108 protein-coding genes and 2 pseudogenes (1 of these 110 cut by a window edge) are annotated in these 113,762 nt (G+C 67.3%); 49 read left to right on the forward strand and 61 right to left on the reverse strand.

The window, feature by feature from the left end; all coding sequences use genetic code 11:
* Positions 1–259: the 5' portion of a Bcr/CflA family efflux MFS transporter gene (locus A7G45_RS30180; RefSeq protein ID WP_377041967.1), read on the reverse strand. It extends 1,028 nt beyond the left edge of the window; only the first 259 of its 1,287 coding nucleotides appear in the window; it begins with the start codon at positions 257–259; its stop codon lies off the left edge, out of view.
* A 160-nt stretch (positions 260–419) separates the two neighbouring features.
* On the opposite strand from A7G45_RS30180, the gene A7G45_RS30185 reads away from it, so the two are divergent.
* Both A7G45_RS30185 and A7G45_RS30190 read left to right on the forward strand, forming a co-directional pair.
* Positions 420–1,172 carry a hypothetical protein gene (locus A7G45_RS30185; RefSeq protein WP_260942430.1) on the forward strand — a complete coding sequence of 251 codons (753 nt, stop codon included), beginning with the start codon at positions 420–422 and terminating at the stop codon, positions 1,170–1,172.
* A gap of 187 nt (positions 1,173–1,359) precedes the next feature.
* Positions 1,360–5,082 (forward strand): multifunctional oxoglutarate decarboxylase/oxoglutarate dehydrogenase thiamine pyrophosphate-binding subunit/dihydrolipoyllysine-residue succinyltransferase subunit, encoded by a 3,723-nt coding sequence (locus tag A7G45_RS30190; protein ID WP_260942433.1) that lies wholly within the window; start codon positions 1,360–1,362, stop codon positions 5,080–5,082.
* On the opposite strand, the gene A7G45_RS30195 is transcribed toward A7G45_RS30190, so the two are convergent.
* Both A7G45_RS30195 and A7G45_RS30200 read right to left on the reverse strand, forming a co-directional pair.
* Positions 5,079–6,158, reverse strand: a complete 1,080-nt coding sequence (locus tag A7G45_RS30195; protein ID WP_260942435.1) for an MbnB/TglH/ChrH family RiPP precursor modification enzyme — start codon at positions 6,156–6,158, stop codon at positions 5,079–5,081. The genes A7G45_RS30190 and A7G45_RS30195 overlap by 4 nt on opposite strands.
* The gene (locus A7G45_RS30200; protein WP_260942438.1) at positions 6,155–7,066 is read right to left on the reverse strand and encodes a TIGR04222 domain-containing membrane protein; all 912 of its coding nucleotides are present in this window, start codon (positions 7,064–7,066) and stop codon (positions 6,155–6,157) included. The genes A7G45_RS30195 and A7G45_RS30200 overlap by 4 nt, the downstream gene beginning before the upstream one ends.
* Positions 7,067–7,222: 156 nt before the next feature.
* Here A7G45_RS30200 and A7G45_RS30205 point away from each other — a divergent pair, with 156 nt between their 5' ends.
* Together A7G45_RS30205 and A7G45_RS30210 are read left to right on the forward strand one after the other, a co-directional pair.
* Positions 7,223–8,059: an SDR family NAD(P)-dependent oxidoreductase gene (locus tag A7G45_RS30205; protein ID WP_260942439.1), complete on the forward strand. Its 837-nt coding sequence runs from the start codon at positions 7,223–7,225 to the stop codon at positions 8,057–8,059.
* 28 nt (positions 8,060–8,087) lie between these two features.
* A complete protein-coding gene (locus A7G45_RS30210) occupies positions 8,088–8,918 on the forward strand; it encodes an SDR family NAD(P)-dependent oxidoreductase (RefSeq protein ID WP_071285433.1) in 831 nt (276 codons plus the stop codon).
* Here A7G45_RS30210 and A7G45_RS30215 read toward each other — a convergent pair.
* The gene (locus tag A7G45_RS30215) at positions 8,915–9,775 is read right to left on the reverse strand and encodes a glycine betaine ABC transporter substrate-binding protein (protein ID WP_260942444.1); all 861 of its coding nucleotides are present in this window, start codon (positions 9,773–9,775) and stop codon (positions 8,915–8,917) included. The genes A7G45_RS30210 and A7G45_RS30215 overlap by 4 nt on opposite strands.
* A gap of 5 nt (positions 9,776–9,780) precedes the next feature.
* The gene (locus A7G45_RS30220; RefSeq protein ID WP_260943334.1) at positions 9,781–10,923 is read right to left on the reverse strand and encodes an NAD(P)-dependent malic enzyme; all 1,143 of its coding nucleotides are present in this window, start codon (positions 10,921–10,923) and stop codon (positions 9,781–9,783) included.
* Between the two features lie 136 nt (positions 10,924–11,059).
* On the opposite strand from A7G45_RS30220, the gene corA reads away from it, so the two are divergent.
* Positions 11,060–12,166, forward strand: a complete 1,107-nt coding sequence (corA, locus tag A7G45_RS30225) for a magnesium/cobalt transporter CorA (protein ID WP_043395440.1) — start codon at positions 11,060–11,062, stop codon at positions 12,164–12,166.
* A gap of 1 nt (position 12,167) precedes the next feature.
* Here the strand turns inward: corA and A7G45_RS30230 are convergent, their stop codons facing one another.
* The 3 genes from A7G45_RS30230 to A7G45_RS30240 are packed head-to-tail and all read right to left on the reverse strand — an operon-like array spanning position 12,168 to position 14,760.
* Positions 12,168–12,791, reverse strand: a complete 624-nt coding sequence (locus tag A7G45_RS30230; protein ID WP_260942448.1) for a TetR/AcrR family transcriptional regulator — start codon at positions 12,789–12,791, stop codon at positions 12,168–12,170.
* A gap of 4 nt (positions 12,792–12,795) precedes the next feature.
* On the reverse strand, positions 12,796–13,497 hold the full coding sequence (locus tag A7G45_RS30235) for a transporter (protein ID WP_260942451.1): 702 nt from the start codon (positions 13,495–13,497) through the stop codon (positions 12,796–12,798).
* Positions 13,498–13,506: 9 nt separating this feature from the next.
* Positions 13,507–14,760 (reverse strand): saccharopine dehydrogenase family protein, encoded by a 1,254-nt coding sequence (locus A7G45_RS30240; RefSeq protein WP_260942454.1) that lies wholly within the window; start codon positions 14,758–14,760, stop codon positions 13,507–13,509.
* Between the two features lie 155 nt (positions 14,761–14,915).
* Here A7G45_RS30240 and A7G45_RS30245 point away from each other — a divergent pair, with 155 nt between their 5' ends.
* Positions 14,916–16,331 carry a flavin monoamine oxidase family protein gene (locus tag A7G45_RS30245; protein WP_260942457.1) on the forward strand — a complete coding sequence of 472 codons (1,416 nt, stop codon included), beginning with the start codon at positions 14,916–14,918 and terminating at the stop codon, positions 16,329–16,331.
* A gap of 24 nt (positions 16,332–16,355) precedes the next feature.
* Positions 16,356–16,634, forward strand: coding sequence for a hypothetical protein (locus A7G45_RS30250; RefSeq protein ID WP_260942461.1), 279 nt, complete (start codon positions 16,356–16,358; stop codon positions 16,632–16,634).
* 57 nt (positions 16,635–16,691) lie between these two features.
* On the opposite strand, the gene A7G45_RS30255 is transcribed toward A7G45_RS30250, so the two are convergent.
* The 6 genes from A7G45_RS30255 to A7G45_RS30280 all read right to left on the reverse strand — a co-directional run bounded on the left by A7G45_RS30255 (position 16,692) and on the right by A7G45_RS30280 (position 22,236).
* Positions 16,692–17,288 carry a suppressor of fused domain protein gene (locus tag A7G45_RS30255; RefSeq protein WP_260942463.1) on the reverse strand — a complete coding sequence of 199 codons (597 nt, stop codon included), beginning with the start codon at positions 17,286–17,288 and terminating at the stop codon, positions 16,692–16,694.
* Positions 17,285–18,460, reverse strand: coding sequence for an ABC transporter ATP-binding protein (locus tag A7G45_RS30260; protein ID WP_260942466.1), 1,176 nt, complete (start codon positions 18,458–18,460; stop codon positions 17,285–17,287). The genes A7G45_RS30255 and A7G45_RS30260 overlap by 4 nt, the downstream gene beginning before the upstream one ends.
* 3 nt (positions 18,461–18,463) lie before the next feature.
* Entirely contained in the window at positions 18,464–19,300 is an 837-nt protein-coding gene (locus A7G45_RS30265) for a carbohydrate ABC transporter permease (RefSeq protein WP_043395448.1), read from the reverse strand.
* 1 nt (position 19,301) lies between these two features.
* A complete protein-coding gene (locus tag A7G45_RS30270) occupies positions 19,302–20,216 on the reverse strand; it encodes a carbohydrate ABC transporter permease (protein WP_051954859.1) in 915 nt (304 codons plus the stop codon).
* Entirely contained in the window at positions 20,213–21,622 is a 1,410-nt protein-coding gene (locus A7G45_RS30275) for an ABC transporter substrate-binding protein (RefSeq protein WP_308204192.1), read from the reverse strand. The genes A7G45_RS30270 and A7G45_RS30275 overlap by 4 nt, the downstream gene beginning before the upstream one ends.
* Positions 21,623–21,735: 113 nt before the next feature.
* Positions 21,736–22,236 (reverse strand): YflT domain-containing protein, encoded by a 501-nt coding sequence (locus tag A7G45_RS30280; protein WP_260942470.1) that lies wholly within the window; start codon positions 22,234–22,236, stop codon positions 21,736–21,738.
* 80 nt (positions 22,237–22,316) lie between these two features.
* On the opposite strand from A7G45_RS30280, the gene A7G45_RS30285 reads away from it, so the two are divergent.
* Positions 22,317–22,958 carry a DUF4190 domain-containing protein gene (locus A7G45_RS30285; protein ID WP_260942473.1) on the forward strand — a complete coding sequence of 214 codons (642 nt, stop codon included), beginning with the start codon at positions 22,317–22,319 and terminating at the stop codon, positions 22,956–22,958.
* 5 nt (positions 22,959–22,963) lie between these two features.
* Positions 22,964–23,188, forward strand: a complete 225-nt coding sequence (locus tag A7G45_RS30290; protein ID WP_162625244.1) for a DUF4190 domain-containing protein — start codon at positions 22,964–22,966, stop codon at positions 23,186–23,188.
* A gap of 9 nt (positions 23,189–23,197) precedes the next feature.
* Here the strand turns inward: A7G45_RS30290 and A7G45_RS30295 are convergent, their stop codons facing one another.
* Complete coding sequence (locus A7G45_RS30295; protein WP_043984806.1) at positions 23,198–24,163, reverse strand: HpcH/HpaI aldolase/citrate lyase family protein; 966 nt, start codon at positions 24,161–24,163, stop codon at positions 23,198–23,200.
* A gap of 25 nt (positions 24,164–24,188) precedes the next feature.
* On the opposite strand from A7G45_RS30295, the gene A7G45_RS30300 reads away from it, so the two are divergent.
* The 5 genes from A7G45_RS30300 (at position 24,189) to A7G45_RS30320 (ending at position 29,917) form a co-directional block, all read left to right on the forward strand.
* Positions 24,189–25,502, forward strand: a complete 1,314-nt coding sequence (locus A7G45_RS30300) for a magnesium transporter MgtE N-terminal domain-containing protein (protein WP_071285416.1) — start codon at positions 24,189–24,191, stop codon at positions 25,500–25,502.
* Complete coding sequence (locus A7G45_RS30305) at positions 25,499–26,131, forward strand: DUF1003 domain-containing protein (RefSeq protein ID WP_071285414.1); 633 nt, start codon at positions 25,499–25,501, stop codon at positions 26,129–26,131. Before A7G45_RS30300 ends, A7G45_RS30305 begins: the two co-directional genes overlap by 4 nt.
* A 70-nt stretch (positions 26,132–26,201) precedes the next feature.
* Entirely contained in the window at positions 26,202–27,707 is a 1,506-nt protein-coding gene (locus A7G45_RS30310) for a lytic transglycosylase domain-containing protein (RefSeq protein WP_377041965.1), read from the forward strand.
* 43 nt (positions 27,708–27,750) lie between these two features.
* On the forward strand, positions 27,751–28,884 hold the full coding sequence (locus A7G45_RS30315) for an Mrp/NBP35 family ATP-binding protein (protein ID WP_043984804.1): 1,134 nt from the start codon (positions 27,751–27,753) through the stop codon (positions 28,882–28,884).
* A 28-nt stretch (positions 28,885–28,912) separates the two neighbouring features.
* Complete coding sequence (locus A7G45_RS30320) at positions 28,913–29,917, forward strand: beta-ketoacyl-ACP synthase III (RefSeq protein WP_260942485.1); 1,005 nt, start codon at positions 28,913–28,915, stop codon at positions 29,915–29,917.
* Positions 29,918–29,927: 10 nt separating this feature from the next.
* On the opposite strand, the gene A7G45_RS30325 is transcribed toward A7G45_RS30320, so the two are convergent.
* The 6 genes from A7G45_RS30325 to A7G45_RS30350 form a co-directional block, all read right to left on the reverse strand.
* Complete coding sequence (locus A7G45_RS30325; protein ID WP_260942488.1) at positions 29,928–30,839, reverse strand: acyl-ACP desaturase; 912 nt, start codon at positions 30,837–30,839, stop codon at positions 29,928–29,930.
* Between the two features lie 136 nt (positions 30,840–30,975).
* The gene (locus tag A7G45_RS30330) at positions 30,976–32,676 is read right to left on the reverse strand and encodes an aldehyde dehydrogenase family protein (RefSeq protein WP_260942491.1); all 1,701 of its coding nucleotides are present in this window, start codon (positions 32,674–32,676) and stop codon (positions 30,976–30,978) included.
* A gap of 27 nt (positions 32,677–32,703) precedes the next feature.
* A complete protein-coding gene (locus A7G45_RS30335; RefSeq protein ID WP_260942493.1) occupies positions 32,704–33,867 on the reverse strand; it encodes a DUF2306 domain-containing protein in 1,164 nt (387 codons plus the stop codon).
* A gap of 121 nt (positions 33,868–33,988) precedes the next feature.
* A complete protein-coding gene (locus A7G45_RS30340) occupies positions 33,989–34,654 on the reverse strand; it encodes a TetR/AcrR family transcriptional regulator (RefSeq protein ID WP_051954861.1) in 666 nt (221 codons plus the stop codon).
* Positions 34,655–34,739: 85 nt separating this feature from the next.
* Entirely contained in the window at positions 34,740–36,431 is a 1,692-nt protein-coding gene (locus A7G45_RS30345; protein ID WP_260942499.1) for an aldehyde dehydrogenase family protein, read from the reverse strand.
* Positions 36,432–36,472: 41 nt separating this feature from the next.
* Positions 36,473–37,558, reverse strand: coding sequence for an oxygenase MpaB family protein (locus A7G45_RS30350; protein WP_260942501.1), 1,086 nt, complete (start codon positions 37,556–37,558; stop codon positions 36,473–36,475).
* Positions 37,559–37,701: 143 nt separating this feature from the next.
* On the opposite strand from A7G45_RS30350, the gene A7G45_RS30355 reads away from it, so the two are divergent.
* Positions 37,702–38,409 carry a TetR/AcrR family transcriptional regulator gene (locus tag A7G45_RS30355; protein WP_260942505.1) on the forward strand — a complete coding sequence of 236 codons (708 nt, stop codon included), beginning with the start codon at positions 37,702–37,704 and terminating at the stop codon, positions 38,407–38,409.
* A 5-nt stretch (positions 38,410–38,414) separates the two neighbouring features.
* On the opposite strand, the gene tatB is transcribed toward A7G45_RS30355, so the two are convergent.
* The 4 genes from tatB to sigE all read right to left on the reverse strand — a co-directional run bounded on the left by tatB (position 38,415) and on the right by sigE (position 41,737).
* Positions 38,415–38,834 carry a Sec-independent protein translocase protein TatB gene (tatB, locus tag A7G45_RS30360; RefSeq protein ID WP_043395469.1) on the reverse strand — a complete coding sequence of 140 codons (420 nt, stop codon included), beginning with the start codon at positions 38,832–38,834 and terminating at the stop codon, positions 38,415–38,417.
* Positions 38,834–40,327 (reverse strand): serine protease HtrA, encoded by a 1,494-nt coding sequence (gene htrA, locus A7G45_RS30365; protein WP_308204185.1) that lies wholly within the window; start codon positions 40,325–40,327, stop codon positions 38,834–38,836. The genes tatB and htrA overlap by 1 nt, the downstream gene beginning before the upstream one ends.
* Positions 40,328–40,411: 84 nt before the next feature.
* Positions 40,412–40,819 (reverse strand): anti-sigma E factor RseA, encoded by a 408-nt coding sequence (gene rseA / locus A7G45_RS30370; protein WP_133764405.1) that lies wholly within the window; start codon positions 40,817–40,819, stop codon positions 40,412–40,414.
* Positions 40,820–40,903: 84 nt separating this feature from the next.
* A complete protein-coding gene (gene sigE / locus A7G45_RS30375; RefSeq protein WP_043395475.1) occupies positions 40,904–41,737 on the reverse strand; it encodes an RNA polymerase sigma factor SigE in 834 nt (277 codons plus the stop codon).
* Positions 41,738–41,986: 249 nt separating this feature from the next.
* On the opposite strand from sigE, the gene A7G45_RS30380 reads away from it, so the two are divergent.
* The 6 genes from A7G45_RS30380 to A7G45_RS30405 all read left to right on the forward strand — a co-directional run bounded on the left by A7G45_RS30380 (position 41,987) and on the right by A7G45_RS30405 (position 47,535).
* Positions 41,987–42,742: an O-methyltransferase gene (locus tag A7G45_RS30380; RefSeq protein ID WP_260942515.1), complete on the forward strand. Its 756-nt coding sequence runs from the start codon at positions 41,987–41,989 to the stop codon at positions 42,740–42,742.
* A 221-nt stretch (positions 42,743–42,963) separates the two neighbouring features.
* Positions 42,964–43,623 (forward strand): TetR/AcrR family transcriptional regulator, encoded by a 660-nt coding sequence (locus tag A7G45_RS30385; protein ID WP_260942518.1) that lies wholly within the window; start codon positions 42,964–42,966, stop codon positions 43,621–43,623.
* Positions 43,620–44,537, forward strand: a complete 918-nt coding sequence (locus A7G45_RS30390) for an ABC transporter ATP-binding protein (protein WP_260942520.1) — start codon at positions 43,620–43,622, stop codon at positions 44,535–44,537. The genes A7G45_RS30385 and A7G45_RS30390 overlap by 4 nt, the downstream gene beginning before the upstream one ends.
* Entirely contained in the window at positions 44,534–46,171 is a 1,638-nt protein-coding gene (locus A7G45_RS30395) for an ABC transporter permease (RefSeq protein ID WP_260942523.1), read from the forward strand. The genes A7G45_RS30390 and A7G45_RS30395 overlap by 4 nt, the downstream gene beginning before the upstream one ends.
* Positions 46,172–46,179: 8 nt before the next feature.
* Positions 46,180–46,854 (forward strand): methyltransferase family protein, encoded by a 675-nt coding sequence (locus A7G45_RS30400; protein ID WP_260942525.1) that lies wholly within the window; start codon positions 46,180–46,182, stop codon positions 46,852–46,854.
* Positions 46,855–46,926: 72 nt separating this feature from the next.
* On the forward strand, positions 46,927–47,535 hold the full coding sequence (locus tag A7G45_RS30405) for a DUF4126 domain-containing protein (RefSeq protein ID WP_260942528.1): 609 nt from the start codon (positions 46,927–46,929) through the stop codon (positions 47,533–47,535).
* Here the strand turns inward: A7G45_RS30405 and glgC are convergent.
* Positions 47,532–48,746 (reverse strand): glucose-1-phosphate adenylyltransferase, encoded by a 1,215-nt coding sequence (gene glgC / locus A7G45_RS30410; RefSeq protein ID WP_043395484.1) that lies wholly within the window; start codon positions 48,744–48,746, stop codon positions 47,532–47,534. The two genes, A7G45_RS30405 and glgC, sit on opposite strands and share 4 nt — an antisense overlap.
* A 75-nt stretch (positions 48,747–48,821) precedes the next feature.
* Between glgC and glgA the strand changes: the two genes are divergently transcribed.
* On the forward strand, positions 48,822–49,991 hold the full coding sequence (gene glgA, locus A7G45_RS30415; protein WP_260942531.1) for a glycogen synthase: 1,170 nt from the start codon (positions 48,822–48,824) through the stop codon (positions 49,989–49,991).
* Between the two features lies 1 nt (position 49,992).
* Here the strand turns inward: glgA and A7G45_RS30420 are convergent, their stop codons facing one another.
* The 7 genes from A7G45_RS30420 to A7G45_RS30450 form a co-directional block, all read right to left on the reverse strand.
* A complete protein-coding gene (locus A7G45_RS30420; protein ID WP_005059648.1) occupies positions 49,993–50,160 on the reverse strand; it encodes a DUF3117 domain-containing protein in 168 nt (55 codons plus the stop codon).
* A gap of 153 nt (positions 50,161–50,313) precedes the next feature.
* Positions 50,314–50,898 (reverse strand): DNA-3-methyladenine glycosylase I, encoded by a 585-nt coding sequence (locus tag A7G45_RS30425; RefSeq protein WP_260942999.1) that lies wholly within the window; start codon positions 50,896–50,898, stop codon positions 50,314–50,316.
* Positions 50,895–51,227: a DivIVA domain-containing protein gene (locus A7G45_RS30430; protein WP_043395968.1), complete on the reverse strand. Its 333-nt coding sequence runs from the start codon at positions 51,225–51,227 to the stop codon at positions 50,895–50,897. The genes A7G45_RS30425 and A7G45_RS30430 overlap by 4 nt, the downstream gene beginning before the upstream one ends.
* Before the next feature lie 37 nt (positions 51,228–51,264).
* Complete coding sequence (locus tag A7G45_RS30435) at positions 51,265–52,206, reverse strand: glucosyl-3-phosphoglycerate synthase (protein WP_043395487.1); 942 nt, start codon at positions 52,204–52,206, stop codon at positions 51,265–51,267.
* A complete protein-coding gene (gene folP / locus A7G45_RS30440) occupies positions 52,203–53,027 on the reverse strand; it encodes a dihydropteroate synthase (RefSeq protein WP_043984842.1) in 825 nt (274 codons plus the stop codon). The genes A7G45_RS30435 and folP overlap by 4 nt, the downstream gene beginning before the upstream one ends.
* Before the next feature lie 214 nt (positions 53,028–53,241).
* Positions 53,242–55,023: a long-chain-acyl-CoA synthetase FadD6 gene (fadD6, locus tag A7G45_RS30445; protein ID WP_260943002.1), complete on the reverse strand. Its 1,782-nt coding sequence runs from the start codon at positions 55,021–55,023 to the stop codon at positions 53,242–53,244.
* Positions 55,024–55,034: 11 nt separating this feature from the next.
* Positions 55,035–55,610: a cytokinin riboside 5'-monophosphate phosphoribohydrolase gene (locus tag A7G45_RS30450; RefSeq protein ID WP_377041964.1), complete on the reverse strand. Its 576-nt coding sequence runs from the start codon at positions 55,608–55,610 to the stop codon at positions 55,035–55,037.
* 101 nt (positions 55,611–55,711) lie between these two features.
* On the opposite strand from A7G45_RS30450, the gene A7G45_RS30455 reads away from it, so the two are divergent.
* A complete protein-coding gene (locus A7G45_RS30455; RefSeq protein ID WP_377041972.1) occupies positions 55,712–57,367 on the forward strand; it encodes an AAA family ATPase in 1,656 nt (551 codons plus the stop codon).
* A gap of 71 nt (positions 57,368–57,438) precedes the next feature.
* A complete protein-coding gene (locus tag A7G45_RS30460; protein WP_260943006.1) occupies positions 57,439–58,269 on the forward strand; it encodes a type VII secretion target in 831 nt (276 codons plus the stop codon).
* Between the two features lie 157 nt (positions 58,270–58,426).
* Here A7G45_RS30460 and abc-f read toward each other — a convergent pair whose 3' ends face one another.
* The 6 genes from abc-f to A7G45_RS30490 all read right to left on the reverse strand — a co-directional run bounded on the left by abc-f (position 58,427) and on the right by A7G45_RS30490 (position 64,828).
* A complete protein-coding gene (gene abc-f, locus A7G45_RS30465; protein WP_260943008.1) occupies positions 58,427–60,016 on the reverse strand; it encodes a ribosomal protection-like ABC-F family protein in 1,590 nt (529 codons plus the stop codon).
* A gap of 143 nt (positions 60,017–60,159) precedes the next feature.
* Entirely contained in the window at positions 60,160–60,522 is a 363-nt protein-coding gene (locus A7G45_RS30470) for an Hsp15 family ribosome-associated heat shock protein (RefSeq protein ID WP_071289635.1), read from the reverse strand.
* Complete coding sequence (dapE, locus tag A7G45_RS30475) at positions 60,519–61,583, reverse strand: succinyl-diaminopimelate desuccinylase (RefSeq protein ID WP_071289634.1); 1,065 nt, start codon at positions 61,581–61,583, stop codon at positions 60,519–60,521. The genes A7G45_RS30470 and dapE overlap by 4 nt, the downstream gene beginning before the upstream one ends.
* A 55-nt stretch (positions 61,584–61,638) precedes the next feature.
* A complete protein-coding gene (locus A7G45_RS30480; RefSeq protein ID WP_260943012.1) occupies positions 61,639–62,949 on the reverse strand; it encodes a GAF domain-containing protein in 1,311 nt (436 codons plus the stop codon).
* A 23-nt stretch (positions 62,950–62,972) separates the two neighbouring features.
* A complete protein-coding gene (locus A7G45_RS30485; protein ID WP_043984782.1) occupies positions 62,973–63,767 on the reverse strand; it encodes an acetoin reductase in 795 nt (264 codons plus the stop codon).
* 14 nt (positions 63,768–63,781) lie between these two features.
* Positions 63,782–64,828 (reverse strand): 2,3-butanediol dehydrogenase, encoded by a 1,047-nt coding sequence (locus A7G45_RS30490; protein WP_043984781.1) that lies wholly within the window; start codon positions 64,826–64,828, stop codon positions 63,782–63,784.
* A 114-nt stretch (positions 64,829–64,942) separates the two neighbouring features.
* Here A7G45_RS30490 and A7G45_RS30495 point away from each other — a divergent pair, with 114 nt between their 5' ends.
* Both A7G45_RS30495 and dapD read left to right on the forward strand, forming a co-directional pair.
* Positions 64,943–66,757, forward strand: coding sequence for an NAD(P)/FAD-dependent oxidoreductase (locus A7G45_RS30495; protein WP_043984780.1), 1,815 nt, complete (start codon positions 64,943–64,945; stop codon positions 66,755–66,757).
* A gap of 83 nt (positions 66,758–66,840) precedes the next feature.
* Positions 66,841–67,764, forward strand: coding sequence for a 2,3,4,5-tetrahydropyridine-2,6-dicarboxylate N-succinyltransferase (dapD, locus tag A7G45_RS30500; protein WP_043984841.1), 924 nt, complete (start codon positions 66,841–66,843; stop codon positions 67,762–67,764).
* Between the two features lie 267 nt (positions 67,765–68,031).
* Here dapD and A7G45_RS30505 read toward each other — a convergent pair whose 3' ends face one another.
* Entirely contained in the window at positions 68,032–68,616 is a 585-nt protein-coding gene (locus A7G45_RS30505; RefSeq protein WP_051954863.1) for a TetR/AcrR family transcriptional regulator, read from the reverse strand.
* Between the two features lie 105 nt (positions 68,617–68,721).
* Here A7G45_RS30505 and A7G45_RS30510 point away from each other — a divergent pair, with 105 nt between their 5' ends.
* From A7G45_RS30510 to A7G45_RS30520, 3 genes are all read left to right on the forward strand, one after another.
* Positions 68,722–69,597, forward strand: a complete 876-nt coding sequence (locus A7G45_RS30510) for an oxygenase MpaB family protein (RefSeq protein ID WP_043395511.1) — start codon at positions 68,722–68,724, stop codon at positions 69,595–69,597.
* Between the two features lie 184 nt (positions 69,598–69,781).
* Positions 69,782–71,596, forward strand: coding sequence for a DUF3556 domain-containing protein (locus A7G45_RS30515; protein WP_043984779.1), 1,815 nt, complete (start codon positions 69,782–69,784; stop codon positions 71,594–71,596).
* Between the two features lies 1 nt (position 71,597).
* A complete protein-coding gene (locus A7G45_RS30520; RefSeq protein WP_043984778.1) occupies positions 71,598–73,013 on the forward strand; it encodes a phytoene desaturase family protein in 1,416 nt (471 codons plus the stop codon).
* 187 nt (positions 73,014–73,200) lie between these two features.
* Here the strand turns inward: A7G45_RS30520 and A7G45_RS30525 are convergent, their stop codons facing one another.
* A complete protein-coding gene (locus tag A7G45_RS30525; protein ID WP_260943020.1) occupies positions 73,201–73,614 on the reverse strand; it encodes a PPOX class F420-dependent oxidoreductase in 414 nt (137 codons plus the stop codon).
* Between the two features lie 168 nt (positions 73,615–73,782).
* Between A7G45_RS30525 and A7G45_RS30530 the strand changes: the two genes are divergently transcribed.
* Positions 73,783–75,108 carry a hypothetical protein gene (locus A7G45_RS30530; protein ID WP_260943022.1) on the forward strand — a complete coding sequence of 442 codons (1,326 nt, stop codon included), beginning with the start codon at positions 73,783–73,785 and terminating at the stop codon, positions 75,106–75,108.
* 85 nt (positions 75,109–75,193) lie between these two features.
* Here the strand turns inward: A7G45_RS30530 and A7G45_RS30535 are convergent, their stop codons facing one another.
* A complete protein-coding gene (locus A7G45_RS30535) occupies positions 75,194–76,591 on the reverse strand; it encodes an acyl-CoA synthetase (protein WP_260943024.1) in 1,398 nt (465 codons plus the stop codon).
* 74 nt (positions 76,592–76,665) lie between these two features.
* Here A7G45_RS30535 and A7G45_RS30540 point away from each other — a divergent pair, with 74 nt between their 5' ends.
* The 5 genes and pseudogenes from A7G45_RS30540 to A7G45_RS32615 all read left to right on the forward strand — a co-directional run bounded on the left by A7G45_RS30540 (position 76,666) and on the right by A7G45_RS32615 (position 79,212).
* A complete protein-coding gene (locus A7G45_RS30540) occupies positions 76,666–77,184 on the forward strand; it encodes an NUDIX domain-containing protein (protein WP_276555896.1) in 519 nt (172 codons plus the stop codon).
* Positions 77,181–78,050, forward strand: coding sequence for an endo alpha-1,4 polygalactosaminidase (locus tag A7G45_RS30545; RefSeq protein WP_260943028.1), 870 nt, complete (start codon positions 77,181–77,183; stop codon positions 78,048–78,050). Before A7G45_RS30540 ends, A7G45_RS30545 begins: the two co-directional genes overlap by 4 nt.
* A gap of 143 nt (positions 78,051–78,193) precedes the next feature.
* Positions 78,194–78,451 (forward strand): annotated as a pseudogene (locus A7G45_RS30550) (2-oxoglutarate and iron-dependent oxygenase domain-containing protein); the annotation flags it as partial.
* Between the two features lie 431 nt (positions 78,452–78,882).
* Positions 78,883–79,029, forward strand: a pseudogene (locus A7G45_RS32610) (2OG-Fe(II) oxygenase family protein); the annotation flags it as partial.
* Between the two features lie 3 nt (positions 79,030–79,032).
* The gene (locus A7G45_RS32615) at positions 79,033–79,212 is read left to right on the forward strand and encodes a hypothetical protein (RefSeq protein WP_260943029.1); all 180 of its coding nucleotides are present in this window, start codon (positions 79,033–79,035) and stop codon (positions 79,210–79,212) included.
* A 9-nt stretch (positions 79,213–79,221) separates the two neighbouring features.
* Here the strand turns inward: A7G45_RS32615 and A7G45_RS30565 are convergent, their stop codons facing one another.
* The gene (locus tag A7G45_RS30565) at positions 79,222–82,656 is read right to left on the reverse strand and encodes a bifunctional proline dehydrogenase/L-glutamate gamma-semialdehyde dehydrogenase (RefSeq protein WP_260943031.1); all 3,435 of its coding nucleotides are present in this window, start codon (positions 82,654–82,656) and stop codon (positions 79,222–79,224) included.
* Between the two features lie 69 nt (positions 82,657–82,725).
* On the opposite strand from A7G45_RS30565, the gene A7G45_RS30570 reads away from it, so the two are divergent.
* A complete protein-coding gene (locus A7G45_RS30570) occupies positions 82,726–83,652 on the forward strand; it encodes a LysR family transcriptional regulator (RefSeq protein ID WP_260943033.1) in 927 nt (308 codons plus the stop codon).
* A 12-nt stretch (positions 83,653–83,664) separates the two neighbouring features.
* Here A7G45_RS30570 and A7G45_RS30575 read toward each other — a convergent pair whose 3' ends face one another.
* Genes A7G45_RS30575 through fdxA form a run of 3 tightly spaced genes read right to left on the reverse strand, consistent with a single transcriptional unit; the run spans position 83,665 to position 86,174 of the window.
* On the reverse strand, positions 83,665–84,696 hold the full coding sequence (locus tag A7G45_RS30575) for a TIGR03617 family F420-dependent LLM class oxidoreductase (protein ID WP_260943035.1): 1,032 nt from the start codon (positions 84,694–84,696) through the stop codon (positions 83,665–83,667).
* Between the two features lie 51 nt (positions 84,697–84,747).
* On the reverse strand, positions 84,748–85,857 hold the full coding sequence (dapC, locus tag A7G45_RS30580; RefSeq protein ID WP_308204186.1) for a succinyldiaminopimelate transaminase: 1,110 nt from the start codon (positions 85,855–85,857) through the stop codon (positions 84,748–84,750).
* On the reverse strand, positions 85,854–86,174 hold the full coding sequence (gene fdxA, locus A7G45_RS30585; RefSeq protein WP_029121628.1) for a ferredoxin: 321 nt from the start codon (positions 86,172–86,174) through the stop codon (positions 85,854–85,856). The genes dapC and fdxA overlap by 4 nt, the downstream gene beginning before the upstream one ends.
* A 246-nt stretch (positions 86,175–86,420) precedes the next feature.
* Between fdxA and A7G45_RS30590 the strand changes: the two genes are divergently transcribed.
* Positions 86,421–86,981, forward strand: a complete 561-nt coding sequence (locus tag A7G45_RS30590; RefSeq protein ID WP_260943047.1) for a PadR family transcriptional regulator — start codon at positions 86,421–86,423, stop codon at positions 86,979–86,981.
* A complete protein-coding gene (locus A7G45_RS30595) occupies positions 86,978–89,005 on the forward strand; it encodes an NADPH-dependent 2,4-dienoyl-CoA reductase (protein WP_260943048.1) in 2,028 nt (675 codons plus the stop codon). The genes A7G45_RS30590 and A7G45_RS30595 overlap by 4 nt, the downstream gene beginning before the upstream one ends.
* Before the next feature lie 77 nt (positions 89,006–89,082).
* Here the strand turns inward: A7G45_RS30595 and A7G45_RS30600 are convergent, their stop codons facing one another.
* Positions 89,083–89,538, reverse strand: coding sequence for a DUF2231 domain-containing protein (locus tag A7G45_RS30600; RefSeq protein ID WP_276555900.1), 456 nt, complete (start codon positions 89,536–89,538; stop codon positions 89,083–89,085).
* A gap of 120 nt (positions 89,539–89,658) precedes the next feature.
* Positions 89,659–92,235 (reverse strand): bifunctional FO biosynthesis protein CofGH, encoded by a 2,577-nt coding sequence (locus A7G45_RS30605; RefSeq protein WP_260943051.1) that lies wholly within the window; start codon positions 92,233–92,235, stop codon positions 89,659–89,661.
* Between the two features lie 213 nt (positions 92,236–92,448).
* Here A7G45_RS30605 and A7G45_RS30610 point away from each other — a divergent pair, with 213 nt between their 5' ends.
* Entirely contained in the window at positions 92,449–93,780 is a 1,332-nt protein-coding gene (locus tag A7G45_RS30610) for a hypothetical protein (RefSeq protein ID WP_260943052.1), read from the forward strand.
* Between the two features lie 141 nt (positions 93,781–93,921).
* On the opposite strand, the gene A7G45_RS30615 is transcribed toward A7G45_RS30610, so the two are convergent.
* Both A7G45_RS30615 and mshB read right to left on the reverse strand, forming a co-directional pair.
* Positions 93,922–94,374: a DUF6113 family protein gene (locus A7G45_RS30615; RefSeq protein WP_260943054.1), complete on the reverse strand. Its 453-nt coding sequence runs from the start codon at positions 94,372–94,374 to the stop codon at positions 93,922–93,924.
* A 90-nt stretch (positions 94,375–94,464) separates the two neighbouring features.
* A complete protein-coding gene (gene mshB / locus A7G45_RS30620; RefSeq protein WP_260943055.1) occupies positions 94,465–95,343 on the reverse strand; it encodes an N-acetyl-1-D-myo-inositol-2-amino-2-deoxy-alpha-D-glucopyranoside deacetylase in 879 nt (292 codons plus the stop codon).
* Positions 95,344–95,371: 28 nt separating this feature from the next.
* Here mshB and A7G45_RS30625 point away from each other — a divergent pair, with 28 nt between their 5' ends.
* Complete coding sequence (locus tag A7G45_RS30625) at positions 95,372–96,673, forward strand: chloride channel protein (protein ID WP_260943056.1); 1,302 nt, start codon at positions 95,372–95,374, stop codon at positions 96,671–96,673.
* On the opposite strand, the gene A7G45_RS30630 is transcribed toward A7G45_RS30625, so the two are convergent.
* A complete protein-coding gene (locus A7G45_RS30630; RefSeq protein ID WP_071288591.1) occupies positions 96,660–98,501 on the reverse strand; it encodes an ABC transporter family substrate-binding protein in 1,842 nt (613 codons plus the stop codon). The two genes, A7G45_RS30625 and A7G45_RS30630, sit on opposite strands and share 14 nt — an antisense overlap.
* A 127-nt stretch (positions 98,502–98,628) precedes the next feature.
* Between A7G45_RS30630 and A7G45_RS30635 the strand changes: the two genes are divergently transcribed.
* Positions 98,629–99,483, forward strand: a complete 855-nt coding sequence (locus tag A7G45_RS30635) for a hypothetical protein (protein ID WP_260943059.1) — start codon at positions 98,629–98,631, stop codon at positions 99,481–99,483.
* A 52-nt stretch (positions 99,484–99,535) separates the two neighbouring features.
* Here the strand turns inward: A7G45_RS30635 and typA are convergent, their stop codons facing one another.
* Entirely contained in the window at positions 99,536–101,440 is a 1,905-nt protein-coding gene (gene typA / locus A7G45_RS30640) for a translational GTPase TypA (protein ID WP_043395565.1), read from the reverse strand.
* A gap of 68 nt (positions 101,441–101,508) precedes the next feature.
* Between typA and A7G45_RS30645 the strand changes: the two genes are divergently transcribed.
* On the forward strand, positions 101,509–101,676 hold the full coding sequence (locus A7G45_RS30645; RefSeq protein WP_110767632.1) for a hypothetical protein: 168 nt from the start codon (positions 101,509–101,511) through the stop codon (positions 101,674–101,676).
* Between the two features lie 93 nt (positions 101,677–101,769).
* On the forward strand, positions 101,770–101,988 hold the full coding sequence (locus A7G45_RS30650) for a hypothetical protein (RefSeq protein WP_260943063.1): 219 nt from the start codon (positions 101,770–101,772) through the stop codon (positions 101,986–101,988).
* A 47-nt stretch (positions 101,989–102,035) separates the two neighbouring features.
* Here the strand turns inward: A7G45_RS30650 and A7G45_RS30655 are convergent, their stop codons facing one another.
* Together A7G45_RS30655 and A7G45_RS30660 are read right to left on the reverse strand one after the other, a co-directional pair.
* Positions 102,036–102,422 carry a (deoxy)nucleoside triphosphate pyrophosphohydrolase gene (locus A7G45_RS30655; protein WP_071288573.1) on the reverse strand — a complete coding sequence of 129 codons (387 nt, stop codon included), beginning with the start codon at positions 102,420–102,422 and terminating at the stop codon, positions 102,036–102,038.
* 78 nt (positions 102,423–102,500) lie between these two features.
* Complete coding sequence (locus tag A7G45_RS30660; protein ID WP_308204187.1) at positions 102,501–103,502, reverse strand: endonuclease domain-containing protein; 1,002 nt, start codon at positions 103,500–103,502, stop codon at positions 102,501–102,503.
* On the opposite strand from A7G45_RS30660, the gene A7G45_RS30665 reads away from it, so the two are divergent.
* The gene (locus A7G45_RS30665) at positions 103,501–103,776 is read left to right on the forward strand and encodes a 4a-hydroxytetrahydrobiopterin dehydratase (RefSeq protein ID WP_043395575.1); all 276 of its coding nucleotides are present in this window, start codon (positions 103,501–103,503) and stop codon (positions 103,774–103,776) included. The genes A7G45_RS30660 and A7G45_RS30665 overlap by 2 nt on opposite strands.
* A 36-nt stretch (positions 103,777–103,812) precedes the next feature.
* Here A7G45_RS30665 and A7G45_RS30670 read toward each other — a convergent pair whose 3' ends face one another.
* Positions 103,813–105,018, reverse strand: coding sequence for a mannosyltransferase (locus tag A7G45_RS30670; protein ID WP_377041963.1), 1,206 nt, complete (start codon positions 105,016–105,018; stop codon positions 103,813–103,815).
* 117 nt (positions 105,019–105,135) lie between these two features.
* On the opposite strand from A7G45_RS30670, the gene A7G45_RS30675 reads away from it, so the two are divergent.
* Positions 105,136–105,954, forward strand: coding sequence for a hypothetical protein (locus tag A7G45_RS30675; protein ID WP_308204188.1), 819 nt, complete (start codon positions 105,136–105,138; stop codon positions 105,952–105,954).
* A 43-nt stretch (positions 105,955–105,997) separates the two neighbouring features.
* Positions 105,998–107,014: an Rv1157c family protein gene (locus A7G45_RS30680; RefSeq protein ID WP_260943065.1), complete on the forward strand. Its 1,017-nt coding sequence runs from the start codon at positions 105,998–106,000 to the stop codon at positions 107,012–107,014.
* 54 nt (positions 107,015–107,068) lie between these two features.
* On the opposite strand, the gene A7G45_RS30685 is transcribed toward A7G45_RS30680, so the two are convergent.
* The 3 genes from A7G45_RS30685 to A7G45_RS30695 all read right to left on the reverse strand — a co-directional run bounded on the left by A7G45_RS30685 (position 107,069) and on the right by A7G45_RS30695 (position 108,694).
* Positions 107,069–107,809, reverse strand: a complete 741-nt coding sequence (locus tag A7G45_RS30685) for an SDR family NAD(P)-dependent oxidoreductase (protein ID WP_071289248.1) — start codon at positions 107,807–107,809, stop codon at positions 107,069–107,071.
* 62 nt (positions 107,810–107,871) lie between these two features.
* Positions 107,872–108,234 carry a nuclear transport factor 2 family protein gene (locus A7G45_RS30690; protein ID WP_043395581.1) on the reverse strand — a complete coding sequence of 121 codons (363 nt, stop codon included), beginning with the start codon at positions 108,232–108,234 and terminating at the stop codon, positions 107,872–107,874.
* A 31-nt stretch (positions 108,235–108,265) separates the two neighbouring features.
* Positions 108,266–108,694, reverse strand: coding sequence for a MarR family winged helix-turn-helix transcriptional regulator (locus A7G45_RS30695; protein ID WP_377041971.1), 429 nt, complete (start codon positions 108,692–108,694; stop codon positions 108,266–108,268).
* Positions 108,695–109,190: 496 nt separating this feature from the next.
* On the opposite strand from A7G45_RS30695, the gene A7G45_RS30700 reads away from it, so the two are divergent.
* Entirely contained in the window at positions 109,191–109,895 is a 705-nt protein-coding gene (locus A7G45_RS30700) for a hypothetical protein (protein WP_260943068.1), read from the forward strand.
* A 31-nt stretch (positions 109,896–109,926) separates the two neighbouring features.
* Positions 109,927–110,163 (forward strand): hypothetical protein, encoded by a 237-nt coding sequence (locus tag A7G45_RS30705; protein WP_260943070.1) that lies wholly within the window; start codon positions 109,927–109,929, stop codon positions 110,161–110,163.
* A 1-nt stretch (position 110,164) separates the two neighbouring features.
* Here A7G45_RS30705 and A7G45_RS30710 read toward each other — a convergent pair whose 3' ends face one another.
* Entirely contained in the window at positions 110,165–110,332 is a 168-nt protein-coding gene (locus A7G45_RS30710) for a hypothetical protein (RefSeq protein WP_260943071.1), read from the reverse strand.
* A 176-nt stretch (positions 110,333–110,508) separates the two neighbouring features.
* On the opposite strand from A7G45_RS30710, the gene A7G45_RS30715 reads away from it, so the two are divergent.
* A complete protein-coding gene (locus A7G45_RS30715; protein ID WP_260943075.1) occupies positions 110,509–111,198 on the forward strand; it encodes an AbiU2 domain-containing protein in 690 nt (229 codons plus the stop codon).
* 233 nt (positions 111,199–111,431) lie between these two features.
* On the opposite strand, the gene A7G45_RS30720 is transcribed toward A7G45_RS30715, so the two are convergent.
* Positions 111,432–112,850 carry a pentapeptide repeat-containing protein gene (locus A7G45_RS30720; protein ID WP_260943077.1) on the reverse strand — a complete coding sequence of 473 codons (1,419 nt, stop codon included), beginning with the start codon at positions 112,848–112,850 and terminating at the stop codon, positions 111,432–111,434.
* A gap of 66 nt (positions 112,851–112,916) precedes the next feature.
* Positions 112,917–113,465 carry a hypothetical protein gene (locus A7G45_RS30725; RefSeq protein WP_260943079.1) on the reverse strand — a complete coding sequence of 183 codons (549 nt, stop codon included), beginning with the start codon at positions 113,463–113,465 and terminating at the stop codon, positions 112,917–112,919.
* Positions 113,466–113,762: the final 297 nt, after the last annotated feature.

The raw sequence follows: 113,762 nt of genomic DNA on the forward strand, positions 1-113,762 counted from the left end.
GCCCCAGCGCCAGTCCGCCGAGCGTCCCCGTCAGCGTCAGCTGCGCCACCGACGACGACAGCCCCAGCTCAGAGGCGATACGCGGCAGTGCGGGCAGGTACATGTCGATGGTCAGCGGGCCGAGCGCGACCAGCAGTCCCAGCACCACGATCATCCGGGTGCGGCTCGGCGCCGGACGTACCTCCGGTGCTTCGGGGAGCGCGCCACTACTGGCGGCGTCACCTACCGCTGTCAGATCCACAAGGGGCGATGCTGCCATGAATATGGTTAGCAATGCATACCGGTTTTTTCTTCCCGGCAAACCAGGCAGGTCCAGATGCATTTACCGGCTCAGCCGGTGCCGGGCACTCAGATGACGCGCCGATCGTTGACCACGCGATAGCCTGAAATCCTGAGTACGGAGATGGAGAGGCCGGCCGATGAGTGCTCGCTCCAGCATGAAGGGGCAGTTGCCTGTGAAGCATGACGCCCGCGACGAGAATCCTGGCGCCGCCGCCAAGGCACTGTCGCACATCCTCGAAGGCGGAGCCCGGGTGCAGGCGCCGGCCGTGGCGGCCTACGTCAACCGGTTGCGTGAACACAAACCTGGCGCCACCCCGGCCGAGATCATCGCCAAGCTCGAGACCCACTACCTCGCCGCGACCATGGCCAGCGGCGCCGCAGTCGGGTCGGCCGCCGCCTTCCCCGGCATCGGCACCATCGTCGCGATGTCGGCGGTCGCGGGCGAGACCGTGGTGTTCCTCGAAGCGACCGCGGTGTTCGCCCTGGCGGTCGCCGAGGTGCACGGCATCCCGGTCGAACAGCGAGAACGCCGGCGCGCTCTGGTGCTCGCGGTGCTGGTCGGCGATGAGGGCAAGCACGCCATCGGGGATCTGCTCGGCACCGGCCGCACCAGTGGCGCCTGGCTGGCCGACGGCGCGGCGACCGTGCCACTGCCGGCTGTCTCGCAACTGAATTCACGGCTGCTGAAGTTCTTCGTGAAGAAGTACGCGCTCAAGCGTGGCGCCATCGCCTTCGGCAAGCTGTTGCCGGTTGGCATCGGCGCGGTGATCGGTGGCGTGGGCAACCGGTTGATGAGCAAGAAGATCATCGAGAACGCCCGCGCGGCGTTCGGTCCGCCGCCGGCGCGGTGGCGGCAGACACTGCACGTGCTGCCCGAGGCGCGGGATTAGCAAACTCTCCGTGGTGCTGAGGCACCAATACTTGACCATTCACTGACTTCCGCCGACCAAGGAATCGACCGACGGGTTAGCCTTAGGCGGCACCGGGGCGGGCGACCGCCAACACAACATATGGCGGGCTATGCCGGGCTGAGGTCCAGCGCTCGTCGGGCAGAAGGAAACGAGGCGAATAGCGGCCGTGAGCACATCACCTTCACCATTCGGTCAGAACGAGTGGCTGGTCGAAGAGATGTATCGCAAATTCCGTGAGGACCCGTCCTCGGTGGACCCGAGTTGGCACGACTTCCTACGTGACTACAACCCCGAACCCATAACGGACACAACGGATTCCGTTGCCGTAGCAGCCCCGGCACCCGCCGCGGCGCCTCCGGCCCCGGCCCCCGCGCCGGCCGCACCGGCTCCTGCCGCCGCGCCCGTTGCTGCCGCTCCGGCACCCGCGGCACCGGCCCCGGCCAAGGCCGCTCCCGCCAAGGCCGCTCCCGCACTGGCGGTGGCCGAGGACTCGGAGACGCAGGTGCTGCGCGGCGCCGCGGCCGCCGTCGTCAAGAACATGAACGCGTCGCTGGACGTGCCGACCGCCACGAGCGTGCGTGCCATCCCCGCGAAGCTGATGATCGACAACCGCGTCGTCATCAACAACCACCTCAAGCGCACCCGCGGCGGCAAGATCAGCTTCACCCACCTGCTGGGCTACGCGATCGTCCAGGCGGTCAAGCAGTTCCCCAACATGAACCGGTACTTCGCCGAGGTGGACGGCAAGCCGTCCGCCGTCACGCCGGCGCACACCAACCTCGGTCTGGCCATCGACCTGCAGAACAAGGACGGCTCGCGCCAGCTCGTCGTCGCAGCCATCAAGCGTTGCGACACAATGCAATTCGGCCAGTTCATCGCGGCCTACGAGGACATCGTCCGGCGTGCGCGGGACGGCAAGCTGACCGCCGAGGACTTCAGCGGCGTCACCATCTCGCTGACCAACCCGGGCACCATCGGCACCGTGCACTCGGTGCCGCGCCTGATGCGCGGTCAGGGCGCCATCATCGGCGCCGGCGCCATGGAGTACCCGGCCGAGTTCCAGGGCGCCAGCGAGGAGCGCATCGCCGAGCTCGGTATCGGCAAGCTCATCACGCTGACCTCGACCTACGACCACCGCATCATCCAGGGCGCCGAGTCCGGCGACTTCCTGCGCACGGTCCATCGCCTGCTGCTGGACGACGCCTTCTTCGACGAGATCTTCCGCGAGCTGGGCATCCCCTACGAGCCGGTGCGCTGGCGGATCGACAACCCGGACTCGATCTCCCACAAGAACGCCCGCATCATCGAGCTGATCGCGGCCTACCGCAACCGCGGTCACCTGATGGCCGACATCGACCCGCTGCGCCTGGACAAGACCCGCTTCCGCAGCCACCCCGACCTCGACGTCAACACCCACGGCCTGACGCTGTGGGACCTGGACCGCGAGTTCAAGGTCGACGGTTTCGCCGGCAAGCAGTTCATGAAGCTGCGCGACGTGCTGTCGGTGCTGCGCGACGCCTACTGCCGCCACGTCGGTGTCGAGTACACCCACATCCTCGAACCCGAGCAGCAGAAGTGGCTGCAGGAGCGCGTCGAGGTCAAGCACGACAAGCCCACGGTCGGTGAGCAGAAGTACATCCTGTCCAAGCTCAACGCCGCCGAGGCATTCGAGACCTTCCTGCACACCAAATATGTTGGGCAGAAACGCTTCTCGCTGGAAGGCGCGGAGGCCGTCATCCCGATGATGGACGCCGCCATCGACCAGGCGGCCGAACACAACCTCGACGAAGTGGTCATCGGGATGCCGCACCGCGGCCGCCTCAACGTGCTGGCCAACATCGTCGGCAAGCCGTACTCGAAGATCTTCAGCGAGTTCGAGGGCAACCTCAACCCGGCCCTGGCACACGGCTCCGGCGACGTGAAGTACCACCTCGGCGCCACCGGCCACTACCTGCAGATGTTCGGCGACAACGAGATCGACGTGTCGCTGGTGGCCAACCCGAGCCACCTCGAAGCCGTCGACCCCGTCCTCGAGGGTCTGGTCCGGGCCAAGCAGGACCTGCTCGTCGGCGACGAACACGACGACAGCGACGCACACGGCCGCTTCTCGATCATGCCGATGATGCTGCACGGCGACGCCGCGTTCGCCGGCCAGGGCGTGGTGGCCGAGACGCTGAACCTGGCGCTGCTCAAGGGTTACCGCACCGGCGGCACCATCCACATCGTGGTGAACAACCAGATCGGATTCACCACGGCGCCAACGGATTCGCGCTCCAGCGAGTACTGCACCGACGTGGCCAAGATGATCGGCGCGCCGATCTTCCACGTCAACGGCGACGACCCCGAGGCCTGCGCCTGGGTGGCACGGATCGCGGTCGACTTCCGTGAGGCGTTCAAGAAGGACGTCGTCATCGACATGCTGTGCTACCGCCGCCGCGGCCACAACGAAGGCGACGACCCGTCGATGACCCAGCCGTACATGTACGACGTCATCGACACCAAGCGCGGCGTCCGCAAGACCTACACCGAAGCCCTCATCGGCCGTGGTGACATCTCCATCAAAGAGGCCGAGGACGCCCTGCGCGACTACCAAGGCCAGCTGGAGCGGGTCTTCAACGAGGTGCGCGAGCTCGAGAAGCACACCATCGAGCCCAGCGAATCGGTGGAGTCCGACCAGACCATCCCGCAGCGCCTGCTGACCGCGGTCGACAAGTCACTGCTGGCCCGCATCGGCGACGCGCACCTGGCGGTGCCCGAGGGCTTCAACGTCCACCCGCGCGTCAAGCCGGTGCTGGAGAAGCGTCGTGAGATGGCCTACGAGGGCAAGATCGACTGGGCGTTCGGCGAGCTGCTCGCCCTGGGCTCGATGGTCGCCGAGGGCCGCCTGATCCGGTTCTCCGGTCAGGACACCCAGCGCGGCACGTTCACCCAGCGGCACGCGGTGCTGATCGACCGCACCACCGGCGAGGAGTTCACCCCGCTGCAGCTGCTGGCCACCAACACCGACGGCACCCCGACCGGCGGCAAGCTGCTGATCTACAACTCGGCGCTGTCGGAGTACGCCGCCGTCGGCTTCGAGTACGGCTACTCGGTCGGCAACCCCGACGCCATGGTGCTGTGGGAAGCCCAGTTCGGTGACTTCGTCAACGGCGCCCAGTCGATCATCGATGAGTTCATCAGCTCGGGTGAGGCCAAGTGGGGCCAGCTCTCCGACGTCGTGCTGCTGCTGCCGCACGGCCATGAGGGCCAGGGTCCGGACCACACGTCGGGCCGCATCGAGCGGTTCCTGCAGGTGTGCGCCGAGGGTTCGATGACGGTCGCCATGCCGTCGACCCCGGCCAACTACTTCCACCTGCTGCGCCGGCACGGCCTCGACGGCATCCACCGGCCGCTGATCGTCTTCACCCCGAAGTCCATGCTGCGCAACAAGGCCGCGGTCAGCGACGTCAAGGACTTCACCGAGATCAAGTTCCGCTCGGTGCTCGAAGAGGCGACGTACGAAGAAGGGGTCGGCGACCGGGCCAAGGTCACGCGAGTGCTGCTGTGCAGCGGCAAGCTCTACTACGACCTGGTGGCACGCAAGGCCAAGGACAACCGCGAAGACATCGCGATCGTCCGCATCGAGCAGCTGTACCCGCTGCCCAAGCGCCGTCTCGAAGCCACCCTGGCCCAGTACCCGAACGTGCAGCAGTACTTCTGGGTGCAGGAAGAGCCGGCCAACCAGGGACCCTGGCCGACGTTCGGCCTGAGCCTGCCGGAACTGCTCCCCGACCGCCTCACCGGCATCAAGCGCATCTCGCGCCGGGCCATGAGCGCGCCGTCGTCGGGTAGCTCGAAGGTGCACGCCATCGAGCAGCAGGCCATCATCGACGAGGCCTTCGCCCCCTAAATACCGAACATGAGCTTGGGTGCGAACTTCCGGCGGAACTTCGCACCCAAGCTCGTTTTCGTGAGACGGTGCGCTCGCTTGTGCGTCAGCACAGTCCGGGCCACTGCGACCCGGTCTGCGTCGAAGCCCGGTGGCGGTTCGGCCAGTCCGAGCAGCGCATTCAGCAGGTGACATTGCGCGACGGCGAGCTCGTGACGAGTTGTCTCAGGGACGTGCGGTGACGGCACGCTCGGATACCGCGACAGGCCCGCCGCCCAGGGACTGACCGTGCCTGCGGATTCGCGGCCGACAGCGGACCGGATGGCCGAGAGCTCCCCCGCGAGCACGTCCACTGCCGGATAGGCGCCGTCGCGTTCCAACATGACGGCGGGCAACACGGTTCTGCTCGCGAGCTCGGCGAGCAGCTCCAAGATCGGCTCGGCCACGGCGTCGGTGTGAGTGTCGTGCCAGATGCCGTCGCGCAAGGCGCCGCCGGCCACGTGGACATAGGCGATTCGTTCCAACGGCAACGTTTCGAGCGCATCGAGAGGATCCGCGCCGAAGTTGACGGCCGAGGTGTAGAGGTTCGCGACGTCCAGCAGCAGGAGCGCGCCGGTGCGTTCGGCGATCTCGGCCAGGAATTGGGCCTCGGTGAACTCCCGGTCGGGCCATTCCAGCACTGCCGCAACGTGTTCCAGGGCCAGCGGGACCCCGAGCGCGTCTTGGGCGATCCGAACGTTCTCGACGACGACATCGAGGGCCGCGCGGGTGCGCGGCACCGGCAGCAAGTGCCCGGCCTCGCTGCCACCGGCGCGCACGAAGGCGATGTGCTCGCTGACCAATGGCGCATCCAGCGCCGCCGCACACGCGGCGAGGTGCGCCAGGCGGGCCGGCTCAGGCACCTGCGCCCCACCGAGCGAGAGCGAAACACCATGCGGGACAACGGGAACACCACGGGCCCGCAATGCCTGCAGCGAGTCGGGCAGTCGCTCGGGTTTGATGCCTTCGGCGATCACCTCGACGAACTCGACGCCGGGCAGCCGCTCGATCGACAGGTCGATTTCGGGGCGCCAGCCGATACCGATCGCGGTGCTCATCCTCCGCAACCCCCGCAGCCTCCACAACCACCACCGCCACAACCGGCCCCGCCGCAACCGCCCCCACCGCCGTCGCTGCCAGTGGCGCCGACCAGCGCACTCCGCAGATCGGGGTCGGTCAGCGCCGCGAAGCCCAACAGCGCCACACCCATCACCTGCGCCGACCCGAGCACCGAACCATCCGCTACACGCGCGTCGTACTCCTCGCGAACAGCTTCCAGCTCCCGCCGCCCGTCCATGGTCGGGCGATGCCCGGCACCCACCGCGGCCATGGACCAGACGATCAACGACACCAACGCCGTCACCACCAGGACGACAATCAGTGCACCGATTGGACGATGGAGCTCCGCGCCGTTGACCGCCCGGACGACGCCGACCACCCACACCGCACCAGGCAGCAGCGCAACGACGCGGCAGAGCACCACCCGTACGCCCGTGGGTAGCAAGCCGTCGGCTCTCAAGTGCTCACCAACCGCGGAAACCTGCGGATGGTCACGCAGTCCTTTGATGCGTCGTCGCCCCGCTGAACCGGTCTCGCGCGCGGCCTCGAGCACCGCCTCCTCCACCGCGTCGCGACCGATGGAACCCGCGGCGACCGTCAGCCCGCCCTCTCGAGCGACGAGCATCCGGCCGCTCAAGACCGTCTGCGCGATCGCGGTATCCACGACTCTCCTCGGACCACCCGCAAGAAACGCCGTCCGATAAGCATCATCGAGCGGCCTACCCACCTGACGCCCACGAGAACCGGACAGAATCCCTCTGACCCAGAACACCAAAACCACCGCGAGCACATAGACCCCGATGAACTGCACCAAAAAATCCGGTCCTGACAGACCCCACGGTTCGTGCATCGCCCGCCTCCTGTCTACGTTGACATCCCGCCGATGAAGCGTTTTCAGAATGCTCACGACAACAGGCGAAACCGAGCTCAAAGCCCTGGCATCATTGATTTCCTTGCGCGATCCACACATTGGCCCGCAGCGGGCGGCGTCCGCTTCACCCGGAACCGCGGGTATCGGCTAGCCTGACGCCAAGTCATCACGCGTCAACACAAGGGAGTGTTCATGGAGGGCTTCGCCGGAAAAGTCTGCGTCGTCACCGGAGCCGGATCGGGCATCGGCCAGGCGCTCGCCATCGAACTCGCCCGCTCGGGCGCCAAGCTGGCGATCAGCGACGTCAACACCGAGGGCCTCGCCGAGACCGAAGAGCGGATCAAGGCCATCGGCGCGCCCGTCAAGGCCGACCGCCTCAACGTCACCGAGCGCGAAGCCTTCGCACTGTACGCCGACGCCGTCGCCCAGCACTTCGGCAAGGTCAACCAGATCTACAACAACGCCGGCATCGCCTTCACCGGCGACATCGAGGTCAGCCAGTTCAAGGACATCGAGCGCGTCATGGACGTCAACTTCTGGGGCGTCGTCAACGGCACCAAGGAATTCCTGCCGCACCTGATCGCCTCCGGCGACGGGCACGTCATCAACGTCTCCAGCGTCTTCGGCCTGTTCGCCGTCCCCGGCCAGGCCGCCTACAACGCCTCCAAATTCGCCGTCCGCGGCTTCACCGAGGCGCTGCGCCAGGAGATGAAGCTCGCCGGTCACCCGGTCAAGGTCACCACAGTGCACCCCGGTGGCGTGAAGACCGGCATCGCCCGCAACTCCACCGCCGTCGAGGGCCTCGATCCCAAGGAACTGGCCAAGACCTTCGACGCGAAGCTGGCCAAGACCACCCCCGAACGCGCCGCCAAGATCATCCTCGAGGCCGTCCGCAAGGGCAACGCCCGCGTGCTCGTCGGGCCCGACGCCAAGCTGCTGGACCTGATCATCCGGGCCACCGGCTCGGGCGCCTACCAGGACCTGTTCTCGCGCGTCACCTCACGCGTGCTGCCGACACGTTCGCACTGACCCCGTCAACCAACGCAAAGGAGCGTTCATGGAGGGATTCGCCGGCAAGGTCTGCGTGATCACCGGAGCAGGATCGGGCATCGGGCAGGCACTGGCCATCGAACTGGCGCGCTCAGGTGCGCTGTTGGCGATCAGCGACATCGACACCGAGGGCCTGGCCAAGACCGAGGAACAGGTCAAGGCCATCGGCGCCCCGGTGAAGGCCGACCGACTCAACGTCGCCGAGCGCGAGGCCTTCGCGCTGTACGCCGACGACGTGGTCAAGCACTTCGGCAAGGTCAACCAGATCTACAACAATGCCGGCATCGCCTTCACCGGCGATCTCGAGGTCAGCCAGTTCAAAGACATCGAGCGGGTCATGGACGTCGACTTCTGGGGCGTCGTGAACGGCACCAAGGTCTTCCTGCCGCACCTGATCGCCTCGGGTGACGGGCACGTCGTCAACGTCTCGAGTATCTTCGGGCTGTTCGCGGTGCCCAGCCAATCCGCTTACAACGCAGCCAAATTCGCGGTGCGTGGTTTCACCGAGGCGCTGCGCCAGGAGATGAAGCTGGCCGGGCACCCGGTCAAGGTCACCACGGTGCACCCCGGCGGCATCAAGACCAACATCGTGCGGAACTCGACCGCGGCCGCGGACATCGACTCCGCAGGCCTGAACAAACTGTTCGACAAGGGCGCCCTCACCACACCGGAGCGGGCCGCCCAGATCATTCTCGAGTCGGTCCGCAAGGGCCACGCCCGGGTGCTGGTCGGACCGGACGCCAAGATCGTCGACGTGATCGTCCGCATCACCGGGTCAGGCGCCTACCAGGGCCTGTTCGCGGCCATCGCGGGACGGGTGCTGCCGAAGCTCGGCTAGTGGTCCAGCGGGTGCTGGGCCAACCACGCACCCGCTACCGCCGCCGGATCGGCGCCCTTGTCGACCTGACCGATCATGTCGGTCAGCGTCGCTGTGTCGAGCTCGCCGGCAATTCCGTTGAGCGCCAACACCTGTTGCTCAGCCAGGACATTGCGCCGGTACAACGGCACCACGTTCTCGGCGCGGATCAATGCGGTCCGGTCGGTCAGCACCGTCACGCCCGACGGTGCCGCCGGCGCTGCGGTCGAGGTCCACGCCAACGCCACCGCACCGGCTTTCAGCGCAGCGAAAAGGCTTGCGGTGTCCGTGAATTCACGGGCGGCCGGCAGGACGCAGTCCCCCACCCGAGCCGGGTGGGCGTCACCCGTCACCACCCCGACGGACAGTCCGCCGCAATGGCCCGGCAGGGCCGCGACATCCTTTGTGCCCCAGCGGTCGGCCGTCGCCGCAGTAACCGCGACAGCCGGCTTGTCCTGCGCTGACGCGGTGTAATCGGCAGCGGCCACCCCTTCGGGCAGCGCCGAGATCATCGACCGGTACACCTGCTCGTCGGCCCGCGCCGTCGCGTGCGGGACGAACCTGGCGAGCAGTTCGCCAGTCAGACCCGGCGCCACCGTGACATCGGCGGAATCAAGGGCCCCAACAGGATCCGGGACCAGATGCACGCGGGTCGGGATACCGAAATATCCCAGCGCCGCGGAATACAGATGGGCCAGCAGCTTCGACTCGGGTGTCGGCGCCGCGCCGACGGTCAACGCCGGTGGCCCCGGCACGGATTGCCCGGTGCTGCAGCCCGCCGTCGTCGCGGTGATCAGTGCGGCCAGCGCCACACTGCCCACCGCGACCCGGCGGCTCACGGTGCTCAGGCTTGCGACGCGGCGGCCACTGCGGCCGCCACGGCCGGACCCACGCGCGGGTCGAGCGCGCTGGGCACGATGTAGTCGACGGACAGATCGTCACCGACGACCGAGAAGATGGCTTCTGCGGCAGCCACTTTCATGGCCTCGGTGATGCGACGGGCACCGGCGTCCAGGGCCCCGCGGAACACACCGGGGAACGCCAGCACGTTGTTGATCTGGTTCGGGAAGTCGCTGCGGCCGGTCGCCACCACCGCGGCGTACTTGCGGGCGGCGTCCGGGTGGATCTCCGGGTCCGGGTTGGACAGCGCGAACACGATGCCGTTCGGGGCCATCGTGGCGATGAGCTCTTCGGGCACCAGACCGGCAGAGACGCCGAGGAAGACGTCGGCGCCGTCGAGCGCCTCGGCGACACCGCCGGTGATGCCGCGCGGGTTGGTGCGGCCGGCGAGTTCGGCCTTGAAGGAGTTGAGGTCTTCGCGGCCGGAATGCACGACGCCCTTGCTGTCGAGCACGACGATGTCGCGAATGCCGCTGGCCAGCATGATGTTGGTGCAGGCCACGCCGGCCGCACCAGCGCCGGACACCACGACCTTGAGGTCGTGCATGTCACGATCGAGCACCTTGGTGGCACCCAGCAGCGCTGCGAGCACCACGATGGCGGTGCCGTGCTGGTCGTCATGCATGACGGGGCAGTCCAGCGCCTCGATGACGCGGCGCTCGATCTCGAAACATCGCGGCGCGGAGATGTCCTCCAGGTTCACGGCACCGAACGTCGGACGCAGCCGGATCAGGGTCTCGACGATCTCGTCGGGGTCCTTGGTGTCCAGCACGATCGGGATGGAGTCCAGCCCGCCGAAGGTCTTGAACAGGGCGCTCTTGCCCTCCATGACCGGCAGAGAAGCCGCCGGGCCAATGTCTCCGAGGCCGAGCACGGCGCTGCCGTCACTGACGACCACGACCAGGCGGTTGGCCCAGGTGTACTTCTTGGCCAGGGTCGCATCAGCAGCGATGGCGCGGCTGACCTGGGCGACACCCGGGGTGTAGGCGATCGACAACGCACGCTGGGTATCCAGCGGCTCGTTGAGGGCTACGGAGAGCTTGCCCCCTTCGTGGGCGGCGAAAATTTCCGCATCATCGATGACCACCTGGGGTGTGCGCACAGCACCTGTCTTATCTGACACCGCGTCAGGCTACTTCACACAAAAGCTACCCGCCGGTTACGCGTAGCATTTGCCACTGGTCTATTGGTCGAGAAAGTCCGCCCCACGGGAGGTCAGCCGCATGCCCTCGTTCCGCGCACTACAACCGTCGAATTTCCGCCCGACCCCGAAAAAGGCCCCCACCGGCCCCGATGCCAGCTCCATCCACGTGCCGGTCGCACGCGCGACGGTGGATTGCGGCGTCTACTCCATGGGCTCGCGCCTGCCCGGTAAATACACCCACGGCGCCGCCGTCGCGAAGGTGCGCGAACTGCGCGCGGCCGGCGCGGAGGCATTTGTGTGGATCGGGCTCCACGAGCCCGATCACCACCAGATGCAAGCCGTCGCCGATGTCTTCGGACTGCACGAACTGGCAGTCGAGGACGCAGTCTGCGCTCATCAGCGGCCCAAGCTGGAACGGTACGACCAGACCCTGTTCCTGGTGCTCAAGACCGTCAGCTACGTCGAGCACGAGTCGGTGGCCAACGCCAGGGAGATCGTCGAGACCGGCGAGATCATGGTGTTCGTCGGACCCGACTTCGTGGTGACCGTCCGGCACGGTGAGCACAGCGGACTGGCCGGGGTGCGGCACCGGCTGGACGAGTCGCCCACCATCCTCACGCTGGGGCCCTATGCGGTGATGCACGCCATCGCCGACCATGTGGTGGACAGCTATCTGGATGTCACCTCGCTCGTCGAGACAGACATCGACGCCGTCGAGCAGACCGTCTTCTCCTCACGCGCCCAGACCGACATCGAGAGCATCTACCTGCTCAAGCGCGAAGTCGTCGAGTTGCGGCACTCGGTGAACCCGCTGACCATGGCCCTGCAGCGACTGCTGTCCGACCACAACGACCTGATCTCCAAAGAAGTTCGCCGCTACATCCGCGACGTGCACGACCACAACAGTCAGGCCGCCGACCAGATCACCGGGTTCGACGATCTGCTGAGCTCGCTGGTGCAGGCCGCACTGGGCAAGGTCGGGATGGAACAGAACGCGGACATGCGCAAGATCTCGGCGTGGGTCGCCATCGCCGCCATGCCCACCATGATCGCCGGCATCTACGGCATGAACTTCGACAACATGCCCGAACTGCATTGGCACTACGGGTATTTCGGGGTGCTGACGTTGATGGTGCTGGTGTGCACGGGGTTGTATCGGACGTTCCGGCACAACCACTGGCTGTGACCTAGTTCGTGCGACGCGCCTTGGTCGCCTTCGGTGCATAGGTCCCGAGGTAGGCGGTCAGCAGGCGGCGGGCTTCATCGATAGCGACGTCATCGCCGGTGGGCAACCGCCGGAAAGCGACGTCGAAGAGCCGGTTGCCCGCCTCGAACGCCATCTGCGCCACCAATTCCGGGGTATCTGACCGGATCAGCTTCTTGTCGATGAGCAACTGCCAGTACTGCTTTGCCTGGAATTCGTCGAACTCCAGGGCCAATTCATTGAGCCCCGGGGTCCGGCTCGCGAACCACAGCTGCACGAAGTCGGGGTGCTCGCGGAAGTAGATGAGATACGGGTCGACGATCGCGTCGACGGCTTCACTCAATGTCCGCAGCTTCGACACGTGCACCGAGGAGGAAATCTGTCCGTCGAGTTCACGCAGGTGTCGCTGCGCGAGCGCCGCGTCGACCTGGTGCCGGTCCGGGAAGTAGTGATACAACGACGCGGTCGGGATGCCGGCGCGCTCGCCGATCGCCTTCAACGTGGCAGCTTCGTAACCCTGCTCGGTCAGCAACGCCGCGGCGGCATCCAGAATGGCCTGTACCCGCTCGATGCCGCGACGCTGCACCGCCGTAGGCAATGCCGGCATCCCGTTATCGAACACGATTCGAGACCTTATCAACCCGAGCTCGCCGGGCCTCGATTCGTTCGTTGCTGTTGTGCAGTGCGCGATAGCCGAAGTAGCACACCACCATCTGGGCACCCCAAGTGGCGAGCGCGATGATGTAGAAGATGGTGTGGTGGGCGTCGTCGCCGGGAATGCGATAGAAGTCGTATGTCCCCGCCACCGCAGCTCCGGCGGCGGCGGCAGCCAAGACGGCCAGCGCGTTTCCCCAGGCACCGACCGCCCACAGTCGCCAGGCGAAATAGAGCAGGAACAAACTGGTGAGCGCATTCATCACGAGATAGAAGACCGGCCGGGCAAGGCCGAGTTCGGCGCCGAAGTTGGACATCACCAGCCCCCCGACAATGGCGAGCGCGAAAACGCCGATATCGACGGCAAGTGACGGTGTGAACCCATGGGTAACCTTCATCAAACCCAGGACCAGTATCACCGTGATGCCGATGGACCGGGAAAACGCGTCGAGGAAGAACGCCAGGTGATACATCGGGCTGGACTCGTCGGCACCGACCAATCCGTAGATGAGAAAGTTGGTCCCCGAAGTCGCAACAATGATCCATTCCAGGCCGAGCAGATAGTTCTGGTAGTTGCGAATGAACTTGAGTCCGTAAGTGAACCCCGCGAACATCATGAAGAGATCGGCGAGCGCGAACAATGCGGTCTTGAGATCCATGGCTGCCCCCTAGTGCACGACGTCGAGAATCTCGCGGCGCGGGGTGCCGACCTGTTCCAGCGCCTGGTAGAACCGCTGCGGTTCTACCCATTCTTCAGGAGTGAAAACGCCTGTACGAGTGTCGAGTTCGTCATCGAGCGCCGCCACCATGAAGGCGGCGCAGGCCGTGCCGGTGGCAGCGGCCATATCGGTGAACAGATAGGTGCCGGCACCGCTCACCGGGGTGCGGCGGGTCACCGCCGTGGGCACGCCGTTCCGCAGACCGGTCACCTCGACCTTCAGTCCCGATCTATGCGGAAACGTGTGACCCACCGCCGCCAGGGCCAGGAACTTGAGCAGCCCGATGCGCGTCGCCTCGCCGGCGGACACGAGCTTGAATATCCCCGATAACGCATGGCGCCAACCGGTGACGCTGCCGAACTTGTTGGCCATCACCGCCTCGGCGAAGTCGATGGCCGCTTCCATGGACATCTGACCCTTCTGCACCGCCAGGCCGAGGCCCCGAACGAGGCCGTTGTAGCCCGCCGGGTCCAGCCCACCAAAGCAGCGAATATTCTTGGCATCTGGATACTTTCGCGGCAACGTCACCGGCTCGGGGTGCGCGGTCTCATGAACCATGGTCAGGCCCAAACCGCCGCCCAACTCTGTCCAGCGGGTCTCCACCCACGACTGATGCATGACCGGCCCGCCGGCCTGCCACGTCACGCAGGGGCCGGCGGCGACCCGCAGCATGTGGTCGAGCACCGCGCGGCCGACGGATCCGCGCTCATCGCCGACCACCCAGTACACGTCGATGTTCTCGACGGTGTCCAGTTCGCCCGCGGCGTCGGCAGCCAGGACGTTGGTGATGCCTGGCGACGCGCCGCAACCGATGTACATCGGAACTCCCGCAGCCCGGGCCTCGTCATGCAAAGACAGTGCGTGCAAAGTGCTTTCGATGTCATCGTCGAAGTCGAGGTACGGCACCCCGGCCGCCAGACACGCCGCCATCACGGGGCCGGCAGTGCGGTTGTACGGACCGGCACCGAGCACCACCAGCGCGGCGCCCTCGACCGCGTTGCGGAGGTCTTCGACGTTGTACAGATCGAGTCGCGCGGCGGTTGCCAGGCCCGGCGGCAACTGCTGAAGCAGCTGATCGAGGAGCTCCGGGCGGATGTCATAGAGGGCCAGCTCCCAGTCCCCGCCAGCGACGGCGAACCGCTGGATGGCCAGGCGACACATCTCGCCGGCCGCCCCGATGAAGACAATTCGCTTGGTGGCCATGGCCATACCCCTATCGGTTGAGGTTGTCATCCGGTCGAATCCGTCACAAAGTCGATCCAGAATCGATTTCGAGCTTGACGCTAGCAGCGCCCGTTCCTAAACTCAATCCCGAATCGAGTTTCAATTTGCACCAAGCGAGCAGGAGGCATCGAGCTATGACCGAGCCACAGAGTGGTTACCGCGACGTTGACGTGGTCATCGTCGGTGCCGGGCTATCCGGCCTCACTGCCGCCTATCGACTTGCCCAGCAAGGAATTTCGGTCCTGGTGCTCGAAGCCGGCGATCGAGTGGGCGGCCGGACGGTCAACGTCGATGTCGGCCGCGGCGCCGTCACCGACGGCGGTGGCCAGTGGATCGGCGCCTTGCACACCCGGATGTACGCGCTCATCAAGGAACTGGGACTGTCGACATTCCGGACCTACACCGAGGGCGACAGCATCTACCTGCAGCACGGGAAACGGCGCAGCTACCAGGGCACCATCCCACCGTTGGGCCCACTCGCCCTGCTCGCCTTCGCGCAGGCGCAGTTCCGGCTCGAGCGGATGGCCAAGCAGGTGCCCGTCGCGGCGCCATGGACGGCGAAAAAGGCCGACAGCTGGGACAGCACCACGCTCGGCCACTGGCTGGACGCAAACTGCCTCGTCGATGAGGCCCGGCACCTGTTCACCACGTGCTTCACGATGATGTACGCCGAAGACCCGCACCGGATTTCACTGCTCAAGGTACTGCATCAGATCGCGACATCCGGTGGCATCACCTTCATGGCGAACACTCGCGACGGTGCACAGGACTCCCGGGTGATCGGCGGCATGCACCTGGTGTCCACGACACTCGCGAACAAACTCGGTGACCGGGTGATCCTGGACTCCCCCGTCACCGAGATTCAGCAGAGCGACGACGAGGTACTGGTCCGGTCGGCGCGGGCCGCCGTTCGCTGTCAGCGCGTCATCGTCGCCATGACCCCTGCCGACGCGGGCCGGATTCGCGTCACACCCGAACTACCGGTCCGCCGCACGGCGCTGCAGCGCGCCTGGCACAACGGCACCGAAACCAAGGTCTTCGCCGTGTACGACAAGCCATTCTGGCGGAAGCAGGGGTTCAACGGATCGGCCCTCACCGATCTGCCCATCGCGCACTTCGTGGTCGACAACTCCCCGGCGGATGGCAGCGTGGGCGTCCTCCTGGTCTTCGTCGGCACAGCGGGGGCAGGTCCCGGCTTCACCTGGACCGACGACGTGCTCAACGATCAAGCCGCCCGCCACGCGGCGTTCGTGCGGGACCTGGTCACCCTGTTCGGACCCGAAGCCGCGAATCCCGTTGAGGTGGTGGAGAAGTCATGGGTCGACGAGCCGTGGATCAACGGCTGCGTCGGTACCCGCGCGCCGGGGATACTGACCGGATACACCGACGCTGCCACCGTGCCGGTGGGCCGGCTGCACTGGGCCGGCACCGAGGCCGCGCCCGAATTCGAGAGCTACCTGGAGGGCGCAGTGCGCGCCGCCGAGCGTGCCGCGGCCGAGGTCCGTGTGGCACTGAGCGATCCGGTCCATAGCAAAACGGACCACCGGTAACAACCAATCGGGCATGATCTTCCAATGAAAATTGGGAGCAAGTCCACCGTAGTCGCGTTGGTCGTTGCCAGTGGTCTGCTCACCGGCATCACCGCACCCGCCGCCCACGCCAACGGCGCGGACGCCGTCATCAGAGACCTCGAAGCCGAGGGCTATACCGTCAGACTCAACTGGCTCAACGGAAACAAGCCCACGCTGCTGCCCCGCTGCACAGTGGTCCGGGTCAACAACCCGTCCTCCGACGAACCGGCCGAAGGCGACGTCGTGTGGGCTGATGTCGCCTGCCCGAACAACACGTCCTAGCCGTACGACGATCTAGCGGCGAGGCACGAGCCGCGTTGAGGAGTGCGGCAATTGGGACTAAGCGCGGGGTTCCGCGGCCCGGCGCCGCTGATCGAGGACGTCGACGCCGTCCTGCTGCCACGCATCGCGCATCGCGTCGGCGCCTTTGAGCCGCACCCAGGCGGCCTCGGTCGCGGTGATCGGGGTGGCGGTCAGGATCCGCACCGGCTGGTAGGGCTCGGGCAGTTCGACATCGCCGATCTCACTGGCGCCCAACAGGAATGCGGTGAATGCGGCGCCTTGCCACACAGGTTCCTGTAGGTCGATCAGAGCGTCGGGCTCCAGGATCAGGCCTTCGACGGCCGGCGCCGATGCCAGCACCGCGATCGAGCGGGCCAGCCCCGGCGGCGTGGGGCCGCGCAGCGACAGCACCGCTTCCGCCCGGGGACCGCTGACCCCATCGGCCATCATGTCCGTCGGGTCCGCCATGGGGTATCGCGAGCACCCTTGGGACGCATAGTGATACACGTCGTTGTCGGTCGGTCCGTAGCGCAGCACCTCGATGGGGTCGGCGCCGAGAAAGGTGACGCTGGCGCCCACCGGTTCGGCGGTGCTGCCGCGGCCGGCGAAATACGCCGTCACGTGGGCCTTTACCGCTGCGAGGACGTCGGTCACTGCGGTAGCGACAGATTGCGACCCGTCGCCGGATCGAACAGGGTCAGTTTCGACGTGTCGAGGGCCAGCTCGACCTTGCCGCCCGCCGTCGCGGACGACTTGGCCGAAACCCTTGCCACATAAGTGTTCTCACTCGATCCGGCGTCGGCGGTGTCGTCAGCCAGCTCGTCCAGCTGGGCAGCCTGAGCGCCGGCACCATCGATCCGGAAGTGCACGTACTTGTCCGCGCCGAGCGATTCCACCAGCTCGGCATCGACCTCGACGGTCAGCGACTGGATGCGCGCGTAGGCGTCGATCACCGAGGCGTCGTCGAACTGTTCGGGGCGCACACCCGCGATCAGGTCGGCCGACGGCCGGTGCTGGTCCAGCGCCGCGCGGGCCTCGTCGCTCAGGGTGACTTCACCGAACGGGAGTTCCACCCCGACGTCGGTCCGGGTGGCCGGGAAGAAGTTCATCGACGGGGAGCCGATGAAGCCGGCGACGAACAGGTTCGCCGGCTGGTTGTACAGCTCATCGGGGGTGCCGATCTGTTGCGCGACACCGCCGCTCATCACCACGACCCGGTCACCCAGCGTCATCGCCTCGGTCTGGTCGTGGGTGACGTAGACGGTGGTGGTGCCCAGCCGGGCCTGCAGCCGGGCGATCTCGGTGCGCATCTGCACCCGCAGCTTGGCATCCAGGTTGGACAGCGGCTCGTCCATCAGGAAGGCCTTGGGGCTGCGCACGATGGCGCGTCCCATCGCCACGCGCTGGCGCTGGCCACCGGACAGCTGGGCGGGCTTGCGGTCCAGAAGTGCGGTCAGGTCAAGGATTTTCGCGGTCTCCTCGACCTTGGCCGCGATGTCGGCCTTCGGCATCTTGGCGAGGGTCAGCGGGAACGCGATGTTCTGCCGCACCGTCATGTGCGGGTACAGCGCGTACGACTGGAACACCATCGCGATGTCCCGGTCCCGGGGCTCCTTCTCGTTGACCCGCTCGCCACCGATGCGCAGTTCGCCGGAGCTGATGTCCTCCAGCCCGGCAATCATGTTGAGCGTCGTCGACTTTCCGCACCCCGACGGCCCGACCAGGATCAGGAACTCACCGTCGGCGATGGTCAGCGACAGGTCCTGCACGGCGGTCGCCCCACCGGTGTAACTCTTGGTGACGTGGTCCAAAACGATTTCGGCCATGAACTACCCCTTAACCGCACCGGACGTCAGGCCCGCGACGATCCGTCGTTGGAAGATCAGAACAAAGATGATGATGGGCACCGTGATGACCATCGCCCCGGCGGCGATGGAACCGGTCGGTTCCTCGAATTGCGAACTGCCCGTGAAGTTCGCGATCGCCACCGGCGCGGTGATGGCCCGCTGCGTGGCCGTCAACGACAACGCCAGCAGCAGGTCGTTCCAGGCGAAGATGAACACCAGGATCGCCGCGGTGACGATGCCGGGCGCGGCCAGCGGCGCGATCACCTTCCGGAAGGCCTGCCCCGGTGTGGCGCCGTCCATCTTGGCGGCCTTCTCCAAATCCCAAGGGATTTCCCGGAAGAACGCCGACAGGGTGTAGATCGCCAGCGGCAGCGCGAAGGTGATGTACGGCAGGATCAGGCCCGGCCAGGTGTCGAACAGCCCAACGGTGCGCTCGATGTTGAACAGCGGTGTCACCAGTGAGATCTGGGGGAACATCGAGATCAACAAGGCCAGACCGACCAGCAGCCGCTTACCCGGAAAGTCAAGGCGGGCCACGGCATAGGCGGCCATGCCACCGATCGTCACGGCGATGGCGGTGGTGATCAACCCGATGCCGATCGAGTTGATCAGTGCCGAACCGAAACCGCCGCCGGTGAAAATGCCCTTGTAGTTGTCGAACGTGATCTGACGCGGAATCAGGTTGCCGTCCTTGACCGTTGACGTCGGCTTGAGTGACAGCGAGAAAATCCAGAGCACCGGCAGCAGCGCGTAGACCACCACCAGGACGTTGACCACACCCCAGCCGGCGAGCCGGCCGCCACGCGTCTGATCGCTCATCTCAGCGCACCTCGGCTTCCGCACCGGGCGCCGCGGCACCGAAAATCTTGATGTAGATGAACGCGATGATCGCGACAGTGGCGAAGATCAGCACACTGATCGCCGAGCCGAGGCCGATGTTGAACGCCTTGAACAGGTTGTCGTAACCCAGGATCGACACCGAGCCGGTGTTGTTGGTGCCGCCCGTGAGCACGTAGATGTTGTCGAAGATGCGGAACGCGTCCAGCGTGCGGAACAGCAGGGCCACCAGGATCGCCGGTTTCATCAGCGGCAGAGTCACTTTGGCGAACCGCTGCCAGCGGCCCGCGCCGTCCATCTGGGCAGCGTCGAGCAGGTCCTGGGGCACCAGCACCAGCCCGGCCAACAGCAGCAGCGACATGAACGGGGTGGTCTTCCACACCTCGGCGAGCACCACGATGGCCAGCGACGGCAACTGCTCGGTCAGCGGCGCGGTGCCCGTGGGCAGCAGGTTGGCGAGGTACCCGGTGCCCGGCGTCCACGCGTAATACCAACTGTAAGAAGCGGCTACGGTCACGATGCCGTACGGAATGAGGATGGCGGTGCGCACCACGGAACTGCCGAACATGGTCCGGTGCATCACCACCGCCAGCGCCATGCCGAGCACGAACTCGATGGCCACCGACACCACCGTGATGCCGAGGGTGACCACGAAGGCCGTCCACCAGTAGTGGTCGGTGAGGATCGTCGCGTAGTTGTCCAGCCCGACGAACCGGGTTTCGCTCGGCGCCGCCAGGTTGTCCCGGTGCAGGCTCAGCCACACCGCGTAGGCGACGGGGTACGCCGCGACCGCCAGCATCACCAGCACGGCGGGTGCGATCAATGAATACGCGAGTCGGCGCTCGGGGTTGTCGACACGGCCCGGAGCCAGTTTGTTCGCTCGGCGAGCCTCGCTCACGGGATCAGCCCCTTGCCGTCGATCGCCTGCTGCACCTCGGAGGCCAGCTTGTCGGCGGTGCGCTCCGGGTCGATCTTGGTGATCGGGGCCAGCGTCGCCGAAATCCGTGTCGACACCGCCTGATACTGCGGCGTGGCCGGCCGGACCGCCGCATCGGCGAGCTGACGACGGATCACCGCGTACTGCGGGTACTTGGCCTGGAACTTGGCATCGTCATACAGCGACGCGCGCACCGCGGGCAGCCCGCCCTCCACCGACGTGAACTGCTGGTTGGTCGCGCTGCGCATGCACCGGATGGCCTCGAAGGCCTCGGCCTTGTGCGTACTGGTCTTGCTCACAGCAAGATTCAGCCCACCGATGGTCACCTTCGCCGGCACATCGGGTTGCACCGACGGGTAGTCCGCGAAGCCGAACACCTTCTTGCTCTCGTCGTAGGCGGTGGTGAACTGCGCATCGTCGGGCGCGAAGGTACCGACGTCGTTGATGGCGCTCTTGAGCTCCGCGACCTCGTCGAGCGGCAGGAACGGCACACCGCCCTTGACGGCGTTCTCCAGCAGCGACGGCAGCACGAACGGCCAGTTCACCTCGAGCGCGGCCTTGCCCTGCTCGAGGGCGAGCCGCGCCGTCCCCTCGTCGGTCTGGGTGATCGACGGGTCGGCGCCGGGTGCGGTGGCCACCGACTTGATGACCTGCAGCGCCTTGACGGTCGCGGCGCGGTGCTCAGGGGTGTCGGTCAAGGTGACGGTCTTTCCGTCGTCGGACAGCACGCTGCCGCCGGCACTGGTCAGCAAGGTGTTGAACCAGACCACCAGGCCCTCGTACTGCTTGGCCTGCACGGCGATCCAGCTGGGTCCCCCGGCGGCATGCAGCCGCGTCGCCTGCGCCACCATGTCGTCCCAGGTGGCCGGCGCTTCGGGCATCAGATCGGCCCGGTACCAGAGCATTTGGGTGTTGGTCGTGATGGGCGCGGCGAACAGCCGGCCCTGCCACTGCGCGGTCTTCAGCGGTCCGGGCAGGGTGTCGTCGGCGGCGTCGGCTTCCGCTTTTCCGGCCGGGTCGTCGGAAAGCGGCACGGCCCAGCCGGCCTCGGCGAACTCGGCGGTCCACACGACGTCCAGGCCCATGATGTCGAGGTTCTTGTCGTTGCCGGTCAGCCGGCGCGCCAGTTGCAGCCGCTGATCGTCGGCGCCCTTGGGCAGACTGACCTGCTTGATGCTGAAACGGCCGCCGAGTTCGGCGTTGCACCGCCTGGCGAGGGCCGAGAATGTCGCCTTCTCATTGGCCGACGTGTAGACACTGACGACGGTGCCGCCCGCACCCGAACCGCAGGCGGAGACCAACGTGGCGGCCGTGCACGCCGCCGCACCCGCTGCCAGCGCAGCCCGCAGCTTTCCCGCGCGCACCACGGACGCCTCCTGTCTCACGGGAACCTCCCGCGCGCAAACCGTAGAGCGCCGCGGGTGTGCCGTGCAACATATCGCCGCCATAGGTGCCGATCAGGCGGCAGGGCCGCCGACCGCTACAGAGACAGGCGCCCCAGCAGGTCGCGGCCCTGTTCGGCACACACCGGGTCGCACAGGACGTCGTAGCGTCCCGCGACCAGCTGCATGGTGGAGCTGAAATCCCTTGTGCCGCGGGACATCGCGTACTGCACGCCCGAGGTGATCAAGCCGAAGAACACACCGGCGATCAGGCCGGTGAGCAACGAACCCCACGCGTTGGTGCCGAAAAGCCCCAGCACCAGCCCGATGAACAGGCCCAGCCACGCCCCGGTCAAGATGCCGCCGCCCAGCACGCGCGGCCAGGTGAGCCGCCCGGTGACCCGCTCGACCTGCATCAGGTCGACGCCCACGATGGTCACGTGCTGCACCGGAAACTGTTGGTCTGACAGGTAATCGACGGCCCGCTGCGCCTCGGCGTAGGTCGGGTACGACCCGATGGGCCAGCCCTTCGGCGGAGTCGGCAATCCCGGCTGTCCACCCGGGCCCGGGGTCCGGTCGGGTTGCAGCGGATTCGTCATGCTCCTGGTCTCCTGTCAGTCGCCGCGGAACGCACTTCGACTACCACGATGCCATGATCTCTTAGGCTAGGTTGGTCGGCATGACAAGTCCGGGCGGGGAGTCGGGGCAGCCCTCTTGGGGTCCGTCGCGCCCGGCCGATCCGGTCCGCCCGCCGTCCGGTACCGACGCCGAAGCGACCAGTGACTATCCGGTGTACGAGTACCCGGCTGTCGAAGAGCCCGGACCCACCTCCGCCCCCTGGCAGCAGGGGCCGCCCGCACCGGCACCAGCGCCTCAGCCACAGCCACAGCCACCGACGGGTCCGTTCCCCGCGCCTCCCGGTCCGCCGCCACCAGGCTTCTACGGTGCCCCGCCCGCCGGGCCGTACGGCCCACCGCCGGGGATGGCGCCACCCGGATATCCGCCGCCGGGATACCTGCCGCCCCCGCTGTACTCGTCGTACCCGCCACCGCCGTCGAACGACGGGATGGCCATCGGATCACTGGTGTGCTCGCTGGTCGCGCTGCCGCTCTATTTCATGTGCTTCATCGGTCCGGTCGTCTCGCTGCTGGGCATCGTGCTCGGCATCGTGGCCATGATGCAGAGCAAGGGCCGGCCACGGACCAGCGGCCGGACCATGGCCATCTCGGGCATCGCCATCGGTGGCGCGTCCATCGTCATCGGCCTGCTCGGCTTCGTGCTGTTCTACGACTGGGCGATTCACCAAGACCCGAACGTGTGATCGGCGTGCGGGTGAACCGACTGGCGGTCGGCTCGGTCGTGTGCGCACTGGCCGGCGTGGTGTTCGGCCCCATCGCGCTCATCGGCGTCGGGCTCGGTGTGGTCGCCTACGAGCGCATTCCCGGCAGCGGCACCCGCGGCAGCGTCCTGGCCGTGAGCGGCATCGTGTGCGGCGCCCTGGCGTTTCTGCTCAACCTGTTCCTGGTCGTACTGGTCCTCGGCGGCGCCTAGCCGGCCCGCTCACGCCGGCGGAGTGAACCGCTCGCCGGTGCGCGTCATCCCGGCGGCGCGTCCCTTGCCCGCGATCACCAGCGCCATCTTGCGGCTGGCCTCATCGATCATCTCGTCGCCGAGCAGTACGGCGCCGCGGGCGCCGCCGGCCTGCGAGGTGTGCCATTCATAGGCCTCGAGGATCAGCTCGGCATGGTCGTAGTCGGCCTGGCGCGGACTGAAGATCTGGTTTCCGGCGGCGATCTGGTCGGGGTGCAGCACCCACTTCCCGTCGTACCCCAGCGCCGCGGTCTGCCCGGCAACGCGCGTGAACGCCTCGGTGTCCTTCACCTTGAAATATGGGCCGTCGATGGCATTGATGCCGTGCGCCCGCGCCGCCACCAGGATCGTCATCAGCACGTGGTGATAGGCGTCGCCGACGCCGTAGCCGACGGGCTGCTCCCCGACGACCAGGGTGCGCATGTTCAGGCTGGCCATCAGATCGCCCGGCCCGAAGATCAGCGCCTGCACCCGCGGCCCGCCGGCGATGGAGTCGGCGTTGGTGAGCCCCTTGGCGTCCTCGATCTGGGCCTCGATGCCGATGCGGCCGACGGGCAGTCCGTGCGCGCGCTCCAGCTGGGTCAGCAACAGATCGAGGGCCTGCACGTGCGAGACGTCGCTGACCTTCGGCAACACGATGACGTCCAACTCACCGCCACCGCGCGCCACCGCGGTGACCACCTCGATCACGTCGGCGTGCGTCCACGGTGTGGTCCAGTCGTTGACCCGAAGCCCGCGCAGCTGGCCCGCCCAACCCGGCTCGCACAGCGCCTGCGCCACCCGGGTTCGCGCCGCGGCCTTCGCGTCGGCCGCCACCGCGTCTTCGAGGTCGAGGAACACCTGGTCGGCGGGCAACGTCTTGGCCTTGGCGATCATCTTGTCGCTGCTGCCGGGAACCGACAGGCAGGTACGGCGGGGCCGATACTGGTTCTCCACAACCCCACTCTCTACCCTGTGGTGCATGGTGGCGGTCAACAGGGTCTACGTGGCCAGACTCGCTGGACTGGTGGTTCTCGGCCCCGACGGAGAGTCGGTCGGCCGGGTGCGTGACGTGGTCGTGAGCATGGGCATCGTCCGCCAGCAGCCGCGGGTACTCGGCCTGGTCGTGGAGTTGACCTCGCGCCGCCGAATTTTCGTCCCGATCCTGCGGGTGACCTCGATCGAACACAACTCGGTGACCCTCACGGGAGCGACCATCTCGCTGCGCCGGTTCGCCCAGCGCCCGGGCGAGGCGCTGGTGCTCGGGCAGATTCTGGACACTCGCGTCCGCGTCACGGATCCGGAGCTCCAACAGCTCGCCGGCGTCGACGTCGTCGTGGTGGACCTGGCCATCGAGCAGGCCCGGTCGCGCGACTGGGTGGTGACCCGCGTCGCGGTGCGCCACCGCCGGCTGGGCCGGCGCACCACGGTGCACGTGGTCGATTGGCACAACGTCACCGGACTGACACCGTCGGCGCTCGCACTGCCGGGTCAGGGCGTGGCCCAACTGCTGGAGCAGTTCGACGGTCAGCGTCCCGTCGAGGTCGCCGACGCGCTGCGCGACCTGCCGGCCAAACGCCGCCACGAGGTCGTCAGGGCCCTCGACGACGAGCGCCTGGCCGACATCCTGCAGGAGCTCTCCGAACCCGAGCAGGCCGAACTGCTCAACCAGCTGGGCACCGAGCGTGCCGCAGACGTGCTGGAAGAGATGGATCCCGACGACGCCGCCGACCTGCTCGCCGAGCTCGACGCCACCCGCGCCGCCGTGCTGCTCGACCGGATGGACCCCGAGGACTCCGAGCCCGTGCGCCGCCTGCTGCAGCACTCCCCTGACACCGCCGGTGGTCTGATGACGCCCGAGCCGGTCGTGCTCACCCCGGACACCACCGTCGCCGAGGCGCTCGCGCGCGTCCGCGACCCCGAGCTGACGCCGGCGCTGGCGACGCTGACGTTTGTGACCCGGCCGCCGACCGCGACACCGACCGGCCAATACCTGGGCTGCGTGCACACCCAACGGCTGCTGCGCGAACCCCCGGCCACCCAGGTCGGCGGCATCCTCGACAGCGATCTCCCCGTGCTGTCACCCACCAGCTCCCTGGCCGAGGTGACGCGCTACTTCGCCGCCTACAACCTGGTGTCTGCACCGGTGGTCGACGACGAAAATCATCTACTGGGCGCCGTCACCGTCGACGACCTGCTCGATCATCTGCTGCCGTCCGGCTGGCGCAGTGCTGATGAACCCGGGCCGGGCTCGACCCAGGCCATCACCGACAACATCTCTGGAGTCAAGCGGTGAGCGAGCCTTCAGCCAGGCAGCGCCTGGATATCCCGCGCACATCCCGAATCCGGCTGACCCCGTGGGTCGACGTCGAGTCCGTCGGCCGGTTCAGCGAATCGATCGCCCGATTCCTGGGCACCGGCAAGTTTCTGCTCATCCAGACCGTGATCGTGGTGGTGTGGATCGGTCTGAACGTCTTCGCCGTACAGCTGCAATGGGATGAGTACCCGTTCATCCTGCTGAATCTGGCGTTCTCGACGCAGGCCGCCTATGCCGCGCCGCTGATCCTGCTGGCCCAGAACCGCCAGGAGAACCGGGACCGGGTGGCGCTCGAAGAGGACCGCCGACGCGCGGCCCAGACCAAGGCCGACACCGAATTCCTGGCCCGGGAACTGGCCGCGCTGCGGCTGGCCGTCGGCGAGGTGGCCACTCGCGACTACCTGCGCCGCGAACTCGATGAGTTGCGCACGTTGATTGCTCAGCAGAACGGCACCAAGAGCGGGTCGGGCAAGCGCAAGGCCGGAAAGTCACGTCCGCCGGCCGAGGAAAGCGACCTTTCCGGCGACCCGGCGACCAGCTCCGACGCTGCCGCGGATGAGAGTTTCCACTCTGCGGAAACATTGCTACGCCAACCGCCCGCAGAGTAGGTATGGTGACTTGGATCACAACACAGGTCACCGGGGTCACTCCGGTATTCCACTTCCATAGGATGGCTTAGTGCACATCGGGGGCGACGCCGCAGACTCCGCGGACAACACTGCGCCTACTACTGACTCCCACGCACTTTTCAGTGACTCTGCGCTGGTTGACGACGAAATTCACGACTACGACGCCGCGGTCGATGACGAGGCTGACCCGGTCGGTGCTGCCGTTCCCGGCCGTCGCCGACAGATCGCCCGGGCGCTGCGCCGCCCCCTGGCCGGCGTCGCGGTCGTCGCACCGCTGGTTCTGATGCTTGCCGTCGGCGGTTCGGCGCCGACTCGGCAAACGACGGTGCACAACACCGCCACCGCGGGCGTCACGCCGATGGCGGCCGTCACGCCCACCACCCCCGGTCCACGCAACCGGGCCGGCATGACGGTGGTGGCATCCGATCAGGTTCCCCGCGCCCTGCACATGGACCCGACCACAGCCCTCTCGCCGCCGCCGGCGTCGCTGGTGATGGCCCCCGGCGGGCTGCGGATCCCGCCGGTCGTCCTCAACGCCTACCGCACCGCCGAGAAGATCATGGCGACCAACGCGCCGGGCTGCGGCATCAGCTGGAACCTGCTGGCGGGCATCGGACGCATCGAGTCCGGGCACGCCAACAGTGGCGCCACCGATGCCCGGGGCACCGCGATCACCCCGATCCTCGGACCGGTCCTGGACGGCACCCTGGCCGGCAACGAGGTCATCGTGCAGAGCATCGCGGCCGGCCGCGTGACCTACGCCCGGGCCCTCGGACCCATGCAGTTCCTGCCCGGTACCTGGGCCCGGTACGCCGCGGACGCCATCGGCGACGGCAAGCCCGACGTGCAGAACGTCTATGACGCGTCCCTGGCCGCGGCCCGGTACCTGTGCAGCGGCGGGCTGAACCTGCGTGATCCGTCCCAGGTGCTGACCGCGATCCTGCGCTACAACAACTCGATGCCCTACGCCCAGAACGTGCTGGGCTGGGCCAAGGCGTACGTCACCGGTATCGCACCGGTCGACCTGCCGCCGATCGTCGGCCCGCCGCCCGCCATCGGCGACCAACACCTCGACAACCCCGAGGGGCTCGGGCCAGGCCTGCCGATCAACGCGATGGGACTGCCGTCCGACGACCCGCTGGCGATGACGCCCGCACTGCAGATGGGGCGCACGGGCCCGCTGCCCGGACCGGCCGAACCGAAACAGAACTGCGCCGTGTTCTGCCTGTCCGGTGGGCCCGCGCCGGCCGCCGCTCCCGCACCGGACGCCCCGGCGCTGGACGCGCCCCCGGCCAACCCGTTCAACGTGCCGCCGTTCCTGCTGCCGCCGGCTCCGATGGCACCGCCGCCAGCGCCCGTCGCTCCGGCTCCGGCGCCCGCGGGTCCGATTCCGGTCACCGCCGTGGGCGTGGGTACCCCGGCCGCCGGTCCGGTCGGCGCCGCACCGGGACCTGTCCCCGGACCGGCAGCGGTCCCGGCGCCGCAGGCTCCCGCCGGCCCGCCGCCCGCCGAAGCCATGGGTCCCGCGGCGCCTGCCTTCCCATCCCTGCCGTGACCAGCTGCGGGTCTGCTGACCGGCAGGCATAGACTCGCCGCTGATGTCTGCTGAGCTGAATGCCGCCGTGCGCGCCGCACTGGGCAAAGTTATCGACCCTGAACTGCGCCGTCCGATCACCGAGGTCGGCATGGTCAAGGATGTGACCGTCGAATCCGACGGCGCCGTCCACGTCGAGATCTACCTGACCACGTCGGCCTGCCCCAAGAAGACCGAGATCACCGATCGGGTCACCGCGGCCGTCACCGACGTGCCGGGCACCGGCACCGTCAAGGTGACCCTCGACGTGATGAACGACGAGCAGCGCGCCGAACTCCGCAAGCAGCTGCGCGGCGACGACAAGGAACCCGTCATCCCGTTCGCCCAGCCGGGTTCGTTGACCCGGGTGTACGCGGTGGCGTCCGGCAAGGGCGGCGTCGGCAAGTCCAGCGTGACGGTGAACCTGGCGGCCGCGCTGGCCGCCAAGGGTCTGTCGGTCGGCCTGCTCGACGCCGACATCTACGGCCACTCGGTGCCCCGGATGATGGGTGTGCAGGATCGCCCCACCCAGGTGGATTCGATGATCCTGCCGCCGGTTTCGCACGATGTGAAGGTCATCTCCATCGCGATGTTCACCCAGGGCAACACCCCTGTGGTGTGGCGCGGGCCGATGCTGCACCGGGCGCTGCAGCAGTTCCTGGCCGACGTGTACTGGGGCGACCTCGACGTCCTGCTGCTCGACCTGCCGCCCGGCACCGGCGACATCGCCATCTCGGTGGCGCAGTTGATCCCCAGTGCCGAAATCCTCGTCGTCACCACGCCGCAGATGGCTGCCGCCGAGGTCGCCGAGCGCGCCGGCGCCATTGCGGTGCAGACCCGTCAGCGCATCGTCGGCGTGGTCGAGAACATGTCCGGACTGACCCTGCCCGACGGCACCACCATGCAGCTGTTCGGCGAGGGCGGCGGCGCCCAGGTCGCCGAAAGCCTCACGCGCACAGTCGGTGCCGAGGTTCCGCTGTTGGGCCAGGTCCCACTGGACCCGCGGCTGGTCTCGGCCGGCGACACGGGTGTGCCGCTGGTGCTGTCCGACCCTGACACCGCCGCCGGCGCCGCACTGCGCGGTATCGCCGACAAACTGTCCAGCCGCAAGCGCGGCCTGGCCGGCATGTCACTCGGGCTCGACCCGGCTGGGCGCTGACCTCCCTCTGTCCGACAGGAATCATCAAGTGACACATATCCATACGCGCAGCGGCGCACAGAACGTCGGCCTGCTGAGCGTGGCGGCCTACCGCCCCGGACGCGTCGTCACCAACGACGAAATCTGTGAAACCATCGATTCCTCGGACGAATGGATCTACTCCAGGACCGGCATCAAGAACCGTAGGTTCGCCGGGCCCGACGAGTCCGCGGTCAGCATGGCGTGCGAGGCCGGCCGCCGGGCCTGCGCGGCGGCGGGACTGTCCGGCGCCGACATCGACGCGGTGATCGTCGCCACCAGCACCAACTTCCGCAACACCCCGCCGTGCGGGCCGCAGGTCGCCACCGAGATTGGCGCACAGGGCATTCCGGCTTTCGACATCGCCGCGGGCTGCGCCGGGTTCGGGTACTCGCTGGGCGTGGCCGCCGACATGATCCGATCGGGCAGCGCGGGCCGCATCCTCGTGGTGGGCTCGGAGAAACTGTCCGACGCCATCGACATGACCGACCGCGGCAATGCCTTCATCTTCGCCGACGGCGCCGCCGCGGTGGTGGTGGGACCGACCGACGAGCAAGGCATCGGGCCTACTGTCGCCGGTAGCGACGGCGAGCAGTCCGGCGCCATCGTGCAGGACCTCAGCTGGATCGACTTCGCCGAGAACCCTTCCGGACCAAGGCCTTTCCTGCGTATGGAGGGCCAGACCGTCTTCCGCTGGGCGGCCTTCCAGATGGTCGACGTCGGCAAGCGCGCCATCGCGGCGGCGGGCCTGACGGTGGACGACATCGACGTGTTCATCCCCCATCAGGCCAACGGCCGGATCAACGAGCTGCTCGCCAAGGGGCTGGAGCTGGGGCCCGAAACCGTTATCGCCCAAGACATTCAGGACGCCGGTAACACCTCGGCCGCCTCGATTCCGCTGGCGATGTTCACCCTGCTGGACACCGGCGAGGCCAAGCCCGGCAGCGTGGCACTGCTGCTCGGCTATGGGGCGGGTCTGGCCTACGCCGCCCAGGTCATCCGGCTGCCGGGATAACTCCCGCGGCTCACCCGGAGACGGTGGCCAGTTTGCGCTTCTCCTCGTAGAACCGCGCGCGCTCGTCGAGCAGCCCGAGGAACCCGACCAGTTCCTCCCGGGCCTTTTCGCCAACCGGGCCAAAGTCGTTGCGGTCGAAGATGTTCCAGAAGCGCAGCACCGGGACCAGGACGTCGTCGTGGTGGATGCGCAGGTCATAGATGCCGGCCTTGGCGATGGTGAGTGCGTTCTTGGTGAAGTCGGTCATCCCCTGGCCGGGCATCGCGAAATTGATGACTTCATCGCGGATGGCGACCATCGCATCGTCCGGGGCGATGTCCAGCGCCGCGGCCATCAGGTTGCGGTAGAAGACCATGTGCAGGTTCTCGTCGGCCGCGATGCGGGCCAGGAGCTGGTCGGCCAGCGGGCAACCCGACGCCCGGCCGGTGTTGCGGTGCGAGACGCGGGTGGCCAGTTCCTGGAACGACACGTAGGCCAGAACGGACAGCGCGCTCCGCTCTCCCGCGTCGTAGCCGGCGACGGTGTGTTCCATGCGAAGCCGCTCCAAAGCGACGGGATCGACGCCGCGGGTGACGACCAGATAGTCCCGCAGCGCGATGCTGTGGCGCCCTTCCTCGGCCGTCCACTGCCCGACCCAGGTGCCCCAGGCACCGTCACGGGAGAACCGGGTGGCGATCTCTCGGTGATACGACGGCAGGTTGTCCTCGGTCAGCAGATTGACCGTCAGCGCCGTTTTGGCGACCGGGTCCAGCGGTGAGTCCTCCGGCTGCCAGTCCTCGCCGCCGAGGAATGCGAAATCACGCCCGCGGCTCCACGGCACGTAGTCGTGCGGGAACCACTCCCGCGCCGTCTTCAGGTGCCGGTCGAGGTTCTGCGCGACGACGGGCTCCAGTTCATAAAGCACAGCTGCCTGGGTATCCATGGGTCAATCCCTCCATCGTTGGCCAGCGTCAGGTCCACATCTCACAAACCTACGGTACCGTAACCTACGGTACCGTAGGTTAGCGTTCGATGACCAGATGTTGACGAACCCGCACCGCCACAACGGCGCCGACGGACTACCCGCGGAAGGCCTCGCTGAAGATCGCCGGCAGCTTGGCCCAACTGGGCTGCGCACTGAACTTGGTCAGCAGCTCGGACACCCGCGCCGCGGTCTTGTTGGTGACGAACCAGCTGGGCTTGGGTGAGAGCGCCAGCTCTCCGCCGAGCACGGAGCGGGGGAACGGACGGAACGGCCCGTAGATGACGCTGCGTTCGATGTTGTCCAGCAGATGAGCGTTGTGGACGATGCCGATGCCGGAGCCGACGTTGTCCAGGGTGTTGCCGGGATACGCACCCCAACTCAGCCCGGGCACGAGGAATCCGATCGCACTCCACACGTTGACGCCGATGGTGCCGTAGTGCAGTTGCGCCAGCGCGTCATCGAACGCGGCGCCCATCGCACGGCGATCACCAGGCGCGACGATGATGCTGGCGCCGAGGGTGCCGTAGAGGGAGTTGTTGGCGAATTCCACTGCATTGCCGAAGAATTCGGCGCCCGTGCCGGGCAGGCTGGTGTAGCCCAGGACCGGGGCGAAGTACTCGGTGGTGAAGAGGTCCTGCGCCGTGTCGGGCGTGACCTCGATGAGGACCCGGTCGCCGATACGCTCGGCCGCCGGGTAGCGGCCGGTGGCGGCGTCGAGCTTTGCGCCGGAGCCCGGATACCAGGCCGGGCGCGCCGGCAGCGACGTGAGGACGTCACGAAGCGCGGCGAGGAATTGATCCTTCTGATCCCAGTCGGCCGACAGGATCAGCGCCTGGCCGGCGATGCAGTTGTGGCCGGCGTTGTGCAACCGCTGGGTGGCGACGTGCTCTGCCTGGAACTTGAGATCGGCTGCGCTCCACCGGCCCGGGACGACGATGATCGGCGAGACGCCGCCCAGCTCACTGGTGATCGGCTTGTCCAGCTTGGGGGTGCTCGGCTTGTCGCTCTCGGTCCCCCACACGATCAGGTCGTGGGTCCGCTGGGCACCGGTGATGTGCACGTGCCTGATCCCGGGATGGCCCGTCAGGTAGGCCCCGATTTCCGGTCCCCCGTTGATGATTCGCAACAGGCCCGCGTCGAACAGCGGGCCGAACGCGGCGGCGTACACGTCGGACAGGGTGCTGAAGGTCGGGTTGAGTTTGAGCACGCTGGCCCGGTTGTGGGCGATCAATTCGTAGAGCACGTCCAGCGGCCCGATGGAGCTGATGTTGCCGGCGCCCAGCACCAGGCCCACCCCGCCGTTTTCGCCGGACCGGCGTGCCCCCAACCCCGCTGCGGCGACGGCCTGCTGCGCCGACACCCCCGGGGACAGCCACAGCTCGCCGCGAAAGCCGTTGAACAGGTTGAATTCATACAGATTGCTCGGCAGCACAGTGAAGGTGGTCCGCCCACCCGGGGCGGTGCCCGCCTTGAGGCCGTGCGCCGGGGACCGGCCCTGGCTCAGTTTCTCCAGGCTGTCGATCACCGCGGCGAACCCCGATAGCGCGGCATAGGGCCCGGACAGCCATTCCTCGCCCTCCCACGGTCCGGCGGGCGTGCTCTTGGCGGCCACCGCGGCTCGCGTCCAGGCGTCGGCAGCGTCCGCGATGGCCGCACGGGTCCGCGTGAGCAACGCAATCCGTCCCGGCAGATCGAGCGCGGCCCAGCCGGCCGCACCGGCCGTCAGGTCAGCGATGTCGCGGTCGACCTGAGCCTGGTCGATGGACGCGGTAGGTGTCGCGTAGTCAGATGCCATGCGGCACTTCTCCTTTGAATATTTGGGTCAGGCCAGGGCCAGTTGGTCGGCGGGGGCGGGAGTCCGCCGGCGAACGCGCGCCTGCCACACCACGAGCGCGAACGCTGCGGTGATCGGCAGCGACGCACCGACCATCCCGCCGGCGAGCACCGCGTCGGTGGCGGTGTAGACGGGCGCCGTGAGCAAGGCGGTCACGCTGGCAGCGACCGGCGCCAGGGCCACCCCGGCCAGCAGCCAGCGCCAGCGCTGTTCGCGAACGCCGTCGCCGGCCACGCGGGCATTGCGGATACCGGCGACGGCGATCGCCGCGGCCAGCCACACCGGGACGAGGTGGTACGCCAGTACCGCATCCGGCACAGCCTCGGGCAGTCGCGAGAACAGCACGGTGTAGATCACCGATCCGAAAATGGCCACTGCCAGCCACATTCGGTAACCAGGTGCCGTGGTGGCGGCATCCGCACCACCGCCGCGACCACGATTGGTCAGCATGAACGCAACCGCGGCGCCGAACGGCGCGAGGACACCCCCCAGAATCGAGGCGGCCCCCAGATTGGTGAGCAGGTCATGCTGAGGGATGACGGGCTGCACGCCGATCCACAGCACCCGCAGCAGCGGAGCCGTCATCATCAAGGCAATGCTGTAGCCCATCCAGGCGCGGTGACTGACGACGTCACGCCGCAGGATTGCCACGAAACCGAGCCAGCCGCTGCCCAGAGTGCCGATTGCCAGTCCCCACAACTGCAGATCGAAGGCGCGGCCGATGAAGTGATGGACCGGCATGGTCATGGCCAGAAAGGCGATCGCGCACAACATGCTGACGGTCATCAGCGCCAGGTAGGCGCGTCCGGTCCAGCGGTGGATCGCCGGGCGGCGCGTGCGCAGCCGGGTCGAGAACTGGAACATCGCCGCACCCAATGCGAGCGCGCCGAGCGTCGTGTGGATACCCATCACCACGCGATGGCGGGCGTAGTCGGCATGCCGTACGTCTTCCACCGAGCCCGCGCCGACGGCGTAGGCGTGGCCGTTGATGAGTTCATTGATGCCGTCCTGCAGCCGGGGCGTCCCGGGTGAGAACACCGGCCACATGTAGTTGATCGCCAACGGCAGGTACAGGAACGCCACTGCCGCGATCGCATAGAACAGCACCCGGGACATCGGCAGGTGCGCCCGGGATGAAGTTTGCGGGGACATCGTCGACCACCATTTCTCGACGGCCGTGCGGGACCGTCATTTGGAGTTGACCTCTAATTTAGAGTTCAACTCCAAATTGCGCAATAGGCGCGAGCCCGCGACTGCCGGGCCACCGGCGTGACTACCCCTGGAGGGCCTCCGGCTGCACCACGACTCCCCGGCGGAAAATGCTCATCGCCTGCAGCAGCGCCTGCTCGACCTCGTTCGCCGTGAGCTGCGCCTGATCTTGACGCAACGCGAGGGCAGCAACCCCGTTCCAGGCGCCGAACAGAAAGAACGACATCAGCCGACTGTCTATCGGCTGCAGCTCGCCCGCGTCGATCGCGGCCTGGATTCGCTCCTCGAACATGGACCGCAGCAGGTGCATCCGCTCGGCCACCAGACCGTCGGTCGGCAGTCCCGGCCCAGCGAGCGCGTTCACCGACAGGTAGCGAGTCAAGGCCGGGTGCTCGACGAGCAACCGCATGTACGCGCGCCCGGCCTCCACGACTTGTTCGAACGGCGAGCCGTCGCGCGCGTACGCCGCGGTCAGCGTCGTCATCGACATATCCAGGAGCCGTTCCACCGCGGCGGTGACCAGCGCATCTTTGGTGCCGAAGTGGCCGTACACCGACGCCGGAGAAATGCCGGCAACCTCGGCCACGTCGTCGACCTTGATCGCATCGGCCGAATGCTGCGACAGCAACACCTCGGCCGCGTCCAGGATCGCCGCCCGGGTACGCATCCGGCGGCGCTCCCCCCGCGCCCGGGCCGCCGCGTCTGCGTCACTGCCGTGGTTGCTTGTCACACCAAAACACTAGCGAGAACCGAAAGGCCGGCCCGTGGCTGACCACGGACCGGCCTTTCGAATCAACGACCCCCGGGGAAATCCATCAGCCCCGCAGCGCAGAGACGAAGATCGCGGGCAGTTTGGCCCAGCTGGGCTTGCCGGTGAACGCGGTGAGGAGCCGGCCCGTGGAGGCGGCCGTGCGGTTGTTGACGAACCACGGCGGCTTCGGCGAGATCGACAGCTCGCCACCGATCAGCGAGCGCGGCGAGGGGCGGAACGGCCCGCGCACCACCGTGCGCTCGGGCTTCTCGAGCAGGAATCCGTTGTGCACCACACCGATTCCGCTCTGCACGTCACTGAGCGTATGCCCGGGGAACGCGCCCCAGGTGGCGTGCGGGGTCAGGTATCCGACGCCGGTCCAGGCGTTCACCGCCACGGTGCCGTAGTGCAGCGCCTCGATCATGGCGTCGAAGGCCATGCCCAGCGCCTTGATGGTGGCGGGCGCCGCCACGATGTTGACGCCCAGGGTGCCGACGAAGTCCTCGTTGGCCAGGCGGGTGGCCGCACGGACGAATTCGACGCCGTCGCTGTCCAGGTCGATGACTCCGTACACCGGCGAGAAGTACTCGGTGTTGAGCAGCGCGGTGCGGTCCTCGGGGTCCACCACCAGCACGCGATCGCCGATTCGCTGAGCCTTCGGATACGTGGCCTCGGCGCTGGCGACGCGGGCATCGGAGCCCGGGTAGTACGCCGCGCGCTGGGGCGCCGCGGCGATGGCCTTGGTCAGGGCCGCGACGAACTCGTCGCGCTGCGCCCACTTCGAGGACAGCACGACGACCTGCGACGCGACGCAGTTGTAGCCGTTGTTGTGCAGCCGCTGGGTGGCGATGTGGTTGGCCTGGAACGCAATATCGGCCTTGCTCCACTTGCCGGGTACGACGATGGTCGGCGACACCCCGCCGAGCTCGCTGGTGATGTCCTTGTGCAGGATCGGCTCGCCCGCGGCCTTGCGCCGGGCGCCCTCTTCGCCGACGCCGAAGACGATGGCGTCGTGCGTCAGCGCGCTGCCGGTCATGTGCACGTGGTCGACCGCGTCGTGCTGCACCAGGTAGGTACCGACATCCGCGCCGCCGGTGAGGATCCGCACCGCGCCGAGCGCGATGAACGGCGCCAGCACCGTGGTCAGCACCGGCAGGAGCGGATCGGTGACCGGGTTGAGCTTGAGCGCCACCACCCGGTTGTTGGCGATCAGCTCGTAGACGGTGTCCAGCGGGGCGATGGACGTGATGTTGCCGGCGCCGAGCACGACGCCGATCCCGTTGGTCTTGCCCGGATCCCGCTGTGCCAGACCGGCCGTCCGCACCGCTTCGTCCCGGCTGACGCCCGGCTGCAGCCACACCTGCGCGCTGAACCCGGACAGCAGCAGCTTGTCGAAGATGTTGAGCGGCAACACATCCACCGTGGTGCGGCCCGCGGCGGTGCCGAAGGTGGCACCGTCCAGCGGGCTCGTGCCGGCCTCCAGCTTGGCCAGACTCGCCGACAGCGCGGCAGCCCCGGCGGCCAGCGGGTACGGCCCGGAAATCCACTCCTCACCGACCAGCGGCGAGTCCGGATTCAGTTGTTTGATCCGGATCGCGGCCTCGACCCATTCGGCGCCGTGCTGCACCGCCAGCTGCTGCACGTCGTCGAGAATTTCCCGTCGACGTGCCAGAGGGGTTGCCGCCCAGGCCTTCTCGCCTTCGGCGAGCTCATCCAGCGCCTGGTCCACCAGGGCCGTGTACGCAGTGTCCGTCATGTACTGAATTCTCCCGGTGGTGCGGTCGGTATGGGCCGGAATCAGCCGGCGTGTGCTTCGAATTCCAGCAGCGCGTCGCTGTGGTTGTGCTCGTACGGCTTCGGACCCTGTCCGACGGCCCGCTTGGCGACGAGGGCCTGGTACTGCTCGAACGGCGTGGTCCGGCCGAACTTCTCCCGCGCCTCGGCCGGGGTGTAGGTGACGGGGTACTGCGCCGGAATCTTCATCAGCGTCGGGCCGACGATCGGCGTGGTGTGCGGGGTGGTGAAGTCCAGGATCGCCAGTTCCAGCCGCGGGATGCTGGAGACCGCCCGCAGGAATGGACGCGCTATCAACTTGGCGATGACGTCATCGGAGTAGTTCTGCGGGATGCCGCCCAGCGTGCGCATCCACTTCGGCATCGTGGCGATGATCGCGCGGCGCATCGGCCAGTTGAACACGCGGCGCATCCAGCTCGGCACCCGCTCTGGCAGGATGTGATAACCCAGGTCGACCAGGTAGTTCATCATGTTCTGGGCCACCTCGGAGCCGGCCATCTGCGGCCGGAACTGCTCGAAGTACTGCTGGATGCCCTCGCGCGTGCGCGGCACGTCGTCGGGGTTGATGGTCTGGAATTCGGCGGCGCGCGCGCACTCTTCCCAGTACTGCAGTTCTTCGGCTTCGGTCAGCTTGCCCGGCCCGAACATCTCGTAGGTGTAGAGGATCGAGTGCCACGCGGTCAGGTGGATCCACAGCTGCGAGTACGGGTCGTTGGCGTCGAACTGCTTGCCGGTGATCGGCTCGGTGCCGACGGCCTTGCCGTGAATCTTGACCAGGATCTCGGAAGCGTCCAGCACAGCCTCGGCGTCACCGAAGGCGACCAGCGCGAAGTACTGCATGGTGCGGTCGTAGCGCAGCCGGGTCCGGGCGTACACCTGGCCGCTGGCGTCCACCGCCGCCGCGAGGAAAGGGTCGAGGTGCTCGATGGTCACGGCGCGGGCGAAGCCCAGCAGCAGTGACGTCGGGTAGCTCCACACCCGCCAGGTCACGGAGTCGGGTCCGAAGAAGCCGTAGTCGACCGCGGGCGTCAGCTTCGTATCGGCGACGGGCAACCCGGCAACGCGGCGAAATGTGGATACGGCATCCATCGTCGTTCCCCTTTGAACAGGAAGGCGCCACCCTCTGGCGCGACGCGCTAGATGGTACGCCACGTACCACTAGATAGCTAGACTCCCACTGATTGGATGCATCAGGTAACTCCCGACCAGGTACATGAGGTAAACAAGGAGCCATGGCGAGTGCCACCACCGGTCGCTGGGCCGGCCAACGCGAGCGCAGGCGCGCTGAGTTCATCGACGCTGCCCTCGTGGTGATCGAGCAACACGGACCCCAGACCTCGACCGAGCAGATCGCCGCGCACGTCGGCGTCAGCCGCACCAAGCTGTACCGGCACTTCGTCGACGCCGCTGACCTGCAGCGCGAGGTCGCGCACCGCACCAGCCAGATGATCACCGCCGAGCTCGCGCCGGTGTGGCGGCCCGAGGGCAGCATGGCGCAGATCGTGCAGGCCGGCGTGGGCGCGCACGTCCACTTCCTGATCCAACACCCGAATCTGTACCGCTACCTGCAGCGATGCTCCATCGATGAGGGCTTCAACGCCTTCGCCGACATCAAGATCACCATCGCCAACCTGCTGACCGCGGTGCTCAAGGTGTACGTCGCGGCATTCGATGTGCAGGCCGACGCCGAGCGGTTGTCCTACAGCATCGTCGGCCTGGTCGAGACCGCCGCGGGGCACTGGCTCGAACAGCCGCTGCGCGACAGCCAGGACGCGCTGGTCGCCGACCTGACCCGCTGGATCTGGTTGATGCTCGACGACTCACTGCGCGCCGGCGGCGTCTACGTCGCCGCGGACGAAATCCTGCCGCCGGCCGCGGAGATCGCCGAGAATTCGGATCGCTACCGGGATCCGGCGCGCCTACAGGCCCTGAATCTCTAGCTGCGTCAGGTCGCGTCGGGGTCGAACGTCGTCTTCCCCGGCTGCGGTGCGGGTTCGGTGGTGCCCGGCGTGGGCGGCACACCATTGACTTCCGGCGTGGTCAGCGGCTTCGTCTGGTCCGGGGTCGCGGTGCCGAAAGCGCCGGTGATGAACGAATCGTCACCGTCCAGCAGATGCTTGGTCAGCGCCGCGCGCGGCGTCATACCGCGCAGTTTCTGCAGTTCGCTGAGGGGTTGACGCAGGTCCTCGAACTCCGGGCCGAGATCCTGGCGCAGCTGACTGGTCGCGCCGCTGAGGTAATCCCGCACCTGCTTGAGGCTGCCGGCCGTCCACCGGATGGCGCCGGGCAACCGCTCCGGACCCAGGATCACCAGGCCCGCGATGACCAGCACGAGCATCTCGCCCCATCCGATGTTGCCGAACATCAGCTGGCCGGGGTGTCTGCGTTTGGTACCACGGTGAGCGTCACGTGCCGGCCATCGCGAATCACCTCGATGGGCGCCGGCTGACCGATCTGCAGCTGCCGTACGGCAACCACGAACTCGTCGGCGTCGGCGACCTTGCGGGGACCGACCTTGACCACGACGTCGTTCTCGAGGATGCCGCCCTTCTCGGCGGGGCTGCCGGCGACGACGTTCACGACCTGGGCGCCCGAAGCGACCTTGTCACTGGCCGACTTGGCGTTCAGGCCCAGCGTCGGGTGGAAGATCTTGCCGTCCTTGATCAGGACCTCGACGGTGGCCTTGACCTCGTTCACGGGGATGGCGAAGCCCAGACCACTGGCGCTGTCGGACAACGACTTTCCGGCCGTGTTGATCCCGATGACCTCGGAATTCATGTTGATCAGCGGGCCGCCCGAGTTGCCGTGGTTGATCGACGCATCGGTCTGGATGCCGTCGATGACGGTGTCGGTGTCGGACCCTTCGCCGGACAGCGGCACGGGGCGGTGCAGCGCGCTGATGATGCCGTGGGTGACGGTGCTGCGCAGGCCCAGCGGGGCGCCGGCGGCGATGACCTCGTCACCGACCTTGACCTTCTCGGCATCACCGAACTTCGCGACGGTCAGGTTGTCGACGTTGTCGACCTTGAGCACCGCGAGGTCGGTCTTGGGGTCACGACCGACGAGGTTCGCCGGGACCTGCTTGCCGTCGTTGAACACCACGGAGATGTGGTACTTGCTGGGGTCCTTCGCCGCGTCGGAGATGACGTGGTTGTTGGTCACGACGTAGCCGCGCCCGTCGACCACCACGCCTGAGCCCTGCGACCCGTCGGTGTCCCCCATCGCCTCGATGGTGACCACCGAATCTGCCACGGCGGCAGCGACTTTCGCGAACCGGCCGGCAGGCAGATCGCCGCCGTCACTGGTCTTCAAGGTGACCTTGGAGGTGGTGAAGGCCTCGACCACCTCGGCGGTCTTGCGCCCGACGACGCCGCCGACTATGCCGACCACCAACGCCAGCACGGCCAGCACCGCCAGCGCGGTCATCGAGACCTTGCGCCCGAACAGCACGTCACGCACGCCGAGCTTGCCGACGGGAGCGGTGACCACCACCGGAGGCGGCGCGGGCAGCGCCGGGGTGCCGAGTGACGGCGCGGCCGACGGGTCGCGCCAGGGGTCGGCGACCGCCTCGTCGTCGTCCTTGCCCTCGGCCGCCAGCGCGCCGGCGTCGGCGGGGTGACGTTGCAGCGAGTCGGTGGCAGCACCCGGCCGCCCGAACGCTTCGGCCAGCACGGGATCGGGCGCCTGATTGGTCGGGGTGTACTCCCCCTGGTTCCGGATCTGGTCCTCGGCGAGGAACGAGCCGGTGAAGCCGTCGGGCCGGCCGAACGCACGCTGCGACGCCGGGTCCACCGGGGTGCGCGTCACCGGACGCGGAGCCAGACGGGGGCGATCGCCGGACATGTCCTGATTCGTCACCGGTGTTCCACTCCCCATCTGCTGGCTTTGTCCGTACGGCCCGTCTGGGCGGGCGCGACGGCTAGTCAAAATTCAGGCTCAACCCTACCGGCGACGACGACGTTCCCGCGGCGGCCGGTCGGCAAAGTCCTGGTCTTCAATTCCTGACGCCTGAATATCCACGAACTGCATCGATGCGTCGTTGGGGATGTTCGCCAAGGCGCCCAGCAAAGAATTGGGTGCGATGATCGGGCACGAATCGCGTAACGCACTCCGGGCCTGACCCTGGGCATCCACCTCGGCGGCGCAATCCGGGCACTGGGACAGGTGATGGGCGGCACGCAAGTGGGCGCCCATCTGCAGTTCACCGTCGACGAATGCGGCGATGGCCTCGATGGCCAGGTGCTCCGTGGACCCGAAGCGTCGCGGGCCGACGGGCCCGTCACTCTGGGAGGCGAACTGGGCGGGCAGCCAGGAGAACGCACGACGGAACAACTGTCCCCGGTCGACCATCACCGAGCTCCTCTCCGCGCCACGTCCGCGTTGCCGTTACTACTGAATGTAGCGCGACAACCTGGGACGGATGCGTCACAACGCTCAGGCAGACTTGGCGGAGATCGCCGCAGCCGCCTCGGAGTAGTCACCGGGGTGGCTGGCCAGGTACTCCCGCAGCGCTTGCCGGCCGCGGTGGATACGACTGCGCACGGTGCCGAGCTTGACGTCGAGCGTCGCGCCGATCTCCTCGTACGACAGACCTTCGATGTCGCAGAGCACCACAGCTGCGCGGAACTCCGGGGGCAGCGAGTCGAGCGCAGCCTGCAGGTCCGGCCCCAGCCGGGAATCGTGGTACAGCTGCTCGGGGTTCGGATCGTCGGCCGGCACCCGGTCGTAGTCCTCGGGCAACGCCTCCATACGGATACGGGCGCGGCGCCGGACCATGTCCAGGAACAAGTTGGTGGTGATGCGGTGCAGCCAGCCTTCGAAGGTGCCCGGCTGGTAGTTCTGCACCGAGCGGAACACCCGGATGAAGGTCTCCTGGGTGAGGTCTTCGGCGTCCTGCGGGTTACCCGACAGCCGGTAGGCCAGCCGGTACACGCGGTCGGCGTGCTGCCGGACCAGCTCATCCCACGACGGCATGGTCGCCACGTCGCCGGTGGCGTCGAAGACGGCGGTGCCGGTCAACTCGTCGCTGACTTCGGCCCAATCCAACTCAACCTCGGGCGCCGAGACATGGGACATGTGCGTCGGGGCAAGCATCGCGGGGGCCGGCATGGCGGTCGTGGCAATCTCCAGTTCGGTCGGTTCATCGTCGTAGTTACACGACGCATCAGCAGCAACCGGTACCTGGAGTCCGATATTCCCGATGCCGCGGATATCCGGCGACTGCCGGAGCCCGGAATCGCTTTGCAGATCGTTCACACTTGCGTGCATGGCGATTACGGTTCCCCACCCTGGTGAGGTTGATGTATGAGCAAACTGAACTTTTCCTGAGAAACCGGATTCCAGGGCCATGACCTGCGGATACCCCGAGAATGTTGGCCAAAACTTAACCTTGCGTCCCGGGTGTGTCGCGCTGCCGCTCAGGGTTGCCTCTCAGCCTCCCGATGGGCCGGCCCGCCACCTCATTCTGTTGAGCGTGTGCTGAGCGGCGGCTTGCTGGGTGTTCGTTACGCTGCGGATATGTCCAGCACCGATGACCCGACGGTTTCGGCCGGCCAGCCCGCGCCGGCCCAGCCGGCTCCGGCCGCCCCTGCGCAGGCGACGCCAGCCCAGCCCGTCGCAGCTGCACCCGCCGCCGCTCCCAAGCCCAGCACGGCCGAGGCCATCGTCAAGCACGCCGAGCGGTCCATCACCGAGGAACCGATCACCGCGGCGGCCCGGGAACGGGCCGAGGAGAGCGGGGCCAACCCGATCACCCCGGCCGTGGGCGCGCTGCTGAGCGTGCTGGCGAAGATCGCGTCGGCCAAGGCCGTCGTCGAGGTCGGGACCGGCGCCGGTGTCAGCGGGTTGTGGCTGTTGTCCGGCATGCGCGACGACGGCGTGCTGACCACCATCGACATCGAGCCCGAGCACCAGCGGCTGGCCAAGCAGGCGTTCGTCGGCGCCGGTGTGGGACCGTCCCGGACCCGGCTGATCGTGGGCCGCGCGCAGGAGGTCCTGACCCGCCTGGCCGACGAGTCCTACGACCTGGTGTTCATCGACGGCGAGCCCGCCGACCAACCGCAGTTCGTCGCCGAGGGCGTCCGCCTGCTGCGGGCGGGCGGCGTGATCGTCGTGCACCGGGCCGCGCTCGGCGGCCGGGCCGGCGACGCCTCGGCCAATGACCGCGACGTGACGGCAGTTCGCGAGGCCACTCGCGCCATCGCCGAGGACGAGCGGCTGACCCCGGTCCTGGTGCCGCTGGGCGACGGACTGTTGGCGGCCGTCCGCGACTGATCTCAACTCCCGCGAGCGTGCGTGTCTGCACCTAGACACGCCGCTCCACCCGTGCTGTTCCCGCACGTTCGCCGCCGCTGAGCGGGACCAAAATGCACACGCCTGACGGCGTGGCGGCTGCAGACACGCACGCTCGCCGATGGATCGGCTGCAGGATCTTTACGGGCTCTTGACGGTCAGATGCTTGACGACCGACTGAACGAGTGTTTAGCGTATTGAACATGCGTTCAGCCGAGGACTTCACCACCGTCGCCCGAATCCGCGACGCGGCCATCGAACAGTTCGGCCAAAACGGGTTCTCTGCCAGCGTGCGCAGCATCGCCACGGCCGCCGGGGTCAGCGCGGCCCTGGTGATCCACCACTTCGGTTCCAAGGAAAAACTGCGCGAAGCGTGTGATGCCTACGTCATCGAGACCGTCCGGGCGGCCAAGAGCGAGTCGATGCAGAACGCCAGCCCGGCTGCATGGTTCGCGCAGATCGCCGAGATCGAATCCTTCGCACCGCTGACGGCCTATCTGATGCGAGCGCTGCAGACCGGTGGTGACCTGGCCAAGTCGTTGTGGCAGAGCATGATCGAGAACGCCGAGGGCTATCTCGAAGAGGGCGTCCGGGCCGGCACCCTCAAACCCAGCCGCGACCCCAAGGCCCGCGCCCGGTTCCTGGCTCTGACCGGCGGTGGCGCACTGCTGACCTACATCCAGTTGCACCCCAACCCGACAGATTTCCGCCAGGTGCTGCATGACTACGCCGAGGACATGCTGCTGCCCTCGCTCGAGCTCTACACCAATGGCCTGATGACCGATCCGACCATGTACGAGGCGTTCCTGGCGCGACGCGAAGCAGGCACACCCATCGTCACCACCACCGAGGAGTCAATGTGAACGCCGCCATCGAAATCGACACCCTGACAAAGAACTTCGGCGCAGTCCGGGCTCTCGACGGGCTGAACCTGAGAGTCGAGCGAGGTGAGGTGCACGGCTTCCTCGGACCCAACGGCGCGGGCAAGTCGACGACCATCCGCATCCTGCTCGGGCTCGTCCGCGCAGACTCCGGCACGGTGCGCCTGCTCGGCGGCGACCCGTGGACCGACGCGGTCGCACTGCACCGCCACATCGCCTACGTACCAGGCGACGTCACGCTGTGGCCGACGCTGACCGGTGGCGAGACCATCGACCTGCTGGCCCGCATGCGCGGCGGCATCGACGAAAGGCGCCGCGCCGAGCTCACCGAGCGGTTCGACCTGGACCCCACCAAGAAAACCCGCACGTACTCGAAAGGCAACCGGCAGAAGGTATCGCTGATCTCCGCGTTCGCCTCCAACGCCGACCTGCTGCTGCTCGACGAGCCCAGCAGCGGCCTGGACCCGTTGATGGAGAACATCTTCCAGCAGTGCGTGGCCGAAGCCGCCGGCCGCGGCGCCACCGTCCTGCTGTCGAGCCACATCCTGGCCGAGACCGAGCGACTGTGCCAGCGGGTGACCATCATCCGCGCCGGCCGCACCGTGGAGACCGGGACGCTGGAGTCGATGCGGCACCTGTCGAGCACCACCATCAAGGCCGACATGTTGAACAACCCGGGCCGGATCGACCATCTCCCAGGGGTTTCCGACATCTTCTTCGACGGCCGGACTCTCACGGCCCGGGTGGAATCCGAAAGCCTCGGCGCCGTCATCAAGGCCATCGGCGATGCCGGGGTGCGCTCGCTGGTCAGCCAGCCGCCCACCCTCGAGGACCTGTTCCTGCGGCACTACGACAACGGTCGTGCGCGCCGCGAACCCGAGCAGGTGCGGGCATGACCGCCGTACTGGACCGCCCGGCAGGGTCCGCCCGACCTGCCGCCGGCGCTTCCAGCTTCACCGGAACCGTTGGGCTGCTTCGCCTTTACCTGCGTACCGACCGGATAGTGCTGCCGCTGTGGGTGCTGCTGCTGTCCCTGCCGCTGTCCACGGTGTACATCGGCAGCATCGAGGCCGTCTACCCCACCGCGGCGGGCCGCGCCGGATTCGTCGCGAGCATCATGGCCAGCCCGGCGCAGCGCGCGATCTACGGCAACATCTACAACGACAGCCTCGGCGCCGCCGGAATCTGGAAAGCCGGCATGTTCCACGTGCTGATCGCCGTCGCCGTCATCCTGACTCTGATCCGGCACACCCGCGCCGACGAAGAGGCCGGCCGCACCGAGTTGATCGACTCGACGGCGGTGGGCCGCAACGCAAGCCTGACCGCGGCGCTGCTGCTGACCGGTGGCGCCTCGCTGCTGACCGGGCTGATCGGGTTCCTCGGACTACTGAAAACCGATGTGCCCGTGCTGGGCTCGCTGGCCTTCAGCTGCGCACTGGCCGCCTCCGGGCTGGTCTTCACCGCCGTCGCCGCGGTGGCCGCACAACTGTCCGCCAGTGCCCGTGTCGCCCGCGGCGTCGCCTTCGGTGTGCTCGGCGCGGCGTTCACCCTGCGGGCGGTGGGCGACGCCAGCGGCAGCGAGCTGTCCTGGGCCTCTCCGTTGGGGTGGTCGCTGTTGGTGCGCCCGTATGCCGGCGACCGGTTCGGGGTGCTGGCTCTGCATCTGACACTGACCGTCGCGCTGGTGGTGCTGGCCTACCAACTTCAGGGCACCCGCGATGTCGGGGCCGGGATGTTCGCCGAGCGCCGCGGCCGTCCCCGGGCCACCGGAATGCTGAGCGGCCCAACGGGATTGGCGTGGCGACTGAGCCGCGGTTCGGTGCTGGTGTGGACCGTCGGGCTGGGACTGTACGGGCTGCTGGTCGGCAGCGTCGTGCACGGCATCGGCGATGAGCTGGGCGGCAGTGGCTCGGCGCGCGACATCATCACCCGGCTCGGTGGCACCGGCGCGCTCGAGCAGGCATTCGTCTCGATCGCCTTCAACATACTGGGCATGGTCACCGCGGCGTTCGCGGTATCGCTGGCGCTGCGGCCCCATCAGGAGGAGACCGGCCAGCACGCCGAGACGCTGCTCGCCGGTGCGGTGAGCCGAATACGTTGGCTGACCGGATATCTGGTGATCGCGCTGGCCGGTACCACCGTCGCGATGCTGACCTCAGGACTGCTGGCCGGCGTGACCTACGGCGCCGCGGCCGGCGATATCGGTGGCAAGCTGCCGCAGGTGCTGGGCTCCGCGGCGGTGCAGCTGCCCGCCATCTGGCTCCTGGTGGCGGCGACGACCGTCCTGTTCGGCGCGGTGCCGCGGTTCGCCCCGGCGGCCTGGGGCGTGCTGGTCGGCTTCATCGCGGTGTATCTGCTTGGTTCGCTGGCGAATTCACCGCACTGGATATTGGACCTCGATCCGTTCAGCCACATCCCACGGGTCGGGTCGGACAGTTTCACCGCGACACCACTGGCCTGGCTGCTGGCCCTGGACGCAACTCTGATCATCGTCGGCGCCTTGGCCTTCCGGCGCCGCGACCTACGGTAGGAGGAACCATGAAGCTCGCCTTGCAGGCGCTCGCCTCAGCAGCACTCGGCGTCATCTTCTTCGCGCTGCTGCTGTGCGTGCCGGCCGGCACGATTCACTATTGGCAGGCTTGGGTTTTCATCGCGGTCTTCATGATCGCGACCATGGGCCCGAGCATGTACCTGGCCATCAAGCACCCCGACGCCCTGGCCCGGCGGATGCACGGCGGACCGACGGCCGAGACCCGCCCCGTACAAAAACTCATCATGTGGGCGGTGCTGGCGTCGGTGGTCGCGACCGGGGTGGTCAGCGCACTGGACTGGCGCTTCGGCTGGTCCCACGTGCCGACGGCGGTCGTCGTGCTGGGCAACGCGGTCGTCGGCGCCTCGCTGGTGGCGGCCCAGTGGGTGGTGATCCAGAACAACTTCGCGGGCGCCAGCATCACCGTCGAGACCGGGCAACCGGTGATCTCGACCGGGCTGTACGGCATCGTGCGGCACCCGATGTACATCTGCGCGCTGATCATGATGCTCGCGACCCCGCTGGCGCTCGGCTCCTACTGGGGCCTGGTCCCGGTGCTCGCCGCCGCCCCGGCGCTCATGGCCCGGATCTTCGACGAGGAGAAGATGCTGCGCGCCGAGCTGCCCGGCTACGTCGCGTACACCGAGAAGGTGCGCTACCGCCTGCTCCCCTACGTGTGGTGACACCCCGCGACTTGTGCACGAAAATCCGCGGACAGCGCGAGAAATCGTGCACACATCGCGGAGACTGAACCGGTGGAACTGTTCACCGGGCTCGGCCTGGCCACCGCATCGGGCCTCAACGCCTACATCCCGCTGCTGGCGATGGGTCTGCTGGGACGCTTCACCAACCTCGTGGAGCTACCGCACCCGTGGGCGTGGCTGACCAACGGCTGGGTGATCGGCATCGTGGCCGTGCTGCTGGTCGTCGAGATCGTCGCCGACAAGGTGCCGGCCCTCGACAGCATCAACGACACCATCCAGACGTTCGTACGGCCGACCTCCGGGGGCATCGTCTTCGGCTCCGGCACCGCGGCGCAGACCGCGGCCGTCACCGACCCTGGCGCGTTCGCCAGTTCCGGACAATGGATTCCCGTGGTGATCGGGGCCGTCACCGCGCTGGTGGTGTCGCTGACCAAATCCACGGTGCGGCCGGTCGCCAATGTCGCCACGGGCGGGCTCGCAGCGCCGGTCCTGAGCACGCTGGAGGACGTGGCCAGCGTCGGGCTGGTCATCGTCGCGATCGTGCTGCCCGTGCTGGTGCTGGTCGTGCTGGCGGGGCTGGTCTGGGCTGCGGTGGCCCTGCTCCGACGCCGCCGCCGTGGGAAGGCGAAAACGGCGGCCGCGACGCCGCCGGCCGTCTAGACCCAGACGCCCTTACCGACCGCGACCACGCCGCCGGCACTCACCGAGAAGCGTTCACGGTCCTTTTCGAGGTCCACACCGACCATCTCGCCGGGCCCGACGACGACGTTCTTGTCCAAGATGGCGTGCCGCACCACCGCGCCGCGACCGACCCGCGCCCCGGGCATGATGACGCTGCCCTCGACGATGGCGCCGTCGTCGATCACGACGTTGGACGACAGCACCGAATTGCGCACGGACGCAGCCGAAATGATGCTGCCCGCGCCGACCACCGATTCCTGCGCCGAACCGCCGTTGACGAACTTGGCCGGGGCCAGGTGCTCCGATTCACCGAGGATGGGCCAGCGCCGGTTGTAGAGGTTGAACACCGGGTGCACCGACACCAGATCCATATGAGCGTCGTAGAACGCGTCCAGCGTTCCGACGTCACGCCAGTAGCCGTGATCACGCTCGGTGGCCCCGGGCACCTCGTTGTCGTTGAAGTCGTAGACGGCGGCCATCCCGTCGGCCACCATCTGCGGAATGATGTTGCCGCCCATGTCGTGATCGGAATCGTGGTTCTCGGCGTCCACCCGGATGGCGTCGATGAGCGCCTTGGTGGTGAACACGTAGTTGCCCATGGACACGAACGTCTGGTCCGGGTCGTCGGTGCAGGCCGGCGGGTCCGCCGGTTTTTCGATGAAGCTGCGGATGCGGCCGGATTCGTCGGCGTCGATGCAGCCGAACGCCGACGCCTCGGCCCGCGGCACCCGGATGCCGGCGACGGTCGCGCCCGCTCCGCTCTCGATGTGGAACTGCACCATCTGCTCGGGATCCATGCGGTACACGTGGTCGGCGCCGAAGACCACGATGTAATCGGGGTCCTCGTCGTAGATGAGGTTCATCGACTGGTAGATGGCGTCGGCCGAGCCCGTGTACCACCGCGGGCCCAGCCGCTGCTGCGCCGGAACCGGGGTGATGTACTCGCCGGCCAGACCCGACAGCCGCCAGTTCTGCGAGATGTGCCGGTCCAGGGAATGCGACTTGTATTGCGTCAGAACACAAATCCGCAGGTACCGGGCGTTGACGAGGTTGGATAGGACGAAGTCGATGAGCCGGTAGGCGCCCCCGAACGGGACGGCGGGCTTGGCCCGGTCGGCGGTCAGTGGATACAGCCGCTTGCCCTCACCGCCTGCCAAGACGATTCCCAGCACCTGCGGCTGTTCCCTCATGGCACCAAACCTAATAGCCACCAACCGAAGCGGCCAGACATACGTCCCAACCTGTCACGCGTTAACGTCATCGACATGCGCGTGGCGATGATGACTCGGGAGTATCCGCCGGAGGTTTACGGCGGCGCGGGCGTGCACGTGACCGAACTCGTCGGGCAGCTGACGAAGCTGTGCGACGTCGACGTCCACTGCATGGGTGTGCACCGCAGGGATGCCTTCGTGGCCCAGCCCGATCCGCTGCTCGCCGGGGCCAACGCGGCCCTGACAACGCTGTCGGCGGACCTGGCGATGGTGAACAACGCCTTCGCCGGACCGGCTGCCGTACCCACGGTGGTGCATTCGCACACCTGGTACACCGGCATGGCCGGACACCTCACCGCGCTGCTGCACGGCATCCCGCACGTGCTGACCGCGCACTCGCTGGAGCCGAGGCGGCCGTGGAAGGCCGAGCAGCTCGGCGGCGGCTACCGCATCTCGTCGTGGGTCGAGCGCACCGCGATCGAAGCGGCCGACGCCGTCATCGCCGTCAGTGCGGGTATGCGGGCCGACGTCCTGGCCACCTACCCGCAGCTGGACCCCGCGCGAGTGCACGTGGTGCGCAACGGGATCGACACGGACGACTGGTATCCGGTCGAGGCAGGCCAAACCCTGGCCGACCTCGGCGTCGATCCGGACCGGCCGATCGTGGCTTTCGTCGGGCGGATCACCCGGCAGAAGGGCGTCAGCCATCTGATCGCGGCGGCCCACCGGTTCGACCCCGACGTGCAGCTGGTGTTGTGTGCCGGCGCGCCCGACACCCCGGAGATCGCCGCCGAGGTGGCGGCCGCGGTGAAGGAGCTCAGCGCGACCCGCGCCGGGGTGCACTGGATCCAGGAGATGCTGCCGACCGAGAAAATCCGCGAAATACTCGCGACGGCATCAGTTTTCGTCTGCCCGTCGGTCTACGAACCGCTGGGCATCGTCAACCTCGAAGCGATGGCCTGCGGCACCGCCGTAGTCGCATCGGACGTCGGCGGCATTCCTGAGGTGGTCGACGACGGCACCACCGGACTACTGGTGCACTACGACGCCGCCGACGCGGTGGAGTTTGAGACGGGGCTCGCGGACGCGGTCAACGCGTTGGTCCGCGACCCCGAACAGGCCCGCGCGTTCGGGCAGGCCGGCCGTCGGCGGTGCATCGAGGAATTCTCCTGGTTGCAGGTCGCCCAGCAGACGCTCGATATCTATCGGAGCGTCTGCAACTGAACTAGCTGGTGACGTTCTTCAGTTCGTCGCCCAGGGCCGCGGCCTCATCCGGGGTCAGCTCGACCACCAGACGACCGCCACCCTCCAGCGGTACCCGCATGACGATGCCGCGCCCCTCTTTGGTTGCTTCCAGTGGACCGTCGCCGGTCCGGGGCTTCATCGCCGCCATCGGGTGCTCCCTCCGCACGCGCCCGGACCGCATCCACGGTCCCGGATCAAGGCCGGAACGACCCACTGACGTGGTCGGCTCACGGCACTGAACTGCAACTGAACTATGTCTATTGTTCCCTATCGCTACCGGCGGGTGTGAAAGACCCGCCCGTCAGACCTCCGATGAGCTGTGCCGGGGCACCCAACAGGCCTCGATGTGGTCGTCCACCATCCCGGTGGCCTGCATCAACGCATACGCCGTGGTCGGGCCGACGAACCGGAATCCCTGCCGCTTCAGCTCCTTGGCCATGGCCACCGACTCCGGTGTGGTCGCCGGGACCTGCGCCAGGTCAACCGGCCGCGGCCGCGATGGCGGCGCGAACGACCACAGCAGCTCGTCGAGGTCCAGACCGCCGTCGATCACGCGGGCGTTGGCGATGGTCGCCTCGATCTTGGCGCGGTTGCGGACGATGCCTTGGTCGGCCAGCAGCCGGTCGATGTCCTGCTCCCCGAAGCCGGCCACCTTCGCCACATCGAATCCGTGGAACGCAGCCCGGAAGTTCTCCCGCTTACGCAGGATGATCAGCCACGAGAGGCCGCTCTGGAACGCCTCCAGCGAGACGCGCTCGAACAGCGCCTGCGTGCCGCGCAGCGGGCGGCCCCACTCGGTGTCGTGGTAGTCGCGGTACTGCGTCGCGTCGGCGGACTCGCCGATGTCGACCCAGCCGCACCGCACCCGGCCGTCGGGAGCAGTCACTGCTCGGCTTCCGCGGACGTGAGGAGCGATTCAGGCGGTGCGGTCTGCGCACGTAGGACGGCCAGCTCGCCGCGCAGCGAGTCCAGCTCCTGCGCCAGCCGGTCCAGCACCCAGTCGACCTCGCTGGTCTTGTAGCCGCGCAGGGTCTGCGTGAACTTCACGGCGTCGACATCGGCGCCGGTGACACCGGATGCGGGCAGCACGGTGGCTGTGGTGCCCCGCGCCAGCGGGGGCAGCTGCTCACCGCGGCCGAACAACACGGTGCCCAGGGCGAACAGCACCACCGCGACCAGGATCAGCACCACGAGGTAGATGAGAATCAGCGTCACACCGACGATCCTGCCGGATCGCACCGACAAAGTGGGATCAGCGCAGGGTGTTCATCGCCGGACGGTCGATCAACGACACCGTCGACGTCCGCGGCGTGTAGGCGTCGCCGTCGAGGAAGAACTGGGTCAGCCCGACGCCGGAGTCGCTGATGCCGCAGCGCGACAGCAGGGTGGCGATCACCTGACGGCTCATCGCGGCCAGCTCGGTCAGCGGACGGTTGCGATGCGTACGCACCCCGAGGTTGACCTGAGCGATGGCGTCGAGGCCCAGCTTGTCGTAGGTGTCGATCAGCAGGCCGATCTCGACGCCGTAGCCCGGCGCGAACCCGACCGACGTCAGCAGCTCGCGGGTACCGGCGTACTCGCCGCCCAGCGGCTGCAGCAGGCAGGTCAGCTCGGGCCGCAGGGACGCCAGCAGCGGACGTGCCACCAGCTCGGTGACCCGGCCGCCGCCGTTGGCGTCCTCGCCGCCGCTGATCTTCAGCGGCCGCCGGTAGAAGCCCTTGACCAGATGCACGCCGTCGGCCAGCAGCAGCGGCCCGAGCAGCTTGGGCACGAACATCGGATCGGGGTCGAGCAGGTCGGAGTCGACGAACACGACGATGTCGCCGGTGGTGGCCGCCAGCGAGCGCCACAGGGCCTCGCCCTTGCCGGGCTGGACCGGCACCTCGGGCAGGGCCTGTTCGCGGCTGACGACGCGTGCCCCGGCCTCGATGGCGCGCAGTTCCGTCTCGTCGGTCGAACCGGAGTCGAGCACCACGAGCTCGTCGACCAGGCCACCCAACAGCGGGCTGATGCTGTCGATGACGTCGGCGACGGTGTCTTCCTCGTTGAGCGCGGGCAGCACGACGGAGACGGTGCGGCCGGCCTTGGCGGCCTCGAGCTCGGCGATGGTCCACGTCGGCCGGCTCCAGCTGCGTTCTGCCAGCCAGGCGTGGCGAGCGATGCCTTCTGCGGTCAATTCAGGACTTAGGGTCACGCGAGTCCCCTCACTGTTCGGCTCGGTGGACGCCCGCCCTGGATCGACGCGACCATTTCCAGGACGCGCCGGGTGGGGCCCACCTCGTGCACCCGGAACATGGCGGCGCCGTCAGCGGCGGCAAGTGCCGTCGCGGCCAGCGTCCCCTCCAGGCGCTCGGTCAGTTCGACTCCTAAAGTCTCCCCTACGAAATCCTTGTTACTCAGGGCCATCAGCACTGGCCATCCGGTATTTACAAGATCTTTTACGTGGCGCAACAAACTAAGACCGTGGTAAGTGTTCTTGCCGAAATCGTGCGTCGGGTCGATCAGGATGGCGTCCTTGCGGACGCCCACGGAAACGGCATGCGCCGCCGCGGCGGTCACTTCGGCGATGACGTCGTCCACCACACCGCGTTCGGTGACGCCGTAGTTGACGCGAAAGGGCCGGGTCCGCGGCACTGCCCCGCCGGTGTGCGAGCAGACCAGCCCGGCCCCGAATTCGGCGGCCACCTCGGGCAGCCCGGGATCGGCGCCGGCCCAGGTGTCGTTGATCAGGTCGGCTCCGGCCGCGCAGGCCTGCTTGGCCACGTTCGCCCGCCAGGTGTCGACACTGATCAATTGGTCGGGGTACTCACCGCGGAGCCATTCGATGAACGGCACGACGCGCGCGATCTCCTCGTCGGCGTCGACGGTGCTGCCCGGCCCCGCCTTCACGCCGCCGATGTCGATGACGTCGGCCCCGTCGGCGATCTTCTGGTGCGCTGCGTCCTTGGCTGCGCCGTCACTGAAGGTCGCCCCCCGGTCATAGAAGGAATCCGGGGTGCGGTTGACGATCGCCATGATCAGCGCGCGATCGCCGGCCACCTGGCGACCCAGGAACTGGCCCCTTGCGGAGGACTGCACGGCTCCCAGGCTAACCGGAAGTCTCGGACGCGCCGAATGTGCACTCAGCGCGCGGAGCCGCCGAAACGGGCGCGCTGACGGCACATTCGCTACCCGCGACGGCCGCCAATCGCCCCGGGAGTCACACCGGCACCATCAGCGGCCCGTCGGGCTAGCGCGGCTTCTTGCCGTCCTTCACCTCGGCCGGGTACTCCGGGTAGAACGGCACGTAGCCGTCCTCGCGCCCCGCCAGCACGTAGATCGGGTCCGAAACCTCGGCGCCGTAGCCCTGTTTGCGCAGGTCGACCTTCTGGTTCTTGAACGTCGAGGTGTGCGCCAGCGCGGGCACGATCCGGATGAACAGCGGCACCGCATAGGCCGGCAGATGCTCGAAGCCGGCCTTGGCCAGCGCGGCGCCGTCGAATTCGGCACCGTCGCGCAGCTGCACCGACGCCATCCCGGCGCGGCCGCCACAGCCCGGCACCTCGACGCCGTAGACCGTGCACTCCTCCACCTGGTCGTCGCCACCGAGCGCGGCCTCGACCTCGGTGGTGGCGACGTTCTCGCCCTTCCACCGGAAGGTGTCACCGAGGCGGTCGGCAAACGCGGCGTGCGCGAAGCCCTGCGACCGCATGAGGTCGCCGGTGTTGAACCAGACGTCGCCGTCCTTGAAGGCGTTGCGCACCAGCTTCTTCTCGCTGGCCGACTTGTCGGTGTAGCCGTCGAACGGCTGCAGGTTGTTGACCTTGCTGAGCAGCAGGCCCGGTTCGCCGCGCTTGACCTTGCGCAGCCGGCCATTGGGGCCACGGGCCGGCTCACCGGTCTCCAGGTCGTATTCGACGTACACGACCGGCGACGGGCAGATGCCCGTGGTCTTGTCGATGTTGAAGACGTTGACGAAGCCGGTGTTGCCCTCGCTGGCGGCGTAGAACTCGCATACGCGCTTGATGCCGAAGCGGGAGGTGAACTCGTCCCAGATCGCGGGGCGAAGACCGTTGCCGGCGATGACCCGGACCTTGTGCGCCCGGTCGGTCGCCTTGGGCGGCTGATTCAGCAGGTACCCGCAGATCTCGCCGATGTAGATGAAGGCGGTGGCGTCGTACTTGATGACCTCGTCCCAGAAGCGCGAAGCCGAGAACGACTTGCCCAGGGCCAGCGCGGCACCGGCGTTCAGGGCCGACGACGTCGCGACGGTGAGGGCGTTGTTGTGGTACAGCGGCAGGCAGCAGTACAGGGTGTCGCTGCTGTTCAGGCGCAGTCCCAGCCCGCCGAACCCACCGAGGGCGCGCAGCCAGCGGTAGTGCGTCATGACGCTGGCCTTCGGCAAGCCGGTGGTGCCCGAGGTGAAGATGTAGAACGCCTTCTCCTTGGCCAGGATCTGGCTGGTGCCCGCCGGGTTGGCGGTCGACTGGCCGACGGCGAGCTCGCGCAGTTCCTCAACCGAGAGCAGGCCCTGCGTCAGCTCCGGATCGGCACCGCACTCGGTGACGGCCTCGACGAAGTCCGCCTCGGCGACCAGGACCTTGGCGCCGAGCAGGCCCAGGCTGTGTGCCAGCACGTTGCCGCGCTGGTTGTAGTTGATCATCCCGGCGATCGCGCCGCACTTGACCGTCGCCAGCATCAGCAGCACCGCGTCCGGCGAGTTGCGCAGCATGATGCCGACGACCGAGCCCGGCCCGACACCCTTGGCCGCCAGCACCGCCGCGTAGCGGTTCACGGTCGCGTTGGCCTGGCCGTAGGTGATGCGCTGGTCGTCGAACTTGATGAAGACCTTGTTCTTGTTGGCTTCGGCGCGTTCTTGGAACACCTTGCCGATCGATGTCTTCGCCGTCGGGCTGGCACCGAAACCGGTGATCAGGCCCCGGGCGATCACCGGAGCGTCAGCCAGGAAGCCCGGCAGCTGCTTGGCGATGTCCAGCAGGCCGACGCCGGTGCGTGAAGTGTCGTCACTCATGCGTGGTGAGCCTAGTGAGCGATGTGACCGGGTGCACAAGCAGCTATCGCCTCTTCGACGTCGCGGGCGACCACGAGCCGGTCGAGCGCGGCCTGCTGCACGTATCCGGTGTCGACCAGCGTGTGCAGCCAGGTCAGCAGGCCGTCGTAGTGGCCGTGCGGATCGAGCATCACCAGCGGCTTGTCGTGCATGTTGAGGTAGCCGGCCGTCCAGGCCTCGAAGAACTCCTCGAGGGTGCCGATGCCGCCGGGCAACGCAATGAACGCGTCGGAACGGTCCTCCATGATCTGCTTCCGCTCGCGCATGGTGTCGGTGACGATCAATTCGGCGGCGTTCACGTCGGCCAGCTCGCGGTGCACCAGTTTCTTCGGGATGACGCCGACGGTGCGGCCGCCGTTCTCCCGGGCACCGTCGGCGACGGCGCCCATCGCCGAGACGTTGCCGCCGCCGGACACCAGGGTCCAGCCTTTCGCAGCGATGGCCCGGCCGACGTCGGCGGCGAGAGTGAGCAATTCGGGATGACGGGGACCGGCGGCGCAGTAGACACAGACGGCATAAGAGTTTTCGGGGATGTTGTCGGCCAGCACAGCACAACGCTAATCGAGCCGTGCCGTCCGGCGCTCAGCCATAGGATCGGATCGTGGTGCTCAGCCAGCTGAAAGCGGGCGTCGAATCCGGGGCCGGTGCGCTGCTGACCGGTGCCCGTGGGTCCGGCAAGACCGCGGCGGCGCGGGCGGCGTACGAGGAGCTGGCACCGGGGTTCGAGCGAGCGGCCTGGATTGCCGGCAGCGCGGCCGATTCGTGCGTGCCGTTCGCGGCGTTCGAGCGGTTGTTCACGGTGCCCGAGACCGGGCGGACGGTGCAGGTGTTGCGAGCGGCGCGGGAGGCGCTCGGGACGGGACTGCTGCTGGTCGTCGATGACGGGCATCTACTCGACCGGCTCTCGGCGTCCCTGGTGTATCAGCTCGCGGTGTCCGGCGCGGCCCGGATCATCGTGACAGCGGAAGCGAATCAATCTCTGCCCGAGGGCATTTCGTCGTTGGTGCGGGACCGGTTGGTGGTACCGGTGGCGGCTGACGGGCCAGGCTCGTCTGCTGAGTTCGAGGCGCCGGAGCTGCCGCCACTGGACGGCGATGGCGTCGTCGCCCGGCTGCGGCGCGCAGTGCGGGCACTCGACGGCGGTGCCGCTGCGCGGGTGGCCGAGCTGGCTGCCGCCGCCGACGATGCCCTGCGCCTGGGCGATCTGGAGTTGGCCGAACGGCTGGGTCGCGCGGCGCTGCCGGCCGGCGGCCTGGCCACCCGGGTGACGTTGAGCTACGCGCTGGCCTGGCAGGGCCGCGGCCTGGACGCCGATGCCGTGCTGGCCGAGGTCGATCCGGCGGCGCTGACCGAGCCGGCATTGATGACGTGGGCGCTGCCCCGCGCGGCGAATCAGTTCTGGATGCTGTCCGAGCCCGAGCGCGCGACGGCGTTCCTGCGCACCATCCGAAGCCGGGTGCAGACGCCGGCCGCGCAGGTCACGTTGGACGCGCTGTCTGCGACGTTCGCGATGAACGCGGGCAATCTCGGCCGGGCCATGCAGCTGGCCGACTCGGTGCTGGCCAGTGACGACCCGAGCGACACCGCCGTCGGCTGGGCGGCATCGGCGGCGGCGCTGAGCTGCGCCCGCACGGGCCGGTTGACCGAAGTGGACACCTTCGCCGAACGTGCCCTCGCCGCCGGGCAGCCCGGGTTGCTGCGGTTCACCAGTGGCTTCGGGCAGACGACGGCCCTCTTGCTGGACGGGGCACCGGACCAGGCTCAGGAACTGGCCCACGAGTTGATCGACTTCACCCAGTCGCAGCAACCCGGGCGGGCCATCGGCGAGGTGCTGCTGGCCGACGTGCTGATCACGCGAGGCGAACTCGACTCGGCGATCGAGCTGCTCGGCGATGCCGCAAAGGTGCTGGCGCCCAGCGGATATTCGTGGGGTCCGCTGGCGTGGATGCTGCTGGCACAGGCGCTCGGCCAACGCGGAGCGACCGCCGAGGCCGGCCGCGCCCTGGCCCGCGCCGAGGCTCGGCACGGGCTGAAGTCGATGTTGTTCGCCCCCGAATTGGCCCTGGCCCGCGCCTGGACCAATGCGGCTCGGCGGGATCGGCACGGCGCCATAGCCGCTGCCCGCGAGGCATTCCGCGCCGCCGAGCGCGGCGGCCAGTCGGCCGTGGCACTGCGCGCCCTGCACGACGCGGCGCGCCTGGGCGATGTCCGCGCCGCCGGCTGTTTCGACCGCGTCAGCGTCGACTGCGTCTTCGGCCGGCAGGCCCGCGCGGTGGCGACGGGGGTCGCCGCCGAGCGCGCCTGACCATTTGCCGCACGGCCGGTCGTCCGACCCGCCATAGGATTGACCGCAACAGGTCATCGAGGGAGCAGGTCATGGGCGATCCGCTGTACGTCAATACCGAGGGTGTGCTGGGCATGGCCCGGGTGCACGACGCGGTCGCCGCGGGGCTCGGACAGCTGCAGAACGGCAGCGGCCTCGGGCAGTCGGTCGGCCCCGCGACCACACACGGGTTGATCGCCTTCGGGATGAATTCGGCGCTCGGCGGGGTCATGGCACGGCGGGACAACATCCTGCAGTCGACGGGTGCGGCCGGCCAGCAGATGTCCGAGCAGTTGCACCGCGCCGCCGAGTCCTACCGGGCCGGCGACGAGCAGGGCGCGCGTGGCCTGTCCTCGGCAGCCGAGGGCATCCCCGGGGGTGGCAGTGGCGTCAGTGCCGGCACGCCGGGTGGCCTCGGCGCGGCGGTGCCGGGCAGCCCGGCCGCCGGTGGTGGTGACGTGGCGCAGACGCTCGGGCAGGTAGGCCAGCAGGCCGGGCAGATCGCACAAGGTGTGGCGCAGTCGTTGGGTCAGATTCCTGGGCAGTTGGCGCAGAGCGTCAGTGGCGTATTGGGTGGGCTGCTCGGCGGGCTGGGCGGGGTCGACGGTGCCGGCGCCGGACACGCCGCGGGAGCCGGACTCGGCGGACTGAGCGACCCCAACGGCGTGGATACCGTTGGGGAACATGACAAGTCGGACGCTGATGACCGGGACCGGGAGCGCCGGGACCCCGAGCGCCACGAAAAGGGCGAGGACGACAAACGGATTCTGTCGGTTGAACACCGTGGCCAGTCCGGTGCCGCCGATGCGGAGTCGGCGACCGGGCCGGCAGGCACGGCTCCCCCGCCGCGCCGCCCGGCCCAGACTCGACCGCAGGACGTTTAGCCGCAGTACTTGGTCCGGCCGCACCTGTCTGTAGGACATATGCGACCCGGGCCCGTCAACTTTCATTGACGGTCAATGAAAGTTGACGGGCGCCAACCGAACTGGGGGTACAGAACGGCTGCGCCTCGAACGCTGCCCTACCCAGGGGCGGGCCGGGCTAGGGCAGCGTCATCCGGCGCTCGATGCCGATCGCATCGAGGAATCGTTCGTCATGACTGACGACGATGAAGGCGCCGCGGTAGGCGTTCAGCGCGGATTCCAGTTGCCCGACGCTCACCAGATCGAGGTTGTTCGTCGGTTCGTCGAGCAGCAGCAGGTGCGGCGCCGGTTCGGCGTACAGCACGCAGGCCAGCGTCGCGCGCAGCCGCTCTCCACCGGAGAGCACCGATACAGGTAGGTCGATCCTGTTGTCCTGGAACAGGAATTGCGCCAGCAGGTGCCGCCTCCGCGTGACGCCGAGGGTCGGCGCCCAGGACATCAGGTTCTCCAAGACCGTGCGCTGCTCGTCCAGCAGGTCGAGGCGCTGCGACAGGTACGCGACCCGGCCATCGCCGCGGGTCAGGGTGCCGGCATCGGGCTCTATGTCGCCGTTGATCATCCGGAGCAGCGTGGACTTGCCCGCACCGTTACGACCGATCAGGGCGATGCGCTCCGGGCCGCGGATGTCGAGGTCGATTCCGTTGTCGGCGAACAGCATCCGACCACCACGCTGGATGTTCAGGCCACTCGCACCCAGCACGGTACGGCCCGCGGGGACTTCCGTGTTCGGCAGATCGAGGGCGATGACGTCGTCGTCACGCACCGCGCGTTCGGCGGCGTCGAGGCGCGCCCGGGCGTCGTCGACCCGGCGCGCATGGACCTCGTCGGCGCGGCCGGCCGATTCCTGGGCATTGCGTTTGAGCTTTCCGGCAACGATTTTCGGTAGTCCGGCGTCCTTCAGGTTGCGGGCGGCGGTGCCGGCTCGGCGGGCCGCGCGTTCCCTGGCCTGCTGCATCTGGCGCTTCTGAAGTTTGAGCTGCGACTCCGCATTGCGCATCTCATCTGCAGCGGCACGTTGCGCGTCGGCGACCGCGTCCTGGTACGCCGTGAAATTCCCGCCGTAGAACTGGACGTCACCGTCACGCAGTTCGGCGATGCGATCCATCCGATCGAGCAGGGCACGGTCGTGGCTGATCAGCAGCAAGGCGCCCGGGTAGCGGTCGAGTTCGTCGTACAGGTGTTGTCGTGCAGCGGTATCCAGGTTGTTGGTGGGTTCGTCGAGCAGCAGGACGTCGGGCCGCCGCAGCAACTGCGCGGCCAGCCCGAGAGTGATCACCTCTCCGCCGGACAGTGTGCCGAGCACCCGGTCGAGAGGGACGTCGAGGCCGAGTCGCGCCAACTGTGCCGCACTGCGTTCTTCGATGTCCCACTCGTCGCCGATGGCGGCGAAGACAGCCTCGGACGCATCGCCATCCGCCAGCGCGGTGAGCGCGGCCAAAATGGGTGCCACCCCGAGCATTTCGGCGACGGTCAGATCCGTGGCGAACGGCAGCGTCTGCGGCAGGTAGCCCACCGACCCGTCGACGGTTACGCCGCCGCCGGTCGGCTGCAGTTCTCCGGCGATGAGTTTGAGCAATGTGCTCTTGCCGGCGCCGTTGGGAGCGACCAGTCCGGTGCGGCCGGCACCGACGGTGAACGACAGATCCGAAAACACCTCGGTGTCATCGGGCCAGGAAAACGACAAATGAGAACAGGTAATAGAAGACATGCAAGAGCTCTCGTGAGAGTGACAGGGCGAGGGCGCACTCCGGTTATCCGGAGATGTCTTCTCCCAGCATGTTTTCGGCCCACCTTCGTTGACAGCAGTTGCAAAACCCACCATACGCACGGATGCAACTGATTTATCGTCGGTCAGAAGCCGCGCAGCTGATCCAGCTGTCGCCGTTCACGTTTGGTGGGCCGGCCGGCGCCCCGGTCCCGGATGGGCACCGCGGGCATCGTCTCTTTGGCCGGTGGCGGCGGGCTGCGGTCGATCAGGCATTCCGGCACGACGGCCGCGCCCACCCGCTTGGCGATGGGACGGATGACCTCGACGATGCGCTCACGGCCCTCGATCCGGACGCGAACCTCGTCACCCGGACTGACCAGCTGGGCCGGTTTGACGGTGACGCCGTTGACGCGGACATGTCCGGCCCGGCACGCAGCGGCAGCCAGCGCCCGGGTCTTGGTGATCCGGACCGCGAAAATCCAGCTGTCGACGCGGACGCTACTCAACTTGTCAGGTACCGCCGCAGAATGTCGGTGACCGCGGTGATGTCCGGCGTCGACACCCGCTCGTCGACCTTGTGTGCGAGGTTGGGGTCACCCGGCCCGTAGTTGACCGCCGGAATGCCAAGGGCGGCAAAGCGTGCCACGTCGGTCCAGCCGTACTTGGCCCGCACCTGTCCCCCGGCGGCCGCCACCAGCGCAGCCGCGGCCGGTTGTGCCAGACCGGGCAGCGCACCGGCTGCGGAATCGGTCAGCTCGATGGTCACATCGAGACCGGCAAAGACCTCGTGCACGTGCGCGAGTGCCTGCTCGATGCTGCGGTCCGGGGCAAACCGGAAGTTGACGGTGACCGACGCGGCATCGGGGATGACGTTGCCCGCGATGCCGCCGTCGATCCGGACCGCGGAGAGTCCCTCGCGGTAGACGCAGCCGTCGATGTCGACCGAGCGCGACTGGTAGGCGGTGAGCCGATCCAGCACGGCGCCGAGCTTGTGAATCGCGTTGTCGCCCAGCCACGATCGCGCCGAATGCGCGCGCGTGCCGGTGGCGTGGATGATGACGCGCAAGGTGCCCTGGCAGCCGGCTTCGATGAGGCCGCCCGAGGGCTCGCCGAGAATCGCGACGTCGGCCTCGAGCCAGTCGGGCAGTTCACGCTCGATACGGCCGAGACCGTTGGCGCTGGACTCGATCTCCTCGCAGTCGTACATGACGAGGGTGATGTCGTGCGTCGGCTCGGCGATGGTGGCCGCCAGGTGCAGGAACACCGCGTCGCCGGCCTTCATGTCGGAGGTGCCGCAGCCCCAGAGTTCGTCGCCTTCGATTCGGCTCGGCAGGTTGTCGGCCGCGGGGACGGTGTCGGTGTGCCCGGCCAGCAGCACTCGCGACGGCCGGCCCAGGTTGGTCCGGGCCAGCACGGCGTCGCCGTTGCGGATCACCTCGAAGTGCGGAGCCTGCGCCTTGAGCGCGGTCTCGATCTCGTCGGCGATGAGCTGTTCGTGCCGCGATTCACTCGGAATGTCGACCAGCGCAGCGGTCAGAGCGATCGGGTCGGCGGTGAGATCCAGCATCCAGCCAGGTTAGCTGGTCCCGTTTTTCTCGCGAGCAGACGCAAAACTGTCGCTTTCACGGCGAAAGTGACAGTTTTGCGTCTGTTCGCGAGGAAGCGCGCAGGGCCCGGATGGCCGGCGCTGTGGAGGCGCCCAGCAGGGTCGACCGGTCGGCGGGGTAGCGCACGTCGATGACGGCATCGTCGCCGAACCGGTAGGGCTTGCCAAGGATCAAGCCAGCCAATTGCTTTCGCATCCGGGAGAGTTCAGCGCGCACGGTGACCACCCGGCTCCGGTCACCGTAGAGGTCCTCGGCCAGCTCCGATGCCGACCGACCGTTCCGGTGGATCGACAGGACCAGCAGGATCTCGGCGTGCCGCAGCGAGATGTCGTGGCGCCACCCACCGAACTGCCCTGCCATCTCGAGGACGGGCGCACCGCGCAGGTCCAGCACGACGCGGGTGGCGGTCGCGTCGTCGTCGGAGGCGGCAGCCGACGGCCGGACCAGCCACCCGCCGGGCAGCAGCTCGACGTCGCACCGCCCCAACGTGGGGATCCAGACCCGGCCCGGGGCCAGTTCGTCGGGCAGCAGAATCCGGTTGTGCAGCGGCATCTGGTCGACGGCGGCCACCCAGCCGTCGGCATCGACCGCCAGTGCGGGACTGCCGATCCGGGCCAGGATCGGGGCAGCGACCATCCGCAGCCGGTTCAGCGTGCGATCGTGCTGCTCGCGCAGGTGCGCTTCGGCCAGCCGGGCGACTGCGTCGACCAGCGCGACGGTGGTGGGATGCACCGTCGCGGCCGGCCCGGAGACGTCGACGACGCCGATGACCTGGCCGGTGCGCGGGTCGCGGACCGGGGCGCCCGCGCAGGTCCAGGCGTGGTGGCTGCGCAGGAAATGCTCGGCGGAGAACACCTGCACGGCCCGGTTGGATGCGAGTGCGGTGCCGATGGCGTTGGTGCCGACGGCGCCCTCGCCCCAATTGGCGCCCTCGACGAACCCGAGCCGGTCGGCCTTGCCCAGCACCGCGGGCGACCCGGATCGCCACAGCACCCGGCCCCGGGCGTCGGCCAGCACCAGGATGTTGTCCCCTTCGGCGACAATGGATTCCAGCCCGCGCGACACGTCGTCGAGCACCGTGAGCAAGCCCGATGCCTTTCGCAACGCGTCGAGCCCGGTCGCTTCGATGACCGGTGGGATGTGGGTGTCCGGGTTGACCCCGCGGGCCAGCATGCGCTGCCAGGAGTCGCCGATCACGTCGCGGGGCCGCGCCGGGGCGCGCCCGCCGGACATGGTGGCGTCGTAGACAGCCGACATCAACCGCGCGTAACTGCGCGGGTCCTCGCCAACAGCTACCGCTGGTTCAGGCACGGCCGGGCTCTGCATCATCGCCGATTGTGCTCCGCATGTCAGCGATAAACCAGACCGCCGTCGATCAGACCGGCCTGCCCGGTCATGTAGTCGGCGTCGGGGCCGGCCAGATAGGACACGAATCCGGCTACGTCGTCAGGGGTTTCGGCCCGGCCCAGGGCAATCCCGCCGACGAACTTGGCGTAGGTCTCGCCCACCGGGGCGCCGGTCAGGTCGGCGAATCGCTGGTCGATCTCGACCCACATGTCGGTGCCCACCACGCCGGGACAGTAAGCATTCACGGTGATGCCGTCGGCGGCGTGCTCCTTGGCCGCGGCTTGAGTCAAGGCCCGCACCGCGAATTTGGTGGCGCTGTACGGCCCGAGCATCGCGAACCCGTCATGCCCGGCGATCGACGAGGCGTTGATGATCTTGCTGATCTTCCCGTTGTCTTGATTGCCGAGTTCCTTGAATTTCGCGACGGCAGCCTGGATGCCCCACAGCACGCCGTCGACGTTGATCGCCCACAACCGCTGCAGGTCGTCTGGTGTGACGTCGACGAGCGGGCCGACCATCGCGACACCGGCGTTGTTGACCATGATGTCCAGCCCGCCGAGTTCGGTCGCGACGTAGTCGACCGCGGCGAACACCTGATCCCGGTGACTGACATCCGCGACGAAAGTCGTGAATTTGCAGCCGATCTCGGAGACCTCGGCGGCCACCTCCGCCAATGGATCGGCTTCGACGTCGACGAGCGCGACGTCGGCGCCGTCGCGGGCCAACCGCAGTGCGATACCGCGTCCGATCCCCCGGCCGGCGCCGGTGACCAGGGCTACTTTGCCTGCCAGTGTCATTTCTGTTTCTCCGCTCATCGCGTCGGGTCGACCAAAACCTTCATCTTGTTCCCCGCATGCAGCGCTTCGAATCCTTCGGCGACCACCTCACCGATCGGAATCTGGGCGACCCATCCGGTGGTGTCGTAGGCGCCCTGAGCCATCAAGGCGATGACCGCCTCGAAGTCGGCGCCGGTGTAGCACAGCGACCCTTGGATGCGGGATTCGTTCATTACCAGGTTCAAAAGTGGTGTCTGCAATGGCTTTTCGTAGATGGCGACGCTCACCATCGGCTTGCGGGACCCGACGCACGCCAGCGCCGTCTCCACAGCGGGTGTGACGCCGGCGGCGTCGAACACCGCGTCGGCTCCGGCGCCGTAGGTGTGGTCGGCGATCAAGCCGGGCACGTCGGTGGTCGTCGGGTCCAGCGTGGTGGCGCCGAGTGCTTCGATGGCGGCCCGCCGGACCGGCGACGGCTCGACGACGAAGACATCCTGAAGTCCCTTGCCGCGCAGGGCGAACCACAGTCCGATGCCGATGGGCCCGGCGCCGAAGACCATCGCGGTGTCGCCAGGGCTGACGTCGCCGAGGGTCGCCGCGTGGTAGGCCACCGACATCGGTTCGACGAGCGCCCCGAGTTCCAGCGAGACGTTGTCCGGCAGCCGATGCAGCATGTTCGTCGGCACCACGGTGTACTCGGCCATACCGCCGTCGGACATCAGGCCGTGGAAGCCGATCTGCTGACAGACGTTGTAGTTACCCGCCGCGCAGGGTCCGCAGTGGCCGCATTTGTAGATCGGCTCGACGGCCACCCGGTCGCCCTCACGCCACTCGGTGACGCCGGCACCGACAGCCGTGATGGTGCCGGAGAATTCGTGGCCAAGCGTCAGCGGCAGCTCTTGATGGGTCAGCGGATGCGGCTGGGTGGGGACGAAGATGGGGCCGGCGTAGTACTCGTGCAGGTCGGTGCCGCAGATGCCGTTGAAGCCGACCTGCAGCTGGACCGTGCCCGGCCCGGGGTCCGGAACGGCGACGTCCTCGACCGCGACTTTGTTGGGTCCGTAATAGACAGCTGCTCTCATGTCACCAGTTCTATGTGACGGCGACCACACCCCGACAGAGTTGCAGGGGGTTGCAACGCTGCAACGTGGTGCAACTCTTGTCGGAGGTTGCGCCGCGCGTGTGTTCTGGGTCACATGACTTCCACACTTGAACCGATTACCGCCGTCTCGCCGCAGGAGCGCGTCGAGACCTGGCTCGCGAACTTCGAAGCGGCGCTGGCCGCGCAGGACATCGACGGCGTCGCAGGGATGTTCGCCGTCGACAGCTTCTGGCGTGACCTCGTGGCGTTCACCTGGAATCTCAAGACCGTGGCGGGTCGCGACCAGATTGCCGGCATGCTGCGCGCACGGCTGGCCGACACGACCCCGTCCGGGTTCCGGACCCGGGAACCGGCCACGGCGGACGGCGATGTGACGTCGGCGTTCATCGAGTTCGAGACGGCCACCGGGCGCGGCTCCGGGCATCTGCGGCTACGTGGAGACGAAGGCTGGACGCTGCTGACGACGCTGCAGGAACTCAAGGGCCATGAGGAGCGCAAGGGTGCGACGCGCGTGCTCGGCGCGGTGCACGGGTCCGATCCCGACCCGCGGTCGTGGGCCGAGAAGCGTGCGGAGGAAGAGGCGACGCTGGGTCGCGAGGCGCAGCCGTATGTGCTGGTGATCGGCGGCGGGCAGGGCGGCATCGCGCTCGGTGCGCGGCTGCGTCAGCTCGGGGTGCCTGCCATCGTCGTCGACAAGCACGAGCGGCCCGGCGACCAGTGGCGCAAGCGCTACAAGTCCCTGTGCCTGCACGACCCCGTCTGGTACGACCACCTGCCCTACCTGCCGTTCCCCGCCAACTGGCCGGTGTTCGCGCCGAAGGACAAGGTCGGCGATTGGCTGGAGTTCTACACGCGCGTCATGGAGGTGCCGTACTGGTCGCGCACCGAATGCCTGTCGGCCACTTACGATTCCGATGCGGGCCACTGGACCGTCGAAGTCAACCGCGACGGCGAGCAGCTCACTCTCCACCCGACCCAACTGGTGCTGGCGACAGGCATGTCCGGAAAGCCCAGCATCCCAACACTTCCAGGCCAGGACGTCTTCGCCGGGGAACAGCACCACTCGAGTCAGCACCCAGGGCCCGATCGATACGTCGGCAAGAAGGTCGTCGTGGTCGGGTCCAACAACTCCGCGCACGACATCTGTAAAGCCTTGTACGAGAACGGCGTCGACGTGACGATGCTGCAGCGGTCGTCGACGCACGTCGTCAAGTCGGATTCGCTGATGGACCTCGGCCTGGGCGATCTGTACTCCGAGCGCGCGGTGGCCGCGGGCATGACGACGGAGAAGGCCGACCTGACCTTCGCGTCGCTGCCCTACGCCATCATGGCCGACTTCCAGCGTCCCATCTACGACGCGATCCGGTTGCGGGACAAGGACTTCTACGATCGACTGGAGGCTGCCGGCTTCGAGCTGGACTTCGGCGACGACGACTCCGGACTGTTCATGAAGTACCTGCGCCGCGGCTCGGGCTACTACATCGACGTCGGCGCGTGTGAGCTGGTGGCCGATGGCTCGATCAAGCTGGCCCACGGCCAGGTGTCGCACCTGACGGCAGACGCGGTGGTCCTCGCCGATGGCACCGAGCTGCCGGCCGACGTCGTGGTCTACGCGACCGGCTACGGCTCGATGAACGGCTGGGCCGCCGACCTGATGGGCCAGGAGATCGCCGACCGGGTCGGCAAGGTGTGGGGCCTGGGCAGCGGGACCGCCAAAGACCCCGGCCCGTGGGAGGGCGAGCAGCGCAACATGTGGAAGCCCACGCAGCAGGAGAACCTGTGGTTCCACGGCGGCAACCTGCACCAGTCGCGGCACTACTCGCTGTACCTCGCGCTGCAGCTGAAGGCGCGCTACGAAGGCATCCCGACGCCGGTCTTCGGCCTGCAGGAGGTCCATCACCTGCAGTGAGCGGCACTCCATGCGATCTGGGGGCACCTCCCGCTCGTGGGTGGTGCCCCCAGCCCACCGTTGGTTCAGTAACCTTGGCCAACGTGACTTCTGCATCTGGCATCGGCATCGCCACCATCACCGCCGACGGAACGGTCCTGGACACCTGGTTCCCCGCTCCGGAGCTCTCCGCTGACGCCGCGGCCGGCCCGGTCCCCGCTGAGCTGGAAGCTCTCGTCGGCACCGATGAGGACCGTGGCGTGCGCACCGAGGTCGTGCGCACCACCATCGCCTCGCTCGACGACAAGCCGGCCGACGCACACGACGCCTACCTGCGGCTGCACCTGCTCTCGCACCGCCTGGTCGCGCCTCACGGCGCCAACATGGACGGCATCTTCGGCCTGCTGACCAACGTGGTGTGGACCAACTTCGGCCCCTGCGCGGTCGAGGGCTTCGAGACCGTCCGCGCCAAGCTGCGCCGCCGCGGCACCGTCACCGTCTTCGGCGTCGACAAGTTCCCGCGCATGGTCGACTACGTGCTGCCGACCGGCGTGCGCATCGCCGACGCCGACCGCGTCCGCCTGGGCGCGCACCTCGCGTCGGGCACCACCGTCATGCACGAGGGCTTCGTCAACTTCAATGCCGGCACCCTGGGCACCTCGATGGTCGAGGGCCGCATCTCCGCGGGCGTCGTCGTCGATGACGGCTCCGACGTCGGCGGCGGCGCGTCGATCATGGGCACGCTGTCCGGCGGCGGCAAAGAGGTCATCTCGGTGGGCAAGCGCTGCCTGCTGGGCGCCAACGCCGGCCTGGGCATCTCACTGGGCGACGACTGCGTCATCGAAGCGGGCCTGTACGTCACCGGCGGCACCAAGGTGACCACCGCCGACGGTCAGACCGTCAAGGCCAAGGAGCTGTCCGGCTCGAACAACCTGCTGTTCCGCCGGAACTCCGTCAGCGGCGCGGTCGAGGTCGTCAAGCGCGACGGCACCGGCATCACCCTCAACGAGGCGCTGCACGCCAACTAGTTCTGCCCGCCGAGCCTGAGCTGGTGCGCCAGCTCGGGCTCGGCTGTCCGTTCCCAAAACGGTTGTCACATCGCGACAGTGGGAGCTCCGGCGATACCCGTGTTCTCACCCAATGTCATACGCAGCTTTTCTCAAATGCGTGTCATTTTTGACTGATGAACTACACGTGCATCTGAATCAGTTCCGCTAGAGAACGGCTGCCTGCCTGCAATTCATTCTGGCGCTGGTCTATATCGTCGGCGGTCTACGTAACCGCCTTGGCGCCGCTTAGTCCGTTTGTCTGCGGCTGAAGGCGAGGCGGGCGAAGGTCGTTCCTGCGATCTCAGCGATGGCGTGCTCGTCGTCGAGTGGGAGGACGGTGTCGGTGGTGAGGATGAACGATTGCGCTATCCGCATGAAGATTTCGGCAAGGATTTCCGGCTCGGCGGTGAGATTGGCTCCCCGCTCGCGTGCTTGTCGTAACTGGCTGGCGAGGTAGCTCCGCCCAAGTTCCAGATACGGTGCGCCGTTTGTGGTGAGCATGGGCAGCACCCGATCCGGGTCCGATGCGATGAAGGTCTGGAGCAGGTCGTGATCGCGGAGCGCGCGGGTAAATACCAGGAATGCCGCGACGAGGGCCTCTTCGGGATCGTCGATGCCGGCGACGGCCGCGTCCACCCGCGCGAGAAGCTCGTTGGCTTCGCGGGTCAGCAGTGATTCCAGCAAGGCCTCGCGGGTGGCGAAACGGCGATACAACGTCGCTGGTGCGACCTTGGCGGATTTGGCGATGTCAGCCAACGACGTGCGTCGTAGGCCGTGCTGAACCAGCAAGCCGCGGGCTGCGGTGAGAATTCCCTCGGCGTAGGGATCCATCGCAGGTGCATCGTCTGCTGACTGGTGTGCGGGCTTCACAAGCCAATCATAGTGCGATAGCGTAAGAGAGCATCTTTAATTATTACTCTCTCGATAGGCGATGCCGTGCCCGCTCCGCAGTCGTCCAACCCGCTCCCTTTGCCCGCAGCGACGGTCAACCCGGGTCTGGATTCAAACTCGTTGACGTGGAAGCTTTTCGGGGACAGGCGATCGACCCCCGTGGGATTCCGTACGGCCACGTTGCAGGCGATGCACCCGGGCGTGGGGGCTGTGCTTTGGGACAGCTCGCAGTTCCGGTGGGAACTCTTCGATCGACTGCTGCGGTCCCTTCCCCCGATCCTTGGTGTTGTCTATGACGACCCCGCCCTGCGGACCGGGCATACGGTGCGTGGTTTCCACAAGGGCAGGGTGGGCACCGACGCTGACGGGCGCCGTTGGCACGCCTTGGGTCCGGAGGTGTTCTTCTGGGTGCACGCGACCTTCGTCGAGTCGATGGTCGCCACGCAGGAACGCTTCGGAACTCCGCTGACGCTCAGCGAGAAGGATCAGCTCATCGCGGAGTCGCGGACCTACTGGGACGCCTATGGCGTGCGAGCACCCCGCGAACACTGGACGGATTGGGCCGATTTCGAGGCCTATTGGAATGAGATGCTCGCGAACCGGCTGGGCCGCAACCAGACCACCGACGCGGTGTACCGAGACCGCGCGGCCTCCGATGTGCGGCCCACGCAGGTCCCGCCCATTCTGTGGGCGATTCTGCGCCGCCCGGTCCGCGGCTCGATGCTGTGGCTCACCACCGGACTGCTACCGGAGCGTGCCCGCGAGCATCTCGACCTCGACTGGACCCGAACCGATGAACTGATCCTCACTGCGATTGGCACCACTGTGCGCTGCGCCTGGCCGCTCACACCTGAACGCCTGCGGTACTTCGGGCGCGCACGAAAGGGTTTCGAGCGCGAACGGACGCTTGATCGCCAGTGACGACATGCAGCCAGATCCGCGGGTCTCGACGAAGCATGACCAGCCCGTGGGGATCACGTCACCAACGAGGACTGAGAACCGCTCCGGCGTGCGCATCACTCACCGTGGCTGCGCCGGCTGCTCGATCGAATCCCCCTGATCGCGAACCACTTAGAACCGCAATCGTAACGATAGGAAGCTGACCATGGGGTTCATCGAGCCGACATTTCCGCCCGTCGATCCCGACGAATTCCTAGCGCTGCCACTGATGGAGCGCATGCGGTTGCTCGTTCAACACTGGGTGGAGAACGGGTACGGCGTACCGCGGGTGGTTCACACGATCTATATCGTGAAGCTGCTGTTCTTCTACATCCTTGGTGGTGTCGTCGTGGCCACCGTGACGTCGAATCTTCCTGCCTTCTGGCACATCTCGCAATGGTGGGATCAACCGATCGTGTACCAGAAAGCCATCCTCTGGACGTTGCTGCTGGAGACGCTCGGCGTGGCGGGGTCGTGGGGGCCACTGGCCGGGAAAGCTAAGCCGATGACCGGAGGAATCCGGTTCTGGGCTCGACTGGACACCATCCGGCTGCGACCGTGGCGACGGGTTCCGTTCACCGCCGGAAACCGGCGTACCAGGGTCGACGTGGCCCTCTACCTGGCGCTGCTCGGAACTGAAATCGCCGCGCTCGTTCCTCCGGGTGTATACAGCGATTCCTTGTCAGAGGCGCTGCCCGGCAACACTTCCGGATTGGTCAACCCGGTCCTGGTCATTCCGGTGATCACCTTGCTCATCGTCAATGGTCTGCGCGACAAGACTGTGTTTTTGGCCGCCCGCGGCGAGCAGTACCTGCCGGCGCTGGTCTTCTTCACGGTTCTGCCGTTCGGCGACATGGTCATCGCGCTCAAGTTGTTGATCGTGGTCGTGTGGATCGGTGCCGGGTTCTCCAAGTTCGGTCGACATTTCGCCAACGTCATACCCCCGATGGTGAGCAACAGCCCTGCACTGCCGTTCAAGTCGATCAAACGTGCCTACTGGCGCGATTTCCCGGACGATCTTCGCCCTTCGCGGCTGGCTAATCTGACCGCTCACGGTGCTGGCACGTTCGTCGAGATCGTCACACCGTTGGTGCTGTTGTTCTCGCCGTACCAGCCGCTGACCATCGCCGCGGTCGTGGTGATGGTGGGGTTTCACCTCTTCATCGTTTCGACCTTCCCGATGGCGGTGCCGTTGGAGTGGAACGTGCTGTTCGCCTACGCCACGGTCTTCCTGTTCCTCGGATTCCCGGCCTGGCACGGATACGGGATCGCTGACATGTCCTCGCCGTGGCTGACGATCGCAGTCGTGGCGGCACTGCTGTTCTTCCCGATTCTGGGCAACGCGCGGCCCGACCTGGTGTCGTTCCTGCCGGCGATGCGGCAGTACGCGGGCAACTGGTGCTCGGCGCTGTGGGCGTTCACACCCGGCGCCGAAGAGAAGCTCAATCGGGTCACCCGCCCCACGACCAATCCGGTCGATCAGCTGCTCGCGTTCGGCTACGAGCCCAAGTGGGCGGAAATTGTCACTCAGGGCACGGCAGCGTTTCGCAGCATGCACAGTCAAGGCCGCGGCCTGTTCTCGCTGCTCCTCAGACACCTGCCCGACATCGACACCCGTACGGTGCGCGAAGCCGAGGTGGTCTGTAACTCGTTGATTGGGTTCAACTTCGGCGACGGGCACTTGTACAACGAGGACATGATCGCCGCCGTGCAAAGTCGGGCCAACTTCGAGCCAGGTGAGTTGGTCGTGGTGTGGGTGGAATCCCAAGCCATAGGCAGTGCAGTGCAGCACTACAAGGTGATCGACGCCGCGCGCGGGGTAATCGAGCGCGGAACTTGGAAGGTCGCCGACGCCGTTGCCGAGCAGCCGTGGCTGCCCAACGGCCCGATCCCCACCCAGGTGAGCTGGTCACCCACCATGGGACCGGCCAGGACACATCATCAACCGGACCAAGATCTGGCCGCCGGTTCGGGGCGATGACCTGAGCACCGCGACCGTCATCGGCGCCGGCCCCAACGGGCTGGCCGCCGCCGTCACCCTGGCCAACGCAGGCGTGGAGGTCACCGTTCTGGAGGCCGCCGCCGAAATCGGTGGCGGTGCCCGATCCAGCGAGGCCATTGTTCCCGGGCTGCTGCACGACCATTGTTCGGCATTTCATCCGATGGCCGTCGGGTCGCCATTTCTCAACAGTCTCGACCTCGACCGCTACGGGCTGTCGTGGCGCTGGCCGGACATCGACTGCGTGCATCCGCTGGATGACGGCAGCGCCGGAGTGCTCCGCAGATCGATCGAAGAAACAGCTGCCGGACTCGGCCGCGACGCCGCGCTGTGGCGGATGGCATTCGCCGGGCCGGCGACGAAGTTCGACGCCCTGTCAGAAGACATCATGGGGCCGCTGCTGCGAGTACCCAGACATCCGCTGACATTGGCCCGGTTCGGCCTGCCGACCCTGCTGCCGGGTTCGGTTGCAGCGCGTCTGTTCCGCACCGAGAGGGGCCGCGCATTGTTCGGCGGCGTCGCGGCACACACCTTCCGCCCGCTGCACTACCCGATGACCTCGGCGATCGGGCTCGGCATCATCACCGCCGGGCACCGGCACGGCTGGCCGGTCGCCGCTGGCGGCTCGCAATCGATCATCGCGGCGCTGGCCTCCCTGTTGGACGATCTCGGCGGCAAAATCGAGACCGGGGTTCGCATCAAGACGCCGTCCCAGTTGCCGCCCGCAGACATCACCATGTTCGACCTCGCACCCCGCGCCATCGCCGACATCCTCGGCGAGCGCCTGCCAGCGCGGGTAGCGCGAGCGTTCCGCAGGTTCCGCCACGGGCCCGGTGCGTTCAAGGTCGACTTCGCCGTACAGGACGGCGTTCCATGGACCAATCCACACGCACGCCGAGCCGGAACCGTTCACCTCGGCGGCAATCACGCCGAACTCGCCGCGACCGAGCGAGACATTCATGCCGGGCGGATGCCGCAGCGCCCGTTCGTTCTCATCGGTCAGCAATACCTCGCCGACCCACAACGATCGGTCGGCAACATTCATCCGGTGTGGACCTACGCCCATGTCCCGCACGGCTATACCGGTGATGCCGTCAAGGCGATCATCACCCAGATCGAGCGCTTCGCACCCGGCTTCCAAGAACGCATCATCGGACAGGCCGTTCGGTCGACCACGCAGATGGCCGCCTACAACGCCAACTATGTCGGCGGCGACATCGTCACCGGCGCCAAGGACATCCGCCAACTCACATTCGGACCACGTATCACGCTGTCCCCATACACAATTGGCATACCCGGCATGTATATCTGCTCTGCTGCCACCCCGCCCGGACCAGGAGCCCACGGCATGTGCGGGCACAACGCCGCCGTATCCGCCCTCGCTGAACTTGATCGCTGAATCACCGTTGCAATCCACAGATGCCGCCAACGACAACTTCCTCGACACACATAACCGAGCCCCGCACCCAAATTCTCAGCACTCCTAGTTGTTGTGACATTGCGTGAGATCTAGAGTTACTTGTGACATCGGTGTGACATCGATTTTGAGAATGTGACATCACGTTTGAGAACGGACATCGGCTTTTTCATGCCCAGGGGCCGACGCCCGTCACCTTCTCGATGGTGATGCGGGTCAGGAATCCCGGCGGCGCTTCGGCCGGCGGGAACTGGCCGTTGAACTCCGGTGCCATCACGTTGGTCAGCCGGGTCAGCACGTCGGGTGCCCCGCCCTCCACGATGCGGGCAGTACCGCTGATCGCGATATACGGATTAACCGACGCCGCGCCCCGATCGGTACCGATGATGGTGACCGCGACCCTGGGATCGCGGCGCATGTTGCGCAGCTTCTTGTAGTCGGCGAGGTGCGCGCTGACCAGCTCGTCACCTTGCAGTTCCACCCACACCACCGAAACCTGTGGGCTGCCATCGGCATTCAAAGTCACGAGCGTCGCGTTGGCCCCGTTGCCGATGAGGGCGCGGGCTTCGTCTGTGAGTTGCATGGCATCTACAAGGTATCTGCTTGCCCAGCCATTCCCGCCGAGAATGAGCTTGTATCCGGCTCGTCGCGTACGGAACCGCACAGTCGGCGACATCGGGGAGATCGTCGCCGGCAAGTTGGAGGTTTTCCCCGGGGACATCGGCGCCTATTCATCACTAGCGTCAATCCGGTGAGCACGACGACCGGCGACGCGGACACCTTGACCACTAGCAACCCCGACGAGATCTCGGCGCCCGAATGGACCGGCAAGCAGAAGCTGGCGTTCCGGCTGTTCTTCACCATCGGCGGCGGAATCCTGATCCTCTCGGTGTACGGCAACTTCGGCCTGAGCATGTTGATGGCTCCGCTTCTGCAGGCGCTCGCCAACTTGGGCAGCTTCGTCACCCGCGGTGAGGGCGTGTACCTGAACGTCAATGGGGGTGCTGATTCCTTGGCGGAGTGGTGCTTCCACCTGGGCTGGATTCTGGTGGCCCTGCTGATCACCGCGATCTGGACCGCGCTGGACCGGCGTAGGCCCAACTACCGCAGCCTTGCCGCCCTGCTGCTGGTGTTCGCCCGGTTCGGTCTGGCCGTCTCGATGCTGCTCTACGGTCTGGCCAAGCTCATTCCGACGCAGATGGCCTACATGATGCTGCCCGGCTACCAGATCCAGATGGTCGGCGATGTCAGCATGATGAACACACTGTGGGGTTTCATGGGCGCCTCCGACCCATACTCGGTGGCCGCCGGTCTCGTCGAATTCGTTGCCGGCGTGCTGCTTCTGTGGAATCGGACGTGGCTGTTGGGTGCGCTGATCGCGATCGGCGCCATGGGGCAGGTGTTCCTGCTCAATCTGTTCTACGACGTTCCGGTGAAACTGGTGTCCGGAGCCCTGTTCTTCATCGCCGTCGCGATCACCTCGCCGTACTGGCGGGGCCTGGCCCAAATGGTGTTCCAGCGTGGCACTCCCGAACCGGTCGCGCTGTGGCCGGCGTTGGGTTCCGGCAGGCGGTGGTTGCGTCGGACCGGCACCGTGGCGAAGTTCACCATCGCAGGCGTCGTCGTCGCGCTGGTCGCGACGTTCAGCGTCGTTACCTACCATGAAATTCGGCACAGGGAATCGGACATCGACGGAGTCTGGCGCGCAACGTCATTCACGGTCGACGGCAAAGAGGCGACGCTGCAGCAGACGTCTCCTGCGCCGTGGACCAACGTCGCGATCGCCGACCGGGTCGACGACTACACCAGCTTCGTCACCCAGGTTCCCGCCGGCTACGTCACCGTCTACCTGTTCGAGATCCACGACGACCGACTGGAGATCAAGAGGCACGAATCGGATCCGCCCATCGTGCTGCACTTTCGTCTGGACGGTCCCGACCGGCTGACGTTGACCGGCATGGTCGACGGCAAGCACATCGAGGGCGACTACCAGCGACGGCACATGCAGCGCATCGAATCTCACTTCCGGCTGATCCAGCCGGAGATCGAGGGTGGACCGGCCAGTCGTCTGCCCTAGATCTCGCAGCCGGTGACCTCGTCGCGGCCGCGGCGTCCGGACAGCACCTCCATCTGACAACCGTCCTCCATCGCGACGACGTTGCCTAGACGAGGAGTTTCTTCTGCACCTTGCCCATGGCGTTGCGGGGCAAACTGTCGACGAGGCGCACCTCGCGCGGCCGCTTGTGCACCGAAAGCTGTTGTGCGACAAAGTCGATGAGTTCCTGCGACGACGCCGACCCGACCACGAACGCGACGATGCGCTGCCCCAGGTCGTCGTCCGGCACGCCGACAACCGCGGCCTCCGATACACCCGGGTGGCCCAGCAGGACGGTCTCGATCTCGCCGGCGCCGACCCGGAAACCGCCGGACTTGATGAGGTCCACCGACTCGCGACCGACGATGCGGTGCATACCGCCCTCATCGATGGCCGCGACGTCGCCGGTGCGGTACCAGCCGTCGTCGCCCAGCACCTCGGCCGTCGCCTCGGGCCGGTTCAGATAGCCGGTGAAGATCGTCGGCGCGGAAACCTCAAGCCGGCCAATGGTTTCCCCGTCGTGCGGCACCAGCGACCCATCTTCGGCGACCAGCCGGGTCTGCACGCCGTCCAACGGCAACCCGACCCAGCCGGGCCGGCGTTCGCCGTCGACCCGGGTGGACAGGGTGATCAAAGATTCGGTGCTGCCATAGCGCTCCAGCGGCGCATGTCCGGTGAGCCGGATCAGGTCGTCGAACACCGGCACCGGCAGCGCTGCGCTGCCCGACACCAGCAGTCGCGCTCCGCGGAGCGCCTCGGCGGCCCCAGCATCGGCCACCACGCGGGACCAGACGGTCGGCACCGCGAAGTACAGCGAGCCGCCCGCGGCGGCGTAGGCGGCCGGCGTGGGTTTTCCGGTGTGTACGAAGCGATTTCCGATCCGCAGTGAGCCCAGCAGCCCCAGGATCAGACCGTGCACGTGGAACAGCGGCAGGCCGTGCACCAAGGTATCGGCCGGCGTCCAGGCCCAGGCCTTGGCCAACGCGTCGATGTCGGCGGCGATGGCGCGACGGCTGATCACCACGCCTTTGGGCAACCCTGTGGTGCCCGAGGTGTACATGACCAACGCGGTCGAATCCGGCGATGGTTCGGCGTAGCGGTGCCAGGACCGAGCATGCAGCCGCACCGGGATGACCGGTAGCCCTTCGGTTTCGTCGGGCACCTCCCCCAGCCAGGCCTGCGCCCCGGAGTCGGTGATCATGTGCCGCCGTTCGGCCGCGCCGACGTCGGCGGGCACCGGGACCACCGGCACGCCTGCGATGAGGCAGCCCGCGACCGCGAGCACCGTCTTGGCCGTCGGCCGAGCCAGCACGGCCACCAGCGACGCGCCGGCGACCCGTTCGGCCACCGACGTGGCGGCCCCGACCAGATCGCTGCGGGACAACACCGCGCCGTCGATGCGCACCGCGTCTTCGAGGTCGTGCCCGGCGGCCACCACCGCGGGGTTCAGGGAGGTCAGCAGCATGTGCGTGAGGCTACTCTGGGCGGGTGGACCCGATCGAGAGACTGTCCAGTCGTGAGGTGTACCGCAACAACTGGATGTCGGTGCGCGAAGACGACATCCGTCGTCCCGACGGCACCACCGGCATCTACGGGGTGGTGGACAAACCCACGTACGCGCTGGTGATCGCCCGCGACGGCGACCGGTACCGGATGGTGGAACAGTTCCGCTATCCAATTGGGTTGCGGCGCTGGGAGTTTGTCCAGGGCACCGCGCCGGGCACGTTGGACGGCGACGAGCCCGCGCCCGCGGATCTCGCCGCGCAGGAACTCCGTGAAGAGACGGGGCTGCGAGCCGACACGTGGCAGGTTCTGGGCCAGCTGGATGTCGCACCGGGGATGTGCAGTCAACGCGGCTGGGCCTACCTGGCGACCGGCATCACCGAAGGCGAGCACGACCGCGAGCACGAAGAGCAGGACATGCACAGCGAGTGGTTCACCGCCACACAGATCGAGGACATGATCCGCCGCGGTGAGATCACCGACGCGCAGTCGTTGGCGGCGTGGACGCTGCTACAGCTGCACGCGTACACCGATCCGCCTGCCAGCCGAGGATGACGACCTTCCGGGGAGCGCTGCTGATCGCGGTGGCGCTGCTGACCGCATGTGCTCGACCGGTCGATCCGCCGTCTGCTCCGCGGTCCGAACCGTCGGTCACACAGCCCGCGGCCGCGCATCGGGTCCGATTGCCACCCACAACAGGCTCATTCGACTACCAACTGGGCGGCGCAGGTGACATCCCCGGCCTGGCGGTGGTGGTCCGGGACGCCTCGGCACGCCCGATGCCAGGCGCATACAGCGTCTGCTACCTGAACGGTTTTCAGACCCAACCAGGCGACGGTGACAGCTGGCTGCACAACCATGGTGAGGCAGTACTGCGCGACGCCCACGGGTCGCCCGTGCGTGACCCCGACTGGCCCGACGAGTACGTTCTCGACCCGTCGACTGCAGCCAAGCGATCGATCATTCTCGGTGTCCTGACGCCAGTGCTCTCCGCGTGTGCCGACAAGGGTTTTGACGCGATCGATCTTGACAACTTCGACACCTTCAAACGGTTCTCCGACGCGACCACCGGTCACATCGATGAGGCGGGAGCCGTCGAACTCGCACGATCGTTCACCGCTTTGGCCCACGACCGCGGTCTCGCGGTCGCCCAGAAAAACACTCCCGAAGCAGCCGAGATCGGGCGCCGTACAATCGGTTTCGACTTCGTCGTCGCCGAGGAGTGCGCCGCCTACCGGGAGTGCGATCACTACCGGCAGGTGTACGGACCGCACATCCTCCAGATCGAGTACACCGACAACCTGTCGGGTTCGTTCCGAGATGTGTGCGCGACGGCAGACCGAGCTCCGCTGACCATTCTTCGGGACCGCCGCCTCGTAGCCCCCGGTTCCGCCGGCTATGTGCGCGAACAGTGTCCGTGAGGGCTGACCGTGGCGGCCGACGCGCCGCGCGTCGGCCGCACGATTCACGAGAGTCAGTGATTCACCCCACGCAGAAACGTCCTTGTGAGAGAATACCATTCACACTTGATCTCAACCTTGGTTGAGGTTCTAGCGTCGAACGCATGACCCAACCAGAAGTGATAGTCGACCAGGTCGTCCTGCAGGACGGCTTCGTCCCGGTGATAGACATCAGCAGCGCCCGTAGTGGCGACCCGACGCACCGCCAGGCGGTGGCCGACGCGATCGGCCGGTGCTGCGAGACCAGCGGTTTCCTGCTCCTGGTCGGGCACGGTGTGCCCTACAAGGCCATCAACGACGTCAACCACGCCCTGCGCGGGTTCTTCGCCCTGCCGCAGGCCGAAAAAGACCGCCTCAGGACGCAACCCGGTGACCCACTGGCCCGCGGATTCAGCAGCGCGGGCAAGCTCGCGGCCACCAATGACGGCGCGGATGTCGACGCCGAACACCAGGCGCCGGACCGGGTCGAGAAGTTCGTCCACTTCCCGCTGGGCAACCCGGAGGGCATGGGCGGCGACGGCTGGACCGACGAGCGGATGTTCGTCGCGCCGAGGTGGCCCGAACTCCCCGGTTTCCGCGCGGCGTACGAGCGCTATTACGCCGAAATGGAGTTACTGGCCACCGAATTGGCCCGGCTGTTCGCACTCGCACTGGGTCTGCGCGAGGACTGGTTCGACGCGTCGATCGACCGGCACAACTCCAACCTGATGGCCAACTACTACCCTGCCGACGACCGGCCGGCCGGTGAAATCCGGCTGAGCCAGCACAGCGACTGGGGCAATCTACGATCCTGCTGCAGGATGAATCTCAGCGCGGGCTACAGGTTCGGGGTGACCGCGGCGAGTGGCTCGACGTGCCCGTGGTCCCTGGATCGTTCGTCATCAACATCGGTGATCTGCTCGCCAGGTGGACCAACGACCGCTGGGTCAGCACCGTGCACCGCGTGGTGAGCAACGGCGCGGGTGGCGAACGGTTCAGCCTGCCGTTCTTCCATCAACCCAACTTCGACGCCGTCATCGAGTGCATCCCCACCTGCGCGAGCGCCGACAATCCGCCGCGCTACGAGCCGGTGGTGTCGGGGCCGTATCTGCTCGACAAGTTCAAGCTCGCCTACGCGCTCTGAGCCGCAGCGTCACCGAAACAGGTTCTCGGACAACGGCGTCGGAGAACCGAATCGGTGCGCGGTCACCGCGATCGCCTGCTCGTGCAGGAACGTCAGCAGCTCGACCCGACCGGCTTCGACAACCGGCCCCGCGTAGAGCGCGATCCCGACAGCGCCGGCACTGTCGCGAGCGAACTGTTCGCGGCTGCCGCCGAGGAGGCGAACGCGTCCAGGAGCGTTGTCGCGCAGCGTGTTCCGCCACGACACCGAATCGTCCACCCGGCAGACGACGCCGGCGGTTGGCAGCGTGTCGGTAATCGCCTGATCGAGCGGAACCGGGGTGGAGACGGTCACGGAGGAACCGGCCAGGATTCCCGCCCCGACCACCCGCAACACCACTGCCGGATCAGCGTTCTCGGCACGCACCGTCACCGGCACGGGCAGGTACCGGAAGACGTTCCTCTCCGCCATCAGGGCGGAGACATCGCGAGCTACGCCGAACTCCGTCGCCCAGGCATGTGCGTCGGATCCGAAGGACCGTTCGAGGAAATCGAGTGCTCCGGGATTCAGCGCAAAGGCCTGCACAGCGTCCAGGATCGCGCGTACGGATGGCGCTATCGACGCCGTTTGGCTCGCCGGCGCGGAACGCCAGTCACTCAGCCCGATCAGGTAATTCGGGCCGCCTGCCTTGGCGCCCGCGCCCACCGCCGACTTCTTCCACCCGCCGAAGGGTTGACGCCGCACGATCGCCCCGACGGTCGAGCGGTTCACATAGGCGTTGCCGGCCTCGACCCGGTCGAGCCAGCGTTCGATCTCGGCGCGGTCCAGGCTGTGCAGGCCTGCTGTCAGTCCGTAGTCGACCTGGTTCTGGATGGCGATCGCCTCATCGAGGTCATCGGCGGCGATGAGACCCAGCACCGGACCAAAGTACTCGGTGAGGTGGAACTCCGAGCCGCGCCGAACCCCGGTCTTCACTCCCGGTGACCAGAGCCGTCCGGTGTCATCGAGTTGGCGGGGCGCTACCAGCCACTGCTCCCCGGGCGAGAGCTGCGTGAGTGCCCGCAGCAGTTTGCCGTGCGCGGGTTCGTTGATGGGTCCCACCTGCACGGTCGGGTCTGTCGGGTAGCCGACCTTCAGTGAGGTGACGGCATCGACGAGCTGGTCGCGGAACCGCGCGGACCGGGCGACGGAGCCCACCAGAATGCCGAGCGACGCAGCCGAGCACTTCTGACCTGCGTGCCCGAAGGCCGAGTACACCAGGTCTTTCACCGCGAGATCGAGATCTGCATGCGGGGTGACGATGATGGAGTTCTTGCCGCTGGTCTCCGCCAGCAGCGGCAAGTCGGGCCGGAAGCTGCGGAACAACTCTGCGGTCTCAAAGGCACCGGTGAGGATAAGCCGGGCAACCCGCGGGTCGGATACCAAATGCGTGCCGAGTTCGCCCTCATCGAGGTGCACCAACTGCAGCACATCGCGCGGCACGCCGGCATCCCAAAGCGCTTGCACCATAACGGATCCACACCGCCTGGCCGCAGTGGCAGGTTTGATGATGACGGGACTACCCGCGGCCAGCGCGGCCAGCACGGATCCGGCGGGGATCGCCACCGGGAAGTTCCATGGCGGCGTGACCACCGTCAATCCGGTCGGCACCGCGACGGCACCGTCGACCGAGTCCAGATTTTCCGCTTGTGCCGCATAGTAATTCGCGAAATCGATGGCCTCGGAGACCTCTGGATCGCCCTGATCCAGCGTCTTGCCGCACTCGGCGGCCATCACCTCCAGCAATACCGCCCGCGCTGCCTGCAGCGTGGCCGCCGCACGCCGAAGGACTGCCGCCCGCTGCGCACCGGCCAACGCAGCCCAGGTCGCGCCCGCGGTCACACCGTCGGCGATGATCCCGTCCAGCGCGGCCCCACTCGACACGGTGTACTCGGCGACCAGCTCCACGCCCGCCGACGACGTGGCGATCCGGTCGGTGATCGCTCGTCCCCACAGTCGATTGCCGGGCAGTGCCGGATCAGTGTCGGCGACATTCGCGAATCCACCGGCCGGGCTCACGGCGGCGCGTGGATCATCGGTACGGCGATCCTGGCGACGGTTGGGCACCGGAACCACGCTCTCCCCAACGAGATCGGCGATGGACGCGATGAACCGGTCCTTCTCGCGCTGGAACAACGCCCGGTCGTCGTGCAGCTCGAACACCGCGGACATGAAGTTGTCCTGGCTGGCACCTTCTTCCAACCGGCGCACCAGGTAGGCGATGGCCACGTCAAAGTCCTTGGGGTGCACCACCGGTACGTACAGCAGTAGACCGCCGACGGTACGCCGGACGGCTTCGGCCTGCGCCTCCGCCATCCCCAGCAGCATCTCGAACTCCACGTGATCCCGGACGCCGCGACGCCCGGCGAGCGTCCACGCGTAGGCGATGTCGAAGAGGTTGTGCCCGGCGACACCGATACGCACATTCGCGGTGTGTTCGGGCCGCAGTGCGTAATCCAGCACCCGCTTGTAATTGGCGTCGGTGTCTTGTTTGGTCGAGAAGGTCGCCACGGGCCAGCCGTGCAGCGAGGCCTCCACGTGTTCCATCGGCAGGTTGGCGCCTTTGACCAGCCGAACCTTGATGCCCGCGCCGCCCCGCTCGCGACGCGCACGAGCCCAGTCCTGCAGACGCATCATCGCGCTCAGCGCATCGGGCAGATAAGCCTGCAAGACGATCCCCGCCTCGAGGTCGAGCAGTTCGGCCCGGTCCAGCAGCTTGATGAACACCGCGATCGTCAGCTCCAGGTCGCGATACTCCTCCATGTCGAGGTTGATGAACTTCTTCGTCGGCGCGGTCGCGGCCTGCGTGAACAACGGCAGCAGGTTCTGCGCGATGTGGTCGACGGCTTCGTCGAACGCCCACGGCGAGTGCGGCGGCACGGTGGCCGAGACCTTGATCGACACGTAGTCGACGTCGGGACGGGCAAGCAGGCGTTCGGTGCCTTCCAGCCGTCGGGCCGCCTCGGCCTGCCCCAGCACGGCCTCACCGAGCAAATTGATGTTGAGTCCGACGCCACGCTTGCGGATCCGTGCGATGGATCGTCCGAGGCGGGCATCAGTCGCGTCGACGAGCAGGTGACCGACCATCTGGCGCAACACATTCCGGGCGACCGGGATGACCAGGCCGGGCGCAATCACCGACACCAGAGCACCGAGCTTGATCAACAGCCGTTCATGCAGCGGCAGGAAGCCAGGGGCGTTACGCGCCAGGGTGCGCAGATTGGCAGCCGCGACCCGATGGTCTTCGGGCCGGATCACGCGGTCGACGAAGCCGACGGTGAAATCCAGGCCATCCGGATCGCGAAGGACCTCAGCCAATCGGCGGCCGGCCGGGGCGACGGGCAGGCGGGCAGCATCGTCGAGCCAGTACCGCACCTGGGCCACCACCTCGGTCAGCAGGTCGTCCCTGCTGCTCAGCTCCGTCATCTGCCCATCATGAGCCGACCAGACACTTAAAATAAAGCGATGATTTCTGACATGAAAGCTTAAGTAACAATGAAATATCCACGTGCCGATCTGCTGGACGTCCGCAGGCTGCGCCTGCTGCACGAGCTGAGCCTGCGTGGGACCCTGTCCGACGTCGCCGAAGCCCTGCACCAAAGCCCGTCGTCGGTCTCTCAGGCGCTGAGCCAGCTCGAACGCGAGGTCGGCGTGCCGCTGCTGGAGAAGGTCGGGCGCCGGCTGCGGCTCACCCCCGCGGCAGAGGTGCTCGTCGAGCACACCGCGGTCATCTTGGCGCGGCTCGAGCAAGCCGCCTCCGATGTCGCGGTGCAGAGCGACGAGGCGTCCGGCACCGTTCGGCTGGCCGTCTTCCAATCGGCGGCCTCGGCCTTCATGCCACAGATGCTGACGGAGTTGGCGACCCGCCATCCGCGTCTGCGCGTGACGATGTCGCAACGCGAACCGGAGCAGGCCCTCTACGAGACGTGGCTGCGCGAGTTCGATCTGGTGATCGCCGAGGAGTATCCGGGGCATGCCGCGCGCGCGTATCCCGATCTGCACCGGGCACCGTTGACCACCGACCTGCTGCGGCTGGCTGTGCCACCGACCGGAGACCCCTGGGACCGCGTCTCCTCGGTCGAAGATGCTGCCGAACTGCCGTGGACGATGGAGCCCGAAGGCACCGCCTCCCGGCACTGGGCCGAACAGCTTTGCCGGCAAGCAGGTTTCGAGCCTGACGTCCGCTTCGAGACCGACGACCTCGAAGCCCAGATCGCCCTGATCGAGAATGGCAACGCGGTCGCAATCCTGCCCGACCTGATGCGAGTGCGGCGCCGTCCCGATTTACGCGTCGTGGACGTCGACCCGCGTCGGCGGGTGGTGTTCACGGCAACGCGGACCGCCATCAGCCAGACACCGGCCATCGTGGCGTGCCGGGCGGCATTGGCTTCGGCAGTGCCGCCGCAACTCGACGTGGACTGAACGCGCCACGTGTCAACCCGACGCCGCTCCGCTCTGTAGGTCCCGGACGCAGGCCAGCACCGCCCCGTCGTCGTCGCCGGCGCTCATCGGCGGCAGCACGACCCCGTCGGCAATGCCGTCGTACTTGTCCCGCAACAGGTTTGGCAGTTGGTCATAGCGGCCGCTGGTGACGAGTTGATCGAGCACTGCATCATTCAGAACCGCCGGCAAGTCAGCCCACCGGTCCTGCTTGATGAGCCCGCGCAGATCATCGGCCAGCGTGTCCCAGCCCCGCCGCTCGAGCGTCGTCGCGTAAGCGGGGGTCGATAGCAGGAAGGTCAGCATCCGGCGTTGCCGCTCGCGTTCCCGCTCCACCAACAGGTCGGTGCTGCCGGTGGCGATCGCGGTCGACGCCACGAGCTGAGGCAACTCGGCCCGACCCGAGGCCTGTGCGCCACGCTGAAGTGCCGGGCGCACAACGTCTCTCAAATAGTCGGGATCGGAATTCGTGGAATGCGTGACGACACCGTCCGCCACCCCGCCGGCCAGCTCGCACATGCGCGCATTGACCGCACCTAGCCAGATGCGTGGTGGCGCCAGGTCATTCGGCCCGGGGTTGAAGTACGGCTGCAGCCGCGAGATGCGGTAGGCGTCGCCCTCGTGGTGCACCGACCCGCCGGTACGGAACGCCTCGAAGATGTCCTTGAGCGCACTGACGTAATCGGCCATCCGCGCCCGCGGTTCGCTCCAGGGCATGCCGAACCGGTCTTCGATGTTCTGCCGAATCTGGGTGCCGAGGCCCAACTCGAACCGCCCACCGGAGTAGGTCTGCACATCCCAGGCCGCGTAGGCGGTGAGCATGGGGCTGCGGACGAACGCCAGGGTGACGGCGGTCCGGATGGTCAGCCGTTCCGTGTGTTCGGCGGCCAACAGCGCCACGGCGAGCGAGTCGTGGATCGTCTCCGCAATGTGCAGCCCGTCGAACCCGAGCTTCTCGACCCGGCGCGCGTAGGCCGGCACCCTTGTCAGAGGCAGCTCGGGCGACATGGCGGCGAATACCTGCATACGTCAGGACGCTAGCCCAGCCGGGTTGACTACCTCCCGCAAGCGGAAGGACTAAGCCAACCGGGAAACGGCGGCGGCGATGCGCTCGTCGGTCGCGGTCAGCGCGATGCGCACGAACTGCTCGCCGGCCGGGCCGTAGAACTCACCGGGGGCGACGAGGATGCCGCGCTCGGCCAGCCACGCGACCGTCGCACGACCGGACTCGCCGCGGGTGGCCCACAGGTACAGGCCCGCCTCGGAGTGCTCGACGGTGAAGCCGGCGCCCCGGACCGCCGCCAGCAGTGCGTCGCGCCGCTTGGCGTAGCGGTCCCGCTGAATACGTTCGTGCTCGTCGTCGTCAAGTGCGGCGACCATCGCGGACTGCACCGGCGTCGGGACGATCATCCCGGCGTGCTTGCGCACCGCAAGGAGTTCGGCGACCAGCGTCGGGTCACCCGCCACGAAACCGGCCCGGTAACCGGCCAGCGACGACGTCTTGGACAGCGAGTGCACGGCCAACAGACCCGTGTGGTCGCCGTCGCAGACGTCGGGATGCAGCACCGACATCGGCTGGGCGTCCCACGCCAGGCCGAGGTAGCACTCGTCGGACGCGATGACGACACCGCGCTCACGCGCCCAGCCGACGACCTTGCGCAGGTGGTCGACACCGAGCACCTTGCCGGTCGGGTTGCTGGGCGAGTTCAGGTAGACCAGCCCGGGCGCCTGCGGCCCGATCTGGGTCAAGGAATCGGCCCGCAGCACCTGAGCACCGGCCAGCCGTGCGCCGACGTCGTACGTCGGGTAGGCCAGCTCTGGCACGACGACGGTGTCGGCGGCCCCCAACCCGAGCAGGGTCGGCAGCCAGGCGATCACCTCTTTGGTGCCGATGACCGGCAGCACCGCCTGCTCCGGCAGACCGGTGACGCCGTAGCGGCGCTGCAGGGCAGCCACCGCCGACGCGCGAACGGCCGGCGTGCCGGCCGTCGTCGGATAACCCGGTGCGGCACTGGCGGCGGCCAGGGCCTCCCGAATGACGTCGGCCACCGCATCTACGGGCGTGCCGACGGACAGATCGACGATGCCGTCCGAGTGGGCACGCGCGGTCGCGGTTGCCTCAGCCAGCGTGTCCCAGGGGAACACCGGCAGGGCAGCCGAGACCTTGGTTCGAGCGGACAGGGTCACTCGCCCTGCGGCGCGAGATCCTTGACCGCCTGCGGGTCGTTGTCGGTCTGGCCGACCTTCGACGCACCACCCGGCGAGCCGAGCTCGGCGAAGAAGTCGGCGTTGTTCTGGGTGTATCCACTCCACTGATCGGGGACGTCGTCCTCGTAGTAGATGGCCTCGACGGGGCAGACGGGCTCGCACGCGCCGCAGTCCACACACTCATCGGGGTGGATGTACAACATGCGTGCACCCTCGTAGATGCAATCGACCGGGCATTCTTCGATGCATGCCTTGTCTTTGACGTCGACGCAGGGTTCGGCAATGACGTACGTCACCGGTAGTTCTCCTGTTCCAGGGGGCTGCTGGCTCATCAGGACTCAACGAGCCGACGTCAGTATGGTGCGCCCATTTTGAGCGGTCTGGCTCAGTGTGACCTAACTTTGCGCGCCGGGGCGCGTGGTTACTGACACTAGCCGTTGCAGATACCTTCCGACTAGTTGCGACTCACAGGTTTTTACGCGTGTCATGTTCGGCTTTGCAATTTGTTGCATAGGACCGCCGGTAGCACCTACGCTCGTGCCGTGGCCCTCCCCCACGCCATCCTCGTGGCGCTGTGCGAACAAGCCGGTTCCGGTTACGAACTGGCGAGCCGGTTCGACCGCTCGATCGGCTATTTCTGGGCGGCCACGCACCAGCAGATCTACAAGACGCTGCGCACCATGGATGCCTGGGTGAGCGTCGAGGTCGTCGCGCAGCACGGCCGGCCGGACAAGAAGGTCTACTCGGTGACGGACGCCGGCCGAGCCGAGCTGGAGCGCTGGATCGCCGAACCGCTCACCGGGCGCGGCAGTGCCGTGACCGACGCCCGCACCCGCGAACTCGCGGTGAAGCTGCGCGGCGCGGCGTACGGCTCGGCGGACAGCACCGCCGCACTGCACGAGCAGATTCACGCCCTGCGCGCCGAACGCGCCGCACTGCTCGACACCTACCTCGGCTACGAGAAACGTCAGTTCCCCGATCCGGCTGCACTCACCGGCAGCGCGCTGCACCAGTACCTGGTGCTGCGCGGCGGTATCCGCGCCGAGCAGGGATCGGTGGACTGGTTGGACGAAGTTCTGCTGGCATTGAGAGGAAACCGATGACCGCGCCGCATTCAACGCCCTATCCGAACCTGTTGTCCCCGTTGGACCTTGGCTTCACCACGCTCCGCAACCGGGTGATCATGGGTTCGATGCACACGGGTCTGGAGGACCGCGCCCGCGACACCGGCAAGCTCGCCGAGTATTTCGCCGAGCGGGCCCGCGGCCGCGTCGGGCTGATCATCACCGGCGGCTATGCACCCAACCGGACCGGCTGGCTGCTGCCGTTCGCCGCCGAGATGCTGTCCTCGAGCGACGCCCGTCGGCACCGGAAGATCACCACGGCCGTCCACGCCGAAGGTGGCAAGATCCTGCTGCAGGTGCTGCACGCGGGACGCTATGCGTACCACCCACTTTCGGTCAGCGCCTCGTCGATCAAGGCTCCTATCAACCCGTTCCGTCCGCGGGCGCTGCGCGACGTAGAGGGCACCATCGACGACTTCGTGAAATGCGCGCTGCTGGCCCGCGAGGCCGGGTACGACGGCGTCGAGATCATGGGCAGCGAAGGCTATCTGCTCAACCAGTTCCTGGCGCCGCGCACCAACAAGCGCACCGACGCCTGGGGCGGCACGCCCGAGAAGCGCCGCCGGTTCCCCGTCGAGATCGTGCGGCGCACCCGCGAGGCCGTCGGCCGCGACTTCATCATCTGCTATCGACTGTCCATGGCCGACTACGTCGAGGACGGCCAGACCTGGGAGGAAATCCTCGCGCTGGCAACGGAAATCGAAGCTGCCGGGGCGACGATCCTCAACACCGGCATCGGCTGGCACGAAGCACGGGTGCCGACCATCGTCACGTCGGTACCGAACAGTGCGTTCGCGGACATCAGCAATGCGGTGGCACAACACGTCACCATCCCCGTGGTGGCCTCCAACCGGATCAACATGCCGCAGTCGGCCGAACAGATTCTGGCCGACGGTGCGGTGCAACTGATCTCGATGGCCCGTCCGCTCCTGAGCGACCCGGACTGGGTCCGCAAGGCCCAACACGACGCGGCCGACGAGATCAACACCTGCATCGCCTGCAACCAGGCCTGCCTGGACCACGCGTTCGTGCACAAGACCGTGTCGTGCCTGCTGAATCCGCGAGCGGGGCACGAAACCACGTTGGTACTGGGCAAGACTCGGACCACCAAGCGGGTTGCGGTGGTCGGTGCCGGACCGGCCGGCCTGGCCGCCGCCGTCACCGCCGCACAGCGCGGCCACGACGTGACGCTGTTCGAGGCCGGCAACCACATCGGTGGCCAATTCGATCTGGCCCGAAGGATTCCCGGAAAAGAGGAATTCAACGAAACCCTCCGCTACTACACCACGATGCTGTCCAAGCATCGCGTGAACGTGCGACTGGGCACCCGGGCGTCAGCCGACGAACTGTCCGGCTACGACGACGTCGTGCTCGCCACCGGTGTCGCGCCCCGCATGCCGGACATCCCGGGCATCGACCATCCGATGGTGCTGTCGTACGCCGAGGCGATCACCGGCGCACCCATCGGCAAGCGGGTGGCCGTGATCGGCGCCGGCGGAATCGGTTTCGACGTCAGCGAGTTCCTGACCGTCGACGAATCCCCCACCCTGAACCTCAAGGAGTGGCGAACCGAGTGGGGCATCGCCGACGGCGGCAACGCCCGCGGCGGGTTGGCCACCCCGATCCCGCTGCCACCGGCCCGCGAGGTGTACCTACTGCAGCGCACCAAGGGCGCCCAGGGGCGCGGGCTCGGCAAGACCAGCGGCTGGGTGCACCGGGCGTCGGTCAAAGCCAAAGGCGTGCAGCAGCTTTCCGGGGTGAACTACGAAAAGATCGACGACGCCGGGCTGCACATCAGCTTCGGACCGGACCGGTCCGGGGCCCGCGTCCTCGAGGTCGACAACGTGGTGATCTGCGCCGGGCAGGAGTCGGTCCGCGACCTGGAAGGCGCACTGCGCCAGGCCGGAATCGAGCCGCACATCATCGGCGGCGCCGCCGTGGCAGCCGAGCTGGACGCCAAGCGCGCGATCCGGCAGGGCACCGAACTGGCTGCGCGGCTGTAGTTTTCCCGCGAGCAGACGCAAAACTGTCGATTTCCCCGGAAATTCGACAGTTTTGCGTCTGCTCGCGAGCGGAACTACTACAAGCTGAATCCGCCCCAGACCGCACGCGCACCGGTGTGCCCGATCCGCACGATCTGGTAGATCGTCGCCACACCGACGACCACGGCCAGTACCGCCACCACGACACGGGCCAGCTTCTCCTTGTCCCCGAGTCGCGTGCCCCAACGGTGCAAGGAGGTCAGCGCCAGCGACACCACCAGCAGGCCGATGACGAAAAAGATTGCGGTGTCGCCGAGTTCGGCGTGCTCGCGCAGGACGGGACTCTTGGGTAGCTGGTGAATCAGCGCCTCGCCGGCCTCGATGGCGAATGGGGTCAGCACGACCGTCACCACGGACAGGGCCAGCGTCAGCCACACCAGCCGCTCCCGCGCGGCCGTCCACACTCCGCACAGGATTGTCAGCACGGCCGTCAGCGGCGCGAGGACGACGATCGCGTGCACTAGCAACGGATGAGCGGGCAGGTCACCGATCATGTTCACGCATCACAGCGTGACACTCACCGCTCGCGAGCGTGCGCAGAATGCACGCGACACACCGCGAAAGCCCGTACAGACTCCCCCGCAAGCGGGAAGTGCCCCCAGGCCGGCTCGCGGTTAGGCAGCCAGCGGTGAGTAGTCGGTGCTGCGCTGGCGGGCCGGGCGGCCGATGCCTTCGGCGATGGCAACCAGCTCGGCGACGGTCTTGGCGGACCCGTTCTCCGAACCCGCCATGCGGGAGATGGTCTCCTCCATCAGCGTGCCGCCGAGGTCGTTGGCGCCACCCTGGAGCATCACCTGGGTGCGCTCGACGCCGAGCTTGACCCACGAGGTCTGGATGCTGGGGATCCTGCCGTGCAGCATGATCCGCGCCAGTGCGTGCACCGCGCGGTTGTCGCGGTGCGTCGGCCCCGGGCGCGCCCCACCGGCCAGATACAGCGGCGACGACTGGTGCACGAACGGCAGCGGCACGAATTCGGTGAAACCGCCTGTGCGGTCCTGGATTCCACGCAGCACGTTGAGGTGTCCCACCCAGTGCTTCGGGGTGTCGACGTGCCCGTACATCATCGTCGACGACGACCGCAGACCCACTTCGTGCGCGGTGGTCACCACGTTGATCCACTCGGCGGTCGGCAGCTTGCCCTTGGTCAGCACCCAGCGGACCTCGTCGTCGAGAATCTCGGCGGCGGTGCCCGGGATGGTGTCGAGGCCGGCCTCGCGCAGCGACGTGAGCCACTCGCGCGTCGACATTCCACTGCGGGTCACACCGTTGGCAATCTCCATGGGCGAGAAGGCATGCACGTGCATCGACGGCACCCGCTTCTTCACCGCACGCACGAGATCGGCGTAGCCGGTGACGGGTAGCTCGGGGTCGATGCCACCCTGCATGCAGACCTCGGTGGCTCCGGCGACGTGCGCCTCCCAGGCGCGGTCGGCCACCTCGTCGGTCGACAGCGAGTACGCGTCGGCGTCACCCTTGCGCTGTGCGAAGGCGCAGAAGCGGCACCCGGTGTAGCAGATGTTGGTGAAGTTGATGTTCCGGTTGACGACGAACGTGACGTCGTCGCCCATGACATCCCGCCGCAGCGAATCCGCCAGTGCTGCAACAGCTTCCAGCGCCGGACCGTCGGCCGTGGCCAGCGCCAGGTACTCGTCGTCGCTGCAGCCGCCCGGGTTGCGTTCCGCGGCACGCAGCGCGGCGAGCACGTCGGTGTCGATGCGTTCCGGGGCGCGGGCCGCCAGCTCGGAGACCTTCTCCCGAATGGACTCCCAGTCGCCGAACGCGCTACCGAGGTCGCTGCGCGTCTCCGTCAGCCGGCCCTCGGTGTCGATGGCGGTGTGCAGATCGGTGCGGCCCAACGACTCCGAGGCCTCGTCGGGTTCCTGCCACGGCATGCCGACGGGGTTGACGTCGCGCGCCCACCCGGTCTCCGGGTCCGCCAGGGCATCCACGTGTCCGCGCACGCGCGGGTCGATCCACGCCGCCCCGGCCTGCACGTACGACGGCTGCGCCGTCAGTCGCTGCACCAGGTCATAGCCGGCTTCAGCAGTGACATCGGCCAGATCGTCGAGGGCCGGCCAGGGCCGTTCCGGGTTGACGTGGTCGGGGGTCAGCGGTGAGACGCCGCCCCAGTCGTCGACGCCGGCGCCGATCAGCGCCAGGCATTCTTCGCGGGACACCAGGTTCGGCGGCGCCTGGATCCGCATCTTGGGTCCGAGCACCAGCCGGGTCACCGCGATGGTGGCCAGGAAATCGTCGATCCCGGCGTCGGGCGTCGCGGCCATGGCGGTGTGATCCTTGGCCCGGAAGTTCTGCACGATGACTTCCTGCACGTGCCCGAATTCCTTGTGGGACTTGCGGATCGCGTGCATGGTCTCGGCCCGCTCGGTGAGGTTCTCACCGATACCGACCAACAGCCCGGTGGTGAACGGGATGGACAGCCGGCCGGCGTCGTCGAGCGTGCGCAGCCGGACTGCCGGGTCCTTGTCGGGGCTGCCGTAGTGCGCCAGGCCCTTGGTCTCGAACAGGCGGCGCGACGTGGTCTCGAGCATCATGCCCATGGACGGCGCGACCGGCTTGAGCCGCGACAGTTCCGACCAGCTCATCACGCCGGGGTTCAGGTGCGGCAGCAGTCCGGTTTCCTCGAGGACGCGAATCGCCATGGCGCGCACGTAATCGAGGGTGGAGTCATAGCCACGTTCGTCGAGCCATTGCTTGGCTTCGTCCCACCGGTCCTCCGGGCGGTCACCCAGGGTGAAAAGCGCCTCCTGGCAACCCAACTCGGCGCCGCGGCGGGCCACGTCGAGAATCTCGTCGGGCTCCATGAACATGCCCATGCCCTGCGCGCGCAGCTTGCCGGGCACCGTCACGAACGTGCAGTAATGGCAGGTGTCACGGCACAGGTGGGTGACGGGGATGAAGACCTTGCGCGAATACGAGACCGGCAACCGGCCGTTCGCACCTCGCCGGCCCGCCGCTTCCAGCCCGGCGTCACGGACGCGGGCGGCGCTGGCGCAGAGGTCGACGAGGTCGTCGCCGCGGGCGGTCATCGCGATGGCGGCCTCGTCCACATTGAGCGAAACACCGTCACGCGCGCGGCGCAGGACGCGACGTAACGCGGACGGTGACGGCGCGGCGAGCGGTGGGACCACGGGGAGAGGCAGGTCTGCGCCGTTCGGGGGGTTCAGAGCCACTTCCGTGTAACCCCGGTGGTGTCGGCGTTCATCCACGCGTCTCACATTCTGAAACCACTGCGCCTGGCATACCGGCCACAGTAGCGCCAGCTCGTCGGCGCGTCGCGGGCCCCATACCCCGACACATACAGCAAACGCGCAGACTACTGGAAGATTTTAGTGACGACCGCGTAAGTTCAGAGGGTCGGGACGCGATCGTTTCAAGGAGTCATGGTGTCCGTTTCTGTTCGTTCATATCTGGTGGCGGGCGCCGCCGCGGCGACTGCCACAGCTCTGGCGCTCACCCCGATTCAGGTCGTTCCCGCCGACGTCGCAGTCCCCGCGCACCCGACCACTGCCCAACCGCACCTGACCGAGGCCATGGTCAAGCTGCTGGCCGCGGCCAGCAATATGACCCCGCCGGCGCCGCCCAAGCTGCCCGCCGCGGGCGTCGTACCCAAGGTCGGACCGAACCCGTTGGCCGCGGCGCCATTGGCCGCCGCGCCCGTCGTCGGCGCGCAGAACGCGGCCAGCGACTGGCTCATCAACGCGTACACGGGAATCCAGGCCTGGGTCGACTGGGGCGTCGACTACGCGACCGACCTCTTGTACTGGGCGGGGTGGTTCGTCCCGTTCTCGGGTGCGATCGCCGCGCAGACCGACATCTTCTACTACACGCTGATCAGGCCGATCTCCGACAACATCTTCTATCAGGCCGTCGTTCCGATCGTGAACGATCCGCTGAACCTGTTCGTGTGGACCCAGGCCATCCGCAACGTGGTCCGGATGTCGATTCCGCCGGTCATCAACTTCGGCATCTCCGAGTTCAACTACTTCTTCGGCTGGCTCATCCCGCCGATCCCGCCGTTTCCACCGATCGGCCCGCTCGCGGCCACGACGCCCACCCTCGAGTCGCTCGCCAAGTCCGTCCAGACCGCGCTGACCAGCCTGGCTGCCGGCTTCGCCCCGGCCAAGACCGCTGAGAAGACCGACCCGACGAGCAAGATCGCGCCAACCGCCGCCCAGACCGGGGCCCCAGTCGAGAAGCCGACCGAGAAGCCTGCGGAGACGCCGGCCAAGGTCGAGGACAAGGGCAAGGCCGACGAAAAGGGCACGCAGGCGGAGGCCACGGAGGCCGGCCAGCCGACGGACCCGCAGGCCGGCGAACCCAAGACAGAGCCGAAGACAGAGCCGAAGACCGAACCCAAGGCCGAGCCCAAGACCGAGCCGAAGACCGAACCCAAGACGGACCTGAAGACAGAGCCCAAAACCGAACCCAAGGCTGACCCGAAGCCGGGCGCTCCGGCCGCGGGCGACACCGATGGACCGGCTGCCCAGCAGCAGGACGAGGTCAAGGCGCCCAAGCCCGTCAAGACCCGCGGCAAGAAGACCGGTGACAAGACCGGGACCAAGAACGCCGGGGACAACCAGGCCGCGGGCGAAACCGGCACTACCGGAACGACGAAGCCCGGCAAGGGCACCAAGGGTGCGAAGGGCGCCGGGCAGTCGTCCAACGCCAACGCGGGCCAGCATGCGGGCTCGGAAGGCCACGCTGCCAAGGGCTGAACCTGCCGGGTTTCGCCGGCTACGCGCAGCGTCGGCTGCCCTTGCCACACGTTCGATCTGCAGCCGTCAGCTTTCCTTGACGCGTCAGGGAAAGTTGACGGCTCTGGGCGAGAGTTGTGTAGAGAGACCGGATTCCGGCCGCTACTGCGGCATTTCAGCGCGCCGCCGGGCATGCCGCCACAGCACCGCGCCGGGCGGCGTCGCCCCGAGCAGCAAGAAGATCAACGGCGATGCCTGCATGATTCCGCGGCCGCCGAACACGACGTCATCGCCGGGCCCACCGAGCAGCAGAATCACGACAGTCGACAGCCAGACCCACATCGGGAGCGCGGCCAAGCGGGAGTTGGTTGTCCACTGCAGGGCGGCCCAGACCAGGGCGGCGTTCACCAGTCCACTGATCAGGGCACTGATCGGGAACGGCACCGGGCCGAGGTAGAGCGGCAGAAACAGTGCACCGGCGATGGCCGACAAGGCGCCGTCGAGCGCGAGAACACCGAGGACGAAGGCGCGCATCCGACCGGGGTCGGCGCGCGGTGGAGCTGACGTCAGGTCGGGATGCTGTCGAGCAGCGAAACCAGCGAGCCGACGACCCACTGATAGTTGTCGCCAAGGCCCTGCAGGTGCTGCAAGTTGGGATCCAGATCCGCGTCCATGGCGGTCACCCTACTCCCCCCGATCCGGGTGTCACGCCAGGTTTATCCCGCTGAGTAGGTCAGTTTCCAAACCGCGGGCGTCGCGTTCGCCCGCCGTGCCCTCCACCAAGACATAGTGTTCGCACGCGGTGATCGGCAGCGCGATGTTGTTGGACAGGGCGAACACCAGGCCACTCGGCTCGACCGTGACCTGAGTCTGGTGTGCGCGCATGGCCGCGACCTTGGCCGGCAGGGTCTCCGGGATATCGATGATGGCGTCGATGGGGTGATCGAGCACGAACTCCAGGGCACTCGCCGGAATCCGCACCCAGCTGTCGGGCAGCTCCATACTGTCCAGCGACGCCAGGCCCTCGGCCATCGTCTCGCCGTCCATCACGGTCCAGTAGAACTTCGGCACCTGCCACGGCTCCCCCGGATGTCCGTCGCCCGACGACGCGGCGACCGCGGCCGTCGTCACGCGGTGGGCCTGGATGTGGTCAGGGTGCCCGTAGCCGCCGTTGGGGTCGTAGGTGACGACGACGTGCGGGCGGAAGTCCCGCAGCACGGCCACCAGCTCAGCGACGGCCTCGTCCATGTCGGCGTCCGCGAAGCGGGTCCGGTGCCGCGCCGGGCTGCCGGCCATCCCGGAGTCCCGCCAACGGCCGGCCCCACCCAGGTACCGAGGGTGGTCGACGCCCAATTCCTTGAGCGCCAAGGACAATTCGATGATGCGGTAGCCACCCAACTGGTCGGCTCCGTCGGCCGCCAACTGCGCCCACTGCGAACCGATGACCTCACCCTCTTCGCCCAGCGTGCAGGTGAGCACCCGCACGTCGGCGCCGCGGGCCGCGTAGTGCGCGATGGTCGCTCCGGTAGTCAGTGTCTCGTCGTCCGGATGGGCGTGGACGAACAGCAGCCGTGGGGTCTCCATATCCCCCAGGCTGGCATACATTCTCCGGGTGACGCGACGTGCGCTCGAGTTCGGCAGTGCGGTGCTGCTCACCGGCCTGCTGGCCGGGGTCGCGGGTGCGCTGACGGTCTCGCTGCTGCACGCCGTCGAACATCTCGCCTACCACTATTCGTACGGTCTCCTGCTCGACGGGATCGGCGCCAGCTCGCCGGTTCGGCGCGCGCTGGCACCGGCGATCGGCGGGGCGCTGGCCGGACTCGGTTGGTGGCTTCTGCGGCGGCGATATGGGACGCCGTCGCTGTCGGCGACCATCGCCGGGAAGAAGCCGATGCAGCATCTGCCGATGGCGGCCGACGCGGCATTGCAGGCCCTGGTGGTCGGCTCCGGTGCCTCGCTGGGCCGGGAGACGGCGCCACGCCAATTGGCGGCCGTCCTGAGCAGTTACGGGACGACCTGGCTGGGACGCCTCACCGCGTCGACCATGGGGACGCTGACCGCCCGCGACCGCGAGATTCTGCTCTCCTGCGCGGCGGGCGCCGGCTTGGGCGCGGTGTACAGCGTGCCGCTGGGCGGCGCGTTCTTCGCTGCCCGCGTCATGATGGGCACCTGGCACCCCAAGGTCGTCGGCACGGCGCTCATCACGTCGAGCCTGGCGGTCGCGGTGTCGCACCCCGTCACCCATTTCGAGCGCGACCTCACCTGGCCGGAACCGGCACTGTCGTACCAATTCACCATGCTGGCGTTGGCCATCGCACCGCTTGCGGTGGTGATCGGCCTGGCGTTCAACCGGCTGATGGCGCTCGCCGGCCCGAAGCCTCAGCTGACCTCCTGGGTGCTCGTCCCGGGTGTCGCGCTGGCCGGGCTGATCACCGGCATCTGCTCGATCTACCGTCCCGAACTGCCCGGGAACGGCCGCAGCGTGCTGATCGTCAGCGTCGACGCCCAGCTGAGCCTCGCCGCCGCAGCGGTTCTCCTGGTGCTCAAACCACTGCTCACCGCGCTGTATCTGCGGGTCGGCGCGGTCGGCGGCATGATCACCCCGGCACTGGCCACCGGCGCGGCTGCGGGCACCGTCGCCACGTTCGCCCTCAATGGCCTGGCGGACACGCACCTGCACGTGCCCGCGGTGGCCCTCACGTGCGCGGCGGGCGTCCTCGCGATCACCCAGCGGGCACCGGCATTCGCGGCGCTCTTCGTCTGGGAGCTGGCACATCCACCGGTGTGGCTGCTACTGGTTTTCGCGGTGGCGGCGTACTCATCGCACGGCATCCGGCTGCTACGGGAGCAGTCGGCGGCCCGGACGAAAGCTCCCGGGCCGAAGCCGGCTCAGGAACAGCTCAAGGAACCTTGACCCACTTGCCGGCGTCGCCCACGATCCCGACCGGGACCGCGCCGGTGAGGCTGACGTTCTGGACCGTCGGCCCGGCCGCGACGATCGTGGTGTCCTGCAGGATCGGCAGCACCGTCTCCATCGCCCAGAGCTTGGGCTCCAACTCGTTCAGTACGTCGGCAATCTTCTCGGTGCCGGCAAGAGCCGCGTCGATCTTGGGTTGGATCGCGTGGTCGCAGATGCCGGTCAAGTTACTGGGAGCCTGCACCAGCTGATCGCCGCCGAGCGGCTTGGGCAGCGGAATGGTCGGTGCAGTCGATGTCACCGAAGGCGTCGGTGGCTGCGGTGCAACGGTTTTGGAGGTCGACGTCGGCTGCGGAGTCGGTGCCGGGGTCGTCGCGGTCGACACCGCCGTCGCGTCCAAACCCGGGCAGCCGTAGCGCGATGCCAGCACCGTCGCCAGGTCGCCGCCGGCGTGCCGCCAGCCGACGATCGCGTCGACACGCTCGAGGCCGTCCGCGTACAGCGCCACGGGATCCATGGCCAGCACCGTGGCCTCGATTCCGACGCTGCGCAGTTGGTCGGCGGCCGTGTTCGCCACCGCAACCGAGGTCGGGTCGTTGGCGGCGACACCGATGGCGAGCCCCAGCGGCGTGCCGTCCTTGACCAGCCGATCGTGGCCCGGCGGCGGTGGCGTGCCGGGCAGCGACGGCGGTGCGACGGCGGACTCGACGTTGTACCCGGCCTGGTGCAGCAGGTCCATCGCGGCATTGCGGTCCAGCGCCGGCGGCGCCGTCGGCACATAGCCGGGGTCGGACGGCGTCCGGACCTGCGCCTGCGCCAACGTGACGGTGTTGTCGCTGCCCGCGCCGACGGCCGCCAGCAGGCCGACATCGAGCAGACCCAGCAGCGCCTTGCGGACCTGGGTGTCGGTCAGTCCCGGTCGCTGCGCGCGCAGCGTCAGCTGCATGACCCGCGGGGTGACGATCCGCGCGGTGCGCACGCCCGGAATGGCCGCGAGTTGCGCGAACGTCGCCTGCCCGCCGTGCACCTGAGCCACCTGGGTGTCCCGGTTACGAATCGAATCAGCAAGGGCCGCAGGCGATCCCCCGCGCCGGAACAGCACCTGGTCGGGCACCGACGGCACGCTCCAGTAGCGGTCGTTGCGCGCCAGCAGGATTTCGTCGCGCTGCGGATCGATGCTCTCGACCCGGAACTGGCCGCCGGTGACCGGCATGGCCCGGGCGAGGCCGGCGCCGAAACCACCTGGCACGTCCTTGACGATGTGCGCGGGCAGGATGTTGTTGAACAGTTCCCGCCAGGCCGGGTACGGCCGGGCGAAGGTCACGACGGCCGTCTTGCCGCCGTCGACGGACTGGACGCCGGTCACCAGGTCGTAGCCGGCCGGGTCGACGACGCCGGGCTGGCTGACCATCTGCCGCCACTGGTACCAGTAGTCGTCGGCGGCGATGGGCGCGTTGTCGGTCCACTGCGCCTCGGGGCGGATCTTGTACGTGACGGTGAACGGGCTCTGGTTGGTCACCTCGGCCGACAACAGCAACGACGGGTCGAGTTCCCAGCGCGATCCCGACGGCGACGCCGGATCGGCGATGGGCCGGAACGAGCTCGGCAGGACCAGCGCGGAGATCGCTGCATTGACCGGCGACTGATCGGATTGCAGATGCGGGTTGAACCCGGGGCCGATCCAGTCGATGGCCATGATGATCTGGCTCATCTTGGGCGGCGGTGGGACGACGGTCTTGGTCGTCTCCGTGCTGCGCGGAGCGGGCGGTGGGCTGACGGTGCAGCCGGCCAGCGCCAGAACCGACACCAGTGCGCCTGTCGTCATCAGCTGGCGGCGGGCGGTCGGCACGCCGTTCAGGGTATCCGCAGGGTAGGGCCGAACCACCAGCCGATGCCCCCGCGGCAAATCCCTGTCGCTCCGCTCGCCGCCGATGTAGTCCACAATCAGCGGTATGGGCCTGCTGCCGAAGCCGTACACCCCGCTTTCCGATGCCGACGTCGCCGATGCCCTGAGCCGCGCGGTCGCGGTGATCAACCCGCTGCTCAATGTGCTGTCGCAGGCCGATCCCATCGGGCTGCGCAAGCGCACGCACCGGTTACTGCGTCCGCCCCGCGGATTGAGCGACCGGGTCCGTCGGCTGCGGCTGCGGTTCCGGCGCGCTCAGGCCGGTCGCAACCCCAGTGCCACGGACTTCGCCATGAATGCCGGCGCCCAGCTGATGAACGCCGCCGACCTCCCCGGCACCGCCGCCTGGGGCCGGCTGAGCCGCGACGAGCGCATCTACTGGTGGGTGCACCGCGTCGGCGCCTTGAACACGCTGCTGGTGGCCACGCCGGGGGCCTTCGGCTGGCTGGCCCGGGTGCTGCCGGTGAGCGAACTGGCCGGGTTCGTCAACGACGCCATCGTGTTGTGCGCGGTGGCTCGCGAATACGACGTCACCGATCAACGTGAGCAGGTGCGCCTGCTGGCCGAGGTGTTGTGCGGGCGGCAGCTGCCGGAAGACTTCGACGTACCGGCACAGGAGCCCGCGCCGCTGCCCGAAGCACCGCCGCCGGGCTGGAAGCCGCTGGAGGCCATCACGTCGTCGATGCCGGTGGTGGTCGTGCGGACGGTCTGGCAGCTGGCCGGGATCCTGCGCGCGACGTTCGACGAGATCGCCAAGCGGCCGCAGCCGACGAAGTGGTGGCAGCGCTTGAGCGCGCTGCCGTGGGTCGGTGCGGTCTCGACGTATTTCGGCGAACGCGGTGCGCTGATCAAAGCAGCGCAGGACGGCGTGGCCTGGCTCGAACGCCGAACGGCCAGTTAGCGCACGCTTTTTCGTGAATTGCGTGTACTAACTGGCCGTTGAGCGTCGTTCGTTAGTTGTTGCGAGCCTTCTCGCGGGACTTGGCCCGGGCCCGCAGGCTGGCGGTCAGCTCGACCTTGCGCACGCGCACGATCTCGGGGGTGACCTCGACGCACTCGTCCTCGGCGCAGAACTCCATGGCCTGTTCCAGGCCGAGCTCCAGCGGCCGCGCCAGTGTCTCCATCACGTCTGCGGTCGAGCTGCGCATGTTCGTCAGCTTCTTCTCGCGGGTGACGTTGATGTCGAGGTCCTCGGCGCGCGGGTTGATGCCGACGACCTGGCCCTCGTAGGTGTCCTGGCCGGGCTCGACGAAGAACTGACCGCGGTCGGCCAGCTGGATCATCGCGAACGGGGTCACCGAGCCGGTGCGGTCAGAGACCAGCGAACCGGTGTGCCGGGCGCGGATCTCGCCGGCCCACGGGCGGTAGCCGTCGAACACGGCGTTGGCGATGCCGGTGCCGCGCGTCAGGGTCAGGAAGTCGGTGCGGAAGCCGATCAGGCCACGCGACGGCACGATGAAGTCCATGCGGACCCACCCGGCAGCGTGGTTGGTCATCTCTTCCATGCGGCCCTTGCGGGCGGCCATCAGCTGAGTGATGGCGCCGACGAACTCTTCGGGACAGTCGATGGTCATGGCCTCGAACGGCTCGTGCAGCTTGCCGTCGACCTGCCGGGTGACCACCTGCGGCTTGCCGACGGTCATCTCGAAGCCTTCGCGGCGCATCTGCTCGACCAGCACGGCCAGCGCCAGCTCACCACGGCCCTGGACCTCCCAGGCATCCGGGCGGCCGATGTCGACGACCTTGATGGACACGTTGCCGACCAGCTCGGAATCCAAGCGGGACTTGACCATTCGCGCCGTCAGCTTGTGACCGGAGACCTTGCCCGCCAGCGGCGAGCTGTTGGTGCCGATGGTCACCGAGATGGCGGGCTCGTCAACGGTGATGCGGGGCAGCGCGTGCGCATGGTCCACGTCGGCCAGGGTGTCGCCGATCATGATCTCCGGCATGCCCGCGACGGCCACGATGTCGCCGGCGACGGCTTCCGCTGTCGCGGTGCGTTCCACGCCCTCGGTGACCAGCAACTCGGTGATCTTGGCGTTGGTGATCACCGGATGGCCGTCGACCTCGCGCATCCAGGCCACCTGCTGGCCCTTCTTGATCTTGCCGTTGTAGATACGGACCAGCGCCAGACGACCCAGGAAGGCCGAGGCGTCGAGGTTGGTGACCAGGGCCTGCAGCGGGGCTTCGGGGTTGCCCGCTGGCGGCGGGATGTGCTCGAGCAGCACGTCGAACAGCGGGTCGAGGTTCTCGCCATCGGGGTTTTCGCCGTTGGCGGGCTGCGTGGTCGAGGCGATACCGGCCCGGCCCGACGCGTACAGCGTCGGCAGGTCCAGTGCCTTCTCGGCGGCAGCCTGGGCTTCCTCGTCCAGGTCGGAAGCGACGTCGAGCAGCAGGTCGTGGCTCTCTTCGACGACCTCGGCGATGCGCGCGTCGGGCCGGTCGGTCTTGTTGACCACCAGCAGCACCGGAAGGTGGGCGGCCAGCGCCTTGCGCAGCACGAAACGGGTCTGCGGCAGCGGGCCTTCGGAGGCGTCGACCAGCAGCACGACACCGTCCACCATGGACAGGCCGCGCTCGACCTCACCACCGAAGTCGGCGTGGCCCGGGGTGTCGATGACGTTGATCACCGTCATGGTCCCGTCCGCGTGGTGCCGGTGCACCGCGGTGTTCTTGGCCAGGATGGTGATGCCCTTTTCCTTCTCCAGGTCACCGGAGTCCATCAGTCGCTCGACAGCGTCGTCGCCGCGGTGCGTCAGGGCGCCGGACTGCCGCAGCATGGCGTCGACGAGCGTCGTCTTGCCGTGGTCGACGTGCGCGACGATGGCAACATTGCGGAATTTGGGCTGCTCACTCACGTCAGAGATTGTCGCAGCGAGGGGGTCGGTTTGCGAAACTGCGGGCGGCCTGGCAAAACTGCTAGTCGATGAAGGCCAGCAAGCTAGCCGGGGCTAAACCGAAGAAGAAGTGCTGCCGCAGCAAGCCCCGGTGCAAGCGGTGTCCGCTGGTGCTGCACAAGGTCCAGAAAGCGGCGCACCACGGGATCCACGGCAAGGATCTCGAGAAGGTTTACAAGCGCGCCCGCAAGGCTTGATATATAGCGATTGACCTGCCTCTTTATTCGCATCGCGCGTACCGTGGAAGCGTCTCGTCAGTTCCAGGGAACGAGCGCGAGGAGGTCGTCGTCATGACAATCTACGAAGTGCTGACCGGTGTCGTCGGATTCGTTCTGGCACTCGGCGCAACGGCCGCGATATTCGCCGGCTTGGCCAATTGGGCAGGCGGATTCTTCGTGGTGAGGTGTGCTGCGTGTCACCATTTGACGTTCTCCACGGTGAACAAGCCGAAGACCGACTGCCCGCATTGCAAGTACCCGGCGCTGCTACATCCGCTCTACACCGCGTAGCACGGCAGCGCGATGGCGTCGACGCGCGTCGTCGGCGACAAGCTGCACTACTGAGCCAGCGCGACCTTCAGTTCTGCGAGCCACGCCCGGTCCGCCGGCACCCAGGGCAGCTCGTCGAGTTCATCGGTGCCCACCCAGCGCACGGCGTGATGATCGTGGGCGTGGGGCGCGTCGTTGGTCGACACCAGGTACGCCCGCAACGTGACGGTGCCGGACAACGGCACGTCCTCGCCCAGCTTCTTCCCGACAGTCACCTCGACGCCGAGTTCTTCCTGGAGTTCGCGGGCCAGCGCCTGCTCGTCGCTCTCCCCCGGCGCCACCTTCCCACCGGGCAGCTCCCAGAGGCCGGCCAGTTCCGGCGGCCGATTGCGCTGAGCGACCAACAGTTTGGCGTCGGCGATGAGCGCACCTGCGACGACGATCACGTCGGTCAGGCTACTTGCTCGTCGAGCGTGGGGGTTTACGCGGAAATCCGGCAAGAATTCCTCGTAATCCCCCACGCTCGCCGGGGCTCAGACCGGGCAGCCTCTGGCACGTAGCTTCGCGCGCACCCTCGCGACCAGCTTTTCGGGTTCACCCAACATCGTGGCGCTGACCCTGATGACCACCCATCCCATCGCTTCCAAGATCGCGATGCGCTCGATGTCCCAAGCCCGCTGGCGGCTGTCGTTCCAGTGCTGTACGCCGTCGTACTCGACCGCCACTTTCCACTGGCGCCAGCCCATGTCGACCCGGATGAAGGCCTCGCCGTACTCATCGTAGAACCGGATCTGCGTCTCCGGTGCGGGAAGCCCGCCGGCTACCAACGCCAGCCGCAGCCTGGATTCCTGCGGCGACTCCGCTCCACCATCGACCAGCGCCAGCAAAGACAGTGCCTGCCGTACTCCACGGACACCCGGATTAGCCTCAATCACCGGCTCGACGTCGATGACTTTCAGGTCGGTTGCGTTCATGAGCGCATCGACGATCGGCACGGCCCGTCCGGGCGGCAGCAGTCGCATGAGGTCAAACGCGGTGCGGGCTGCCGTGGTTACCGGGATGCCCCGTCGCATGCAGATATCTTGTGGCGCAAGGGCATACGAATACGACGTCAGCCCCTTCGGGCAGTGACGATCTGGGCGGACCACCACCGCGGGCGAATCGGCGCCGAGCCACTTCGTGCCGTGCATTGCCGCCGCCGACACCCCGGCCAACACCGCATCCGGACCGGCGAACAACCAACCGGCACGCGCCTTGAGCTCTGCCGTCATGGCAACGCCCTTGGCCAGGTACACGTTGCGATAAACCATGCGATAGCGACTACGCAGGTGGTGCTCGGTTAGAACGCCGGCGCGTAACGCCTGCGAACCGAGGATAAGTGGGTCCATGGTGCCCACCCTCGGCCGGACATCCGACAATTCAGTGCCGCATTCCGGGCTTATCCACAGGCCAGACCGTCGAGCGTGGGGGTTTACGCGAGAATTCGGCAGGAATTCCTCGTAATCCCCCACGATCGCCGCAACAATGGGCCCCATGGCCGTCCTCACCGATGAACAAGTAGACGCCGCACTGCCCGGGGGCTGGGAACGAGCCGACGGCGCACTACGCAGGTCCGTGAAATTCCCGACGTTCCTCGACGGCATCGATGCCGTGCGCCGGGTGGCGATCCACGCCGAAGCCAAGGACCATCACCCGGACATCGATATTCGTTGGCGGACAGTCACTTTCGTTCTGGTCACGCATTCAGAGGGCGGCATCACCGACAAGGACGTGGCGATGGCCGAGGACATCAACGGACTCGTCGTCTAGGCCGGATTTGCCGCACTCCTCAACGCGGCTCGTGCCTCACCGCTTGATCGTCGCGCGCCGGGCCATCCACGCCAGCGTCACGAGCGTCATCACCGGGTAGATCAGCCCCGCCCACGCCAGGTACCACGGGCGGCCGATCACCCAGATCGTCGGCTGCGCGAAGCTCAGCAGCCACGGCACCCCGACCAGCAGCAGCACCAGCCAGGTCCAGCGCAACGCCCGCGCGCTGGCCAGCGCCGCGAACGGTCCGTGCCACAGCCACATCATCAACGGGATCAGCCACACCCAGTGGTGGGTCCACGAGATCGGCGAGAAGAGCAGCCCGAACAACTGCACCACCAGCAGCGCACCCAGTCGATCGGGCCGATCGGGGCCGTAGACGGCGCGCCAGGCGAACACGGCGACGACGGCCGTCAGCGCCACCGCGATCACCACGGCAGGCTCGAAACCGGCGTCGTGCCCGACGATTCGCGAGATCGCGCCGCGCCAGGACTGGTTGAACGACGTCGCGACGGGACCGATGCGATTGGCGTCGCCCAGCAGATCGGTGAAGTAGTAGAGCGCCTGATCGCGCAGCACCAGCCACGACACCAGCACCGTGCCGGCGAACGTCACGGCCGCGAACACCGCCACACCCCAACGCCGGACGCCCACGAAGTACAGGCCCGTCACCGCGGGCGTCAGCTTCACTCCGGCCGCCACGCCGACCAGCAGACCGGACCACCACCAGCGGGTGCTGTAGACCGCATAGAGCGCGCCCAGCACAAGGATGACGTTGATCTGCCCGTAGTCGAAGGTGCTGCGCAGCGGCTCGGTCCAGATGCCGACGGCCGTCCATGCCATGGCCAGCCGGTGCGCGGGATCGCCTAACCCGATGAGCCGCAAGCTGATCCACACCACGCCGTACAGCGCACCGATGATCCCCACTTGCCAGCAGAACGCCAGCAAATCGAACGGCACGAAGTGCAGCGGATAGAACAGCACGGCGGCGAACGGCGGATAGGTGAACGGCAGCGGGAAGTCCGGCGTCTGGTCGGCGTAGACGTAGTCGTACAGCGGATGGCCGCTGCCGAGCGTCGCCGCGCCACCGACGTAGACGTGGAGGTCGACGAAGTTGGCCCCGTTGGGCACGAGGTAGGTCCACGCGAAGCGCGCAGCGACGCTGAGCGCCAGCATCAGTGGCGCCCAGCGCAGGACTGATCGCGTGGCGGTGTTTATCGCACGACTGTAACGGTCGGTCACCCTTCGCCTTCGGGTCAGTAACGGATCTATAAATGCCACACGTGTCACTTGAGTAACACCAGTAACGGCCTACCTTCGGTACTGACGCGCCATACCTGTACCGGGAGGACCCCTCACATGCGCAACCGCACCACTGGAAAACTGTTGGCCACCAGCATGATTGCCGCCGCCGGCGCAGTCCCGGTGGCGATCGCGCTGAGCGCTGTCGCCGCCGCCGACCCGGCCCCCGCGGCCCCAGCACCCGTCGTGCCCGGCACGCCGCTGGTGAATGAACTCGCCCAGGCTCCCGTCCAGGCGCTGTCGGGGGTCACGCAGGCCCTGACGTCCGGCGCGCCGGCTGCCGCTCCGGCTGCTCCCGCCGCCACCGCGTCGGTGACCCTGCCGCAGAACCTGGTCCCCGCCGCCACCGCTCCGGCAGCCGCTGCACCCGCAGCTGCCGCCCCGGCCCAGGGCATCATCCCGTCGGCCAACATCAACCTGCCGCAGATTCCGGGCTCGCCGGTGCCGCTGCCGAAGCAGATCGCCTTCCCGGGTGACCTGACCTCGCTGCTGCCGGCCGGTCTGCCGCTGGCGAACCTGCTGCCGCAAACGGCTGCCGCCGCTCCGGTTGCCGCTGCGACGACCGCCACGTCACCGCTGGCCGCCGCCACCGCGCCGCTCGCGGCCGCAGCGGCACCGCTGGCAGCTCCGCTCGCCGCTGCTGCTCCCGCTGCCGCAGCTCCGCTGGCCGCCGCGACAGCTCCGCTCGCCGCACCGTTGGCTGCCGCTCCGTTGGCCGCACCGCTGGCTGCCGCTCCGGCCGTCGCGTCTCCGCTGGCCACCGCACCCGCCGCCGTGGCGGCTGCCGCACCCGCGGCGCAGGCCATCCCGGGCGTCGTGCCGGGGATCATGAGCCTGACCAGCCTCGCGCCGGTCATCACCTCCGGCTTGCCGTGATCCGCACCGTAACCAGATAACCGATACGAAACCGGGGAGAGACATGCAATCGAGGAAGCTGTTCATCGCGCTTGGCGCATCCGTCGCACTCACGATCAGCGCGGCCACCGTCGCTCACGCTGATCCGACGTCGCCACTGCCGTTGCCGCTGCCCATCGATGGCCTCCAGGCTCCTGGCCTGCCGGCCATGCAGACTCTCGCCCCGGTGATCCAGCAGGCCGCCGCTGATCCGGCGGGCGCCGCGGAGCTGCTCATGGCAGCAGCCCGGGCGTTCGCCGGCAGCCAGGCCGCACCGTCGGATTCGAAGAATCTGGCCAACGCCGTGAACCAGTTCGCGGCCGCACCGGAAGCCCCGCACGTGCCGGCCCCCGGCGCGGTGCCGGGCGTCGAGGCCCACCTGCCTGCCGGCGTCGACCCGGTGCACGCTGTCGGCCCGGTGGCTGAAGCTGCTCCGGCTCCGGCCCCTGAAGCTGCACCGGCACCGGCACCTGCCGCGGCTCCGGCCCCAGCGCCGGCACCGGCTCCTGCTCCCGAAGCCGCTCCGGCGTCCGCCCCGGTCACCCAGGCCGCGGCGACGGTCCCGGCTCCCGAAGCCGCACCTGCTGCGGCACCCGCAGCGGCGCCGGCTCCGGCCGGGGCGTTCGGACCGGGCACGCCGATCACGCAGGACTTCATGTACCCGTCGATCAGCAACGGCTGCCAGGCCGACGGCGGCAACGTCCTCGGGACGGCCATCACCGTGGCCGGCCCCGCCAAGATTCCGACCCCGGGTCCCGGCCCCGGCCAGACCGCCTACGTGTTCACCGCGGTCGGCACGCCCGGCCCGGCGGCCGAGCAGAAGCTGCCGCTGAACGTCACCTGGGTCAACCTGACGACCGGCAAGTCGGGCAGCGCCACCCTGAAGCCGCAGGCCGACATCAACCCGCAGGGGCCGACGACGCTGACCGCCATCGTCGACACCGGCTCGGGCAGCATCATGTCGACGATCTTCGGTCAGGTGACGACGACCGAGAAGCAGTGCCAGTTCATGCCCACCATCGGTTCCTCGGTGGTGCCGTAAACCCTCGCCCGACATGTCGAGACGACGCCCACGGGGCGTCGTCTCGACGTGTTTCTAGAGCTGGATCTGGCCACCGTCGACGGCCAGCTCCGCCCCGGTCATGAAGCTGCTCTGGTCCGAGGCCAGGAAGAGCACCGCTGCGGCGATCTCCTCGGGGCGCCCCAGCCTCTTCATCGGCACCTGAGCAGCCATGCCGTCGAGTAGATCTTGTTTCTGCTCGGCCGGCGCCAAGCCGGTGAGTCCTGGAGTTTCGATCGGGCCCGGGATGACGGTATTGACCCGGATGTTGCGATCGGCCAGCTCCGCCGCCCACGTGCGACCCAGAGACCGGATGGCGGCTTTGGACGCGGCGTAGAGGCCGAATGCAGGAACGCCCTCGGAGGCGGCGGTGGACCCGGCGAGGATGATCGACGCCCCGTCGTTGAGCAGCGGCAGCGTCTTCTGCACGGTGAACACCGTGCCGGCCACATTGCGATCGAAGTTGTCCCGGTAGTGCTGCGGCGTCACGTCGGCGAGGGTGGCGAAGTCGCCGCCGCCGGCATTGGCGAAGACGACGTCGAGTCCCTTGCCGTGCTTGGCGATTTCGGTGGCCAGGACGTCGAGTTCTTCGGGCTTGCTGATGTCGCTCTGCACACCGTGCGCGCCGATGGACGCGGCCGCCTCGTCGAGCCGAGTGCGATCACGTCCGGTGATGAAGACGTACGCGCCCTCATCCGCGAGGCGCTTTGCGGTCGCCAGGCCGATGCCCGACGTTCCTCCGGTTACCAGTGCCGTCTTGCCGTCGAGCTGTCCCATGATCGGGCTCCGTTTCTGTGTGGCTTGTAGTTCCACCCGTATCAACTTAGGTGATGTGTCACCTATTCCGCATCATTCAACACCGTCCACAACCGGATGATGCGTTCGTCGGCGACCTCGGCGACGTCGAAGCCCGACGCCACCGTGGCGTGGTCCGGGGTGTGAACCTCCCACGCCAGGAAACCCAGGCCACGGGTCTGCCGGACCGGGCCAGCTTTCACGAAGTGCAGGCCGGGCAACTTTTCCTGCAGCTCAGCCGCCTTGGCATTCAGCTGGTCGTGGCCGACGGCGATGCCTTCGTCATCGGTCCACGTCACGTCGTCCGCGTAGGTCTCGGCGATCGCAGCGGCGCGGAGCTGCGGGTCACGCTCGTTGAACACAGCCAGCAGATTGGCTTCCATCAGACCGGCGATGATTTCACTCATGGCACTCCTATAGGTGACTTATCACCTAATTCTAGCCCGGTGAGGGCGGAAGCGAGCTGTGATGATCGAGGTTGACGTGGATGTGCTCCAACGCCGCGGTAAACGGCCCGAGCAGGTTCTCCGGCAGCGGATCGAAGAACAGCCTGCGCACCAGATCGACATGTCCGGGTGCGGCGTCGGCGATCGCCCGCCGACCGTTGACGGTCAGCACGACATTGGTGGTGCGGCCGTCCTCGGCGCTCGGCTGACGCTCAGTCAAGCCGCGTTCTTCCATGCGCCGCAGTTGGTGTGAGAGCCGGCTACGTTCCCAGCCGATCTGCGCCGCCAAGTCGCCGACCCGCAGGCCGCCACCGTGGTCGCCACTGAGCGCGACCAGCACGTCGTAGTCAGCCAGGGACAGCCCCGTGTCGGCTTGCAGCTGCCGGTTCATCTCGTAATTCATCCGCAGCTGCACCCGCATGTAGGCCACCCAGGCCCGCTGCTGCTTCGGCGTGAGCCATCCCCGCTCCGGAGTCGGCTCCCCTGCCTTTCTCGGCGTCACACCGGTCAGTATGACGGCCGAGTACCAAGCGGAACGGGACGCGCCGTTCGAACTAGGGACCGAAGCCGACTATCGCCCGACAACCAAGCAACAACGAGCGTGGCCGCCCCCGACGGCAGCCACGCTGGCATTTTTGTTTAGCCCAGTAGGCCTAGTAGGCCATGAAGAGGATCAAAGTCTGCGCTGCGCGAATCGTGACGCACCGTCACGCATTATTGGGTTGTACCTCAATGTGATTCACCAAGACGTGCGCAATGCTGCGCACTCGAAAGCAGGGCCAAGCGCCGCGTTTTTACGGGGAAAATACGGGCACGGCGACGTTTTGCGCAGCATCCGCTGCTCCGGCCATTTCCTGACCTTCTGCTGTGGACACGCTGCACGTCGCCATAGGCTGCCGACCATGCGGGGGAATCACATGGGGGTCGTCGCCTCGGGCGCTGCTGTCGCAGTGCTGTTGGCGAGCTGCGGTACGGACCAGTCGGCGACGTCGAAGGGCGGCTCGAAGGTGCCTGTGCCGGCGTATCAATTGGAAATCGGCCAGAAGCCGGGCAGCCTGCGCGTTTCCGTCGATCAGCTGCACACCCTGCCCGAAATGACGGAGATCGTCGCGGACCTTCAGCGCCGATACTCAGACCGCCCGGACGGTTACTTCGTTCAGATCAATTGCAGCCTTGGCGGAACTGCAACCGTGGACAATCGGCTCGCCAACGCCAAGTTCGCCGTCGGCCGCATCGGAGCCGCCCGCACCGGACTCGACGATGGCGCCCGTGAGGTAAGCATGGTGGAAGACCGGAAGTGCCCGCCTGACCCCCTGCCAACAGCCAGCGCGAGCGCGGTGACCGCACGCCAGGTAGTGGACTCCATCATCGCCGCCGGACTGCCGGCGCGGAAGCCGCGCGACAACTCCCAGAGCAACTGCAGAGACCTTGGCTGCGTCCAACTCATCACCACTGAAGACGTCTCGGTTTACCAGTTCCCGGATGCCGGGCCCGCCGTGCGTATGGCATCGACGAGCATCGTCACGACCTACCAGAATGGTCCTATCGTGCTGGTGTTTCACAACACCGAGTCGCCAGATCCGCGGTATCGGGGTGTGTTAGACCAGTTGATGACGCGTTGACCGTCGGTGGCCGGGCGTACGGTCCGGCAGCATGGGGATCGCGCGCTTCACGACGAAGGTCACGCTGACCATGGGTGTCGCCGCGCCGAGCACCGGCGCCGCGGTGGTTGGCCGACCGGTGTGGGCCGTGGAGTACACGGTCGAGGAGCGCGGCAAGCCGTCGAGCTTCCGGGTTCCCGACTACGCCGAGAACGGCGCGAGGAAGCCGGTCGCGAATCTGAAGCCAGGGCTGCGGGTCGAGGACGTCTACAGCGAGCCGCTCGGCTGACTCAGCCCAGCGGCTCGACGGTGCCGCCGTGCTCGATCGCGTAGGCCTCCGCGTCGGCGCGCTGAGCGTCCGTGAAAGTGCGGACCTTCGACCAGTGCGGCCGGACGATCAGCGTCAGATCCGCGAGCTTGTCCTTGCTGGGCGGCTGCTGCCGATGCGGTTCCGTCACGAGCAGCCACCGTAGGTGGTCACCCGGCCGGGAGAGCCCGCGGAGCTGCAACCGGAGCGACCTACACGTATAGACGGCTGCGCAGGCCAATCGGTTCTATCGAGTTTGTGCGGCCGTGACTGCGGCCGCCGTAACCTTCGGAGCCCGGCCGCTCCAGAGCACTACCATGAACCGCTGTGGCCGACGACCTGGACGAGCTCAAACGACGCGTTGAACGCATACGCGGACAGCTTCTAAATGCGCTCGGCGCCTATGACGCGTATGTGGAACTGGTGAGGTTTACAGCGCCGAACGTCGTTGGAGCGGAGCGCGCGCAGCGCAATGCGCAGGCACTCGGCATGTACAAGGGTTTCATGATGGTCGCTCGCAATGCTCTGCATACTGAGATGCAGCTTCCATTGGCAAGGATATTCGACAGCCACAAAGATGCTTTGCAGCTCAGAAAGCTCATCAATTGGATCAGTCGGCATAGAGAAAATCTCACGTCCAGCGAGGTTGAGAATGCAGCGGATTCCGACGAGCCCGCCCACATACCGGAAGGCCTTACCCAGAATGATCTGGATGAAATCTTGGCGAAATTGGCAGCTGCGGGCGATAAAATCAGTCGGCTCAAGGATGTTCGAGACAAGGTCCTCGCCCATGACGACAAGGTTGGACCGGATGGTGTCGAGTGGCTGAGCTACGACGATTTTGCGGAACTCCTTAATCTCCTCGATGAAATCCTCAACACGATATCGCGCAAAGCGTATGGCGAAACCACCATCTACGACTGGTACAGGGACGACGTCAAGAAAGACTCGCAACGTCTATTTGAACTCATTGCAGGCGAGTACGACCGAATTCAGAACCGGCGCGATCAGCTGTAGCTCCAACACGAAAGCCGCCCCCGACCGAAGTCGGGGGCGGCTCGAGAGAGGCGAAACCGTTCAGGTCATACCAACCGCCGTGCCGCGATAACCGCGGCGGCGACGGCTGCCTTGTCTTCGACTCGACGGCATCGATCGTCTTCCGCAACACCTCTTTGACGAGCTCGAGATGGTCGCTGCACCGGGCGCACGTCGACAAGGAGCTGACCGACGGATTCATCCCCGATCACAGGCTAGGGAACCGGTGCTGGTGGCCAGCTCTTCGGTGTCACGTTGTGCGGCTTGGCGGAACTGTCGTCGTCCCAATCGAAAACGGGCGGGGGTGGCCCCCATTGACGAGGATCGTCGAACGATATCGCTTCGCTGCCGAAGTCAGTCTCAGTGAACCAGGCTTCGCCACAGAACTTCGTCGCAATGAACGTTGTCTGGCCTGAGAACATTGCCTCGCCGAACTTGGCTGGGCCGCTGAACTCGGAATCCTGGAACTGGGCCACCTTTGAGAACTTTGCGTTGTCGAAATCGGCTTCGCGGGAGAACGTCGCGGAGCCGAACCAGGCGGTACCAGAGAACTTCGTCGTGCGGAACCATGCGTCGCGCGAGAAACTTGCTTGGGCGAACCAGGCGTTGCCGGAGAACGTTGCCTGAGCAAACAAAGCTTCGCCAAAGAACGTGGCCTCGGCGAATGAGGCTTCGTCGGAGAACGTGGCCCTGCTGAATCGGGCGATTTTGGTGAACGTCGCCTTGCCGAATGTGGCATTGCAGGAGAACCTAGTTCTGTCGAACCAAGCCTCATCGAAAAAGGTTGTTTCATTGAACCCTGCAGGGCCTGAGAAGCTTGCCCCATCGAACACGGCGGTGCCGAAGAAGCTCGCCGTGTCGAATCGCGTAGTGCCTTCGAATGTTGCGCCCTCGAAGCTGACATCTTCCAGGTATGCAGTGCGGAAGTCGAAATCGTATGCAGACCAGCGGTATTCGTGATCGCGCAGATGGTCGGCGATAACCCGAACGATAGTTGCGCGGACCTCTTTGTCATTCTGGCGGAATTCGAGATGCCGCTCCCGTTGGCCGATCGGAGTTCCGTCTGGGCTGGTTCCGGGAGGCTCGGTAACTACGAGCTTCGTTTGGTGATTTGATCCCAAATCAGGAGAGTAGGGAAGTCGCAGGTAGCCGCAGAGAACGTCGATGCATTGCTGTCGACGCTGTCCCGCGGATTCATCGGCTACACCGGCCATCGCGTACACGCCGGCGATACGTACGGCGACGTCGTGGTCGCCGAGTTGAGCCGCCGCAGCGCCGAACCGCTCGACGAACCGTCCCTGTTCGACATCCCGCTGCCGGCGATAGGCAACCACAAGGGCGACGGCCGCGCCCACGCCTGCGGCTACCGTAAACGACAACTTCGTGATGTCGATCGGGTCGGCGTCCTTGGTGCTCGTATGGATCAGGAAGCGAAGAATCCAGGTTGCGAGCAGGACGATCCCAACGCCCCCGACAACTGCAAAGGACACCGCCGCCAGTAGCGAAAGCTCATGCAGTGTCCGACGAAGTGTGCGGTACCACTCGATGACCCGATCCCGCACTTTGTCAACGCGCATACCCGCTATGACCGCGAGTATCACGACCATTCCAATCGTCGCAATCCACCAATTCACGATGGTGATTCTTGTCGAATGCGAAGCTGCGCGGGCGCCAATCAGCATCACATGCTGATGGACCTGTCATATGGGCCGATTCATCGCCGCGTAAAGCAGCGACTCGGCTGCATCCTTCGCTCGCCTGACTACGGAGTGGCGAATGCGCTCGTGCTCCATCATCGGGTCAATGGCCTGAGACGTATTGCTGTAGACCTTTTCGACGGCGGCGGCCTCGTTTTGTAGTCCGAGCAACCGTAAGCGTCGAGTAATCGGATCAACTTCGACTCGAACATAGCCCTTTTCTGCGTCGACCTGCCTGGCTCTGTTTGGGTCGTCTTCGTTGTAGTACTCCCATTCCAATGCCAGGGAATCAAGTTTCGCCACCACGGTCAGCGCCGCGCTCAGCTCTGCGTAACGTTCGGCCCGGCGTCGCTCGTAGCGGTCAGATTCGATCTGCAGACGGACCGTCTCTGTCTGAGCTTGGATCTGCCGGGTGACGTTCTCGGCATTCGCCGCGATCTGCCGCCCGACCGCCTGGTACGCGACAACTGCCGCCCCAAGCGCAACGAGCGCAGCTACCGCGTTGACCACCACGCCAGCATCTACTTTCAGGCCCAGCAGCGTGAGGCCCAATGCACACCGAAAACGAGTGCAACCATGCCCGCGATGCACCCGACGATGGCCACTGCGCGTGTCAAGAAGCGGTCCGGCATGCGGTGACATTAGCGTGCAATGACAGGGGATCCGGCGCGGATCTAGTCGCGCGCGTGACTATGGCGACCGCTCAATGTTTGTAGAGCGGGGCGGCAGGCCCACGCAATGGCAATCACGCGCACCGCGACATACACATGGAGGATCAATGAACGCGGGACCTGTGACCGACCCACACTGGTGGGCACAACCGATTGCGACGATCGTTGCGGCTGTTAT

Origin of the sequence: Mycolicibacterium llatzerense, from assembly GCF_025331195.1 — a bacterium.
GTDB lineage: Bacteria > Actinomycetota > Actinomycetes > Mycobacteriales > Mycobacteriaceae > Mycobacterium > Mycobacterium llatzerense.

Excerpts from the sequence above, each read along its gene's own strand:
- A7G45_RS30195 (WP_260942435.1), bottom strand. The coding sequence starts at position 6,158 with ATGAGCACCGCGATCGGTATCGGCTGGCGCCCCGAAATCGACCTGTCG.
- A7G45_RS30540 (WP_276555896.1), top strand. The coding sequence starts at position 76,666 with ATGTCGGTGCGCGAAGACGACATCCGTCGTCCCGACGGCACCACCGGC.
- mshB (WP_260943055.1), bottom strand. The coding sequence starts at position 95,343 with ATGGAGACCCCACGGCTGCTGTTCGTCCACGCCCATCCGGACGACGAG.
- A7G45_RS30185 (WP_260942430.1), top strand. The coding sequence starts at position 420 with ATGAGTGCTCGCTCCAGCATGAAGGGGCAGTTGCCTGTGAAGCATGAC.
- A7G45_RS30265 (WP_043395448.1), bottom strand. The coding sequence starts at position 19,300 with ATGAGCGATCAGACGCGTGGCGGCCGGCTCGCCGGCTGGGGTGTGGTC.
- abc-f (WP_260943008.1), bottom strand. The coding sequence starts at position 60,016 with ATGTCTTCTATTACCTGTTCTCATTTGTCGTTTTCCTGGCCCGATGAC.
- corA (WP_043395440.1), top strand. The coding sequence starts at position 11,060 with ATGCCCTCGTTCCGCGCACTACAACCGTCGAATTTCCGCCCGACCCCG.
- A7G45_RS30355 (WP_260942505.1), top strand. The coding sequence starts at position 37,702 with ATGGCGAGTGCCACCACCGGTCGCTGGGCCGGCCAACGCGAGCGCAGG.
- A7G45_RS30690 (WP_043395581.1), bottom strand. The coding sequence starts at position 108,234 with ATGAGTGAAATCATCGCCGGTCTGATGGAAGCCAATCTGCTGGCTGTG.
- A7G45_RS30630 (WP_071288591.1), bottom strand. The coding sequence starts at position 98,501 with ATGACGACAGGCGCACTGGTGTCGGTTCTGGCGCTGGCCGGCTGCACC.
- A7G45_RS30660 (WP_308204187.1), bottom strand. The coding sequence starts at position 103,502 with ATGGGGCCCATTGTTGCGGCGATCGTGGGGGATTACGAGGAATTCCTG.
- A7G45_RS30665 (WP_043395575.1), top strand. The coding sequence starts at position 103,501 with ATGGCCGTCCTCACCGATGAACAAGTAGACGCCGCACTGCCCGGGGGC.
- A7G45_RS30345 (WP_260942499.1), bottom strand. The coding sequence starts at position 36,431 with ATGACGGACACTGCGTACACGGCCCTGGTGGACCAGGCGCTGGATGAG.
- A7G45_RS30565 (WP_260943031.1), bottom strand. The coding sequence starts at position 82,656 with ATGACGGAGCTGAGCAGCAGGGACGACCTGCTGACCGAGGTGGTGGCC.
- A7G45_RS30285 (WP_260942473.1), top strand. The coding sequence starts at position 22,317 with ATGACAAGTCCGGGCGGGGAGTCGGGGCAGCCCTCTTGGGGTCCGTCG.
- A7G45_RS30260 (WP_260942466.1), bottom strand. The coding sequence starts at position 18,460 with ATGGCCGAAATCGTTTTGGACCACGTCACCAAGAGTTACACCGGTGGG.
- A7G45_RS30645 (WP_110767632.1), top strand. The coding sequence starts at position 101,509 with ATGAAGGCCAGCAAGCTAGCCGGGGCTAAACCGAAGAAGAAGTGCTGC.
- A7G45_RS30680 (WP_260943065.1), top strand. The coding sequence starts at position 105,998 with ATGCAATCGAGGAAGCTGTTCATCGCGCTTGGCGCATCCGTCGCACTC.
- A7G45_RS30535 (WP_260943024.1), bottom strand. The coding sequence starts at position 76,591 with ATGCTGCTGACCTCCCTGAACCCCGCGGTGGTGGCCGCCGGGCACGAC.
- glgA (WP_260942531.1), top strand. The coding sequence starts at position 48,822 with ATGCGCGTGGCGATGATGACTCGGGAGTATCCGCCGGAGGTTTACGGC.
- A7G45_RS30335 (WP_260942493.1), bottom strand. The coding sequence starts at position 33,867 with ATGTCCCCGCAAACTTCATCCCGGGCGCACCTGCCGATGTCCCGGGTG.
- A7G45_RS30420 (WP_005059648.1), bottom strand. The coding sequence starts at position 50,160 with ATGGCGGCGATGAAGCCCCGGACCGGCGACGGTCCACTGGAAGCAACC.
- A7G45_RS30350 (WP_260942501.1), bottom strand. The coding sequence starts at position 37,558 with ATGGATGCCGTATCCACATTTCGCCGCGTTGCCGGGTTGCCCGTCGCC.
- A7G45_RS30675 (WP_308204188.1), top strand. The coding sequence starts at position 105,136 with ATGCGCAACCGCACCACTGGAAAACTGTTGGCCACCAGCATGATTGCC.
- A7G45_RS30650 (WP_260943063.1), top strand. The coding sequence starts at position 101,770 with ATGACAATCTACGAAGTGCTGACCGGTGTCGTCGGATTCGTTCTGGCA.
- A7G45_RS30495 (WP_043984780.1), top strand. The coding sequence starts at position 64,943 with ATGACTTCCACACTTGAACCGATTACCGCCGTCTCGCCGCAGGAGCGC.
- dapE (WP_071289634.1), bottom strand. The coding sequence starts at position 61,583 with ATGCTGGATCTCACCGCCGACCCGATCGCTCTGACCGCTGCGCTGGTC.
- A7G45_RS30515 (WP_043984779.1), top strand. The coding sequence starts at position 69,782 with ATGGGGTTCATCGAGCCGACATTTCCGCCCGTCGATCCCGACGAATTC.
- A7G45_RS30235 (WP_260942451.1), bottom strand. The coding sequence starts at position 13,497 with ATGGATCTCAAGACCGCATTGTTCGCGCTCGCCGATCTCTTCATGATG.
- A7G45_RS30595 (WP_260943048.1), top strand. The coding sequence starts at position 86,978 with ATGACCGCGCCGCATTCAACGCCCTATCCGAACCTGTTGTCCCCGTTG.
- A7G45_RS30325 (WP_260942488.1), bottom strand. The coding sequence starts at position 30,839 with ATGGATACCCAGGCAGCTGTGCTTTATGAACTGGAGCCCGTCGTCGCG.
- A7G45_RS30685 (WP_071289248.1), bottom strand. The coding sequence starts at position 107,809 with ATGGGACAGCTCGACGGCAAGACGGCACTGGTAACCGGAGGAACGTCG.
- A7G45_RS30490 (WP_043984781.1), bottom strand. The coding sequence starts at position 64,828 with ATGAGAGCAGCTGTCTATTACGGACCCAACAAAGTCGCGGTCGAGGAC.
- A7G45_RS30545 (WP_260943028.1), top strand. The coding sequence starts at position 77,181 with ATGACGACCTTCCGGGGAGCGCTGCTGATCGCGGTGGCGCTGCTGACC.
- A7G45_RS30330 (WP_260942491.1), bottom strand. The coding sequence starts at position 32,676 with ATGGCATCTGACTACGCGACACCTACCGCGTCCATCGACCAGGCTCAG.
- A7G45_RS30695 (WP_377041971.1), bottom strand. The coding sequence starts at position 108,694 with ATGCGGGTGCAGCTGCGGATGAATTACGAGATGAACCGGCAGCTGCAA.
- A7G45_RS30570 (WP_260943033.1), top strand. The coding sequence starts at position 82,726 with ATGAAATATCCACGTGCCGATCTGCTGGACGTCCGCAGGCTGCGCCTG.
- A7G45_RS30505 (WP_051954863.1), bottom strand. The coding sequence starts at position 68,616 with ATGGATCCCTACGCCGAGGGAATTCTCACCGCAGCCCGCGGCTTGCTG.
- A7G45_RS30400 (WP_260942525.1), top strand. The coding sequence starts at position 46,180 with ATGAAGCTCGCCTTGCAGGCGCTCGCCTCAGCAGCACTCGGCGTCATC.
- rseA (WP_133764405.1), bottom strand. The coding sequence starts at position 40,819 with ATGGTCGACCGGGGACAGTTGTTCCGTCGTGCGTTCTCCTGGCTGCCC.
- folP (WP_043984842.1), bottom strand. The coding sequence starts at position 53,027 with ATGGCGATCGTCAACCGCACCCCGGATTCCTTCTATGACCGGGGGGCG.
- A7G45_RS30205 (WP_260942439.1), top strand. The coding sequence starts at position 7,223 with ATGGAGGGCTTCGCCGGAAAAGTCTGCGTCGTCACCGGAGCCGGATCG.
- A7G45_RS30705 (WP_260943070.1), top strand. The coding sequence starts at position 109,927 with ATGGGGATCGCGCGCTTCACGACGAAGGTCACGCTGACCATGGGTGTC.
- A7G45_RS30315 (WP_043984804.1), top strand. The coding sequence starts at position 27,751 with ATGTCTGCTGAGCTGAATGCCGCCGTGCGCGCCGCACTGGGCAAAGTT.
- A7G45_RS30380 (WP_260942515.1), top strand. The coding sequence starts at position 41,987 with ATGTCCAGCACCGATGACCCGACGGTTTCGGCCGGCCAGCCCGCGCCG.
- A7G45_RS30575 (WP_260943035.1), bottom strand. The coding sequence starts at position 84,696 with ATGCAGGTATTCGCCGCCATGTCGCCCGAGCTGCCTCTGACAAGGGTG.
- glgC (WP_043395484.1), bottom strand. The coding sequence starts at position 48,746 with ATGAGGGAACAGCCGCAGGTGCTGGGAATCGTCTTGGCAGGCGGTGAG.
- A7G45_RS30700 (WP_260943068.1), top strand. The coding sequence starts at position 109,191 with ATGGGGGTCGTCGCCTCGGGCGCTGCTGTCGCAGTGCTGTTGGCGAGC.
- A7G45_RS30210 (WP_071285433.1), top strand. The coding sequence starts at position 8,088 with ATGGAGGGATTCGCCGGCAAGGTCTGCGTGATCACCGGAGCAGGATCG.
- A7G45_RS30230 (WP_260942448.1), bottom strand. The coding sequence starts at position 12,791 with ATGCCGGCATTGCCTACGGCGGTGCAGCGTCGCGGCATCGAGCGGGTA.
- A7G45_RS30525 (WP_260943020.1), bottom strand. The coding sequence starts at position 73,614 with ATGCAACTCACAGACGAAGCCCGCGCCCTCATCGGCAACGGGGCCAAC.
- tatB (WP_043395469.1), bottom strand. The coding sequence starts at position 38,834 with ATGTTCGGCAACATCGGATGGGGCGAGATGCTCGTGCTGGTCATCGCG.
- A7G45_RS30245 (WP_260942457.1), top strand. The coding sequence starts at position 14,916 with ATGACCGAGCCACAGAGTGGTTACCGCGACGTTGACGTGGTCATCGTC.
- sigE (WP_043395475.1), bottom strand. The coding sequence starts at position 41,737 with ATGCACGCAAGTGTGAACGATCTGCAAAGCGATTCCGGGCTCCGGCAG.
- A7G45_RS30385 (WP_260942518.1), top strand. The coding sequence starts at position 42,964 with ATGCGTTCAGCCGAGGACTTCACCACCGTCGCCCGAATCCGCGACGCG.
- A7G45_RS30240 (WP_260942454.1), bottom strand. The coding sequence starts at position 14,760 with ATGGCCACCAAGCGAATTGTCTTCATCGGGGCGGCCGGCGAGATGTGT.
- A7G45_RS30635 (WP_260943059.1), top strand. The coding sequence starts at position 98,629 with ATGGGCCTGCTGCCGAAGCCGTACACCCCGCTTTCCGATGCCGACGTC.
- A7G45_RS30395 (WP_260942523.1), top strand. The coding sequence starts at position 44,534 with ATGACCGCCGTACTGGACCGCCCGGCAGGGTCCGCCCGACCTGCCGCC.
- fadD6 (WP_260943002.1), bottom strand. The coding sequence starts at position 55,023 with ATGAGTGACGACACTTCACGCACCGGCGTCGGCCTGCTGGACATCGCC.
- A7G45_RS30480 (WP_260943012.1), bottom strand. The coding sequence starts at position 62,949 with ATGCAGAGCCCGGCCGTGCCTGAACCAGCGGTAGCTGTTGGCGAGGAC.
- A7G45_RS30300 (WP_071285416.1), top strand. The coding sequence starts at position 24,189 with ATGGTGGCGGTCAACAGGGTCTACGTGGCCAGACTCGCTGGACTGGTG.
- A7G45_RS30485 (WP_043984782.1), bottom strand. The coding sequence starts at position 63,767 with ATGACACTGGCAGGCAAAGTAGCCCTGGTCACCGGCGCCGGCCGGGGG.
- A7G45_RS30280 (WP_260942470.1), bottom strand. The coding sequence starts at position 22,236 with ATGACGAATCCGCTGCAACCCGACCGGACCCCGGGCCCGGGTGGACAG.
- A7G45_RS30600 (WP_276555900.1), bottom strand. The coding sequence starts at position 89,538 with ATGATCGGTGACCTGCCCGCTCATCCGTTGCTAGTGCACGCGATCGTC.
- A7G45_RS30460 (WP_260943006.1), top strand. The coding sequence starts at position 57,439 with ATGGGCGATCCGCTGTACGTCAATACCGAGGGTGTGCTGGGCATGGCC.
- A7G45_RS30250 (WP_260942461.1), top strand. The coding sequence starts at position 16,356 with ATGAAAATTGGGAGCAAGTCCACCGTAGTCGCGTTGGTCGTTGCCAGT.